Source organism: Comamonas sp. 4034 (assembly GCF_050434545.1).
Lineage (GTDB): Bacteria > Pseudomonadota > Gammaproteobacteria > Burkholderiales > Burkholderiaceae_C > Comamonas > Comamonas odontotermitis.
In genome coordinates this window covers 56,851-166,304 of sequence record NZ_JBNDIT010000009.1, presented here as the reverse complement: position 1 = coordinate 166,304, position 109,454 = coordinate 56,851, and the positions used below count along the sequence as shown (strand labels likewise).

Here is a 109,454-nt window from a genome sequence, read left to right as displayed (position 1 = left end):
ATGCCTGGCGGCGCGCCCGCTGCGGGCTGGACCCTGTACGCACCGCTCACGCTGCAGATGGGTCCGTCCATGGACACCAGCATCTTCGCCATGCACGTGATGGGTGCTTCGTCGATCATGGGGTCGATCAACATCATCGTCACCATCCTGAACATGCGCGCCCCCGGCATGACGCTGATGAAGATGCCCATGTTCTGCTGGACCTGGTTGATCACCGCATACCTGCTGATTGCCGTGATGCCCGTGCTGGCAGGCGCCATCACCATGACCCTGACCGACCGTCACTTTGGCACGAGCTTCTTCAACCCTGCGGGCGGCGGCGACCCGGTCATGTACCAGCACATCTTCTGGTTCTTCGGCCACCCCGAGGTCTACATCATGATTTTGCCGGCCTTCGGCATCGTGAGCCAGATCGTTCCGGCCTTCAGCCGCAAGAAGCTGTTCGGCTATGCATCCATGGTCTATGCTGTGGCGGCCATTGCCATCCTGTCCTTCATCGTGTGGGCGCACCACATGTTCACCACCGGCATGCCGGTGACCGGCCAGCTGTTCTTCATGTACGCGACCATGCTGATCTCGGTGCCGACGGCCGTGAAGATCTTCAACTGGGTGGCCACGATGTGGCGCGGCTCGATGACGTTCGAGACGCCGATGCTTTTTGCCGTGGGCTTCATCTTCGTGTTCACGATGGGCGGGTTCACGGGCCTGATCCTGTCGATGGCACCCATCGACATCCAGTTGCAGGATACCTATTACGTGGTGGCGCATTTCCACTACGTGCTGGTGGCTGGCTCGCTGTTTTCGATGTTTGCCGGTTATTACTACTGGGCGCCCAAGTGGACGGGTGTGATGTATTCCGAAGCGCGTGGCCGCATCCACTTCTGGGGCTCGCTCATCACCTTCAACATCACCTTCTTCCCCATGCACTTCCTGGGTCTGGCCGGCATGCCGCGTCGCTATGCCGACTACCCCATGCAGTTCGCCGATTTCAACATGATTGCGTCGATCGGCGCATTCGGCTTCGGTCTGATGCAGGTGTACTTCTTTGTGTTCGTGGTGTGGCCCGGCATGCGCCGCCATGGCGAAAAGGCTCCGCAAAAGCCGTGGGAAGGCGCTGAAGGCCTGGAGTGGGAAGTGCCCTCGCCAGCACCATTCCACACCTTCGAGAGCCCTCCCAAGCTGGACGCCACGGCCACCAAGGTCATTGGCTGATTGGATCTGTAGATGACAACGCCTGAACAACGCAAGGCAAATATCCGGCTGGCGCTGATTCTGGCGTCGGTGGCGCTGGTCTTCTTCATCGGGTTTCTGGTGAAGATGACGGTGCTGTAGGCAGTACGGCGAGCGAACAGGAGCAAGCAAGAGTGCGACACGCAGACAACGTCAAGATGGTGGGCAAGCTGGCCGTCGTAGCCTTGGGCATGTTTGCCTTTGGCTATGCGCTGATCCCGCTGTACAAGCGCATCTGCGAAGTCACCGGAATCAACATTCTGGCCTTGACCGAGCGCGATGTGCCGGGCAACGGTACTGCCGGGAAAAACGTCAAGCTCAATACCCAGGTGGACGAGAGCCGCACCATCACGGTGGAGTTCGATGCCAATGCACGTGGCCCCTGGAGCTTCAAGCCCGCAGTGGCTTCGATGAAGGTGCACCCAGGGGAGCTGAGCACGGTGATGTACGAGTTTCGCAACGAGCAGAACCACCGCATGGCGGCGCAGGCGATTCCCAGCTATGCGCCCAAGCAGGCCGCTCCCTACTTCAACAAGCTGGAGTGTTTCTGCTTCAACCAGTACACGCTGGATCCGGGTGAGAGAAAGGAGTGGCCGGTGGCCTTCGTCATCGACCCCAAGCTCTCGAAGGATGTGACGACGATCACCTTGTCCTATACCTTCTTTGAAGTGGGCGGCAAGACACCGGGTGCTCCGGTGGTCGTGCCCACGGCGGCTGCTGCGGCAGCAGAACCAGGGTCATCGTGATGCCAGCACCCAGCCCGACACCGCAACCCGGACAGCGCAAAGGCAGCGTGTGGCGCACGGTGCAGGCGGTGCTGTGGTCTTTGCTGGGCGTTCGCAAGGGATCGGAGTGGCAGCAGGACGGCGCGCAGATCACGCCGCTGCAAGTCATCGCCGTAGGCCTGGTGGCCCTGGCTTTGTTTGTGCTGGGGCTGATGGCCCTGGTGCATTGGTTGGTTTGAGTAGAGTATTTCAGTAGCTAGAAAACGAGATATCAGGAGCTGAGATGAGTGCGACACCCCATGGCGCTACGCCGTACTACTTTGTTCCCGCAGAATCGCGGCATCCGGTGATGGCGGCCATCGGCCTGGGCCTGATGATCGTCGGGGCGGGCAATTGGGTCAATGGCCATGACTGGGCCAAGTACGTGCTGCTCCTGGGCACGGTCTGGTGGCTGTTTGTGCTGTACCAGTGGTTTGGCGATGCCATCCATGAGAGCCAGGCAGGCAAGTACAGCCACCGCATCGACATGTCCTACCGCTGGAGCATGAGCTGGTTCATCTTCTCCGAAGTCATGTTCTTTGGCGCATTCTTCACGGCACTGTGGTGGGCGCGCGCGCATTCGGTGCCTACGCTGGGCAGCCTGGACAACGCCTTGCTGTGGCCTGATTTCAAGGCGGCTTGGCCCAGCGTGTCGCCCGGTGCGACCGCGTCACCCGCAGGCACAGTCGATCCGTTCCAGACGGTGGGGCCTTTCTGGCTGCCTACGATCAATACCGCGTTGCTGCTGACTTCGGGCGTCACCCTCACCATTGCCCACCATGCGCTGCGGGACGACCACCGTGCCAAGTGCATCAAGTTCATGTGGATGACGGTGCTGCTGGGCGTGATCTTCCTGTTCGTGCAGGGCTACGAGTACCACCACCTCTACACCGAGCTGAATCTCAAGCTCAATTCGGGCGTGTACGGCTCCACCTTCTACATGCTTACGGGCTTTCATGGGTTGCACGTGTTTGTCGGCATGTTGATGCTGCTGGTCATCACCTTGCGGCTGCAAAAAGGCCATTTCACCGCCAAGAAGCACTTTGGCTTCGAAGGGGCTGCCTGGTATTGGCACTTTGTGGACGTGGTCTGGCTGGGCCTGTACATACTGGTGTATTGGATGTAAGTTGCATCCAGCTCAGCAAAAAAGCGCCTCACGGCGCTTTTTTGCTGTTGGGTCGGTGGTGGTTCAGGAGCCCGCAGGAATTCCATGGGGCTGGATATAGCCCAGCTTCCAGGCAATCAGAATGCACAGGAACACCAGCACCGAGATCCCGATCCGCACCGTGAGCGCCCAGGCCATGCGCTTGTTGCCGGCGCCATCCTCCCGACTGCCGCGCATCATGAAGATGAGGGCAGATGCCAGGCTGGCAATGATGACGACAAAGGCGAGTGCGATGATGATCTTCATGGAAAACTCCGGGTGTTGTCGCGCAATGCGCTTTTGTCTTGCGAGCAAAGGCGCTTGTCTCTCAGACACCAATAAGCAATTAGGCATCTATTCTTGCGCAGATGCAGCGCCTGCACCATCCGCTATCACCCGCGCTACCGATTCGGTGCGTGGGGCGAGGTATAACCATGGGGATGAAAGCCAGTCGCATGTTTTTCTCTCGGAATTTGCAGGAAGCGTTTACATGAACAGCGCATTGCAGGGTGCCGCCAGCCATGGCTGATGTAGCGGATTCCACTGTTGCCAGCGGCGCCCGCAAGGTGCGCCTGCGTTTTGCCATCATCACCATGGCGGCAGTGATCGCCATGCTGGTGACGGCATCGCTCGGACGCTGGCAACTGCGCCGCGCTGCAGAGAAGGAAGCCTACCAGACGCAGCTTGATGCGCGTGTTGCCATGCCTGCGCTGGATGGTCACAGCCTGCTGGTGCCACTGGCGCTTTCTGCGCAAGAAGAATTGCTGCATCGACAGGTGGTTTTACAAGGCGAATGGCTGCCGCAGCATACGGTCTATCTGGACAATCGCCAGATGCAGGGCAGGCCTGGTTTCTATGTGCTGACACCGCTGCGCCTGGCAGGGCCAACTGGACCTGTTGGGTCGAACCTGTCGCAGACCGTACTGGTGCAGCGCGGCTGGGTGCCCCGTAATTTTGAGAACAGAGCTGCGTTGCCAACGGTACAGACGCCTTCCGGCCGTGTGCAGGTGCAGGGGCGCATTGCCAGCCAGCCTGCGCGCCTGTTGGAGTTGCAGACGCCAGCCAATGCCTCAGGGGTATCCCAGATCCGTCAGAATCTCGACACTGCGAGTTTCTCCCGAGAGATCGGCGTGCCCCTGGCCGCATTGACGGTGGTGGAAACCGGTGCTGCCTCCGATGGCCTTGCACGCGACTGGCCTGTGGTAGGCAGCGGCGTGGAAAAGCATTATGGTTATGCGTTTCAATGGTTTGGCCTGTGTAGCCTGATTGCCATCCTTTATGTCTGGTTCCAAATTGTCCAAAGTGTCCGCAGGCGCCGCCGCCACCCAAGCCCCGCCACCGGCGGATGAGGAATTGCTGGGCCTGACCGTGCACAGCTTGCCCGCCGCCCAGGCGGGCGATGCCATCGATGCCGCAGAGCGCTCGCGCAGTGGCCGCATCAAGATGTTCCTGGTGCTGCTGGTGTGCGCAGCGCCGGTGATCGCTTCGTACTTCACCTACTATGTGATCCGCCCCGAAGGCCGCCGTAATTTTGGTGAGTTGGTTGTCCAGCAGCCAACCCTTCCTGCCATGCAGGTGCAGACGCTGGATGGCAAGGCGTTCGATCTGCAGAGCCTCAAGGGGCAATGGCTGCTGGTGAGCGCATCGCCCGCCGCCTGCGACGACATCTGTCAGAACAATCTTTACCTTCAGCGCCAGTTGCGCGAGAGCATGGGGCGAGAGAAGGAGCGGGTGGACTGGGTATGGTTGATCACTGACGGTGGCACACCAGCCGAAACCATGCGCCCTGCGCTTTCGCAGGCCACTGTATTGCGCATGCCGCAGGCGGCGGTGGCGCAATGGCTGGCACCGGCTTCTGGTGCACAACTGGCAGATCACTTATACGTGGTGGACCCGCTGGGCCACTGGATGATGCGCTTTCCCGCCAGATTGAGCCAGAGTGATGCAGCCAAGGCCCGCAAGGATCTGGAAAGACTGCTGCGTGCCTCCTCCAGCTGGGACAAGGAGGGGCGTTAGCGTGCCCATGGCCCCTTCTCTTGCTGATTGGCCTTCGGGCCAGGCGGGTTGCTGGCCTGCGCTCCAACCCGCTGCGGCTGTTTTCCGTTCGATGCATGAAGTGCATCCCTGAGTTTTTGAGAGTATGACTTCGCAGGATCTGTACGATTTCGCACCGCTGGCGCGGGTATTGCTCACGGGCGCCATCATTGCGCTGGGGCCTGTTGCCTGGATCTGGTGGCGGCACCGGGGCGCAACGCCGCTCAAGCGCCTGCAGGTGCTGGCGGTGCTCACCCTGTTCCTGTCTTTTGATCTGGTGATGTTTGGCGCCTTCACGCGCCTGACTGATTCGGGTCTGGGTTGCCCCGATTGGCCGGGTTGCTACGGCAATGCCAGCCCGATTGGCGCGCACGCCGAAATATCGGCAGCGCAGCAGGCCATGCCCACTGGCCCGGTCACGCACGGCAAGGCCTGGGTGGAGATGATTCACCGCTATCTGGCGACAGCGGTCGGGGGTCTCATCATCGTGCTCACTGCCAGCGCATGGGTGCGCCGCAGGCGTCAGGAGCACGAACCCATCAGTCCCTGGTGGCCCACGGCAACCCTGGTGTGGGTGCTGATACAGGGGGCGTTTGGCGCGTTGACGGTGACGATGAAGCTCTTTCCGGCCATCGTCACCTTGCATCTGCTGGGTGGCACGGTGCTGTTGATGCTATTAACCGTGCAGGCAACGCGCCAGACGCAATTTGCCGATAATCTCGGGTTAGTCCCAGTGCCGCAGGTGCTGCGCTGGGTGATCGCGGCTGCCGCAGCGCTGGTGTTCGTGCAGGTCACCTTGGGTGGCTGGGTGAGCACCAATTACGCGGTGCTGGCCTGCACCACCTTTCCGCAGTGCAATGGTGCCTGGTGGCCAGCGATGAATTTCGATGGCTTCCAGATCTGGCGCCCTCTGGGCTTCTTGGCCGATGGCTCGCACATCAGCTATGAAGCGCTGGTTGCCATCCACTATGTGCACCGGCTGTTTGCCTACTTGGTGATTGCGGCGCTGCTCTGGCTGGGCTGGCGTTTGCACACCGTGCCGCAACTGGCCTCGCAGCGGCGGTGGCTGATCGGGTTGACCGTGTTGCAGTTTGCCACCGGGCTGTCGAATGTGGTGCTGGACTGGCCCATCGTGGCCGCCGTGTTGCACACCGGCGGCGCTGCGGCCATCATGGTGGTGCTGACCTGGATGTGGTGCAGCACGCACCGTGAAATCCGCCGTGGCGAAGCTGCGGCCTGAATTGCTGTATGGAACAAAGACTGAGTGCTCCGATGACCGAACTTGCCGCTGCCCCGATGCCGAACCGCTTTGCGCAGTTCTATGCATTGACCAAACCCAAGGTAGTGCAGTTGATCGTGTTTTGCGCATTGATCGGCATGGTGCTGGCAGTGCCGGGTCTGCCTTCGGCGTCCGAGCTGTCGCTGATGGCGATTGCCTGCGCCGGTATCTGGCTGGTGGCCGGCGCTGCTGCGGCCTTCAACTGTCTGGTGGAGCAGAGCATCGACGCGCGCATGAAGCGTACGGCCTGGCGCCCCACGGCGCGTGGTGAACTCTCCAACAGCCAGACCTTGCTGTTTTCTGCGGCCCTGTGCGCGGCGGGTTCGGCCATTCTGTATTTCTGGGTCAATGCGTTGACCATGTGGCTCACCTTTGCCACCTTCGTGGGATACGCCATCATCTACACGGTGATTCTCAAGCCCCTGACGCCACAGAACATCGTGATTGGCGGTGCATCCGGTGCAATGCCGCCTGTGTTGGGCTGGGCTGCGATGACCGGCGATGTCGCGCCGCAATCGCTGCTGCTGTTTCTCATCATCTTCCTGTGGACGCCCCCACACTTCTGGGCCCTGGCACTGTACCGGGTGGAGGATTACCGCAAATCGGGCCTGCCCATGCTGCCCGTGACGCACGGGAACTATTACACCCGTGTGCAGGTCGTGCTCTATACGGTGGTGTTGTTCGCCGCGAGCCTTTTGCCTTTCATCATTCAGATGAGCTCGTGGATCTATCTGGTGGCTGCCGTGGTACTGGGCGCAGGCTTCTTTGGCTACGCTGTCGCGTTGTGGCGCAGCTATTCCGACGCTCTGGCCCGCAAGACCTTCCGCTTTTCGCTGGTCTACCTGAGTGTGCTGTTTGCCGCCTTGCTGGTCGACCACTATGTAACCTGGTGATATGTGATGAAAAAGCGTGATGCTCTTCGATGGATGGCTGCAGGCGCCCTGGTGGCGGGCGCTGCAGGTACCCTGACTGCATGCAAACAAAGCCAGCCCAAGGCCAGCTTCAATGCGATCGACCTGACAGGCAGCAAGGAATACGCACAGGATTTTGCGATGCCTGACCAGAATGGCCAGCGCCGCACCATGGCCGATTTCCAGGGCAAGGTGACCTTGTTGTTCTTTGGCTATACCCAGTGCCCGGACGTGTGTCCCACGACCTTGAGCGATCTGGCGGCTGTCAAGCAAAAGCTGGGCGCCAAGGGCGACAAGCTGCAAGTGGTCTTTGTCACGGTGGATCCGGCCCGCGATACGCCCGAAATGCTCAAGTCCTACATTGCCAACTTTGACCCGAGCTTTCTGGCGCTGCGTGGCAGCGACGAGGAACTGGCGAAGATGGCCAAGGACTTCAAGATCTACTACAAGAAGGTGGATGGCCAGACACCGGCCAGCTACACCATGGACCACACCGCTGGTGATTACATCTTCGATCCGCAAGGGCGTCTGCGCCTCTACAGCCGGTATGGCACACCGGTGGACACCTTGGCCAAGGATATCGAACTCCTGATCGACGGCGCCTGATTCCTTCAGCGCGCCAGGTTCGACAGGCCGCCAAAGACAGAGAGACAGCGCTACATCGACCAGATGCGGGGCGTTGTGCCGGGCAGACTCCACAGCTCGCTGCGCCAATGCGCCCACACGGTCTTCCACACCTGCATGAGCGGCTCCACCACAGGCGCGAGGCCGCGCAGCACCAACATATGCGCGTTGGGCGCGGTAACGCCGCAGACGGTGCCTTGGGGCGCTGCCTGCAGCAGCCCGTGTGTGCTCTCCAGCAGCGCTTCGCGCTGGGGGCGGGCAAGCGGTGTGCCGCTTGCAAAAATCAGGCTGCCCATGCAGCGTTGTCCAGACAAACCCAAAGCTCCGTCCAGCAACAGATGGTCTTGCGCACTGATGAGGCCGCGCTCCAGAAAGAGACCAGGCCATTCCATATGCTGGGTGAAGCGCCCGCATGCAAAAGGCTGGTTCGCCATGGGCAGGCCCAATGCCGTCACATCCCAGGTCAGCAGTTGGGCGCCTTCGGAAAGTTTGAACTCCAGGTGGTTGGCGGCATCGCAGGCGTTGTAGGCAATGGCTTCCAGCGGCAGCCATTCCAGCCTTGCCCCAGTCTCTAGCACGAGCCGGGTGCGCTGCAGCGCGGACTGGCCATTGCTTTTGTAGAAACGTGTGGCGCCTGGGGTGGTCACCAGGGCATGCGCGCCTTCCCGCACCTGTACGCTGATATCAAGCACATCGCCACCAACCAGTCCTCCAGGAGGATGTACCAGCACGTTGTGGCAGATGCTGGCGCCTTCGGGGTAGAGGCTCTTGAGAATGCGCAGCGGGCCGTCGTGCGTGAAGTGCAGGGCGGTCTTGTCTTGCTGCTTGCGGTAATCAAGCGCCAATTGCGCATGCCAGGCCATGGGTCAGATTGCCACCAGTTTCCGGATGTCCTTTTGCTGCATTTCATTGCCGGGACCTGCGGCAATCACTTCGCCGCGTTCCATCACCACATAGTGATCGGCAAGTTCTTCGGCAAAGTCATAGTACTGCTCGCACAGCAGAATGGCCATATCGCCGCGGTCGGCCAGCATGCGGATCACGCGGCCGATGTCCTTGATGATGCTGGGCTGTATGCCTTCGGTAGGCTCATCGAGAATCAGTATCTGGGGCTGTGGCGCCAGCGCGCGTGCGATGGCAAGCTGCTGCTGCTGGCCGCCCGAGAGATCGCCGCCGCGCCGGTGCAGCATCTGCTTCAATACCGGGAAAAGCTCGTACAGCTCACCCGGTATACGGGTACGCGCAGGGCAGTACGACAATCCCATGCGCAGATTGTCTTCTACCGACAGGCGCGAAAAAATCTCGCGCCCTTGCGGCACATAGCCGATGCCGCTGCGCGCACGCTCGTAGGGCGTCTTGCGCGCAATGTCCAGGCCCTGCCATTCAATGCGGCCGCTCTTGATGGGCACCAGACCCATCAGGCTCTTGAGCAGCGTGGTCTTGCCAACGCCGTTGCGGCCCAGCAGGACCGTGATTTTGCCGATCTCGGCTTTCACGCTGACATTGCGCAGAATGTGCGAGCCGCCGTAGTACTGGTGCAGGTTGTGAACTTCAAGCATTTTTTGCGTCCTGCGCCCGGCTATCCAATGCGGGCAGCGACTGTTTTACAGAAATCAGCGGCCAAGGTACACCTCGATCACGCGCTCGTCGGCTTGCACCTGGGCGAGGGTGCCTTCGGCCAGCACAGCGCCATCACAAAGCACTGTGACTTTCTCGCTGATGGTGCCGATGAAGCCCATGTCGTGCTCCACCACCATCAGTGAATGCCTGCCTTTGAGGGTGAGAAACAGCTCCGCCGTGCGCGCTGTTTCCTCGTCCGTCATGCCGGCAACGGGTTCGTCCAACAGCAGCAACTGGGGCTCTTGCACCAGCAGCATGCCAATTTCCAGCCACTGCTTCTGGCCATGGCTCAAAAGGCCTGCCTGCCGGTTCACGCTGCCTGCCAGATGAATGGTGTGCAGTACTTCGGCAATGCGGTCCTTCTGGGCGCCATGGAGGGCAAAGCGCATGGATGCCGCAACACCTTTGTGTGTCTTGAGTGCCAGCTCCAGGTTCTCGAACACGGAGAGCTGCTCGAACACCGTGGGCTTCTGGAACTTGCGGCCAATCCCCATGGCGGCAATTTCGGGCTCGTTGTAGCGCAGCAGATCGATGGTAGAGCCGAAGAACACGGTGCCGCTGTCAGGCCGGGTCTTGCCAGTGATGATGTCCATCATGGTGGTCTTGCCTGCGCCATTGGGGCCGATGATGCAGCGCAGCTCGCCAGGGGCAATGTCGAGGTTCAATCCGTTGATGGCCTTGAAACCATCAAAGCTCACATGCACATCTTCCAGGTAGAGGATGCGGCCGTGGGTGGTATCCACCTCTCCGGCCACCACGGGCCTTGCCATGCTGGCACTGCGCCCACCTGATTCGGTGCGGCCTTCGCTGCGACGCTCCGTGCGGTACTGCTGCAGGCGTTCGCTGCCCGATTGCATCAGGTCGGGGGTCATGCCTGAACTCCTTGCTGGGGGGCAGATGGTTGCGTCAGTGCGCGGCGCTTGTTCTTCCATTCGCGGATCTGCGTTGGAAGACGGATCAGGCCGCCTGGCATGAGCAAGGTCACCACGATGAACAGTGCGCCCAGCACATACAGCCAGTATTCGGGAGCCGCCACGGTGAGCCAGCTCTTGCCACCATTGACGGCGAAAGCACCAATGATGGGGCCTACCAGACTTGCGCGGCCACCCACAGCCGTCCACACAGCCATTTCGATCGAGTTGCCCACGCTCATCTCGCTGGGGTTGATGATGCCAACCTGGGGCACATACAGCGCACCGGCCAGGCCGCACATCATGGCCGAGATGATCCAGATCGACAGCTTGTAGGGCAAGGGGTTGTAGCCGCAGAACATGGTGCGCGATTCGGCATCACGCACGGCCTGCAGCACGCGGCCGTATTTGCTGCGAATCAGCCAGCGCGAGAACAGAAAGCAGCCCAGCAACGCCAGCCCCGACAGCGCAAACAACAGCACATGCATGGCTTGCGTGTTCAGCGAATAGCCCAGCAGGGTCTTGAAGCCCGTGAAGCCGTTGTTGCCGCCAAAGCCAGTCTCGTTGCGGAAGAACAGCAGCATGGCCGCATAGGTGAGCGCCTGGGTGATGATGGAAAAATACACGCCCTTGATGCGCGAACGGAAGGCGAAATAGCCGAATACGCCACCGATCACGCCCGGAACCAGAACCACCATCAGCACGGTGGCCACAAAGCTGCCCGACAGCGCCCAGTGCCAGGGCAGTTCCTTCCAGTCCAGAAAACCCATGAACGCCGGCAGCGCATCGGGGCCTGCTGCTTCGCGCATGAGGTACATGCCCATCACATAGCCACCCAATGCAAAGAACAGGCCATGGCCCAGGCTCAGGATGCCGGTGTAGCCCCAGATCAGGTCGATGGCCAGGGCCACGATGGCATAGCACATGAATTTTCCCATCAGGCCCACCAGATAGTCGGACAGATGCAGCGCACTGCCCTCGGGCACCAGCAGGTTGAGGGCGGGCGCCATGGCGCATACCGCGATGAGTGCAGCCAGAAAGATGGCCCAGCCCCGAGTGCCGAGCAGAGGATCGGGCCTGGGTAGTTGCATGGATGTTGGCAGATCGGTTGTCATAGGTATGGTCAGGCTTCGGCGCTTCGGCCCTTGAGGGCAAAGATGCCTTGCGGGCGTTTCTGGATGAACACGACGATGAACAGCAGCACGGCAATCTTGGCGAGTACTGCACCGGCCCAGCCTTCGAGCAGCTTGGACAGCACGCCCAGCCCCAGCGCAGCGTATACCGTGCCCGCCAACTGACCCACACCGCCCAGCACCACGACCAGGAAGGAGTCGACGATGTAGTTCTGGCCCAGGTCGGGGCCCACATTGCCGATCTGGCTCAAGGCGCAGCCGGCGAGACCGGCAATGCCGGAGCCCAGTGCGAATGCATAGGTGTCGGTGCGGGCAGTGTTCACGCCAACGCACGAGGCCATGGCGCGGTTCTGCGTGACGCCGCGTACGAAAAGGCCCAGCCGCGTTCGGGCGATCATGAAGGCCACGGCGCCCAGCACTGCAAAGGCAAACAAGATGATGGCAATGCGGTTGAACGGCAGCGTGAGATTGGGCAACAGTGAAACGCCACCGCTCATCCAGGCGGGGTTTTCGACCCCTACGTTCTGCGCTCCGAACAGGCTGCGTACCGTCTGCTGCAATACCAGGCTGATGCCGAAGGTGGCCAGCAGCGTCTCCAGCGGACGGCCATAGAGAAAACGGATCACGCCACGCTCCAGCACAGCGCCTACCAGCGCGGCGACGATGAAGGACACTGGCACGGCCACGACCAGATACCAGCCGAAGGCGGACTCAGGCATCCAGCGCTGGAACAACACCTGTACCAGGTACGTGGCATAGGCACCGATCATGATCAGCTCGCCATGCGCCATGTTGATCACGCCCATGAGCCCGTAGGTGATGGCCAGGCCCAGCGCTGCCAGCAGCAGCACGGAGCCCAGGCTCAGACCGCTGAAGATGGCGCCCAGCCGTTCGCCCCAGGCCAGCGATTCGGCAATGGATGACAGCGCAGAGCGGATTGCCTTCTGCACCGCAGGATCGCTCTCGTCGGCCAGCCTTTGGTTCAGCAGTAGCTGTGTCTCCGGGGTGTGGATCTGCGCCAGTTGTTGTACAGCCTGCAGACGCTCGGCAGAATCCTCGCTGCCCAGCAGGCTGGCAGCCTTGGCGCGCTCCAGCATGGCTTTGACCTGTGCATCCTGTTCACCTGCCAGCACCTTGTCGATCAGCGGCAGGCGAGCGGCATCGGGTTCTGCCGCCAGCTTTTGCGCCGCTGCACGGCGGGCCTGCACATCGGCGCTGTTCAGCGCCAGTGCAGCCTGAGCGGATTCGATCACGCCGCGCAGGTAGTTGTTGTTGACGATCTCCTCGGCATCAGCGGGCAGTGTGGTGACTGCACCGGTGGCGGGATCGATGGCACGCTCGCCCTGGATGACAAAGGCCTTGCCACCGGCTGTGCGTACAGCGTCATCGGCAAGCGCCTGCAGATAGGCGGCCAGCCTGCCGCCGTCGTCAGGCTCCAGCACGGCGGCGTTGATGGCCGCAGCGCGCGCATCATTGTCTTCGGCAGCCGCCATGGCAAAGGTCTGTTCGGCGGTCAGCGCGTGGCAGGACAGGGACAGCAGCAAGCCCAAGGCTGCGGCCATGGCTTTGTGCAGGATGTTCATGGTTGAATCAACCTTCAGCGCTTATCCATTAAGCGCCATTAGCTATTGTTTTGATACTTGATATTGCCCGGTCGGCATTGCGCAGACCGGGCAGCATGCAATCAGGAACTGCTCTTGCCGTCCGGCTCGTCCTTCTTCTTGTCATTGCCTTCGATATAGGGGCTCCAGGGCTGTGCCTTGATTGGGCCCTTGGTTTTCCAGACCACATTGAACTGGCCATCGGCCTTGATCTCACCCACCATCACGGGCTTGTGCAGGTGGTGGTTCTTCTCGTCCATCTTCACGGTGAAGCCGTCTGGTGCAGCGAAGGTCTGGCCGGCCATGGCAGCGATGACCTTGTCGGTATCCGTGCTCTTGGCTTTTTCGATGGCCTGCTTCCACATGTGGATGCCGATCCAGGTGGCTTCCATCGGGTCGTTGGTCAGCGGTTTGTCCTTGTGGCCCGCAATGTTCTTGGCCTTGGCGTAATCGCTCCACTGTTTGATGAAAGCGGTGTTGGTAGGGTTCTTCACGCTCATGAAGTAGTTCCACGCTGCCAGGTGTCCTACCAGTGGCTTGGTGTCCACGCCGCGCAGCTCTTCCTCGCCCACGCTGAAGGCCACCACGGGCACATCCTTGGCTTTGAGGCCCGCATTGCCCAGCTCCTTGTAGAAGGGCACGTTGGAGTCGCCATTGATGGTGGAGATCACAGCGGTCTTGCCGCCGGTGGAGAATTTCTTCACATCTGCCACGATGGTCTGGTAGTCGCTGTGGCCAAAGGGGGTATAGGTTTCCATGATGTCGGAATCCTTCACGCCCTTGGATTTGAGGAAGGCGCGCAGGATCTTGTTGGTGGTGCGGGGGTAGACATAATCAGTGCCTAGCAGCACGAAACGCTTGGCACCACCGCCTTCCTTGCTCATCAGATACTCGACCGCAGGAATTGCCTGCTGGTTGGGGGCAGCTCCGGTGTAGAAGACATTCTTGGACAGCTCTTCACCTTCGTACTGAACAGGGTAGAACAGCAGGCCATTGTTCTGCTCGAACACGGGCAGCACCGATTTGCGCGATACGCTGGTCCAGCAGCCGAAGACCACGGCTACCTTGTCCTGCGTGATCAACTGCTTGGCTTTTTCAGCGAACAGCGGCCAGTTGGAGGCAGGGTCCACCACCACGGGCTCCAGCTTCTTGCCCAGCACACCACCCTTGGCGTTGATGTCGTCGATGGCCATCAGCACCGTATCCTTGAGCACGGTCTCCGAAATGGCCATGGTGCCTGACAGGCTGTGCAGCACGCCGACCTTGATGGTGTCCTGTGCTTGCGCAGGAGACGAGAAGAAGTAAGCCAGGGAGACCGAGGCTGCCAGTACGTTCAGGGTTCCACGACGATTCATTGCACCACTCCAACAAAAGGGTTCGGTCACGATTGACCGTGCGTGCTGCAGTGCAATAGGCGTGCCAGTTTTGAAATCTACTCGCGGATGGCTGCTTGGTTCGCATTCGCTGCGGTGAGATGGGGCGCGGCTTCGCACTGCTGTAGTGCGCGTGCACCAATTGGGGGTCGTGCGGGGATCGCTTGCTGGTTTTGGTGCGCCACAATCCCCCGGAATGCCTGTCTCTGGTGCCTGTGCTCCAAGGGTGTGCACGGTTGGCCCGAATATTGCACTGTGTCATTCCATATCTTTGGCACCGGCGCGCGATGGCGTGTACCGGCAAATACTTCAGGATACGGAATCAAGCCTCCATGGAACTCACTCCACGCGAAAAAGACAAGCTGTTGATCTTTACGGCGGCTCTGCTGGCCGAGCGTCGCATGGCCCGGGGCCTCAAACTCAACTACCCGGAAGCGGTGGCGCTCATCAGTGCCTTTGTGATGGAAGGTGCGCGGGATGGCAAGACCGTGGCCCAGTTGATGAGCGAAGGCCGCACGGTGCTGACGCGCGCGGATGTGATGGACGGCATTGCCGAGATGATCCCGGACATCCAGATCGAAGCCACCTTTCCCGACGGGACCAAACTCGTCACCGTGCACGAACCCATCATCTGAAATCTCTCGAACCCGATAGTCGTCCAACCCAAATCGTTATGAAAAAAGTAACTTCCATCACCCTTGCCGCACTGCCCATGCTGCCTGCCATTGCACTGGCACATGGCGGCGATCACTCGCACACACATGGCCTGGCGGACAGCTTTGTGCAGGGCCTGGTGCACCCGTTCACCGGTCTTGACCACCTGGCAGCCATGCTGGCCGTGGGCGTCTGGAGTGTGTTGGCCTTTCCTCGGCTTCAGGCCGCCTGGCGTGTACCGGTCGCTTTTGTTGCCATGCTGGTAGTTGGCGCAGTTGCAGGTTTTGCCGGGCTGCGGGTGCCGGGGGTGGAGCCTATGGTTGCTGCCTCGGTATTGGCGTTGGGCCTGCTGGTGGCGGTGCAAAGCAAGATGCCTTGGGTTGCGGCGGCGGCGCTGGCAGGAGGCTTTGCATTCTTTCATGGTGCAGCGCATGGGTATGAGCTGGCAGGCGATGGTGGCCTTGCGGCCCTGGGTGCGCTGGCAGGGATGGCGTTGGGGTCGGCCATTCTGCACATCACAGGCATGGGGTTGGGCCATGGGTTGATGCAGCGCCACCAATGGCTGGCTCGGCTGGGTGGCGTGGGTACTGCGCTGCTCGGCGCTTTCCTGCTGATTCGTTTGGCCTGACAGGAGACGCCATGATCCCCGGTGAACTCTTGATCGACGAGGGTGCGCACGCCCTCAACAGTGGCCGCCGCACTGTGACGCTGGTGGTGCACAACGCCAGCGACCGGCCCATCCAGGTAGGCTCCCACTACCATTTTTCCGAAACAAATGCGGGTCTGGCATTCGACCGCGCTGTAGCGCGCGGCATGCGGCTGAACATTGCCAGCGGCATGGCGGTGCGCTTTGAGCCGGGGCAACAGCGCACGGTTGAACTGGTGGATATTGGTGGCAGCCGAGAGGTGTATGGCTTTTGCGGCCTGGTGCAAGGAGTGCTCTGATGGCTACGATGGAAAAGCGCGCCTACGCTGAAACCTATGGCCCCACGGTCGGTGACCGCGTGCGCCTTGCCGATACCGATCTGGTGATTGAAGTGGAGCAGGACTTCACGCTGCGCGCGGGCGGTTATGGCGAGGAAGTGAAGTTCGGCGGCGGCAAGACCATTCGTGATGGCATGGCACAGAGCCAGCGCAGCCGCGCGCAAGGCGCCATGGACACGGTGCTCACCAATGCCTTGATCATCGACCACTGGGGTATCGTCAAAGCCGACATCGGCCTCAAAGATGGACGCATTGCCGCCATTGGCAAGGCCGGAAACCCTGATACGCAACCGGGTGTGGACATCATCATCGGCCCGGGCACCGAGATCATCAGTTGCGAAGGCAGCATTGTCACGGCTGGCGGCATTGACACCCACATCCATTTCATCGCTCCGCAGCAGATCGAAGAGGCCCTGACCAGTGGCGTCACCACCATGATTGGAGGGGGAACAGGCCCTGCCACAGGTACCTTTGCCACCACCTGCACCCCCGGCCCCTGGAACATGGAGCGCATGCTGCAGGCGGCTGATGCCTTTCCCATGAACCTGGGCTTTCTGGGTAAAGGCAACGCGAGCCTGCCGCAGGGGCTGCATGAACAGATTGCTGCAGGCGCCATCGGTCTGAAGCTGCACGAGGACTGGGGCAGTACGCCCGCTGCCATCGACAACTGCCTCACCGTGGCCGAAGACACCGACACGCAGGTCGCCATCCATACCGATACCCTCAACGAAAGCGGCTTCGTGGAAGACACGGTGGCCGCTTTCAGGGGCCGTACCATCCATACTTTCCACACCGAGGGCGCGGGTGGCGGCCACGCACCCGATATCCTCAAGGTGGTGGGCGAGGCCAATGTGCTGCCCAGTTCCACCAACCCTACGCGCCCCTACACAGTGAATACGCTGGACGAGCATGTGGACATGCTCATGGTCTGCCACCACCTGGATGCGGGCATTGCCGAAGATCTGGCTTTTGCCGAAAGCCGCATCCGCAAGGAGACCATCGCTGCGGAAGACATCCTGCACGACATTGGCGCCATCAGCATGTTCAGCTCTGACAGCCAGGCCATGGGCCGCGTGGGCGAGGTGATCCTGCGCACCTGGCAGACCGCGCACAAGATGAAGCTGCAGCGCGGTGCCCTCGCGGGGGATGGCACGCGCAACGACAATTTCCGCATCAAGCGCTATATCGCCAAGTACACCATCAATCCTGCGATTGCCCATGGCATCAGCCACGAAGTAGGCAGCCTGGAAGTGGACAAGTGGGCCGATATCGTGATCTGGAAGCCAGCCTTCTTCGGCGTCAAGCCCACGTGCATTCTCAAAGGCGGCTTCATTGCCATGGCCGCCATGGGTGACCCCAACGCCTCCATCCCCACGCCGCAGCCCGTGCACTACCGGCCCATGTTCGGCAGCTTTGGCGGCGCGATTGCAAGGACATCGCTCACCTTTGTCTCGCAAGCCGGGCTGGCCGCCGATATTGGCCAGCGCTTTGGCCTGCACAAGACGCTGTCTGCCGTCAAAGGCATACGTGGCGTGAAAAAGAGCGATATGGTGCATAACGATCTGGCACCGCACATGGAGGTCGATGCCCAGACCTACGCGGTGCGGGCCAACGGCCAGTTGCTGACCTGTGAGCCTGCGGCCTGCCTTCCGATGGCGCAGCGGTACTTTTTATTCTGAGTGTGTGAATGATGCAGCTTTATTTCGTTCTGGATCCCGCGACCGATCCACTGGTCATCTGCTTTTTGCAAGAGCATCTCGACGACATGCGCAAGGTATCGCCACCTGAAAGCGTACATGCACTGGATGTGGAGAAACTGCGCCAGCCGGATATTCGGTTCTGGACTGCATGGATGCAGCAGCCGGAAGGCCCGGCGCTGGTAGGCACCTGCGCGCTCAAGCAACTGGACGCCGCCCATGTCGAGCTCAAGACCATGCGGGTGCAGGGCGCATACCGCGGCAGTGATGCTGCACAACGTATTCTTGCGCATGTCTTGGATGAGGCACGCGCCAGTGGCGTGGAACGCATCAGCCTGGAAACCGGTACTGAGCCGTTTTTCACGCCAGCGCGCAGGTTTTATGCACGCAACGGCTTTGAGCTGTGTGAACCGTTTGGGAGCTACCAGCTCGATCCCCATAGTTGCTTCATGACGCGAGCCATCCGATGAGGCAAGGCATGCTGCAGGTATCCAAATGCATTGTGTCGGGCAACGGGCTGGCGGCGGTGTTGCTCAAGCGCGCGGCCACGGTGGAGCTTGACTGGGATGTGCGCCAGAAATCACGTTTTTCTGCGGTTGATAGCCAGGGGCGCGAGCTGGCCGTTTTCTTGCCGCGCGGACAGGCGGTGCGCGGCGGCGATGTGCTCGTGGCTGAAGATGGATCGTTGATCCGGGTGCTGGCTGCACCGCAGAAGGTGCTGCGCATCACGGCCTGCGTTGTGCACGGAACTCCCTTTGATCTGATGCGCGCCGCGTACCACCTGGGCAACCGCCATGTGCCGATTGAGCTGCAACCCGATCACCTCAAGATCGAACCCGACCATGTGCTGGCCGACATGCTGCGCAGCATGCACATGGAGGTGGCGCAGGCCGACCTGCCTTTTGAGCCCGAAGGGGGCGCTTATGGCGGGCATGTCACCCATGACGGGCACAGCCACCACCACGCTCACCACCATGGCAACGATCACGGGCACAACCACTGAAGTGCAGCCTGCACTGCTGGCACACAGCTTTCTGCAGCTGATGTGGCTGGCATCGCCGGCGCTGCCGATTGGCGGATTTTCGTACTCCGAGGGCCTGGAGGCTGCCATCAACGCGTCGCTGGTCACCACGGAAAGCGAAGCGGGCGACTGGCTGGTGCAGCAGCTGCACCTGAGCCAGTCGCGCGGCGAGATTGCCGTGATCGCCCAGGCTGCAAGCGCCTGGCAAGCCACAGACCTGCCGCGCATTGCCGAGCTGAACCAATGGGTGCGCACCACGCGCGAGAGCAGCGAGTTGCGGCTACAGACCGAGCAAATGGGGCGCTCCCTGGTGGAGTGGCTCCGGAACCGCCATGCCGGTCAGGTATCGATTCTGGACACTGTCACCTGGCTGGCCGCGCAGGATGCGAGCTACCCAATTGCCTTTTCGTTTGCCGCGCATTGCGCGGGCGCATCGGCCCATGATGCGTTGCTGGCCTACGCCTTTGGCTGGGCAGAGAACCTGGTGCAGGCGGCTGTCAAAGCGGTGCCTTTGGGCCAGAGTGCAGGGCAGCGCATTCTCGCGCGGCTTGCGCAGGAAATTCCGCAGGCCGTTGCCTGTGCACTGGCGCTGCCAGACGCCGCACGGCAGGCGTTTTCACCTATGCTGGCGATTCTCTCTGCCCAGCATGAACACCAGTATTCAAGGCTCTTCAGATCATGAACACATCCGCATTGCACCATATTCCCCATCGCAGCAAGAAGCTGCCCCCGCTGCGTGTCGGCATTGGCGGGCCCGTGGGTTCGGGCAAGACCACGATCCTTGAAATGCTCTGCAAGGCCATGCGTGACAGGTGGGATCTGATTGCGATCACCAACGACATCTACACCAAGGAAGACCAGCGCCTGCTGACCATCAGCGGCGCGCTGCCTGCTGAACGCATCATGGGGGTAGAGACCGGAGGTTGTCCGCACACCGCCATCCGCGAGGATGCGTCGATCAATCTGGAAGCCATCGACCGGATGCTCAAGGATTTTCCCGATGCCGACATCGTCTTCATCGAATCGGGTGGAGACAACCTGGCTGCCACCTTCAGCCCTGAGCTGAGTGACCTGACGATCTATGTGATCGATGTGGCTGCAGGCGAGAAGATTCCGCGCAAGGGCGGCCCCGGTATCACCAAGAGCGATCTGTTCGTCATCAACAAGACCGACCTCGCGCCGCATGTGGGCGCCAATCTGGACATCATGCGCAGTGATACCGTGAAACAGCGCACAACCGCCAAGGGACTCAAGCCGTTTGTCATGACCAATCTCAAAACGCTGGAAGGGCTGGATGAGGTGGTGGCTTTCATTGAGAAGCAGGGGCTGCTGGCGGTCTGACCGATCCTTGTTCCAGGTTTTTGTCAGGACCTCTGCGTATTGAGCGCAAAGCTGTTGCCGGGATAGGTGCGCCCCTGGCTCCGGTACCAGGCGAGCCAGTCGCGCACGGCCAGTATTGGTTTGCCCGATACGGTAGGTGGCAGGGCTTCATAGACCAGTACATTCAGGGTGCGCTGGCTGCCATCCGCGCAATGCACCACCAGGCGCTGCACCTGCTTGGTGTACTCGCCCACATCCTCGGGCCAGATGCCTTCGATGCGGTCCATGGCCTGTTCCAGTGCCTCGTCGATGGGGTAGACCTCGGCCAGCACCTGCTGGGTGCCCTGCAGCTGCAGGCCGGGATACCAATCCAGGTCATACAAGGTGCCGGTGAGCGTGGTGTGGCCCAAGCAAACAATATCGGGGTCCAGGCGCGCAATGTCGTTGATGCCGCCAGCGCGCAGGGTGCCGTACACGGCCACATGGCGGGCGCCACAGGTGGCCCAGTGAGCGGGGGGCGAGAAGGGCTTCGGCATGGAGATCACAGATGCGTGAATGGGTTTGTCATGGCTAGGGCTTCAAGCAAGAACCCTGCCATTCAGAACAGATTCAATCACGGTGCTCCATTACGCGCTCGGCAGCTTGCTTCACCTTGGCCATCTCACGGCTGGGCAGGGGCGTTTCCCCTGTCGCCATGCGTATCAGCAGGCAGTGCAGCATTTCGGTGGAGAGGCCATGCAATACCAGCCGATGGCCCGCACGCAAGGTGGAAAGCGGTACCAGCGGGTGCTTGTTGTTCAGCATCACCAGATGCTCGGGCGAGGACAGGATCTTGGCGGCATAGATGGCCACGGTTTCGTCCAGCTGTAACGAGTTGCTGGCGCGCCAGAAATCGTTGTCGGTCAGCAGCAGCTGGTACACAGGGGTGTAGACCTCGATGGCGCTTTGCAGGTCGAGGATGTTGAAGGCACCGCGCGGCATGTCTTCCAGCCGCAGTGGCGGCTCGCGCAGCATCGCAAAATCGGGCTCGGGCACGGGCCCGATGTGCTGGCCGTGGGCACGCAATGTCTTGTTCAGACGAATGACAAAGTTGAAAAGGTTCAGGTCGTGCTTGAGGAACAACTCGTCCTTGATGTCGTCGATCGATTCCGGCTCCAACGGGTTGGTCGCCACCTTGGTGGGTGCGTTGCCGCCGATGAAGGCGAGGATCTGTGAGCCCAGATGGAAGTGCCGCATGATGAGCCAGTTGGCCTCGGGCGAGACAAAGCGGTTCATGCTGAAAGCGAGGGTGCGGTGCAGCAGCTTGGAATGCGCCCAGGTCTTGGGCAGCAGCACTTTGAGGATCTGGATCAAGATGATGCTGGTACGCGCCAGTGGCCGCAGAAACGGCAGCAGAAACTGGCGTGAGCGGCTGCTGGAATCCTTGAGCCATGCGGCCTTCACATGGTCTGGCACCGGCGTGCTGTCGTCCAGGTACAGGGCCAGCCATGGGCTGGGATCGCGTTCGTCGTGTGGAATGTCGCGGAAATCGGTCATAGCGGGTCCGTGGCCGCCCGGTTTGGAGCAGCGTCTTCCAGGATATGCGCAAACTGCATCAGGTACAGCTGGGCCGTGTGGCGTGCCGTAGCGGCAATGGCGCGCGGGGCATCGCCCGTGGTGTCCAGCGCCATCACCATCTGCACGGCCGTCAGCCAGCGCTCCAGGTGGTTTTCGTCATTGGCGCCGTGGTATTCCAGAAAGCGGAAGCACTCCGGCCCGAGGTCGAGGCTTTGGCGCAGCAGCGGCAGCAAGCTGGGCACGATGCGCTGGCCTGTGCCTTCGATGATGTAGATGGCCCCCAGCAAGCCAATCGGATTGGTGGTGGCCGCCAGGCTGTGCAGGTAGCTGTTGAGCGCCTGGCCGCCCGGGTTGCGCTGCAACTGGTCGATGTTGGTGATGGTGCCGCCCGCATTCAGATAGTCCTGGTGCAGGATCTTGAAGTCGTTCTGTTCTTCGCCCGCATGCACGCCCATCAGTGCGGCAAGCATTGCGTAGTCGCCGGTGAGCGAGGCTGCGCCCTCGCGCATCCACAGGCTGCCTTCACGCACCTGCGGAATCCACTGGCGCATCCAGCAGAGGTAGTCATCCGTCTCCATATGGCCGCTGCGAATGCGTCGCACCAGTGGCGTGCGCCAGACCTGCGAACGGTAGTCGTGCCAGATGCTGGCCAGCTCGGTGAGCAGCGGCGCCAGGGCCTGCGGCGCGCTGGCAGGGTCGTGGGGTGGTGCGATCAGCGCAGAGTCAGCGGCAGAGGCGATGGCATCTGGTGCAGATGCAATTTTTTGAACGAAACTGCTGGATGGCGCTTGACTGGATTGCGTAGCATGCTCCAATTCTAATAGCATGTAGCCTGCAGTGAAGCGGCCCGATTCGGGCACAAAGCACAGCATGGTGTCGCCGGCTTTGAGCTGGTCGTGGTGGGTCTGCAGGTACTCGGCCAGCATCACGAAGATGGAAGCTGCACCGGTGTTGCCGCGCCAGGCCAGGTTGCTCCACCAGCGCTCACGCGGGATGGACAGCTGTGCCTTGTTCAGCAGCTCATCGACCACGGGAATGAATTTTTCCGACGAGTAGTGGCACAGGAAATGATCAATGCCACGCTCTGGTAGCCAGCCCTGGTGGGCAATGCGGGCGTACTCGTGGATACAGACGTCAAACAGGTGCGGCAGCAGGCGAATGTCCTGCCGCAGCGCCAGCGCGCCTGCGGCCTCGGCGTCCGTCCATGATGGGAAATCGAGATGGCTGCGCGTGCGGTCGTGCGTCAGCCCCAGCTGCATGCACACCGGGTAGTCGCCAGCAAAACTGCGTTGGTGCGTCCAGTGCAGTTTCAAGCGCAGATCGGGCCGCTGCGGAATGGGCGCTGCGCGGCCCAGCAGCACGGCACCGGCACCGTCGCTCAGCATCCAGCGCAGAAAGTGGGCGTCGAAATCCGTGTCGTAGCCCTGCGCGGCGTAGCGCGAGCGCTTGAAGAGACGCGAAGGCATCTCGCTGGCCACGGCCATGGCATGGGCGTGTTGGCCGTGCTCCACGGCCAGGGCGGCTCCCTGCAGTGCGCCCACACTGGCCGCGCATACGCCGTGTACGCTGAGCAACTCCATCGGGGGGGCTGCCATCTCGCCCTGAATCATGCTGGCAAAGCCGGGCATCAGTGCATCGCCACCAGAGGAGCCGCTGGCCAGAAAACCGATGTCTTCCAGGCTGCGGCCTGCTTGCTGGAGCGCAGACTCAATGGCGGCCTTGGCCATCTGCGCATTGCTGAACACGGTGCTGCCGTCGGGTGCAATGGCGTAGTAGCGCTTCTGAATGCCGTTTTCAGCCAGGATGCGGCGTTTGATGCGTTCCGACAGCCGGTTGAGGGGCGCCACATAGGCGTCCATGCCGTCGTTGGTAACGGGCTCCCCGGGCATGAAGAGACCGGCAGACTGGACATAGACCTGTGAATAGGAAACTGGCATAGACGACTACTTTTTCTCCATCGGTGGCATCAACGACCGGCTACGTGCCGGCCGCCATACAAGCCCACCCACAAACACCCGCGCCATATAGGGCAGCAGGCCGCCTTCATTCAGCGCTGGATCAACCCGGCTGCGGTAGATGCGGTCATGCAGCCCCGTCAGTTCCGACCAATGGGCGTGCGGGCATTCATGGTGAGCCGTATGCAGGCCAATGTTAAACAGCAAGGGGTTGACCAGGCCTTCGAAATTGCGCGCGTAGTTCAGCATGCTCCCTTCGGTATCACGCTGTGCCCGGCTGAGACGCCTGCCGTCGGCATGGGCGTGCTGCAGATAATTGGTGGCCAGCAGCCAGTGCAGGCCATGCAGTTGCGGAATGATGACCAGGATCAGCGCCTTTTTCCAGTCGATGAGCAGCAGCGCCGCCCAACTGCCAAGCCACAGCGCATACTGACCCATGCAATAGCGAAAGGCACCAGGCCAGTGGTGCCGTAAGTTGCCCAGCCACCGGATGAACAGCGGATACAGCACCCAGGCCGCTTGCACCGGGTGGGCCAGGTAGCCCCACAGGTGGTTGGTATCACCGCCAAAACGGTAGGTGCGGGCAATATCGCGCTCACTGTGCCGGTAACGGTGGTGGTTACCCACATGGGCCGGCCAGAACACAAAGGTGGGGTGACCCTGCAGCAGGGTGAGCCAGTAGTCGGTAGCGCGATTGGCCCAGCGGCTGTGTCTGCCGCGCCACATGCGCAGATGCGTGTGGTTGTGGTGGATCACGCCCACGCCCAGAGTCAGGAACAGCTCCACGGCATAGAGCCACCAGACCCAGCCGTGCTGCCACTGCCACAGCACGATCAGCGGCAGGGTGGCAAGGTAAAGCAGCGATTGCCAATCGCGCCAATGGCGCAGGCGCAGAGGGGGGGACGGGGGCGGAATGCTGGCGCTGGGCGGCATGCAGAGTCGTCAGGGCGCAGATTGCGTGGAGCGCGCCGGTGCCGGACGCACAGGCAGCGGATCGGCCTCGCTGCGCATCCAGCGGTCCATGAACGCAAAGGCAAAGCCGTAGTTGCCTGCAGGGCGCGCATGGTGCAGATGGTGACGGCGGCTGGCGGCGAGCGGGTGGCGCGGGCCGACGGAGGGGAAGAATTCGTAGTTGGAGTGGCCAATGGCATTCAGCACCAGACTGAAGACGGGCACCGACGCCAGAGACCAGAAGGCAAAGTCATGCACCACCATGGGCACCAGAATCACATTGCCCATCATCATGGCCTCCACCGGATGGAAGCTGTAGGTGGACCACGGCGTGACCACCACGGAGCGATGGTGATCGCCATGAAAGCGCTTGAGCCAGCGCGTGTGCAGCAGCCGGTGGTTGATCCAGAAGTGCACATCGTTCCAGATCAGCAGCACCCAGATCTCGATGGCAATCTGCCAGGCCGATGGGTTGACGGCAAAGCGTGCCCAGCCCAGCTGTACAAAGCCCCAGGGCACGATCATGCCCAGGCCGAAGATGAGGATTGAATGGAAGGACTGGCGCCACTCGCGCTGCAGCTGGTCGGGCTTGAGCGGCCGCGTGTCCAGCACCTTGCCGATGCCAAGTCTTTGCAGGAAGCGGGTGAGGGCGGTCATGCCAAAGCCGCCTGCCAGGTACAGGGCTGTGAAAAACAGCAAGCCCCAAGCCATCACCTGCCAGGCGCTGAGGTTGGTAAAGACTTGGGCTGCGGTCATGGGCGTTTATTGTGCGCGGATGTTCTGTTCCTTGATGATAGTGCCAAGGGCCTTCACATCGGCATCGATGCGGTTGGTAAGCCCTTCCGGCGAGCTGCCCACGGCCTGCCAGCCCTGCGCGGCAAGCCTGGCGCGCATCTCAGGGCTTCGCACGATCTCACCCACTGCAGCAGCCAGCTTTTCGACATGGGCCTTGGCCATGGATTTGGGCGCAGCAACGGCGTTCCAGATTTCCAGGTCGTAATTGTTCACGCCCAGCTCCTTGAGGCTGGGCAGGCCTGGGGCGAGCGGGCTGCGGGCGGCAGAGGTCACGCCGATGCCGCGTAGCTTGCCTGCCTGGATCTGCGCCATGGCCAGCGCCGGGGGCAGCATGGACAGCTGCAGGTCGCCGCCCTGGATGCCGTTGAACACCTGAGGGTAGCCTGCATACGGAATGTGCTCGGGCTTGAGCTTGGAACGGCTCTTGAGCAATTCCATACCTAGATGGCCGACGGTGCCCACGCCGGGTGAGCCATAGCTCCACTTGCTGCCAGCCTTGGCTGCGGCGTCGAAGAACGCCTTGCCTTCGGGGGCTGAAGCGGGCGCCACCAGCACCAGCGGCGCCACGCCGATCAGGCTGACCGGCTGCAGGTCGGTCAGCGGGTTGTAGCGCACGGCCGGGTTCAACAGCTTGGCAATGGTCATGTTGCCATTGATCATCACGCTGAAGGTATGGTCGTCGGCCTTGGCCACGTATTCGCCGGCAATGTTGCCGCCAGCGCCCACCTTGTTTTCCACGATGATGGTCTGGCCCAGGGCTTTTTCCAGCGGCTCGGCCAGGGCACGTGCCGTCAGATCAGGCGACGATCCTGCGGGAAAGCCTACGATCAGGTGCAGGGGCTTGCTGGGCCAGTTGTCAGCAGCAAAGGCGCTGGTAGCCATGCAGGTGGCGGCCAGGGCTGCGGTCAGCATGCTGCGGCGGGGCAAGGTGAAAGTCATCGAAAACTCCATAGGTAAACCGGCTTGCTGAGGTGGAGGTTTATGCGCTTATACGTCCGCCGAATCCGCAGCAGGCCACAAAAAAACGCACAGGCCTGGCAGCCTGTGCGCTTTCGATTATCGCCAATTGCGGCACATTTGTGCGCCGCCGCTTTGAGGCTTACGCGTACTCGGCCAGAGCCTTGCGCATTTTCTTCATCGCAGCCGATTCGATCTGGCGGATGCGCTCGGCGCTTACGCCATAGACGGCAGCGAGGTCGTGCAGCGTCATGCCGCCCGAGCCGTCGTCGTTCACCTTGAGCCAGCGCTCTTCCACAATGTGGCGGCTGCGCTCGTCCAGGGTGGCCAATGCCTCCTGGATTCCATCAGTGGCCAGGTAATCGCGCTGGCGCGATTCGAGCATGGCCGTGGGCTCATGCGAAGCGTCGGCCAGGTAGGCAATGGGGCCAAAGGCCTGCTCGCCATCGTCCGAAGGGCTGGGGTCCAGCAGCACGTCGCCACCCGACAGGCGGGTTTCCATCTCGATCACGTCTTCACGCTTGACGTTGAGCTGCTCGGCCATCTGGTCGATCTCGCTCTCGGACAGGGTTTCGCGGTGCATGACACCGTCTTCCATGCCGGCGTCGGCTTTGAATCCTTGCTTCATCGAGCGCAGGTTGAAGAACAGCTTGCGCTGGCTCTTGGTGGTGGCCACCTTGACCATGCGCCAGTTCTTCAGGATGTACTCGTGGATCTCTGCCTTGATCCAGTGCATGGCGTAGCTCACCAGGCGCACGCCCTGATCGGGGTCGAAGCGCTTGACGGCTTTCATGAGGCCCACGTTGCCTTCCTGGATCAGGTCGCCATGTGGCAGGCCGTAACCCATGTACTGGCGGGCAATGGATACAACGAGGCGAAGGTGCGAGAGCACCAGGCGGCCAGCGGCATCCACATCGCCAGTGGCTTTGAGCTTTTTGGCGTAATTGAGTTCTTCCTCTGCAGTCAGCATGGGAATGCGGTTGGCTGCAGAGATGTATGCGTCCAGATTACCCAGGGGAGGTACCAACGACCATGGGTTTGCAGGAGCCAATGCGGTAGAGGTGATGGCGGCTCCAGTATGAGTTGTCACGCTAGAAGTCCTTTCGTCTATGCGATGCATAGTAACACCGGTGAGATTCCCTGAATTTGGTGGGAGTTCCCGCCGCGAGGATGGATTTTTCCATCCTTTGATATGGATGAAAGATCAGTTTTACGCTTGCCCATCAAGCGTAGAAAGCTATGGTTTTGGGAGTGCTTTATAGTTCTTTACCAGGCGCCGTTGCCATGTGTCGTCCTATGGCTGGCCTGGGCTGTCGGTCATGGCTTACACGGGCGACGCGAAGCCTGGCCGATGGAGGGTAAGCGATGTATTTTCATGGCGGGTTGGAGCCGATTCGTGGCCTGAAAGTTCCGGGTCGGACTACAAAATAACTGGAAATTTTTCCAGTAGCCTCCAATAAACCGAATATAGGGGAAAATGGCAGTTGGTGCTTATGGGTTAAGCGTAAATAGCTCTTTTATTGATAGCAATTGGGTGCCAACCGCTTCCTGTACCATTCCTGCCATGCAGATTTCCAACCCCCACCCCTCCACCATTGCCTGGCTGTGTACGACCGTGGACAGCGAAGCCGCCGCCCAGCGACTGGCTGCCGCAGGTGTGCATGCCCGACTGGCGGCGTGCGCCCAGGTGGAGGCGATCCAGTCGTACTACTGGTGGAACGGTGAGTTGCAGAACAGTGCCGAATGGCGCATCACCTGGAAAACCACGTTGGCGCAGCAGCTTTCGCTTCAAAAATTGCTCAAGCCTCTGCATCCTTACCAGTTGCCCCAGTGGCTGTGGGGCGACAGCCAGGCAAGTCCCGGTTATGCAGCCTGGGTCGCCGCAGAGGTGACGGCGCCGCTGCAGGCGTGAAGGCTCACACCTCCACCACCTGCACGCCCTGCGCACGCAGGGCAGCCAAGGCCGCCGCATTGGGTGCCGATGCATTGGTCACCAGGGTTTGACTTTCGGGTGTGGCGGCCACGGCATAGCGTCCACGCACGCCGATCTTGCTGTCGTCGGCCAGCACGCAGAAGGCGGATGACTGGGCCACCATGGCGGTGGCAAGGCTGGCTTCGTGTTCGTTGGCAAAGGTCACACCGTCCTGCGCACTGATGCCAACCGGGGAGACCATGGCGACATCCGCACGGTAGCGGCGTATTTCGTTGAGGGTGACTTCGCCATAGGTGCTGGGGATTTCCGGGTTGGTGTCGCCGCCCAGCAGAATCACCCGCCTGCCCTTGCCGTGCCCGCCATTGGGCTGCGAAGGTGCCAGCTTGAGTGCCACAGTGATCGAATTGGTGACGACTACCAAGTGAGAGAGCAGGCTCAGTTCCTCGGCGAGGATGGCGGTGGTGGTGCCGGCATCGATAAACACCATCTGCCCCGGCTGCAGACGCTTGACGGCTGCCTTGGCAATGGCGCGCTTCTCGGCCACGCGCATGGCCTGGCGCTGCACAAAGGGCGGCTCCTGCTGGGTGACCCCGGCCACGCCACCATGCACGCGCCGCACCAGACCCATGGATTCGAGGGCCAGCAGATCCTGCCGAACGGTTTCACGCGATACCTGCATGTCCTGAATCAAGTGTTCGGTACTCAGCCGACCTGCAGCGCTCAGCAGCGATTGGATTCTGGTAAATCTGTCTTCTTGCAGCATGGGAGACGACCCTCAGAGGTGGCAACTGGCGCCGATTCTGCGCCCGGGTGATTGTAAAAAAAAGTGGCCCATCAGGGCCACGGTAGCACGGATAGAAAGGCAGTGGCAGCCAGCGCAGTGCGCTGGCTGTGCATGCCGGTCAGCGTTTGCGGCGCTGGCGCCAGCCTGCGGCCCCTGCCAGCAGGGCAGATGCGAGCAGGAGGGCCACAGGGTGGCCTACGGGCACAGGGGTGGGCTGGCCTGTTCCGGGGTTGGGATCAGGATCGACGGCTGCAGGTGTGGCGACCAGCACCGGATCAAGAATCGCGCCGTTGGTCTTGCCATCCTCATCCAGCGCGCCACCGTCGGTGATGGTGTAGCTCACGGCATTGCCGGAGATGCTCGCCTGGCCCGTGATATCGGTGGCCACAGGCTTGCCGTCTGCGCCTGTGCTCACCTTCATCACGCGGCTGTCGGCAGGCAGGTCCTTGGGCAGGGTGAGCTTGACCTGGGCACTGAAGCCCTGCTGGTTGCAGTCAGCGATGGCAAAGGACACCAGGCCGGAGGCCGCCTGCAGGCTGCGCGGCAGCAGGCCTGCGGGCACGGCGGCGGTGCTGGATTGGGTGCTCTGGCAAGTGGCGGAAGCCTGTACCTGCAAACCAACGGCGGGCTGGCCGCCTGCGGAGCCGGGGAGTTGAACGTTGATCAGGTCCTTGACCGGTGGCTCGGGCTCTGGTGCCGGGTTGCCAAGCTCGAAGGACCCGGCAGCGCTCCAGTCCGACCAGTTCAGGTGCTCGTCGCGCACGCGAACGCGCCAGTACCAGCGCTCGTCGGTGCCCAGCTTCAGCACTTCGGGTGCCTTGCCGCCAAAGGGGTCGAAGGCCGAGCCTTTGCTGCCATCGCCTTGCAACAGGCGGGCAAAGCACTGTCGGCCGCCCTGGCGATCGGGCCCGATATCGCCGTTGTCGTCCCATTTGTAGGCACAGCTCCAGCGGTCAAGCAGGCTGTTGCCGCCGGCAACCACGGCGGTCATGACCTTGGCGCGCGGGGTGGCAGCGCCCACGTTCGGGTACACGCGCTTGGGGTTGGCCAGCAACTGGCCCAGGGCCAGGGTCGAGATGTCCACGCCGTTCTGGGTGTTGGTGCGCACACCGTTGATATAGCTCCAGTTTTCGCGGCGCGTGTCGTTGCCCCACACGTCGTACACCGGCTGCGCCTTGCCAAACTGCGAGTCTTTGGACAACTGCCATTGGGCTTCGTACACACCGGACACGCCGACGGTGTTGTAGGACAGCTGGACCGATGCCGGATCGACCTTGCCCAGCTTGGCCTGCGCCAGTTGCGGCGCCACAGCCCACTTTTCGCTGGTTATGGAGATGGCGTCGTCGGGGGTGGTGCTGGTGGCTGAGGCACCCAGGTCATAGCGCTTCCACGCCAGTGCGGGCGCCGCACCGCCAAAGCGCGCTTCAAGCGTGCCGTAGCCGAAGGTGAGCTTGGTGTTGGCGATGACATCGAGGTCGCTGTCGTCTTCCTGCCTGGCGCTTTCCAGGTTGCCACTGCCTGACGCGACGTTCAGCCACAGGTGGCGGCTGTCCATCGAGTTGCCGCGTTCATAGAAATGCACATGGCCGTTGAGGTTGACGGTGATGGCGCCGGTGCTGCGGCCATAGTCTTCCATCTGCGAGATGAAATCGCAGGCCGCCATGACCTCGCCCTGGCGCCATTTCTCGCTCAGGCAAGGGTGGTGGTTGAGCAGCACCATATAGGGCTTCCTGTCCTGGCGGGTCTTCTGCATCAGGCCGGTGAACCAATCCAGGTGCTCGCGCATGTAGTCGGCGCGGAACAGGCCGCGGCCGTTGTCGTAGCTGTTCCAGCCGCCGGTGTTGTGCATTGCCGACGCCGGGTTGAAGTCGCTGCCCACGATGCGCATGCCCAGGTAGTCGAGCGAATACCAGTGCAGCGGGTGCCTGGTCGATCCATTGGCCGGCATGCGGTTGAAGTACTTGCGGTAGGTCTTTGCCCAGTTCTTCTCGGCGCCTTCGCTGGCCTGCTCGTTGGCAAAATACTCGTGGTTGCCGGGGGCGGGAATCAGCGGTACGTAGGCGGAGATGGTGCTGAGCGGGCCGAAGAACTGGCTGGCCCATTGGCTGCGGGTTCCGCCCGAGTTGACCAGATCGCCCGGCACCATGAAGCCGGCCACGGTCTGTGCGCACTGCGCGGCAACGCCTGCGCAATCGTTGTTGATCACGCTCTGGGTGATGTTCTTGAAGCGGTTGGCCAGGCCGTCCTGGGTGTCGGAGACGACGGCAAACTTGGCGCTGGTGACGCCATCGCCTTCCTTGGGCCAGGTCTTGAACTGGAACGGCCCTGCCAATTTGGGCGCTGCGCTGGTGCCGGTCACCACGGCGTATTCATACAGCGTGTTCGACTGCAGCCCCTGCAGATCGGCAAAAAAGATGCTGTTGTCGGCAAAATCTCCTACCGGATTGATGGCGGGCACCAATGTGTACGGGCCCGTGCTGCCGGCCTTGCGCAGCCAGACGGTGGGGGCGGGTTCGGTGGTTTCCAACATCACCGCCATGCGGTCGGGGCCCGGGTTCTGCAGGGTGGGGCCGACGCTCAGCGTGGGCCTGGCTGCTGTATCGGGCAGCTTGGCAGGGTCGAAAGGCGCGGGGGGCGCGCTGGTGTCTTCGTCCAGCAGCACATCGTCCACGGCCCAGTACCAGTTGTTGGCGGTGCTGCGGTAGTTCCAGCTGATCTTTGCGGTAGTGGCATCGGCAGGCACGGTCAGAGTTCTTTGAAAGGCCTGGTTCAGCGTATCGGCGGTCAGGGCAAAAGTCTGGGCGCTGCCCTTGTCGAAGCTGACGATCACGTCGGCGGTCTGCGGCGCCTGGCCCTGGCGGTAGTGGGTGTTGAAGCTCAGCTGGTACTTCTTGCCAGCAGCCACGTTGACGGCAGGGGTCTCCAGCGTTGCGCTGTAGACCTTGGCTGCCCGCAAGCCGTCTGACTCGATCAGCGCAATGCCGTTCGATCCCAGGGCGAAATCACCACGTTTGGTGGTGGCGTTGGTGGTTTTCTGGGCGACCCAGGTGCTCTTGTTCAGAAATTTCCAGCCCAGCCAGGTGGCAGAGCCCGTGGTCACCTCCACCGGGCCTTCCGATCCATCGCTGTAGTAGGTGCGCGCCGTCCAGCCTGCGGGTGGGGTGGAGCCGACCGTGTTGTCGACAGCCATCGCATCGAAGTTCTGGGTCAGCACAGCCGCCGCCTGCGCGCCGCCCAGGCCAGCAATGGCCCAGAGCCCGCCGGTACACAGTAATTGCCATCTTGATTTCATGCATCCTCCTGCCCGCAGGCATTGTTTTGGGAACCAATTGGCTTTTGCCAAGAAAGTGCAAAAAATAGCAAATTTGCATGAAATTACAATGACAAGGTGCCACGGAAATGCGCTTGCACGGAGCAATGGTGAGCGCCTGCTTTCGGTGCCCTCCGCGCATTGGGGCGGCTGCGCTTGATTTGCGTGCGGACACGGCCTTGCATGCGGCAACGAAAAAGCCCCGCAGTGCGGGGCTTGGATGGGCGGTGTCTGCCGTGTATTCAGGTCAGCAGGGCCTGGGCAAATTCCTTGGCGCTGAAGGTTTCCAGGTCTTCGACCTTTTCACCCACGCCGATGAAGTACACGGGAATGGGGCGTTCCTGCGCAATGGCGGCCAGCACGCCGCCCTTGGCGGTGCCGTCGAGCTTGGTCACGATCAGGCCCGTCAGTTGCAGGGCGTCGTCAAACGCCCGCACCTGGTTGAGCGCATTCTGGCCGGTATTGCCGTCGATCACCAGCAGCACCTCGTGCGGCGCCGTGCCATCGGCCTTGGTCACCACGCGCTTGATCTTCTTGAGCTCTTCCATCAGGTGCAGTTGTGTGGGCAGGCGGCCTGCGGTGTCGACCAGCACCACATCCTTGTTGCGCGCCTTGCCGGCGGTCACCGCGTCAAAGCTGACGGCTGCCGGGTCGCCGCCTTCCTGGCTGATGATTTCGACCGTGTTGCGCGTGGCCCAGACGCCCAACTGCTCGCGTGCGGCGGCGCGGAAGGTGTCGGCCGCCGCCAGCAGCACGCTCTGGCCTGCATCGGCCAGGTGCTTGGTCAGCTTGCCGATGGATGTGGTCTTGCCCGCGCCATTGACGCCTGCGACCATGATGACCGTGGGGCTGTGTTCGCCAATGACCAACAGCTTTTCCAGCGGTGCCAGAAGATCGGCCAGTGCATCAGCCAGCAGCCCCTTGACGGCTGCGGGATCGGTGGTCTTGCTGTCCTTGACGCGCTGTTTCAGATCGTCCAGCAGGTGTTGCGTGGCCTTGACGCCGGTATCGGCCATCAGCAAGGCCTCTTCCAGCTCCTCGTACAGCTGCTCGTCGATCTTGGTGCCGGTAAAGACAGTGGCAATGCTCGAACCCGTCTTGCGCAGGCCGCTTTTGAGCCGGTTCACCCAGCTGCCACGGTCGCTCGCAGGTTCGGGTGCTATAGTGATAGGAGCTATTGGCGCTTGCTGGACGGGCGCTGATGGCGTATTTTGCTCTAGGACCGTAGGTGCCTCGGCCTTGCCGCCCATGCCCAGGGCATTGCGCAGCCAGCCGGGCTTGGCCGGTTCAGCCGCAGGGGGAGATACTGGCAGGGGCGCAGGTGCGGGCGTGGGTGCCGGGGTGGGCTCGGCAACGGGCGCTGCATCAGCTGTGGCAGGTGCTGCGTCGGCAGCAGGAGATTTTTTCTTGAAAAAACTGAACATTGTTGGCTACGTAGAATCAGCCTATTCTATGAAACGTTCCTTCACTTTGCTGGCCGTGATGGCCTCCTTGGGCAGCGGGGCATCGCTCGCGCTGGCCACGTCGCCGCCTCCGGTGCCCGTGATCACCCAGAACGCCGCCGGTGCGCAGCAGTTCACCCTCTCCAACGGCATGACGCTGATCGTGCAGCCGGACAAGCGCGCGCCGACGGCCGTGCACATGGTCTGGGTGCGCGTGGGCAGCATGGACGAGGTCGATGGCCGCTCGGGTCTCGCCCACGTGCTGGAGCACATGATGTTCAAGGGCACGCCCACGGTGCCGCCGGGAGATTTCTCGCGCAAGGTGGCGGCGCTGGGCGGGCAGGAAAATGCCTTCACCAACCGCGACTACACCGGTTACTACCAGCAGATTCCGGCTGGCAAGCTCGAAGACGTGATGCGCCTCGAATCCGACCGGTTTGCCCATAACCAGTGGCCCGACAGCGAATTCAAGAAAGAGATCGAAGTCATCAAGGAAGAGCGCCGCATGCGCACCGATGACAACCCGCGCTCCAGCCTGATGGAGCAGCTCAACGCCGCCACCTGGCAGGCATCGCCCTACCACCGCCCCGTGGTGGGCTGGATGGGTGACCTCGGTTCGATGCAGCCCGATGACGCCCGTGATTTCCACAAGGCCTGGTATGTGCCGGAGAACGCTGCGGTTGTGATCGCAGGCGATGTGGATGTCGAAAAAGTGCGCCAGCTGGCCGAAAAATACTACGGCAGCATCCCCAAGCAGGCACTGCCAGAGCGCAAGCCCCGCCCCGAGCCGCTGCAAAAAGGCATGCGCCGGGTCGATTTCAAGGCGCCCGCCGAGCAGGCCTATGTGCTGATGAGCTTCAAGGTGCCCGATCTGCGCAATATCGTGGCGCCCCAGGCAAGCGACAAGGATGCGATGGCGCTGCTGATGCTGTCGTCGGTGCTGAGTGGCTACGACGGCGCGCGCCTCGACCGCCGCCTGACGCAAGGCCCGGCGCGTGTGGCGGATGCCGCCTTCAGCGGCGCGAGCGTGGTGGCGCGCGGGCCGTCCACCTTCATGCTGGGTGGTGTGCCATCGCAGGGCAAGACTGCCAAGGAGGTGGAAGATGCGCTGCGCGCCGAAGTGGCGCGCGTGGCCAAGGAAGGCGTGAGCGAGGCCGAGCTGGCGCGCGTGCGCACGCAATGGCAGGCATCGACCGTGTATGAGCGCGACTCGGTGTTCGGCCAGGCCAATGACCTGGGCTCGAACTGGGTCCTGGGCCTGCCGCTCGACACCAATGATCGCCTGCTCGCCCTGCTCAAGACGGTGACCCCCGCGCAGGTCAAGGATGTGGCGGCGCGTTACTTTGGCGACGATCAGATGACCGTGGCCACCTTGCTGCCCCAGCCCTTGACCGATGCCGACCGCGCTGCCCAGAAGCGCAGCGCCGGGCAAGGCAAGGATGGTGCGGTGCACTGACCGGGAACGATGGAACATGGCTTGCGCAAGCCGCGATCGGACAGCATGCTTCTCCAAAGGAGCAGCCTCGCAGATCGCAGTTGGTGCAGTTACTACTGAATTGATAGCGTGTAGCGCGCACCAGTTGTGCGCCTCAGGCTCAAAGCAATGATATTTTGCCGTGCATGCCCTGGCAGCACGGCTCTGGCAGGTGAGAAACCCATGCACAAAGCTTTTTACAAAACTCTGATCGGCGGCGCCGTTGCGCTGCTGGCTTCGCACTCCGCCTGGGCACTGCTGCCCATCGAGCACTGGACGCAGGACAGCGGTGCGCAGGTCTGGCTGGTGAACAGCCCGACGATCCCGATGGTGGATGTGCAGATCAATTTTGACGCGGGCAGCCGTCGCGACCCAGCCGCCCAGGCAGGCTTGGCCAGTGCAGCCGCCATGATGGTAGCCAAGGGCGTGAAGGCTGATGGTGCCCAGCCCGCGCTGGACGAAAACGCCGTCGGCGAAGCCTGGGCAGACCTGGGTGCCACCTTCGAAGCTGCGGCCAGCAACGATGCGCTGAGTTTTTCGCTGCGCTCGCTGACCGATACCAGCCTGCTGGGCAAGGCGGCAGACCTGGCGGCACGCCAGATGGCCCAGCCCAGCTATGACGAGACCGTCTGGCAGCGCGAACGCGAGCGCTGGAATGCATCGATCAAGGAAGGCAACACGCGCCCGCCCGTGGTGGCGGCACGCGCCTTCGGCAAGGCCGTGTTTGGCTCGCACCCCTACGGCCAGCGCGCAACGGAAGCAACCCTCACCCAGATCGACCCTGCTGCCATGCGCCAGTACCTGGCACGCTCGGTGGACGCCTGCCGCGCCAAGGTGACCCTGGTGGGTGCGCTTGACAAGGCGCAGGCCGATGCGCTCGTCAAGCGCCTGCTGGCCAAGATGCCTGCAACGCCTCGGGCGCAGTGCGCGCCGCCTCCTGTGGTTCCCGCTGTGCAGCCCCTGGCCAAGGCGGAGGAAATCCAGATTGCATTTGATTCAGCCCAGGCGCAGGTGCTGATCGGGCAGCCCGGCATCCGCCGTGCGGACCCCGATTTTCTGGCCGTGATGCTGGGCAACCAGATTCTGGGCGGCGGCGGTTTTGCATCGCGCCTGATGGAAGAGGTGCGTGAAAAGCGTGGCCTGGTCTATGGCGTGTATTCCACCTTCAACCCGGGGCTGGATGCGGGCGCCTTCCAGATCGGCCTGCAAACCCGGCCTGACCAGGCCGCCGAGGCGCTGAAGGTAACGCGCGAAGTGCTGGCCACCTACATTGCCGAGGGGCCGACCGACAAGGAACTGCGCGACGCCAAGGACAACCTCATCGGCGGCTTTGCGCTGCGCGTGGACAGCAATGCCAAGCTGCTGGGCAACGTCACCAACATTGCGTGGAATGGACTTCCACTCGATTACCTGGACCACTGGACCGACCGTGTCGAGGCCCTGAGCAAGGATGATGTGCGCAAGGCCATGGCTCGCATGGTGCAACCGGACAAGGAAGTGACCGTGGTGCTCGGAGCCAAAGCGGGTACCAAGACAGAAGCCAAGGCAGAAGCAGCTGCCGCAGGCGTGCAGTCAGGAGCCAAGCAGTAATGGGACGCAGCACCATCAAGGACGAGCGCAGCCTGCGTGCGTTGCAGGCGTTGGCCAGCCAACCTGCCGCCGCCACTGCTGCGCCGGGCAGCAAAGCCTCGGGCGCAAGCCGCTCGGCGCGCGTGGCCGCGTCGGCAGCGGGCGAGATACGCATCATCGGCGGCCAGTGGCGCCGCACCAAGCTGGCCGTGCTGACCAAGCCCGATCTGCGGCCCACGCCTGATCGTGTGCGCGAGACGCTCTTCAACTGGCTGGGGCAGGATCTGGCGGGCTGGCGCTGCCTGGACGCCTTTGCCGGTACCGGCGCGCTGGGGCTGGAGGCCGCATCGCGCGGCGCGGTACAGGTGCGCATGGTCGAATCCGATCTGCAGCTGGCTGCGCAGCTCAAGCAACTGGTGCAGAAGCTGGGCGCCACGACGGTCGAGGTGTCGCGTGGAGATGCGCTGGCGGCCTTGCAGTCGGGCAGCGGCCGCTGGGATGTGATCTTTCTCGATCCGCCGTTCTCTGGCGCCTTGTTCGAGCCCGCGCTCAAAGCCGCGCACCAGGCGCTGGCCGAGGAAGGTTTTGTCTACCTGGAGGCCCCCGAAGCCTGGAGCGACGAGCGCCTGGCACCGCTGGGGTTCATGCTGCAGCGCAGTATGAAGGCGGGTGCAGTGCATGCTCACTTGCTGCGAAAGCGTATACTGCAGCCTGACTGATGGGCATTCGCCTGCGTGACAGCTTTGCCGCGCAGAACTTGAGCGAACGCCAAAATCGTTTATGCTGCGCTGCAATGCACCGGGTGGCCCGGTGCCGCTTTGCAGTGACAGCAGGAGACAAGCATGACCCTGGCCATCTACCCCGGCACTTTTGATCCCATGACCCTGGGCCACGAAGATGTGGTGCGCCGCGCCTACCAGTTGTTCGGCAACGTGATCGTGGCAGTGGCCGAAGGCCACCACAAGAAAACCATGTTCTCCCTCAAGGAGCGGTTGGAGATGGCACGCGAGGCGGTCAAGCACTATCCCAGCGTGCAGGTGGCCAGCTATTCGGGCCTGCTGCGCGATTTTGTGGTGGCCAACGGTGGCAATGCCATCGTGCGCGGCCTGCGCGCCGTGACGGACTTCGACTACGAGTTCCAGCTGGCAGGCATGAACCGCTCGCTGATGCCCGATGTGGAGGCGGTGTTTCTGACGCCAAGCACGCGCTACCAGTTCATCAGCAGCACCTTTGTGCGGGAGATTGCGATGCTCAGCGGTGAAGTGGATAAATTCGTCTCGCCTTATGTGGCCGAGCAACTGCTACGCAAGGTGGCGCAGCGCAAGGCAGAAGAGCAGGAGCCGCGCTGATTTTTTGCGGGTGATTCCGTCGCTCTTGCCGCTTTCTGGCAGCGACGCAGCCGCCAGTATTTAATTTATTGAGTCTCTCCCACCCCATACTGCTGTGCGAGCCACTGCGTGATGCTGGCGCCCACGGCCTGCGGATGCTCCATGGTCAGCATGTGGCCGCAGCGGCCGACCCACTGCAGCTGGGCGTGCGGCACCAGGTCGGCAATTTCCTGCGCGCATTCGGGGGGCGTCAACTGGTCGCTGTCGCCACACAATACCAGCACGGGGCAGGTGCATTGCGGCAGATGCAGGCGTGCATCGGGGCGCTCGGTGATGGCGCGGTTCTGACGGGCCAACTGCGCACCGCCTGCGCCAAGCACCATGTCCAGATAGGCGCGTACCAGGGCTGGATCGGCTGCGCTGTCTGCATGGAATGCCATGGCAACGTTGGCGCGAATGAGGTCTTCAAAATCTCCAGCCTCGAACATTTCGATAGCGCTTTCGCGCAGCGCACGCATTTCAGCGCTTTCGGGCCGGGCATTGGTGCCGCACAGCACCAGGCCTGCAATGCGGTCTGGCGCTTGCCGCAATGCTTCCATGGCAATGATGCCGCCCATTGACGCACCACACAGCACCAGCTGCCCCGGATTGCCTGCCAGCAGGCGGGCGGCCATGGCTTCGATGCTGCGCTCCGCCGGGTCCATATGGGGTAGGCTGATGGTGATCTGCATGCCACGCGGCAGATGTGCCGCTACCGGCAGCCACAGCCGCTCATCGCAGCCCAGGCCCGGAACCAGAACGAGGCTGGGTTGGTTCATGGCGCCTGCAGCGGAGGGGAGGCGGGTGACAGCACGCCTGCTCCTGGGGCGTGGAGCGGGTGCGGGCGGCGCACCAGTTCATGTACGTAGCGTAGCTTGAGCAGCGCCCCTCCGGAGAGGGCGAAAGGGTATGCATCAAGCTGGCCCAGGCTGCGGTTGAGGCTGTTGAGCAGCAGGGTCACCGGCACCCACTGGGCCACCATGGCTTCAAACGAGGGCGGGGGTTGCGAAAATGGGTCTTCCACCTGTACGGCAGGAGGGGCGTCGGTTTCGGGCACGCACAGCCGCGTGCTGTAGCTGGCTGCGGTCTCCAGCAGATCGACCAGGTGGAGGTAGTGCGCCCAGGATTCTGCCCAATCTTCCCACGGGTGGGCGCTGGCATAGGCGCTGGCGAAATGCGGGCTCCACTGCGCATAGCTGGGTGGGTTGGCGTAGTAGTTTTGCAGCGCTTGATGGTAGTCCTGCCGTTCGTCGCCAAACAACTGGCGAAAGCTCTCCAGCTCGCCTCCATCGCGCACCAGCTTGTCCCAGAAGAAGTGCCCGGATTCATGCCGCAGGTGACCGAGCAGGGTGCGGTAGGGTTCGTGCAAGGCCACCCTGCGGCGCACACGTTCGTCATCATCCGCTTCAGCGATATTGATCGTGATCAAGCCACTGGCATGGCCGGTGATGACGGGCGACCCAGGCACATCGGCCAGAAACTGGTAATGCGGCGACCAGCCAGGCTCCTGCGGATGCAGGCCCAGCCGTGCCAGCGTGTAGTACAGCTGGCGCTTGGCAGCTTCCAGTTTGCGCCAGCGCAGGGTATTGCCATCCACCGACAGATCGGGCAGCACCAGCGTCTGCCGGCAGGCACTGCACAGGGCGTGCGGATCTTCGGCCGGAATCGCGAAGTTGCAGGCCTGGTACTGCAGACGGTTGGCGCACATGCGGTAGTGCTGGGTCTTGTCGGGCACTCCAGGCTGGGCCGTGGCGGGGGCGGCCAGGTTGCGATAGCGCTGGTAAGGGCCGGTCGTGGCATCTGCTGCTGAATCCACCTGCAAGGCTGCGACGGTATTGCTGTCGGGCAGATAGGCCAGTACTGCGCCGCAATGCACGCATTGCTCGCTTTCGAAAAAAACAAGGTGACCGCATTGGTCGCAATGAAACATGCGCATGGATCAAGCTTAACCGAGATGGCCCATGACACCAAGGGAGTGCGGGGGAGGCGTGGCACGGAGCTGCACCCAGGCGGCAATAAAAAAACAGGCCCGGAGGCCTGTTTCTTGAAGGTGATGATCGCTTATTGCTTGACGATCAGGCTGTTGCGCACTTCGGTCACGCCCTTGACGGAGCGGGCCAGTTCGCCTGCGCGATCCTTTTCAGCTTGCGACTTGGCAAAGCCGGACAGTTGCACGATGCCGCCGTCGATGGTCTTGACGTTGATGCTGGAGGCCGAGGTGCCTGCATCATTGGCCAGCTTGGCCTTCACGGCGGTGGTTACGGCCGATCCGTCAATGTACTCACCCACGGTTTCCTGCTTGCGGGCTACGGAGCAGCCAGTAGCCATGACCACGGTTGCACCAGCCAGAGCGGCGATAGCGATAGCACGGGACAGATTCATACGATTTCCTCGGTTAGATAGGTGCTTTGACAATCAATCGGCATGTGCACCCTTTGTAATTCAGTGCCGACAGATAACTTGACAGGCGCGGAGCAGGGTTCAGTCGCGGCGGCGGGTCGCCATGATGACCAGGGTTGCCAGCGCAGCGCCTGCAGCCATGGCGATGGCCATCGACTTGCCGGGCTGATCCGAGACATACTCATTGGCGCGCTCTTGCGCACGGTAGAACTGTTCGCGGGCACGGTGGGAGGTGTCGGCAGCATGGCGAATGCCACGTTCGGCGAAATGTTGGGCGCGGGACGCAATGTTGTCGATGGAGTGGCGCTTTTCATTGCCGAACTCATCAATGGCGCGCTCTGCCTTGTGTGCAGCCGAATGAACCGCCTTGCGGGTGGAGTGCACTGCGCTTTCTGCACCGTCCAACACGTCATTGGCAACGTCGTGTGCTTTGTCTACGGCTTCCTGTGCAATTTTCTCAGTACTCATGTGAGCCCCTTTCTTTGTATTCAATGGTGATGGTGCAGTGTAGGTTGACCTGCGGCAGCATCTCAAATGTATCCGGAGGTGAGCCGGGCTTCAAGCGCTGCCGCTGCTTACTTCTTTAACAAGCCTGCCAGGAACGAAATCACGGCCAATACGATGAAGACGAAGAACAGGATCTTCGCGATACCCACGGCACCAGCGGCGATGCCACCAAAGCCGAACACGGCAGCAATCAGTGCAATCACCAGAAATACAACAGCGTAATGCAGCATTGTCTTCTCCTTTTTCTCTGCGCTATTTCTACAAAAGAGCGATGGATTGATTGTGCAAAGGTGTTGTGATGGCCCGTGCCGGTCAGGGCGGGGTTAAGGTGTAGGAGGAATCTTGCAGTTTTGCAGCATGCCGCATGCGCCCGCGTGTGCTTTGGCTTGGGAATGGAGCAAGAACGCGCCTTGCAAGAAGCCCCGTGGCCTTTTCATCAAAGCCTATGACACGCTGATCTGGTTGGTTTTTTCGCGGTGGCCGCCCGACTGCGGCAGCACGGCTTCCACCAAAGTTCCTCGCTGCGGGGCTGATCGGATGTTGAGCCTGCCGCCCAGCGCCTCGACCCGGTGCCGCATGCCCGCCAGACCGTGCGATGACGGATTGACGGACAGGGGATCAAAACCCACGCCGTTGTCCTGCACCTGAATGGCAATGTGAGAGGGGTGGTTCTGCAGATGTACCTGCACCTGCGTGGCCTTGGCGTATTTGCCGATATTGGTGAGCGATTCCTGCACCAGGCGGTAGATGGTCAGCTGCGTGGTCTCCGGAACATGGACGGTCTCCAGATCCAGATCCACGGCGATGTTGGAGCTGTCCGAGAACTCCTTGCCCAGAATCTCCAGGGAAGGGGTAAGGCCCAGGTTCGAGAGTGAGGAGGGGCGCAGGTTTTCGATGATGCGGCGCTTGAGGGCGATGCCGCTGTTGAGCGTCTCGATCAGATGCTGGATGCGTTCCTGCACATCAGGCATCGACATGTCGATCTTGGACTTGAGCCGCGCGACATCGAGCTTGGCTGCGGTGAGCAGGGCCCCGAGTTCGTCGTGCAGCTCACGCGCCAGGTGGGCGCGCTCGTCCTCACGCACCTGCTGCAGGTGCGTGGCCAGTTCGGTCAGCGAGGCGGTGCGCTGACGCACCTGTTTTTCCAGTTGGTCGCGCTCGTCCTGCAGCAGCTTCTGCTCGCGCAGCATCAGGTCGGTCAGGCGGTTGGATTGGCGCAGATACAGGTAGAACGCAATCAGGCCGATGACACTGACCACGGCAATGCCGATGCGCGACAGCGCCAGAGACCGGACGATCTCCGCCTCATTGTGCGCACGTCGTTCATTGCTGTGGGTCACCAGTTCAGCCCCCAGGCTGCGCACCCTGTCCATCGACGCCTTGCCATCGGGGCTGTTGATGAGGTGGCGCCAGGCGCTGTCAAAGCCTCCCTTGCGTAATTGCACGCTCAGATCCATTTCGTTGATGCGCTTGGCCACTTCCCGGCCCAGCAGCGACGAGATCTGCAGGTCTTCTGGAAACAGGCTGTAAATGGCGCGCAGTTCGTCGACGGCGTTGTCCACATTGGTGGACGCCTGCTGGTAGGTGTCGAGGTAGCGCTCTTCGCCGGTCAGCAGATAGCCGCGCACACTGGTTTCGGCATCGGCCATCTGCTGCATCAGCTTGTCCAGCGTGGTACGAGTCTGGAAGGTGATGCTGAGGTTCTGCAGCGAGTCGTTGGAGCGGTAGTAGCCGACTTCGTTAATGCCGATCAGAACCAGCGCGGCCAGGAAGGCCGCAGGCAGGCTGATGGCCCATTTGCGCAAGTGCGACCAACGCATGAGCATCCTTTTCTTTCGAGTTTGGGTATATGCTATTCATAATAGAGCAATTGCTCTGCTGTGTACGCATGGCAGCGATTCGTAATACCTGTTGCCGTGCGCAATACAAGGAGGCTTATGATCAAAGTTGGAATCGTGGACGACCACGCCATTGTCCGTTCTGGCCTGAAGCAGTTTCTGGCTGAGCATGTGGACCTGCGTGTGGTGGGCGAGGCCGCCAATGGCCGTGAAGCCATTGACCTGGTCCGCAATGAAGAAATCGACGTGCTGATCATGGACCTGTCGATGCCCGGGCAAAGCGGTATCGATGCCCTGGCCATGCTGCGTGCCAAGGCGCCAGACATGGGCATCCTGATCCTGAGCGGTTATCCGGAAGAGCACTATGCGATCAATCTGATCCGGCAGGGCGCAAGCGGCTATCTGAACAAGGAATGCGATCCCGCCGAGATCGTCGAAGCCCTGCGCACGATCTCTCTGGGCAAGCGCTATCTGACCCCCACGGTGGCGGATCTGCTGGCGCAGCAACTGCACCGCAAGGACGATGTGCCGCCGCATGAACAATTGTCGGAGCGCGAGTTCCAGGTGTTCCTGAAGCTGGCGCGGGGCGAGACGGCAGGCAATATCGCCGATCAGCTCTCGCTGAGTGTCAAGACCGTGAGCACCTACCGCACGCGCCTGATGGAAAAGATGGGCTTGTCGTCCAACAGCGACCTGACCTATTACGCGCTCAAGAATGGCCTGATCGACTGAGCGCGAAAGTCTTGAATCAAAAAATGCGGCAATTGCCGCATTTTTTGATGAAGAAAGGTTGTTGTCAGCGGATGTTGGACGAGCGCTCCATGCAGTAATCGATCAGCGCATCAATGTCCTGTGATTTGTCGAACACACGGTTGGCGCCCAACTGCGTGCAGCGCTCGCGCATATTGGGTGTCGCGTAGTTGCTCAGAACCACCAGGTGTTTTGCAGGCTCGCGCTTGCGCAACTTCTCCAGCACGCCCAGGCCACTGCCTTCCTGCAGGAAGATGTCGACGATGGCCAGGTCCCAATCGGCAGTATTGTCCTGCAGCCAGGATGTAGCAGCGGACTCGGTACTGGCATGGCCTACCGTTTCCACATCCGCCAGATCTTCCAGGGTGGCGATCAGGTTTTCGCGGATCGTCTTGTTGTCTTCTACTAAATAGGTTCTCAATCGGCGTGGCATTGTTCTGGGACACAGGTTTGTGACGTGCTGTAACAATGATACCAAGGCCAGCGGCTCATGCCATCGGTGTGCAGGGCAGGTGCGAGTAGGACAACTTCGACAAAAGCCGGTTTGGCGTTGACGTTGACACGGTCTGGCGGCTTGCCTCGCGTTCTTTGCGCGTGTTTACCCTGCATCCGTATGCTGTGCTTTGCATACGGGGCATTGCGGGTTGGCGCGGACATGCATGGTGTTCCATTCCATGTGCCGAGCGTCCAGCATCATCAGCCGGCCGTCGAGTGTGGTGCCTATGTCCGCAATCAGCTTGAGCGCTTCGGCAGCCTGCATGGTGCCGATGATGCCCACCAGCGGCGAGAACACGCCCATGGTGGAGCAGCTGATTTCCTCGAACTGCTCATCGGGCGAGAATATGCACGCATAGCAGGCCGCGTGGGCATGGCGGCGGTCAAATACGCTGATCTGGCCGTCAAAACGGATGGCTGCGCCGCTGACCAGGGGCTTGCCATGCGCCACGCAGGCCTGGTTGATGGCCTGGCGCGTACGGTAGTTGTCCGTGCAGTCCAGCACGACGGTGGCGTTGCCGATATGGTGTCCCAGCGTCTGCGCATCCACGCGTTCGGCCACCGTATGCACGGTGATGCCAGGATTGATTTCCGCCAGGGCCGCAGCGCATGACGAGACCTTGGACTGGCCGATGCGTGCAGTGGTGTGGGCGATCTGGCGCTGCAGGTTGGTCAGGTCCACGCTGTCGTCGTCGATCAGGGTGATGGTGCCCACGCCAGCGGATGCCAGGTAGAGCGCTGCGGGGCTGCCCAGGCCGCCAGCACCCACGATCACGGCGTGGGCGGCCAGAAATTTCTCCTGCCCTTCGATGCCGATGTCGTCCAGCATGATGTGGCGGGAATAGCGCAGCAGTTGGTCGTCGTTCATAAGTGGCTATTGTCGGCAAAAACAAAGGCCGGAGCAGGGTATCTGCTTCCGGCCTCGATGTACCTTCAGGTTTTGCTGCCCCGGATTTACTCCTTGGGCTTGCCGTCTTCCTTCTTGGTGTCGGGCTTGTCCGATTCGCTCTTGTCGCCGTCCTTCTTCTCTTCGGGGCGCTCGGTCTTGGTCTTGCTCACCTGCACGGGTTCGCCCTTCAGCTTGTGCAGGGCCTGCTGCAGTTGGAAGTCCTTGTCCGAGCCAAACTCCGGTGGGCGGCGCTCGGATGCGGGCTTCTTGCTTTCTTCGTCCAGGCGCTTCAAGGCTTCCTCGCGCGCCTTTTCACGGGCCGCATCCTTTGTCTCGGGGCCTTGGCCGCTGGCCAGATGCTTGTCCAGATCGGCTTCGCGTGTGCGCAGTGCTGCAAACAGGTCGCCTTCTGCGGTTTCGTCCACCATGATGTCGGGCACGATGCCCTTGGCCTGGATGGACTTGCCGCTTGGCGTGTAGTAGCGCGCCGTGGTCAGCTTGATGCCGGTATCGGGGCCGAGCGGGCGCACGGTCTGCACCGAACCCTTGCCAAAGGTCTGCGCACCCATGATGGCGGCACGCTTGTGGTCCTGCAGCGCGCCGGAGACGATCTCGGACGCAGAGGCGGAGCCTTCGTTGACCAGTACCACCAGCGGAATCTTCTTGATGGCGGGCGACAGCGACTTGATCGGATCACTGCCACGGCGGGCATAGAACTCGGGCGATGCGCGGAAGGTGGCCTTGCTTTCGGCCAGTTGGCCGTTGGTCGAGACCACCGTGACATCGGGCGGCAGGAAGGCAGCCGAGATGGCCACCGCTGCATCGAGCAGGCCGCCCGGGTCGTTGCGCAGATCCAGAACCAGGCCCTTCATGTTCGGGTCCTGCTTGAACAGCTCGTCCACCTTGCGCACGAAGTCGTCCACCGTGCGTTCCTGGAACTGCGACACGCGCACCCAGCCATAACCCGGCTCGACCATCTTGGCCTTCACGGACTGGGTCTTGATTTCGGCACGGGTGATGGTGACGGGGAAGCTGCGGCTCTCATCCTTGCGCAGGATGGTCAAGGTCACCTTGGTGTTCGGTTCGCCGCGCATCTTCTTGACGGCTTCATTCAACGACAGCCCCTTGACGGCGGTGTCGTCAATCTTGGTGATCAGGTCGTTGGTCTTGATGCCGGCCTTGTCGGCAGGCGAGCCTTCGATTGGCGAGACGATGCGGATCAACCCGTCTTCCTGGGTGATCTCGATGCCCACGCCGACGAATTTGCCGCTCGTGCCTTCCTGGAATTCCTTGAACGACTTCTTGTCGAAGTACTGGGAATGCGGATCGAGGCCAGAGACCATGCCGGAGATGGCATCGGTGATCAGCTTTTTGTCGTCAGCCGGCTCGACGTAATCGGTCTTGATGAGGCCAAACACGGCAGACAGCTGCTGGATTTCCTCCAGCGGCATCGGGGACATCACGCCCCGCGCCACGGTCTGCAATGAGACGGTTGTGAGCGCGCCGGCGACCACGCCCAGTGAAACCCAGCCGGCAATCTTCAATTTTTGGCCCATATGCTCAAAACTTTCTATAGCGCGCCAATATACACCGAAGCGCTTAGGCGGGGCTTAGCCCTGCGGGCTTTCGCAGTGGTGTGACAAGTCTTTACTTTCCACATGACACGCGGCGGCCTGGTCGACTTGCGGCAGGGATTCAGTGAAATATGGGTCTATCCATTACAAGATGGACGCCATATGCTATCAAAAATGAAAAAGGCCGTCTTCCTGGAAGAAGACAGCCTGCAGATGGGGGAAAGAGCGGATGTCGCGGGTTGAATCGCGGACGCTGTTTATGCCTTGCCCTGCGATGCCACGGCAGCAGCGGCCTTGGCAGCGGCTTCGGCATCGCCCAGGTAATAGTGGCGGATGGGCTGGAGGTTCTCGTCCAGCTCGTACACCAGTGGAATACCGTTGGGAATGTTCAGGCCCACGATGTCGTTGTCGGAGACGCCGTCGAGGTACTTGATCAGCGCACGGATCGAGTTGCCGTGCGCGGCGATCACCACGCGCTGGCCGCTCTTGATGGTGGGGGCAATCGTCTCGTTCCAGAACGGCACCACGCGCTCGACCGTGTCCTTGAGGCATTCGGTCAGTGGCACATGGCTTTCGGCGCCGACATAGCGGCGGTCGCTCTTTTCGCTGCGCGGGTCACCAGCTTCCAGCGCGGGTGGTGGGGTGTCGTAGCTGCGGCGCCAGACCAATACCTGCTCGTCGCCAAACTTCTTGGCCGTTTCGGCCTTGTTCAGGCCTTGCAGGGCGCCATAGTGGCGTTCGTTGAGCTGCCAGCATTTCTGCACGGGCAGCCAGGTGCGATCCATTTCGTCCAGGGTGTGCCACAGGGTGCGGATGGCGCGCTTGAGCACGCTGGTATAGCAGATGTCGAAGTCATAGCCGTCGGCCTTCAGCAGCTGGCCAGCTTGCTTGGCCTGGGCAACGCCTGTGTCGGTCAGGTCCACATCGGTCCAGCCGGTAAAGCGGTTTTCCAGGTTCCAGGTCGATTCGCCGTGGCGGATCAGTACGAGCTTGTACATGGTGTCCTCATGCAATGATAAAAACTAGGGTTGTGCCCGCCATGAAAGGATCTGCTGCTATGCTTTTGATTGTCTTATCGGCACAGCCAGCAAGCGGGGCACACAAACATTGGGGCCGATTGTAGGGCGCAAGCGAATGCCCGCAGTGCGCAGTCTGCCAGTGCGGCACGCCGGACAAAAGGCTATTGCCTCCCACTGGCATGGCAGCGCTTTTAAAATGGTCGGCTGTTCTCAATTCAAGAAGACAAGGGTTTGGTGTGAACTTTATTCTCGACAACTGGTATCTGATCGTGCTGGCGCTGGGTTCTGGGGCGTTGCTGGCGATGCCTGCCATGAAAAGCGTGGGCGGCGGAACGCTGGCGCCCAGCAATGCAGTGCAACTGATCAACCGTGAAAAAGCCGTGGTGGTAGATGTCTCCGAGCCCGATGAGTACGCGGCGGGCCATGTGACCGGTTCCAAGAACATCCCGTTCGAGCAACTGGATGAGCGCCTGCCCACCACCGTCAAGAACAAGGCTCTGCCATTGATTCTGGTGTGCGCACAGGGCAAGCGTGCCCAAGGTGCCGTGGCCGCCGCAACCAAGCTGGGTTACACCAATGTGCAGGCCCTGGCCGGTGGCATGAAGGCCTGGCGCGCTGCGGACCTGCCCGTGGAAAAGGCCTGAGACCCGGGCACGATCCGGGGCAGGCCGGGGCTCTTCCTGGCGGCTTCGGGCTTGTTTTTCGGGCTGCAGACCCCATCTGCCACGTATTGAGGGTGCTGTCCGGTCTGGCTCAGCACCTTTGTTTTTATCTGCGTGCCGCATCTGCTGCGGCGCGCCAAGCGCAAGGACTTTCCCATGCAAGCTGTCAAGATGTATACCACCGCCGTCTGCCCCTATTGCATTCGTGCCAAGCAGGTGCTCAAGTCCAAGGGCGTGGAGAACATTGAAGAAATCCGCATCGACACCGATCCCGCGCAGCGCGAGGTGATGATGCAGGCCACGGGCCGTCGCACAGTGCCGCAGATCTTCATTGGCGACACCCATGTGGGCGGATGTGATGACCTGATTGCGCTGGACCAGCGGGGCGGGCTGATGCCGCTGCTGGGCGCCTGAGCGGGCCTACCTTCAACCGCCCGGAAACACAAGCCTGGGCATTTTTCTCACGGCAGCCAGCCATTGCATAATGGCAGGCTGCATGCGAGAGGGGCGCACACCGTGCGGTGCTCGTACAGCATTGCACGTTCACCCGATTCACTTTTTCAAGCGAAAGACAGACCACCATGGCGGATCAAGAAAATCCAGTGTTCCAGATTCAACGCGTGTACCTGAAGGACGCATCGCTGGAGCAACCCAATTCTCCAGGCATCCTGCTGGAACAAACCCAGCCAAGCGTGGACATCCAGCTGGGCGTGGAAGCCACTCCTGTGGCTGAAGGCATCTTCGAAGTGGCCGTGACCGCCACCGTGCAGACCAAGATCGAAGACAAGACCGTGTTCCTGGTGGAAGCCAAGCAAGCCGGTATCTTTGAAATCCGTGGCATCCCCGAAGAGCAGATGGGCGCCGTGATCGGCGTGGCCTGCCCACAAATCGTCTACCCCTACCTGCGTGGCAATGTGGCAGACATCGTGACCCGCGCGGGCTTCCCGCCCGTGCACCTGGCAGAAATCAACTTCCAGGCCATGTACGAGCAGCAGCAGGCCCAGGCCGCTGGCGCTGGCGACGCAACCGTTCAGTAATTGACCCCAACGGAGCAGGTCTGCACAGCAGCCTGCGTCACGAAAAGGCCTTGCCACCCCCGGGTGCAAGGCCTTTGCCATATCTGCCTGTGGTAAAAATGATCAATCTCCCTTGATCGGTATCAGTAGTTTGCTATGAAAATTCTAGTTATCGGCGCTGGCGCCTGGGGTACGGCTCTGGCCATGAATGCGGCCGCTCGCCACACGGTGCACTTGTGGGCACGCGATGCTGCGCAGGCCGCCCAGATGCAGGCGGCTGGAGAGAATACCCGCTATCTGCCCGGCATCCCCTTTCCGGCAGGTCTGCAGGTAGCCAGCGGCGATGTGCAGCCGCTGGTGGCTTGCGCCGATCTGATCGTGCTGGGAACCCCCATGGCCGCGTTGCGAAGTGGCCTCGCCATGCTGCACGACAGTCTGCAGGGCCGCCAGGTGCCGGTGGCATGGCTCAGCAAGGGCTTTGAAGCCGTGCCGGAGGGCGCGCCAGCAGGCAGCCACGGTCTGCTGGGCAACGAGGTCTGCGCCCAGGTGGCAGCGCAACTGCACGCCGGCGTATTGAGCGGCCCCAGTTTTGCGCAGGAGGTGGCGCGCCACCAGCCAACCGCCCTGGTGGCCGCCAGCAGGCATGCGGATGTGCGCGAGGCCTTGGTGGCGGCCTTTCATGGCAACAACCTGCGGGTCTACGCCAATGACGACATCACAGGTGTGGAAGTGGGGGGCGCTGTGAAGAACGTGCTGGCCATTGCCACCGGCCTGTGCGACGGGCTGAACCTGGGCCTCAATGCGCGCGCGGCGCTGGTGACACGCGGCCTGGCTGAAATGACACGCCTGGGCGTGGCTCTGGGCGCACAACAAGACACCTTCATGGGCCTGTCGGGGCTGGGGGATCTGGTGCTGACGGCGACAGGCGATCTGTCGCGCAACCGCAAGATAGGCTTGCTGCTCGCACAGGGCAAAAGCCTGCACGATGCAGTGCAGTCGCTCGGCCATGTGGCTGAAGGCGTGTACAGCGCGCGCACCGTGCTGCAGCGCGCGCAGAAGCTGGGCGTGGAAATGCCCATCACCGAAACCACCGTGGCGTTGCTGGACGGCAGCATGCCGGTGCGCGATGTGGTGCAGGCACTGATGGGGCGTGAGCCGCGCGCTGAATAGCTTTTTTACTATCAAAAGAAGAGCTGCTGGCGCACACGGAATGGTCGCTTACGGCTTTTTTCATGCAAACTTCCAAGGCTGGAGGCAGTCTCGCCATGGCCTGTGTCAGTGCGTAGGCTGCATGCGCATTATTGGAATGAAAAATGGAACAATAAATTCTGATTTGGCATATTTATCCGAAATGGTCTCGTGCATACACTGAATACATCGATCAACGAGAAACATACACGGTGATACCACCGCCCCGTTGAGCGAACCGGCCTGCCGCAGGGGCCCGCCGGAACCTCTCAAAGGAATCAAGATGAAGAACGCACGTAACTTTTCGATGGCCGCAATGGCTGCTGCCCTGGTGATGGGCGCTGGCGTGGCACAGGCCAACCCATTCGAAGGCGATCAGGCCATTGCACCCAAAGCCGTGGCCAGCACGCTGAGCCGCGCCCAGGTGCAGGCAGAACTGGTTGCCGCGCAGCGCGACGGCTCCATGCCTCTGGTGGGCGACCGCACCAATACCTACAGCGGTGAGCGCCAGACCTCGGCCCTGAGCCGCGCCGAAGTGCAGGCCCAGGCCCACCAGGCCTTGATCGCTGGCAAGCTGCCCCAGGGCAATGGCTCCTTCGGCGAGTAAGCTGCACCGCCGGGCCCATGCCCGGCTTCAACAAAAAACGCCCACCATGCAAATGGTGGGCGTTTTGCTATGCAAACAGGAGTTGCTGCGCGCTTGTAGCCTGCGCTGGCGGCCAGTTCTTCGCTAATCCATCAATATCATTGCCGGGCCAGAAAGCCGATCAGCTCTGGCAGCATGGCGTCGCCGTGCTGGGCTTCCACCTGGCCTTTGAGGGTGGCAGACGCGGCGTCGGCCACCTTGCTGGCGGCCCGGGCGTCGTGCGCCATCGTGGCGTAGTAGCTCAGGTCCTTGGCGGCGTTGGAGATGGAGAAGGCAATGCCCGAGGGGTCGTCTGCGAGGATGAAGGACTTGAGGCGCTCGAGCGCCACACCCGCACCGCCGCCGCCTGCAAGCACATCGCAGAAGGCCTGCATGTCCATGCCTTCCTTGCGGGCGCAGGCGGTGGCTTCGGCCAGCAAGGTCATCTGGCCGACCGAGACAAAGTTGTGCAGCAGCTTCATGCGATGGCCATCGCCCAATGCGCCCACATGGGTGATTTTTTCGGTGAAGGTTGCGAGCACTGGCTGCACCTTGGCCAGCACGGCAGCGTCTCCGCCCACCAGCAGGTTCAGGGTGCCGTCATGCGCGGCCTTGGAGGTCTTGGTCATCGGCGCGTCGATGAACTGGCCACCTGCAGCATGTACGGCCTGCGCCATGCGCACCGTGGAGGCAGGAACGGCGGTGGAGCAATCCACCACCACGGCTGCAGGCCGGATGGCCGACAGCACGCCATTGTCTCCCGTGAGCACGGCTTCCACCTGGGGCGATCCAGTCACGCACAGAATGATCACATCGCACTGGCGCGCCAATTCTGCAGGTGTCTGGCAGGTGGTCGCGCCCAACTGCAACAGTTCGGTCAGCGGCTGGTTGCCAGGGTGCTCCAGCACCACCAGCGGAAAGCCTTTGGCCGCCACATTGCGGGCAATGCCGTGGCCCATCAGGCCCACGCCGATCAGGCCGACCGTCGGTAATGTTGCTTGCGAAGCCATGCCAATCTCCAGGTTTGTTCAATGCCGCACAGCGTAGCGCATTGCCTGTGCAAGGGTGCCGTGGCGGGTAGGGCACCAGTCAAATAGGTGACGGGTCGCGCTACGCAATGGCGGCCGCCATCCGCAGAATGCAGTGGTGATGGCGTCGATTTGCAGCTTTGGTATGCAAATTGACGGCGTCCCATGACCGAAAGACACACCAAGGAGATAAAAACATGGCCTTTTCCAAACGCGCGCTCGCTGTTGCTGCCTGCGCCTTGCTTGCCACTGGTGCCCAGGCCCAGGTTGGCGCCAAAACGCCCGAGCAAAAGCGCTTCTACACCATCTACAAGGAACTGGTGGAGATCAACACCACCAACTCGGTGGGCAACAACACCGAAGCGGCGCAGGCCATGCAAAAGCGTCTGGCGGAAGACGGCATTGCCGCAGCGGACATGCAGATCTTCGAGCCCTTCCCCAAGAAGGGCAATCTGGTCGTCAAGTACAAGGGCAGCGGCCAGGGCAAGCCGCTCCTCCTGATGGCGCACATCGATGTGGTGGAGGCCAAGCGCGAAGACTGGAAGAGCGACCCGTTCAAGCTCAAGGAAGACGATGGCTATTTCACCGCGCGTGGCTCTTCGGACGACAAGGCCATGGCTGCTGCCTTCGTCTCGATCCTGGGCCAGCTCAAGCGCGAAGGCTTTACCCCGAGCCGCGACATCGTGCTGACCCTGACTGCCGATGAAGAGCAGGGCGATGTGCCCAGCAATGGTGCGTTCTGGCTCGTCAACAACCAGCGCCCATTGATCGATGCCGAATACGGTATCAACGAAGGCGCTGGCGGCCAGCTGGAAAATGGCAAGCCCGTGCTCAACCGCATCCAGGTGGCCGAAAAAATGTACGCCACCTACCAGCTTGAAGCCACCGACAAGGGCGGCCACAGCTCGGTACCCACCGCCACCAACCCCGTGTATGCCTTGAGCGCTTCGCTGACCGCGCTGGGCAACTACCATTTCCCGGTCAAGCTCTCGGAGGTGACCAAGACCTATTTTGCGCGCAGCGCTGGCTTTGCCCAGGGCCAGCAGGCCGACGACATGAAGGCCGTCGCGGGCGGCAGCCCTTCGGCAGAGGCCGTGCAGCGCCTGTCGGCATCGCCGCTCTACAACGCCACCATGCGCACCACCTGCGTAGCCACCGAGGTGAACGGCGGCCATGCGGCCAACGCCTTGCCGCAGGCCGCGCGCGCCACCATCAACTGCCGCATCCTGCCGCACGATGATCCGGCAGAAGTCGAGGCACAGTTGCGCAAGCTGGCCGAGAACGATCGTGTCAAGCTCAAGGTCATCAACCAGCCGCTGCGCAGCCCGGCCTCGCCCATGCGCCCCGATGTGATGAAGGCCGTGGAGGGCCTGACCGAGAAAATGTGGCCGGGCGTGCCCGTGGTGCCGGTGATGAGCACGGGAGCCACCGACAGCCGCTTCATGCGCAATGCAGGCATTCCGATGTATGGCGTCTCGGGCATCTTCACCGAGCCGAGCGACGCGCGCGCCCATGGCTTGGACGAGCGCGTGGCGATTCCGCGCCTGTACGACGGGCGCGAGTTCCTCTACCAGCTGGTCAAGGAGCTGTCGAAATAAGGGCTTTGCCTGCCGGCCTTGCCAGTGGCCCTATCATCTGCACATCGGCCTGTGGCAGGCCGGTGCCTCTGTGCAGCATGCGCAGAGTTGCTGCTGATGGAAAGGAAATTTCTGGCAATGAAGCGTAAATACCATTGGGGCTGGGATATTGCCCTCAGTCTGGTGCTTGTGGCGCTGCTGTTTGCTGGTGTGCCTGGCGTCCTTCTGGGCATCCTGGGCCTGGGTGTGGTGGCGTTCCAGTTGCTCGCAGCCATCCTGACCGGCAAACAAAGCAACGACGGCATGCGCTGACAGCCTGACAGCCACAGACCGGCGCTCTCCAACAAAAACAGCACCTTTGCGGTGCTGTTTTGCTTTGTTTTTGATAGCTGCTGGCGCTTTACTGGTGTTCGCCAGGTATCAAAACAGGGGGCACCCTTTCAATGGGGGCGGCGCTGGTTCAGGTTGAACGCCTGCGGCTGCGCGCAATGCCGAATATCGCGAGCAAGGACGACAGGGCGATCAGCCCCAATACGCCCAGCGACGGCACCGGTGTAACCCCTGCCGCTGCTTGCGAGTCATCATCCTTGACAACGACTTGCGCGGGCGAGCCTGACACGGTGTAGGCATCGGCAAGCGTAGGCGCGGCAATGGACAGCTGTGCAGTGACACTTCCATCGCCGGGCGTTGTGTTGGCCGTCGCAGTGACGGTGCAGGAAGCAGAAGTTGCATTGGCCGCCACGGTGATGGGCGATGCGCAGGTCGTGCTGTAGCGCGGGTTTGCAGCCGGCAGATTCAGGTTGACATCCATAGCCTGCGAAGAGGCCAGGCTGAGCGTCACGGTGCAGGTACTGATCTGGTTGGCTGCGTCGGTCAACTCCGAAGGCGTGCAGGCCACACTGGCTTGCGGTGCAGGAGCGGGCGTGAACGTCAAGGTGATGGAACCATCACCGCCGTTGGTCTGAATCGCACCTCCATTGGATGCGACTGCAAAGGAGATATTCGCTCCCGCAGAGACGCTGCCTCCTCCTCTTCCTCCGCCGCCACCCGATGAGATGCCGCCTCCGAATCCGCCACCACCACCACCAGCCTGGCTGTTGATGGGATTCACACCACCTGCTCCCGTCCCGTTGCCAATCCCACCAGCGCCACCAACCCCGTCGCCACCCAAAAAGTTGCCATTTCCTCCAGGTCCGCCATTTCCTGCAGCACCAGGCCCGGGACCACTGAGGCCCGGAGTGGGGTTTGCGCCAAATTGAGAACTCCCGCCGCCGCCGCCGCCAGCGATGACCTGGTTGCCGATGGCGTCTGCATTCACATTGCTTGAGCCGCCGCCACCGGCCCCTGCGTTGAATCCCTTGCCTCCGCCTCCAACAAACAGCGGCAGGTTACTTCCTGGGGTGACCGAAATGGTTCCGACAACGATTGCCCCTGCTGCGCCCGCCTTGCCTACGCCGCCTCCACCGCCGCCGCCCGTGGCAGAGACCGAGATGGAGCTGACGCCAGCAGGCACCTGGCAATCGTTGGCGCCCACCGTGGTGTACGGAACACCGCTGACACAAGGGGCCGCAATCGACGATCCGGAGGCAATGCCTAACGCCGAAGCCAGCGCACCGTACACCGCAATGCGGTTGCAGCGAATGCCAAAAATAGAGAAGTGACTCATGCTAGTTCCCGCCGTACGTAGTACGCATGACCAATCGACTTGATCGCGCCAGGCGATCTCCGGTTATTGAAGTTATCGATTAAATACGCTAATCGATATCGAAAATTCAATAAATTGCAATCAATTGCCACCTGCCAGCTGGAGGCACTAAACAGGGATTCCTCGGGCACATGCACATGTGTGCTGTCAATTGGAAATTCTAGCGGTGCACTTGTTGAATGTAAACAAATGCTTCATTTGGATGCGCCTGTGCGGCGGAATACGGACGCATCAATGCATGTCTGCGCAACCAGATAGGCGTAGTTTTTTGGGAGTGGCCTCTAGCCGTTTGCCGGTGCGCAGGCACCGGGAGCGGTCATGGTGCTCATGCCTGCCCCCGGAAGGTTGCCTTATAAGCCCAGCTCCAAGGCCAGCAATTCATCCACCGTCTGGCGGCGGCGGATCAGGCGGGCGTTGCCGCCATCAACCAGCACTTCGGCCGCCAACGGGCGGGTGTTGTAGTTGCTGGACATGGAGGCGCCGTACGCGCCGGTGTCGTGGATGACGAGCAGGTCGCCCACTTGTGCATCACCCAGCGAGCGCGGCAGTACCACGCCGCCGTCGCCTTGGGTGAATACGTCGCCCGATTCGCACAGCGGGCCCGCCACCACGGCGTCGCGCGCGCCACTGCCTGTGTTGGGCAGAACGCCCACGCCACGGCGCTGGATGTGCATGCCGTGGTAGCTGCCATACATGCTGGGGCGCATCAGTTCGTTGAAGCCGGTGTCGACCAGCACGAAGTGGTTGCTGCCCGCATTCTTGGTGGCGCGCACCGTGCCCAGCAGCACCCCTGCTTCGGCCACCAGAAAGCGGCCGGGCTCCAGCTCCAGCCCCAGGTGGTGGCCAACAATGGCCTCGGCCTGCTTGCGAGCGGCATTCCACAGGCCAAAGTAGTGATCGGTGTCGATGGTGGCATCGCCTTCGCGGTAGGGAATGGAGAGGCCCCCCCCTGCCGAGATGGCTTGCAGGTCGTGGCCCGCAGCCTTGGTGCGTTCCACCAGCTGCACCATGGCGCCGCACACTTCCTGCAGGTGGCCGTAGTCCACGCCTGAGCCGATGTGCATGTGCAGGCCCGCAAGCCGGAGGCCGCGCTCGGCAATCACGGCCAGCGCCATGGTCAGGTCGGTGTGCCAGATACCGTGCTTGCTGTGTTCGCCGCCGGTGTTGGTCTTGTTGCTGTGCCCATGGCCAAAGCCGGGGTTGATGCGCAGCCACACCACGTGGCCTGGCGAAGCCTTGCCCAGCTGGTGCAGCATGTCGATGGAGCCCGCGTTGACAGGCACCTGGTGCTGCACCACGGTGGCCAGCGTGGCTTCGTCCATCACGTCGGCGGTGAAGACGATTTCGGCAGGCTCACCAAAACCGGGCTGAAAGCCCGCCGCGATGGCGCGCAGCACCTCGCCGCGCGAGACGGCATCCACTTTCACGCCTTGCTGGCGCATCAACTGCAGGATGTGGATGTTGGAGCAGGCCTTTTGCGCAAATCGCACCGTGTCAAACGCCTGGAGCTGGGCAATGCGGTGGCGGATGGTGGCGGCGTCATACACCCACAGCGGCGTGCCGAATTCATCGGCCAGTTGCCACAGCAGATCGGGGGCGAAAGGATTGCTCATGATGTTGTTTGCTATAAAAAATAAGAGCTTTAAGCGATTGCAGGGTAAGCGCTGGAAACCGGAATTCTTGAAAATCTGAAGCACCAACGGACTCTGCTATGGCGCCAGAAAACTGCAGTGTGCCTGCACTGATCCATCCAGTCGAATACTTGTTTTTGAATGAGTCATTCATAATGGATATGGATTCAATCCCACTGACATGATCATGCCTCGCCATTTCCAGGCCGACTCCACTGCCGAGCCCTCCATCGACACCGCCAACTCCACGCCCGAGGCGCCACGTATCCAGCATCGCCACATCGAGGTGTTCCGCGCCATCATGCTGGCCGGGGGGGTAACGGGTGCTGCAGGCCTGCTCTTCACATCGCAGCCTACGGTGAGTCGTGAGCTGGCGCGGCTGGAGCAATTGCTGGGCTACGCACTGTTCGAGCGTGTGCACGGGCGCCTGCGGCCCACGGCGCGCGCGCTGGCGCTGTGGGACGAGGTGCAGCGCTCATGGCAGGGGCTGGACCGGGTGATCGAGCGCGCCGCTGCGCTGGGCAGGCCGCAGGGCGCGCGCATCAGCGTGCTCAGCATGCCTGCACTCAGCCACGCCCTGCTGCCCCTGGCATTGGCCCGCATGCAGGCTGCGCATGGGCCAGTCGCCGTCAGCGTGGCGACCCAGGAGGCGCCGCTCCTGCAGGAGTGGATGGCCGCGCAGCGCTACGACCTGGGCCTGACCGAGCAGGGCGAGGTGCCGCCCGGTGTGCGCGTGGTGGCGCTGCCCGCGGTCGATGAGGTGGCCGTGCTGCCAGCAGGGCACGCGCTGGCCCGCAAGACACGGCTGCAGCCGCAGGATTTTGCGGACCAGCCTTTTGTCAGCCTGGCCGAAGGCGATCCCTACCGCATGCAGATCGACCGGGTATTTGCCGAGGCAGGTGTGGCGCGCCAGATGCTGCTGGAGGCACACAGCGCCATTGCGGTCTGCGCCATGGTGCAGCAGGGGTTGGGCGTGGCCGTCGTCAATCCGCTCACGGCGCGGGCCTGCGCCGGGGCTGGCATGGTGATTCGGCCGCTGACGTTTTCGATTCCGTTCGAACTGCAGGCCTTGCTGCCGCTGCACCGCGCCGCCGTGCAGGAAGTGGAATGGCTGGTGGAGGCGCTCAGGCAGTCGATGGCGCCAGGGCCTGCCTGAACGGCTGCTGCACACCTACAATCTGCGCATTTGCCCGTCGGAGATATCTATGCGCTTTCGCTCCTCTTTTCTGGCCCCGGTGGTGACTGCGGCCTTGCTGGCCGGTTGCGCCAGCACAGACCGTCCCTCCCAGGCCGCCAGCGCCACCAGCGCCGCCCCGCAGGTCCAGCCTGTGCAGGTCAAGGTGTTTGTAGCCGCCATGTTCGAGATCGGCCAGAACACGGGCGACCGGGCGGGCGAGTTCCAGCACTGGTACGAGCGCTACTTTCGCAGTGCCAAGCCCATCACTGTTCATGGTGCGCTGAACCCGGTGTACTGCAATGCCGATGGCGTGTGCGGCAGCGTGCTGGGTATGGGCAAGGTCAACTCGTCGGCATCGATGCAGGCGATCGTGCTCAATCCGCAGTTCAATTTTGACAAGGCCTACTACGTCATCAGCGGCGTGGCGGGCACGCCCCCGTCGCGCGGTACGATTGGCGATGTGACCTGGGGCAGCTGGCTGGTCGACTACGACCTGGGCCACCGCTGGGCCCCCGAGGAAGGCCAGCCCGGTGCCCCCGTCTTCGTGCCGCGCAAGGGCTACGAAGACTACCGCCGCTTTGCGCTGAACCCGGCCCTGGTGCAGGCAGCATACGCAATGACACGCGCCGTGCCGCTGCAGGACAGTGAATCGGCCCAGCGCTACCGCATGCGCTACCCGGATGCTGCCGCGCGCAAGGCACCCAGCGTGCATGTCGGCACGCACATCACGGGCGACACCTTCTTCCATGGGCCGGGCCTGTCGAAAGAAGCCCAGTACATCGCCAAGCTGTACGGCGCAGACGACTACGTCGCCACCGAGATGGAGGCAGCGGCAATTGCGCTGGTGCTGAAGCGCACGCATGGCACCGACCGCATCCTGAGCCTGCGCGGTTCAGTCAATTTCGACCAGGGCAACCCCAAGGAAACCACGCAGGCACACCTGGACCCCAAGCCGGGTGAAACCGCTGGCGGTTTTGCCGAGACTGTGGCCAATGTGGCGGTAGTGGGCGGCACCTTTGTCGATACCGTGGTGAAAAACTGGCCGCAGTGGCAAAACGGCGTGCCAGCGCAACGCTGATCCGGCAGCGCAGCCCATAAGCACACGCCAGAAGCGTAAAGAGCCGCAGATACTGCGGCTCTTTTGCTGATGGTCAGCCCGTTGGGGGCCTTACTGCCAGGGTTGGGTCAGGATGTAGGTCAGGCTCTTGATGCCGTCGAAATAGTTGCCCAGGCGCATGTTCTCGTTCTTGCTGTGCTGGTTGTTGTCGGCGTTGACCATGGGAACGATCACGAAGGGTACTTTCAACGCCTGCACCGCAGCGCCCGTGGGTACGGTACCGCCCATCATGCGGATCTGCACAGGCGTTTCACCCCAAGCCTGCTGCATGCCCTGGCGCAGCCAGTTGCCGATGGGCGCGCCCAGATCGGTGCGCACGGCGGTAGACGATGCGGACACGCCACCCATCTTCAGGCTGGCCAGCTTGGGGTATTGCGCGCGCTGCGCTGCGGTTGGCTCGTCATCCACCAGTTGAAAGCCCTGCGCTTCGATGTGGGCCTTGAGCAACTGCTGCAGGCGCTCGGGAGGTGTTTCGGGCACGGTGCGCAGGTCGAGTTCTGCAACGGCCTGTGCCGGCACCACGGTACGGGCCTTGGCGCCCACGTCAGCAATCTGCAGGCCGCGCACATTGAGCGAGGGGTACTGCATGGCCTCCTGGTAGTTGGCGCCTACCTTTTCCGCCTGCGCAATGCCCAGGCGCTTGCGCAGGGCGGCTTCGTCGTCGGGCACCGCCTTCATTACCGCCTGGGTCTGCGCATCCAGCGTGATACCGTCGTAGTAGCCCTTGACCAGTACGCGACCATCAGGTGCCTTCATCGAGGTGAGCAGCTGTGCCATCGTGAATGCGGGGTTGGCGGCGTAGTTGCCATAGTGGCCGCTGTGCAGGTCCTGGCTGGGGCCATAGACCGTGAGCGTGGCCTGCGCAATGCCGCGATTGCCAAACACCAGGGTCGGGCGATTGCTGGCGTGCATGGGGCCGTCGAGCACCAGCAGGGCATCGGCCTGCAGATCGGCCAGATGTTCCTGGATGACCTGGCCCAGTGTGGGCGAGCCCTTTTCTTCTTCCGAATCGAGCAGGATCTTGATATTGGTGGCGGGAGGCAGGCCCTGCTGCTTCAGGGCATCGAGTGCGGCCATCAGCATGATGATGGGGGCCTTGTCGTCTGACGAAGACCTGCCGAATACGCGCCACTCGGGGTTGGGCTGCGCGCCATACAGCTGGTCGAGTGCGATCTCCTTCCAGCCGCCATCGGCCTGGCGCTCCTTGAGCACGGGCTTCCAGGGGCTCTCCTGCTGCCATTCGGCGGGGGTGACGGCCTGGCCATCCATGTGGGCATAGAAAAGCACGGTCTTGGTGGCGCCCGGCACCGGCGGCAGCGTGGCCAGCACCATGGGCTTGCCCTGGTTGGGCAGCAGCTTGGCGGTCATGCCGCGCTTTTCCAGCGCTGCCTTGAACCAGTCCGCGTTTTTCTGGATATCGGCGGGCACGTTGGAATCATTGGGCAGCGCCAACACATCGATCCATTCGCGCAGGCTGGCTTGGCTGGCCTGTTGTATAGCTGATACAGATGGGGCGGCTGCCTGGGCCAGGCCTGCGGCGCACAGGGCGGCTGTGGCCAGCGAGAGGGTGGAAAACTGCATGCAAAAGCTCCGAAAACAGAGGGGAAAGCAGGGGGCTATGCGGCGCAGTATCTCTGAGTGCTTGCTTGCATACGCGCTGTGCTTGTCGCGTGGGAGGCAGGTCGCGCCAGTCAGCGTGGGGCCCGCAACCGCTGGTGTTGCGCAATCAGCCCGGCAAAGGATTGCTGCAGTGCCTGGAGCTGCCACGCCTGCGCAGGCCAGCCCTCCAGTGCTTGCAGGGCATGTGTTGCGGCCTCCATGGTGGACAGCTGTCCCTCCCGCTGCGCCTTGCGGATGGTGTAGGCGGCCGGCCCCGTATCGGTCAGCGTCAGGCGCGGCAGCTGTGCCAGCAGTGGGTTGGCATACAGCATCTTGCGGCTTTTCCGCCACGTACCGTCGATGACGACCAGGCGCAATGGCATGGCCCGCGCTTGTGCGTCTTCGGGCAAGAAGCTGGCAACGGGCTCGCCGGGCGTCTGCGGATAGAGCAATACTGCCTGGCGCGGCGCATCGCTGGCGTCCCAGGGCTGGTGCAGCCAGCGCTGCAACTCGGTCTCGTCAAACGTTTCCGCCACCACCAACTGGCTGGCGGGAAGGCTCAGGTGCAACAGGCGCGCCGTACCTTTGGCTTCATGCACTTCCAACGGGTGTTGCAGGATCAGCACTTGCGTATCTGTAGGTACCGATGGGGCCAGCGCGCAGATGCAGGCACTCCGGGGGCGCAGGCATCGGGGGCAAACGGCACGGTGGGTGGACACGCGGGTGAAGGAGGTGAGAACAGAAGGAGCGCTATTGTGACGCAAGCGCGTGTGGGCTGCGCTGTGCACAGACCATGAACACGCTCTAGGGACATGGCTGCGCCGCTATGCTGGCGCCACCATGGAACAGAGCCTTTCGTTTTTTGCCCAGATCGATATGGGTCAGCCCCTGCATGGCGACGCAGAGCGTCTGCAGGCGGCCTTTCGCACACCGTTGCGGGTGTTGAGTGCGCACGATGCAGATTCGCTGCGCACCGTATTGCAAGCAGTGGAACAGGCCGCGCTGGCGGGATGCTGGTGTGTTGGCGGCTTGCGCTACGAGGCAGCCTCTGCCCTCGACCCCCACCTGCCCACCCAAGCTCCGGCTGGGTCCGGGCCCCTGGCCTGGTTTGCCGTTTGCGATGCGGCCAGCGTGCAGACGGTGCATGAGCCCCATAGTTCGGCAGCTATGCCGCCGCTGTCGCCGTTGCATTGGCACAACCCGCTGGCGCGCGATGCGTTTGGCGCGCGCATCGCCGACATCCACCGCGCCATTGCGGACGGGCGCTACTACCAGATCAACTACACGCAGCAACTGCAAGGCCACAGCGACGCGGTTTGCGATGGCGCCGCGCTGTTTGCCGCCTTGCAGCGCGCCCAGCCAGGCGGCTATACCCTGCATATCGACATGAGCGGCGAGCAGGTGCTGTCGGTATCGCCCGAATTGTTCTTTGACTGGCACCGGCCTGCCGGCGGTGCGAGCGATATCCTGACCCGGCCGATGAAGGGCACGGCCCCGCGCGGCCCGACGCCGCAGCAGGATGCGGCGCAGTCTGAGGCGCTGCGCAGCTCCGTCAAGGAGCGGGCCGAGAATGTGATGATTGTCGACTTGCTGCGCAACGACCTGGGGCGCTTGGCCGAAGTGGGCTCTGTGCGGGTGCCGCAGCTGTTTGCGCTGCAGGCCCTGCCCACGGTGTGGCAGATGACATCGGATGTGCGGGCGCGCCTGCCAGAGGGAACGCGCCTGCTCGATGTGTTCACGGCGCTCTTTCCCTGTGGTTCGGTCACCGGCGCACCCAAGCGGGCGGCGATGCAGGCGATTGCCGATATGGAGAGTGGGCCGCGAGGATGGTACTGCGGCGCGCTGGGCGTGGTACGCCCCGATGGCGCAGGCGGAATCCGCGCGACGTTCAATGTACCGATTCGCACGGTGGTGCTCGGTGGCGGGCAGCTGCAATGCGGCATTGGCAGCGCCATCACGGCAGACGCCACTGCCGAGGGCGAATGGCGGGAATGGCGGCACAAACGGGCTTTTCTGGAGCGGGCCAGCATGGCATTTGATCTGATTGAGACCCTGGCGCTGGAAGCGGGCGAACTGCGCCATCAGGAGCGCCACCTGCAGCGCATGGCAGGCGCTGCCGCGCATTTTGGTTACCCTTGGACGCTGGCAGAGGCGCAGACCGCGTTGCAAGCTGTGGCGCAAGCGCATCCGCAAGGGCTGTGGCGGGTGCGCCTGCTGCTGGGCGCGCAGGGCATTTTCACCTGCGAAGCATTTGCCTGCCCGCCATCCGCCGCGCAGGTGCAACTGCAGTGGGCGGGTGCTCCTCTGGCTGAGGCGCACAGTGAATGGGTGCGCTTCAAGACCAGCCGCCGTGCGCACTACGAACGCTGGGCTCCGCAGGACAGCGCGGTGTTTGATACCGTGCTGTGGAACGAGGCGGGCGAGGTCACCGAAACCACGCGTGGCAACATCGCTGCACTGATCGATGGGCGCTGGATCACGCCGCCGCTGCACTGCGGCCTGCTGCCGGGGGTGGGGCGGGCCGTGGCGCTGGAGGCGGGCCGCGTGGAGGAGGGCGTGATCCGCCTTGCGGATGTGCCGCGTGTACAGGCCTGGGCGTTCATCAACAGCCTGCGGGGCTGGATACCGGCGCAGGTGAAGGGCGAGGTACCTGGAGCACCTGTTCTGTAACGGGTCGCAAAAAAGGCCGCTTGTGCGGCCTTGGCAGGTGTGCGCAGAGGCCTGCTTACAGCGTGCCTTTGTAATAGGCGGCACGGTCCATGTCGACAATGTCCACGCTCAATTGCACCAGCATGCCCTCAGGGTGGGGCGTGAGCTTGCGCAGCACGGCGGCGATGCGCTCCGACAGGTCGCGCTTCACTTCGGGCGTGCGACCTGCCAGCAGGCGCAGTTCGGCATGCACAAAACCACGCAGGGCGGTCGGGTCGTTGCCGATGACGAAGTGCTCGGTACGGATGGTGCGGCTTTTCAGATCCTGCTCGTACTGCACCTGGCCGGTGGCGATGATGGTGGCATTGAGCGCGTCGAGCGCATGCGCCTCGGGAAAGCCTTCCAGATTGCTGCTGTACTCAACGATCAGATGGGGCATGGTGATATCTCCGTAATGTACTTAAAAAGTATAGCGGTCAGCGCTTTTGTAGTGGGCGCTACAGGGTGTTTTTCCCAAAAAACGCACACGGCTCACACAGGCGTGTACGACAGGCGCACATAGATGGGCGCAAAGGCCTCCGCTTGCGTGATCTCGATCAATGTCTCTTTGGCCAGCTCCAGCAGTGCGATGAAGGTCACCACCAGCACGGTACTGCCCTTTTCTGGTTCGAAGATGTCTTCAAATTCGACAAAGCGGCGGCCTTGCAGGCGTTTGAGAATGGCGCTCATGTATTCGCGCACCGACAGCTCTTCGCGTGTGATCTTGTGGCTTTGCACCAGCTTGGCGCGCTTGAGGATGTCACGCCACGCCGCCTGCAGCTCGTCGATCTGTACATCAGGAAAGCGCGGCTGCAGGGCCTGCTCGATGAACACCTGCGCCTTGATGAAATCGCGCCCGTACTGCGGGGCAGCGCCCAGGCCCTGGGCGGCCAGTTTCATCTGCTCGTATTCCAGCAGGCGCCGCACCAGCTCGGCACGGGGGTCTTCCGCTTCGTCGCTGCCTTCCTGCTTCTTGGGCGGCAGCAACATGCGCGATTTGATCTCAATCAACATCGCGGCCATCAACAGGTATTCGGCTGCCAGCTCCAGGTTGCGGCTGCGGATTTCGTCCACATAGCTCAGGTACTGGCGCGTGACACCCACCATCGGAATGTCAAGAATGTTGAAATTCTGCTTGCGAATCAGGTACAGCAGCAGGTCGAGCGGGCCTTCAAAGGCCTCCAGAAAGACCTCCAGCGCGTCGGGCGGAATGTACAGATCGGTGGGCAGCGCAAACAACGGCTCACCGTACAGGCGTGCCAGGGCAACCTGGTCCACCACCTCGGGCATGGCACTGGCAGAGGCCGCGGCGGTGGCCGAATCAGCAGTGTCCAGATCGCCGGAAGTTGACATGCGAGATGTTGTTTGCTATCGAAACGGGAGCTGATTGCAGTTGCCAGTCTTGCGCTGGCTGCTGTCTGGCATGCAATGCTGCAGTCGACAGCCTGCGCTGATCAGTCGTGATTGGTCTGGTAGACGTAGGGCTTCTGGGCCACGCGGCTGGCCTTGAAATCGGCCTGCTCTTCGCGGTCGAGGTCCTTGTCCCACAACAGCGAACGGCCTTCGCGTTGGCCGGCTTCCAGGTAAGGCTTTTGCTCTTTGAGCGTGTTGATGAACTGGGTGACTTCGGATTGGTAGTCGGGGCGGCGGAAGAATGACATGGCTTATATTTACCTCTTTCCCTCGATTCTACCGAACCTGACCATGTCCCTCGTCACCAAGCTTGCAATGGCCGCTGCTGCGGTGGCCGCTACCGTGTTTTTGGTGGGCTGTGACCAACAGCGCATCAAGGAACTGGAGGAGTTCGTCTCGACCGAACAGGATGTGCGCGAAAAATTCGGGCCGCCCAACCAGATCTGGGACGAAGCCGACGGCTCGCACACGCTCGAGTACACCCGCCAGCCCATGGGCGCGCAGAACTACATGATCACCATCGGCAAGGATGGCAAGATGACTGCACTGCGCCAGGTGCTGGCGCCAGACTATTTTGCCAAGGTGCGCCCCGGCATGGACCAGCAGGAAATCCGTCGCCTGCTGGGCCAGCCCGCCAAGCGCGCCAGCTATCCGCTCAAGAACGAGGCCGAGTGGGACTGGAACTGGATCGATCCGCCCAATACCAAGATGCTGTTCACCGTGGTGTTTGATGCGCAGGGCAGGGTAGTGCGCAGCGGCAGCACGGTGGTGCTGCAGGATCGCTGAGTTTCGCTCCCCACTGGGGCAGACCAGGTGGGGATAACCTGACGCCTTTGCCGGTGCGCTGCTTCAGGTCGCCGCGGCAGCGGCCGTGGCGCTTGCCACATCGGGTTGCAGATCGGCCTGCAACCGCTCGTACAGGCCGGTGCGCCGGGCGATATCGAGCGGTTGGTCGACCAGGCCCGAGACGATGAGCCGTACCTGCCGTGCCTCGCAGGTCTTGCTGAGCGCCTCCAGCGCCTCGGCGCCGGTCGAGTCCACGTAGATCACGTTCTTCAGGTCCAACACCAAGGTCCGCGCGGGCAGCTGGTCTTCGAGCGACTCGATCAGCTTGGTTGCGCCAAAGAAAATGGCGCCATGGAGCCGCCAGACCTGAACTTGTTCATCGAGCCCCGCCAGCAAAGGCTGCTCGGCAGCCGTCAGACGCTTGGCACGCGAGAGGCTGGAGATACGGTAGATGAAGGTGATGCAGGCTGCGAAGATGCCGAACTCCACGGCAACCGTCAGATCGAACACCACGGTCAGCAGGAAGACCGACACCAGCGTGATGCGATAAGGCAGGCGATAGGTCTTGAGCCGCGCGAACTCGCGCCATTCGCCCATGTTCCAGGCCACGAACATCAGGATGGCGGCCAGCGTGGCCAACGGAATGGATGCGGCCAGCGGTGCCGCCACCAGGATTACCAACAGCAGAACCAGCGCATGCACCATGCCGGAGACGGGGCTGGTGGCGCCGCTTTTCACATTGGTCACTGTTCGCGCAATGGTGCCGGTGGCGGGCATGCCGCCGAAGAAGGGCGTGATGAAATTGGCAATGCCCTGGGCCATCAGCTCCTGGTTGGGGTCGTGCCGGTCGCCGATCATGCCGTCGGCCACACGGGCGCACAGCAGTGACTCGATGGCACCCAGCAGGGCCAGCGTGATGGTGGGCATCAGCAGAAAGCGCGCCGATTCCCAGCTGAAGGCAGGCAGGGTGAATGCGGGCAGCGCCGCCGGTATGCCGCCAAAACGGCTGCCGATGGTTTCCACAGGCAATCCAAAGCCAGCCACCACGGCCGTGGCGAGCACCAACGCAACAATGGAACCGGGCACCCGGGCAAGCCGTGCGGCCCATCGCTGCACCACAGCATTCCTGCCTGCCGCCGCTGGCAGCCAACGCTGCCAGCCCACGACCACGGCGAGCGACACCACGGCCACACCGGTCGCCCACGGGTTGATGGTGGACAGATGGTTGCCCAGCGCTCCCAGGATGCCGAAGAAATCTCCTGGCATCTTGGGAATGGAAAGACCGAGGAAATCCTTGACCTGCGACAGTGCAATCAGCACCGCAATGCCGTTGGTGAAGCCGATGATGACGGCCACCGGGATGAATCGCACCAGGGTTCCCAGCCGCAGCAACCCCATCACGAACAGCAGCACGCCAGACAGTGCGGTGGCAATGATCAGATTGGCCACACCGTACTGTTGCACGATGCCATAGACGATGACGATGAAGGCGCCAGCGGGCCCGCCGATCTGCACCCGGCTGCCGCCAAGCAGCGCAATCAGGAAGCCCGCAATGATGGCGGTGAAGAGGCCCGCTTCGGGTTTGAGGCCCGAGGCGATGGCAAAGGCCATGGCCAGTGGCAGGGCCACCACGGCGACGGTGAGACCGGCGCCCAGGTCCTGCAGGAAACGGGTGCGGTCATAGCCGCGCAATGCCGCATGGAGGCGCGGCCTGAATGAAAAGGGAACGTGCAATCTGAACTCCGGAGAAGTGGAACTGAAACGCAGGGGTTCAGAACTTCGCCGGAGGGCCGCAATGGTGCAGCCGGGTGATGAAACGCCTGCGGCGCGACAGCGGCAGGATCGGTGCGTGAGACATGGCTGAATCAGTGTACACCGCTGGACGGATCGAAGCATTTCGCAGATCGATAGCCGAAATTCGCGTTTGTGCGGAGGCCCTGGCCTTCGTAGCATGACGGCTTTCGTAGGAGGATCTGCCTTTCATGCTGCAACGCCGCCATTTGCTGACGGGCGCCCTGGCCGCGCTGCCCGTCCTGCGCATCGTGCACGCTGCCGAGACTGGGTGGCCGCGCAAGCCGATCCGGCTGGTCGTGACATTTCCGCCCGGCGGCGCCAGCGACATCGCCGCGCGTCTGCTGGCGCCTCTGTTGTCGGCCCAGCTCGGCCAGCCGGTGGTCATCGACAACCGGCCCGGTGCGGGCTCCACACTCGGCGCACAGGCCGTGGCGCGCAGTGCGCCTGATGGCTATACGCTGCTGCTGTCCAATTCGGCGGCGCTGTCGATCTCGCCACACCTGCTGGCGCGGTCCCCTTACGATGCCGCGCGCAGCTTCACGCATCTGGGCTATATCGGCTCGGTTCCCACGGCATTGGTGATTCGGCAAGAGCTACCGGTGCACAGCTTTGCCGAGTTGGTGCAATGGTTGCGCAGCCAGCCGCAGGCCGTGCCCTATGGCAGTGGCGGGGCGGCATCGGTGGGGCATCTGGTGGGGGCGGAGCTCGCACGCCTGCAGGGTTTGCAATTGGCGCATGTGCCCTACCGGGGCGCAGGGCCCATGCGTTCGGACCTGCTGGCGGGCCACATTCCGTTGGCCATTGATGCATTGCCGCAGAACCTGCCGCTCGCCCGCGAGGGCCGTGTGCGGCTGCTGGCGATAACGACGGTGCAGCGCGTGCCGCAGGCAAGCGAAGTGCCCACGGTGGCTGAGTTGGGCTTGCCGCAGTTGGTGGCCGACAACTATGTGGGGCTGTCGGCACCGGCAGGCCTGTCCGAGCCGGTGGCGCAGCGCCTGGGGACAGCGCTGCAGCGGGCGCTGTCCGATACCGCCGTGCGCCAGAGCCTGGCCGCTCAGGGTTTTGTACAACCGCCGTTGGACGCACAGGCGTTTGCCCGCCTGGTGCAGGATCAATCACAGGCCTGGGGCAGTGTGGCCCGGGCGACGGGAGCGACGTTATGAACTTTCTGGCTCGCCGCCCCCGCGTGGCCGTTGCCTTGTTCGGCCCGCAGGGGCAAGGCAGTTTCAACGAAGCCGGTTTGCAAGGTGTGCAGCACGCCCTGGCTGCTGGCCACGATGTCACGCCTTTCTGGATTGCGCCGCGCGACGAAGCTGCGCGCACGGCGGCGGTGGAGCAGCTGTGCGCGCAAGGGTTTGATCTGATCGTGGCCCATGGCGGACAGGGTGATTCGCCGGTGTCACACGCGCTGCAACGCTGGCCAAGCCAGCGTTTTGCCATCACCCAGGGCAGCCTGCAGGCGCCGCAGGTTGCGCGCTACGAGGTGCAGCAGGAGCAGTCGGCGTTTCTGGCGGGCGTGCTGGCGGCGCTGTACAGCTGCTCTGGCGTGGCCGCGCATTTCTCGGGCGAGCGCGTGCGCCCCGGCCTCCAGGGCCGTGCAGCCTATGCACATGGCCTGCGCGTCGTAGGCTGGCAGGGGCGGCTGTTGACGCAGTTCTGCGGCCACCAGCACCAGCCGCAACTGGCCGAGCTGTGTATCCACACCATGGCAGATGCGGGTGCTGATGTGCTGTTTGCCATGATTGACGGCGGTCGCAGCGGCGCAACGGCAGCCTGCCGTGCGCGCGGTGTGGCGCAGATCGGCAATGTGCTCGATTGGGTGGCGCGCGACCCGCAGGTGTTCGTGGCCTCGGCGGTGGCCGATTCGGGCGAGGCCATTTTCCGTGCTGTAGCCGACTTTGCGCGCGGCGAGTTGGCGCTGGGCAGGCGTCGGCGTTTTGGTCTGGAAGAGCCTGCACTGGTGCGCCTGCAATTGCGCGGTGACCTGCCCGCGTCGGTGCGCGTACAGATCGAGACCTGGAGCCACCGGCTGTGCACCGGAGAGGTAGTGCCGGACAACGAGTACGCCGGAGAGGAATGGCCGGTTCCGCAGGAGGCAGTTTCTGCCTAAGGCAATGCCTCTTCAGGCGGGCGCGAATTGCTCGCACCAGGGCCGGGCTGGTAAGGGTGGTTGGGGTCGCTTTCGCGGTATTTGATGGAGATGCCGCTGTTGTCCGGCTTGTCATCGGTCATTGCGCCATAGGCGGCGCCTACGCCCTTGCCTGCCAGCTTGGCCGTGCCGATTGCCACATCCGCTGCCACGCCTACTGCAGCGGCTCCCACCGCCACTACCGTACAGCCGGACAATGCCGTGCACAGAAGAAGAGCCCCCAGGCATGTCCACCGCGCAGCGCCGCAGGCTCTCCGACAGCGGCTTTCTGCGTTGGGGCGAGGCGGCATTGAAAAAGCCTCTGCAGCCGCATGGCGCAGAGGCTTGGCCGGTGAACGGTGCTGCGTCATCAATGGATGCGCATGCCGGGTGTGGCGCCAGGGAAGGGCTCCAGCACATAGATGCCGGGGTTGGCCTTTTCATCTGCATGGCTGGCCGCCAGCACCATGCCTTCGGACAGGCCGAACTTCATCTTGCGCGGCGCGAGGTTGGCAACCATCACCGTCAGCTTGCCGACCAGTTGTTCGGGCTGGTACATGCTGCTGATGCCGCTGAACACGTTGCGCGTCTTGGGCTGGCCGTTTTCGTCCTTTTCGCCCACATCCAGCGTCAGTTGCAGCAGCTTGGTCGAGCCTTCCACTGTCTTGCATTCCAGAATCCTGGCAATGCGCAGGTCAATCTTGGCAAAGTCGTCGATGCCGATGGTTTCGGCCAGCGGCTCTCCACCGGGGGCGTTGGGGTCGATCACGGCTTCGGCCTTTTTCTCGGCCTTCTTGGCTTTGGCTGGGGCTTCGGCAACCGGAGCGGCCTGGCCGGCTGGTGCCTCAAACAGTGCTTCGAGCTGCTTGGGATCGACGCGCTGCATCAGGTGCTTGTACTCGCCAATCTGGTGGTCCTGGCCGAGCGGCTTGGTCACATCGGCAAAGGTCTCGGGTGGCACGATGAGGAAGTTGGCCACTTCGGCAGCCACGCCGGGCAGGATGGGCTTGAGGTAGATGGTCAGAATGCGGAAGGCCTCGATGCAGGTCGTGCACACATCGTGCAGGCGCGCCTCCATGCCTTCCTTCTTGGCCAGCTCCCAGGGCTTGTTGGCATCGACGTAGCTGTTGACCTTGTCGCACAGCAGCATGATTTCCCGCGCGGCGCGGGCGGTGTCCCGGGCTTCGTAGGCCGCCACGATGGCGTCTTTTTGTTCCCGCAGAGCCGCGAGCAGGGCCGCACCGTCTTCGCTGACGGTGCCCAGCTTGCCTTCGAAGCGCTTGGTCAGGAAGCCTGCAGCGCGGCTGGCAATGTTCACGTACTTGCCGATCAGGTCGGAGTTGACGCGCAGCATGAAGTCTTCGGGGTTGAAGTCGATGTCTTCATTGCGACCATTGAGCTTGGCGCCCAGGTAGTAGCGCAGCCACTCGGGGTTCATCTGCAGGCTCAAATACTTGAGTGGATCGAGGCCGGTGCCACGGCTCTTGCTCATCTTTTCGCCATTGTTGACGGTCATGAATCCGTGCACGCAGATCCTGGTCGGCGTCTTGCGGCCGCTGAACTTGAGCATGGCGGGCCAGAACAGCGTGTGGAAGGTGATGATGTCCTTGCCAATGAAGTGGTACTGCTCCAGATCAGGGTCAGCCATGTAGGCGTCGTAGTCTTCGCCCCGCTGGTTCAGAAGATTCTTGAGCGAGGCGAGGTAGCCCACAGGCGCGTCCAGCCACACATAGAAGTACTTGCCGGGTGCATCGGGAATCTCGATGCCGAAGTAAGGCGCATCGCGGCTGATGTCCCAGTCGTCCAGGCCTTCGCTGGTCGTGCCGTCCGGGTTGGTGCGCACGCCGAACCATTCCTTGATCTTGGCGGCCACCTCGGGCTGCACATGCTGGCCGTCCTGCGTCCATTCAGTCAGGAACGCAACGGCGCGCGGGTCGGAGAGCTTGAAGAAGAAATGCTCGGAGCTCTTCATCACGGGCTTGGCGCCCGAGAGTGCGGAGTAGGGGTTGATCAGGTCGGTGGGCGCATAGACCGAGCTGCAGACCTCGCAGTTGTCGCCATACTGGTCCTTGGCATGGCAGCGCGGGCACTCGCCCTTGATGAAGCGATCGGGCAGGAACATGTTCTTCTCGGGGTCGAAGAACTGTTCGATGGTGCGCGTCTCGATGAACCCGGCCTTCTTCAGGTCGAGGTAGATCTGCTTGGACAGCTCATGGTTTTCGGGGCTGTCGGTGTTGCTCCAGTTGTCGAAGGCGATGTGAAAACCGTCGAGATACTGCTTGCGGCCGGCGGCGATGTCGGCCACGAACTGCTGGGGCGTCTTGCCCGCCTTTTCAGCGGCAATCATGATGGGAGCGCCATGGGCGTCATCGGCCCCGACAAAGTTGACCGCATTGCCCTGCATTCGTTGCGCACGCACCCAGGTGTCGGCCTGGATGTATTCCATGATGTGGCCGATGTGGAAGTTGCCGTTGGCGTACGGCAGGGCGGTGGTGACGAAGAGCTTTCGTTGAGACATAGGGTTGCGGAACTTTCTGATCACTGAGAGGCACGCGGCGAAGGCCGGGCACCGGTTCTGGCCATGTGAACGGCGAACAAGCGCCGCCTGCGCCCGACGGCGCACCAGAACCGAGGGATTTTAGGCGTTTGTGGTGCCGGGGGGGATTCCTGCGGTTAAGAAAGGCGACTAGCCCTGCAAAACCGCAGCCAGCTGTGCCTGGGCATGGGCGCCCAACCAGTCGATTTCACCCACGTGCCAGAGGCGGATCTGGCCTTGGGCATCGAGCACGAAGCTGGTCGGCAGGGCAATGCCGCCCCAGGCGGGCAACTGCGTCTGGCTGCGGTCGAGCAGCACTTCGCCATGAAAAGGCACGGTTTGTAGAAACTGCAGCACACGCGCAGGCATTTCGCCGTGGTTGACGGCCAGCACGCGCAGCCCTTGGGGGCGGTACTGTTCCAGCAAACGGTTGAACTGCGCCATTTCCAGGCGGCAGGGCGCGCAGTAGCTGGCCCAGAAGTTCAGGATGAGCGGCGCTCCTGCATAGCTGGCCAGGCTGCGCAACTGGCCGTCCAGCGCCAGCGCCTTCAGCTCCGGCCTGGCCTTGCCAGAGGGCCAGGGGGTCAATTGGCCCACTGCACGCGGGTCCAGATCCTGCGCCGCCTGCACCTTGCGGCCCACCAGTGTGGCCGAGAGCCAGGCAGCAGCGCCGCCCAGCTGCTGCAGGCAGCGGCGGCGGTGCAGCAGGGCGGGAGCCATGGCCTCAGGCCAGTTTGGCGGAGGTGATGCGGTAGGCGAAATGCGCGGGGTCCAGGCTGTCCAGGCGCCCCTGGGCCGTTTCACCCTGCGGATACATGAAGAAACCCACGGTCTTGCCAGCGCCGGGCAGGCGCACATCGGCTGCCGTGTTGTAGGCCATCCAGTTGCCTTCCCAGCCGCCAAACAGCATGGCGCGGGCGGCGCGTACCTTGGGAGCATCCTTGTGCAGGCCACCGGGCTGTTCTTCCAGTGCAACCTTGGCCACATCGGCAGGGTCGACAGGAATCCATCCATAGCCATCGGCGTAGAACTCGGCGCGGCAGTGCTGGGCCTTGGAGATGTCGCCGCTCTTGCCCAGGCTCTTGAAGCCGTGCACCGAGTCGTCGACGCGCACGCCATACACATCACGGGCAGGCACGCCACTGGCGCGCGAGAGGGCGGTGAACAGGCCGTTGAGGTCGGCGCACTTGCCCGACAGATTGCCGCTGGTCAAGGTGTAGCGCACATCACCGGTACCACAGCCGGCCACCGAGCCGTCGCGGGTGCAGTTGGCCACCATCCAGTCATAAATAGCGCGGGCCTTGCCAATGGCATCCTGCGGCTTGCCTGCTTCGGCCTGAATCCTGTCGGCTGTCTCTTTCACGATGCCATCCAGTGGTGCCAACGATGTGGGCTGCAGGTAGGGGCGCAGTTGTGCTGCAGGCAGCTTGCGGGCGGTACCGGCAGCGCCCAGGTCGGTGGCACGGTCCAGCACGGCGATGCGGCTCTTGACTTCTACCGTGTGGGCGCTGCTGGCGTCTGCCCACTGCACGGCAATCATGCGGACATCGGTGCCGGGCACGGCAAACAACTCGGCCTTGGTAGCACCGGGGGCGCTGAAGGACACATCCAGGGTGCGCTGGTAGCCCGGCAGTTCGGCGGCGGGTACCGGAATCCAGACCTTGGACTGCGCTGTTTTTTCACTCAGGTCGACCAAGGTGGTGACTTCGAACTGGCGCCAGTTGGCCGCCGCAGCGGGAATGGCTGCAAAGACGGAGCCGAAGCTGCCTGCAGATGCAGCGATGCTGGAGAGTTGGAGAAAGTGGCGACGTTGCATGACAACCCCTTGCAAAAATAGGTGGGCTTGCAAGGCTGCAACGTGGCTGGCGGCGCAATCACGCGCACGAACGGCGCGCGCTATGCGCAGAGGATTCACAGACGGCACCGCAGGACCTGCAAGAGACGGCTTATCGTAACAGGTCTGCCTGCCTGCCTCCTGGTTGTGAGTGGTTCCTCAGCGCCGGCTGGGCCAGTCGAAAAAGGCGCGCACCTCCTCCTGGCGCGCCATGGTGTCGGCGCGCCCCAGCGCGATCAGCGCGCGTGTGTAGCCGGGCTCGAACAGCAAATAGCTGGCCAGTGCTGCGCTGCCGATGCTGTGGTTGTGTACGGAGACGCCCATGGCCCCCAAGAGCGCGCGTACCGGGGTAGGAAGCTCTTGCAGGTGGGCCAGCGCGATGGCGTCCAGCGACTGCGAAGGCGTGAAGACCAGCAGATCCACGGGCCGCAATGCGCTGCGTGCCTGCTCCAGTGGCGGAATCAGGCTGAGGGTGTGGTTGATGCGCTGGGCCCGCTCCACGTCCAGTGAAAGGGCATCCAGAAAGATGGTGGACAGGGCATGGCCTGCCACCTGTGCCAGGCTGGGAAAGGGCGGGTGCTCGCCTTGCGGCAGGTTCACCACTTCGTGCGAACGGCCCACGCCCACCACCACGATGCGTTGGGCGCCAAGGTGTACCGCAGGCGCCAGTGGGGCAGTCTGGCGCATGGCGCCGTCGCCCAGGTAGTTGTATTGGCCGCGCACGTCCAGCTCGGTGGGCGGAAAGATGAATGGAATGGATGACGATGCCATCAGGTGCTGGTGTGTGATGCGGTCCTGGATGGCGCGGCGCTGCAGGCGCGACCAGCCGGGCACATGCGGGCCGGTCTCGTAGAAGGTGATGTGCTCTCCCGTGGTGTAGCTGGAGGCGGTGATGGCAAGGGCCGCCAACTGACCGTTGTGCAGCAGGTGAGGGATTTTTTCGAGCGGCAGCTCGGCCTGCAGCAATTGCAGCAGCGGCGTGTTGTCCAGCAGCGAGCGCGGCTTGCTGTGGTGCCAGCGGGTCAGCGCCCACCCCAGGGTCAGCAGGCTGAGCCAGCGCGCGCCGCTGCGCGCAACACCAAAGGCATCGGCGCGGTAGACTTGGCTGGTCGAGAAATTGCGCCATACGCGCGAGAGGCGCTGCACGGCCCGGTCGAAGTGGTCGGCGCCGCAGGCGAGGCCTGCGGCATTGATGGCCCCGGCAGATGTGCCCACCGCAATCGGGAAGGGGGTGGGCGCATGGTCCTCCCCGGCGTTTTGCCGCAGGCGCGACAAGGCCTGGAGCACTCCCACCTGATAAGCGGCTCGGGCGCCGCCGCCAGACAGGACAATCGCGGTGAGGGCGTCATGCGGACTGTGGTGCAATGCGGTCGACATGGCGCCACGATAGCCGAAGTGCGAGAGCGGTGCCGGCAAGCACTGTCTTTTAGGTGCGCCGGCTGCTACAACTGCGGTCCTGGAGTAAAAAAACGCCTCTGGTTGAGGCGTTTTGAAGTGCATGCAATGGCTAGGGTTGGGACGCTTTATGCAAAAGTGCCGCAAGATCGTTGTTCTGTAGCACGGTAATTTTTTGATCACGCGCAAACAAGCGTGCGTTTTCACTCAAATTGCCCTGCAGCAAAACGTATGCGCAGGAGGCATCTGCCTTTTGGGCGGCATCGTGCAGGGCGCGCAGGGGCTCGATGCCGTGCACACCGGCTTTGCTGCGTTTGGTTTGTACCAGGGTCAGCTGACCATTGCGAGCGAGCTGAATGTCGGCATCGGCCTGCTGGCGCGTGGTGACGGTATAGCCTTCTGCCTGCCAGGCGCGCGTGAGCCAGGCCTGCAGGTCACGAGCAGGCAGGCTGGCGGCCTGGGCCAGCAGGGCCTCTGTAGCTGCGCTGCTGGGGGCGTTCCACTGCCGTTTGGCAGCCATGGCGCCGATCACGAAGAATGGCAGGCTGCCGGCAGCGCCTACAAATCGGATGTCCTTGGGCAGCAGCGCCAGGCACAGCAACACGATGATGGCCCCCACCACCACACTGATCCACCACGACGAACGCAGCAAAATCGCAAATACGGAGTTTTCGGCCATCTTCAGTTTCACGGGCGCAGCTCTTTCCATTCACAGACAGTGGTTTTCCGCACGGGCGGGCGAGGCTGTGATTGTCGCTGCTTAGCTATACTGATTGCTGTTTCAGGAATAGAAATTACGATGGCAGTTACACAACAGGCGCTGCTGGCCGCTTTGGCCAGTGTGCAGGATCCGCAAACAGGCAAGGATTTGGTGGTCACGCGCGCTGTGCGCAATGTGCAGATTGACGGCGGCGATGTGGCTTTTGATGTGGAATTGGGCTATCCCGCGCAAACCCTGTTTGCCGGTCTGCGCACCCTGCTGATTGCCGCTGCCCGGTCCGTGGAAGGTGTCGAGAACGTCTCCGTCTCGATCTCCAGCAAGGTGGTGGCGCATGCTGCGCAGCGTGGCGTGCCGCTGCTGCCCGGGGTCAAAAACATCATCGCAGTCGCATCGGGCAAGGGTGGCGTGGGCAAAAGCACCACCACCGCCAACCTGGCGTTGGCGCTCGCAGCCGAAGGCGCGCGGGTGGGCGTTCTCGATGCCGACATTTACGGCCCCAGCCAGACAATGATGCTGGGCGTATCGGGCAAACCCGAGAGCACCGATGGCAAGACCATGGAGCCCAAGCTGAACCACGGCGTGCAGGTCATGTCGATTGGCTTGCTGGTGGACCAGGACCAGGCCATGATCTGGCGCGGCCCAATGGCTGTGCAGGCGCTGGAGCAGATGCTGCGCCAGACCAACTGGAACGATCTGGACTATCTGCTGATCGATCTGCCACCCGGTACCGGCGATATCCAGCTGACCCTGAGCCAGCGTGTGCCGGTGACGGGCGCCGTCATCGTCACCACGCCGCAGGACATTGCCTTGCTCGATGCGAAGAAGGGCATCAAGATGTTCGAGAAGGTGGGCGTGCCCATTCTCGGCGTGATCGAGAACATGGCCATGCATGTCTGCAGCCATTGCGGCCATGTGGAACATATTTTTGGCGCCGATGGCGGCAAGCACATGGCGGCAGACTTCCAGCTCGATTACCTGGGCGCACTGCCGCTGTCGCTGCAGATCCGCGAGCAGGCTGACAGCGGAACGCCGACTGTGGTGGCGTCGCCTACCAGCGAGGCAGCCGGCATCTACCGCCAGGTGGCACGCAGCATTGCCGTCAAGATTGCGCAGCAGGCCAAGGACTTTTCCAGCAAGTTCCCCACCATCACCGTCAGCAGCAATACCTGATGAACCTTCTGGCGGCCATGCGCTATCTGGCTGCGCTCAACGCGCATGGCCATTTTGCGCGGGCGGCCGAGGCCTGCCACATCACGCAGCCCGCGCTGTCCAACGCGCTGCGTGCGCTGGAGCAGGAGTTTGGTGTGGCGATCGTCCGCCGTGGCCGTGTCTTTGCCGGGCTGACGCCCCAAGGCGAGCAGGTGTTGCAGACTGGGCTCGAGATGCTGCAAAAAGAAGAGCTGCTGCGCCAGTCTTTGAGTGCGCAGGCGGGGCACTTGCAAGGCCTTCTGCGCATGGCAGCGGTACCCACTGCAATGCCCATGCTGGTGCGCTTTGCCACCATGCTGCGCAGCCAGCACCCGGGCGTGTTGCCGGTGCTGCATTCGATGAGTTCGCCAGATATCGAGCGAGGGCTGGAAGCGCTGAGCCTGGATCTGGCGCTGGGCTACAGCGACCGCATCAGCAGCCCGCGTACCCAGTGCCTGCCGCAATACCAGGAGCACTATTACCTGCTGCGCAGGCTGGATGGCGATCAGGTTGGCCTGCACTGGGATGAGTCCATGCCCTGGGCGCAGGCAGGCCAGCAGGCGCTGTGCCTGTTGACCCCCGACATGCATAACCGGCAGATCGTGCAGCGCGCATTTGCCACCGTGGGTGTGCAGCCGCACCCGGTACTGGAGACCAATTCTGTGCAGGCGCTGCTGCAGGCGGTGCTGGAAGGCGGGCTGGCCAGCATTGTGCCGGGAGCCGTACTGGCCACGGTGCGCCACATGCCTGGTGTGCATGCTGCACCGCTGGTAGAGCCCGTGGTGCACAGCGAGGTCGCTTTCATCTACCAGCAGGCCCAGGTGGCGATGCCTGCTTTGCAGGCCGCGCTGGCGCTGATGGCACTGCCAGCCTGGCACACGCTGTGCCAGCACCATGCGGGCGCATTGCAACATTCTTGAGGAAATCGGCCGCAGGTGCTTATCCATAAAGCGCTGGTAGCTCACATTTTTATATTGAATGTCGGCATTGCAATAAAAAATTTGACCGTGGTCAAGCCTGCGGCTGAAATGCGAGCATTCATTTGCCGATCTCGTTCGGCGGGATGTCTGCCATGCATGAACAGAAAATTGCCTTCTACCCGGGCCCCGCAGGGGGGTGGGGCGCTCTCAACAGCGTAAAAAATGCGCTGCTGCACCAGAACATTGCGCTCAAGGGCGCCAAGACCCTGCTGTCTGCCAACCAGCCCGACGGTTTTGACTGCCCGGGTTGCGCATGGCCCGACCGCAACCATGCATCGACATTCGAGTTCTGCGAGAACGGCGTCAAGGCCGTGGCGGCAGAAGCCACCGCCCGCCGCGCAGGCCCCGGGCTTTTTGACCGGTATACCGTGCAGGAACTGGCCGCGCACAGCGATTACTGGCTCGAAGACCAGGGCCGCCTCACGCATCCGATGGTGTATGACGCGGCAAGCGACAAATACCGGCCGATTGCCTGGGACGATGCCTTTGCCATTATTGCCCGGCACCTGAACGCGCTGCCGGACCCGAACCAGGCGATCTTCTACACATCGGGCCGGGCCAGCAACGAGGCGGCGTTTCTGTACCAGCTGTTCGTGCGCCAATACGGCACCAACAACTTTCCTGATTGTTCCAACATGTGCCATGAGCCCAGCGGCACGGCGATGCGCGAGCAGATCGGGGTTGGCAAGGGAACGGTTGAACTGGCTGATTTTGAGAAAGCGGACGCCATCTTCATCTTTGGCCAGAACCCTGGCACCAACCACCCGCGCATGCTGGGCGAGTTGCGCGCGGCGCACAAGCGCGGTGCACGCATCGTCAGCTTCAACCCGCTGCGTGAGCGCGGGCTGGAGCGTTTTGCCGATCCACAGGACAAGCTGGAGATGGCAACACTGGGCTCCACGCCCATCAGCACGCATTATTTTCAGCTGCGCATCGGTGGCGATCTGGCGGCGGTCACCGGCATGGTCAAGCATGTGCTGGAGCAAGAGGCGGCTGCGCGCGCAAGTGGCCGAGATGGTGTGCTGGACCATGCCTTCATTGCCGAACACACCACGGGCCTGGAAGCGCTGACCGCCAGCGTGCAGGGCGCAAGCTGGGCAGAGCTGGAAGCGATGGCGGGCCTGACCGAAGCGCAGATGCGCGCTGCTGCAGACGTGTACCTTGGGGCGCCTGGCGTCATCGCCTGCTGGGGCATGGGCATTACCCAGCACGCGCATTCGGTGGCCACCATCCAGATGATCACCAACCTGCTGCTGTTGCGCGGCCACATCGGCCGGCCTGGCGCGGGGCCCTGTCCCGTGCGGGGCCACAGCAATGTGCAGGGCGACCGAACCATGGGCATCTGGGAAAAGCCGTCTGCCGATCTGCTGAACCGGCTGCACGATGTCTACGGGTTCGAGCCGCCGCGTGCGCACGGCGTCGATGCGGTGGAAGCCATTGCCCATATGCGAGATGGCAAAGGCAAGGTGTTTTTTGCGCTGGGCGGCAACTTTGCGGCCGCGACGCCCGACACAGTTGCCACCTGGCAGGCGCTGCAGCGCTGCGATCTGACGGTGCATGTCACCACCAAGCTCAACCGCAGCCATGTGGTGCACGGGAGAGAGGCGCTGATCCTGCCATGCCTAGGGCGCACCGAAATCGATCTGCAAAACGGCGAGGCGCAGGGCGTGACGGTGGAAGACTCGATGAGCATGGTGCACATCTCGAAGGGCATCAACCCGCCAGCGTCCGAACACCTGCTTTCCGAGCCTGCGATCATCGCCCGCCTGGCACATGCCACCCTGGGCGCGCGCAGCCACGTGGACTGGCTGGCGCTGGCGCAGGATTACTCCCTGATCCGCGACGAGATCGAAAAGGTTTTTCCGGATTTTGCCGGCTTCAACCAGCGCGTGGCGGTGCCCGGAGGTTTCCGCCTGCGCAATACGGCCAGCGAGCGGGTATGGGCCACAGCCTCGGGCAAGGCGGCCTTCCAGGCGCATGCCTTGCCCCGCAATACCCCGCTGCAGCGTGCCCGCGAGCGCTCGCCGGGGCAGCGCGTTTTCACCTTGCAGAGCACGCGCTCGCACGACCAGTACAACACCACGGTCTATGGCATGGATGACCGTTACCGTGGCGTGTTCGGCCAGCGCCGCGTTCTGTTCATCCATGCAGAAGACATCCGCGAGCTGGGCATGCGTGACGGCGACTGGGTCAATATCCGCACCGTGTGGGACGACGGCGTGGAGCGCCGGGCCGATGGGTTCAGGCTGGTGGCCTACGATACGCCGCGCGGCAACCTGGCGGCCTACTACCCGGAGACGAATCCGCTGGTGCCCTTGACGGCGGTGGCAGAGCGTGCGGGCACGCCCACTTCCAAGTCGATTCCAGTGGTTCTGGAGCGCGCCGCGATTGCCCATGACGCAGCCTGACGCCTTGCCCCTAGCCGCCCACATCCTGTTGGCCTTGGCCGAGTTGCAGGATGCTCCCGGGGCAGAGGTCTCGCTGCCGCGTCTTGCCAAGCATCTGGGGGCCAGTGCCAGTGTGCTGATGCGGGAGTTGAGCCTGATGGGCGACGTGGCCCTGGGCGCGAATGCCAGTGCCGGACCGGGTTGGGTGAAGGTGCGGCAGGCCGACAGCCGTTGGCTGGTGAGCCTGGCGCTTTCGGGCAGTGCGCTGGCAGAAGGGTTGCAGCAGGCGGGATAGTCAGGGCCTGTTCAAGGCCAGACGAACGTTGCTGGTCAGTGTGAACGCACTGAATTTTTCATCAAGCAGCCATTGCCTGCCGGGCATCAGCAGAAAGTCTTCGCAGTTGGGCGCATTGCAGCGCTGGCTGTCCACCAGTTCCAGCACCACGGCGTCTTCCGTGGCCTTGTCGATGGAGCGGCCATTGACCCGTACCGCAGCCACACGACCTTGCTCATCCCATTCCGAGATGGCCCCGCGCAGCAGTACGCGCGACCAGTCGCCACGCGTGCGTCTGGCCGGTTGCACCACGGCTTCAGTGGCAGTGCGAGCGGCCGCCATGCGCACAGCCACCAGAATGATCTGCTTGTCGAAGCGGAAAGGGTTCTTTTCCAAGGCTTCCAGCGACACCAGCTGGCCTGCGCCGGTCTTCCTGGCGAAAGTCTGGATACGGTCCCGATTGGCCTGCAGGTCTTTGGTTTCCTGCTGGTCCTGCTGCAGGCGCGCCTGTTGCTGTGAAGCCTCGTTGCGATAGCTGGTCCATTCTGGAGGTTGCTTGCGCAACTGCTTTGTGGCCTGAACCACTCCACCGGGAATATTGCCATTGGAATCCGGCGACCAGTCGCTGCCACGCTGCAGGCTGACACGCAGAAAGCCACCCTTGATGCTGCCTGCAGCGCCATCCGGACACAAGGATTGCCAGTGTGCATAGGCCCGATCCAGCCAGTCCTTGGCGAGCGCATCGTCTGCCAGATTGCCGTTGGCCGATACCTGCAGCCCCAGAGGCTGGCAGGCCGGTGCAGGCAGCTTGCCGTCCACGCGGCTTTCCACCCACAAGCGGCCGGGTTGTGCACCTTTGGGCGCGGGCAGGGGGCCCATGTCGAGCAATACACGGGTGTTGTCCACGCGGCGGGCGCCAACGGTGTTTTTGTTCTCCAGAAACACGCCCTGGCTGAACCGGCCCCTCCAGGTGGTGGGCGGCGCATCAGGCGCGTGGCGAAGCTGCCAACTGGCGGTGCCCTGGCCTTCGGCAACGCCTCCCTTGCAACCGCCTTCGTAACGGTAGAGGTAGTCGCTGGTGCGCATGATGCCCGCAACCACGACTTCGCAACTGCCGCTGCTGACACCTTCGGGCGCGGCGTGCACAGATGGCGCTGCACAGGCGACCGCCAGACACAGGGCCCTCCATTGTGGTGCGCGAAGCTGGCCGAGTCTGGCAGTGAAGGTGGTTCTCATGCGTGTTCCTTGTGTGCCTGATTGGTCGAGTTCAGCATATGCCTCCTCTCAGTGTCTGCGCTTGCGTGCCAGCTTGATTCGATACATCTCGGCGTCGGCCTGCTGGAGGGCGGTGTTCAGAGTGCTTTGGCCAGGAATTACAGCGACGATGCCCACGCTGGCACCGTCATAGGGCAGCAATAGCTCGGGCCCAAGCTGCAACCCTGAAGACAATGTGCTTGAAAAAATGCGTGCCTGGGTTTCATGAAGCGCCTCCGCAGGGTCTTCGGTCAAGGCTGGGCCGAGGCCTGCAAACACAAATTCGTCGCCACCCAGGCGGGCCATGATGTCTGAGTCGCGCACTGTGCCTTGCAATTGCCGGGCAATGAGCTGCAAAAAATGGTCGCCTGCTTCGTGACCATAGCGGTCGTTGATGACTTTGAAACCATCCATGTCGATCATTGCCACCAGCACATGGCATTGCAGGCGCGCCGCCAGGTCCAACAGCTGTGCCAGTTGCTCAGTCATGGCGCGGCGATTGGGCAGCCCTGTCAATGCGTCGGTACTGGCCAGGCGCAGTAAGGCGGCATTCTGGCTTTGGACGGTGGCCAGGAGTTGCTCGCGCTCCACCTGCTGGGCAATCAGGTGGGCAAACAGGCGCATGACGTCCTGAGCCTCCAGGGTGATGGGCAGTGCCTGCGCGCTGGCGGCGCACAGGGTGCCGAACAATGTGCCATTGGCCATCCGCACGGGCGTGCTGGCATAGGTATGGATCCCCAGTGCCCGCGCTGCCTGCGAATCGCCCCAGATCTCACTGACATCGGCGCTGTAGGGGCATTGCTCGTCCAGCGCGCGTTTGCACAGGGTGTCTTCCCAGGCGACGCTCAGGCCTTCAGGAATGCACAAGCGTTGCGTGTTGCGGGCATACAGCACGTGCTGCATACCTTCATTCAGGTCGATATGGGTCAGGTAGGTAGATTCGAGCTGGGTGAGCTTTTGCAGCATTTCCAGCATAGGACGGGCCAGGTCCTCAAGCTGGCGTGCCTGAGAGACAGTCTGGGTCAGTTGTGAAAGCAGCGTATCCATGGCGTGAAACTCAAGACGGCAAGCGTGTTGCGTATCGTAGCTGGCTTGTGCAGCGGCTCAAAGGCCCTGTGTTCAGGCATGAGATGACCGTTCCCCGTGAAAAGTGCCTCTCCATGCCATACAGAAAGGGTATGGCCGGTTGCTACGGATGCCCGTTACCGCCAGGGGAATAGCGCGCATCAGTTATGTTCCACCCATGGGACACAAGATTTTCGGAATCGGATGGCGCAACCTGGTGCGTGACTGGCGTGCCGGTGAGTTGCGTCTGCTGCTGGTGGCCGTTGCATTGGCGGTGGCAGCATTGACTTCGGTCAGTTTTTTTTCGGATCGGTTGCAGGCGGGATTGCAGCGCGACGCCAGCCAATTGCTGGGAGGGGATGTGGTCATCGTCAGCGACAACCCGACGCCCGCGGCATTCTCCCAGAAGGTGGAGCAGCTAGGCCTTCAGGGAGTGTCGACGGTGAGCTTTCCCACCATGGGGCGGGCTGCTGATGAGGATGGCGGCGAGACCCGTCTGGTAGGGCTCAAGGCCGTTCAGGATGGTTATCCATTGCGAGGCCGGGTGCGTGTTGCGCAGGCGGTCGATGGGGCCGACGCAGCTGCAGAGGGGATTCCCGCGCAAGGCGAGGTCTGGGTGGACGCCAGTCTGCTGGAAGCATTGGGCCTGCGCATGGGGGCATCGCTGTGGCTGGGGGACCAGGCATTCAGGATTGGCCGCATCATCACCATTGAGCCAGACCGGGGCGCCGGGTTTCTGGGCTTTGCGCCGCGCGTGATGATGCGTTGGAGTGACCTGCAGGCCACGGGCCTGGTGCAGCCGGCTAGCCGTCTGGTCTACCGCTATGCCGTGGCTGGAGCACCGGAGGCGTCGGCGCAGTTCCTGCAGTGGGCAGAGCAGCAGGTGGCGGCTCCGGACAGCCATGGCGTGCGCGTGGAATCGCTGCAAAGCGGCCGGCCGGAGATGGAGCAGACACTCAGCCGCGCGCAGAAATTCCTGAACCTGGTGGCCCTGCTCGCCGCCTTGCTGTCTGCCGTGGCAGTGGCATTGGCGGCGCGCACCTTTGCCAATGCGCATCTGGGCAGTGCTGCATTGATGCGGGTGTTGGGCCTTTCGCAGCGGGACATTGCCGGAGCCTACCTGGTGGAGTTTCTGGCAGTTGGGCTGGCAGCCAGCCTGATCGGTGTCGCACTGGGCTTTGCCATGCACTATCTGTTCATCGGTTTGATGGCTGGGCTGTTGGCGGTGGAGTTGCCTGCAGCCAGCGCCTGGCCGGTCGGCATCGGCATGGGTATGGGCATGACCTTGCTGCTGGCCTTCGGCTTGCCACCGGTACTGCAATTGGCCAGGGTGCCGCCGCTGCGGGTGCTGCGACGAGAGCTGGGTGCCATGCGGCCAGCGTCGGCCTCGGTGCTGCTGGTGGGGATGGCTGGTTTTGCTGCACTGTTGATGCTGGTGAGCGGTGATTGGGCATTGGGCGGTATCGCAGTGGGCGGTTTTGCCGCCGCCGTGCTGGTGTTTGCGCTGCTGAGCGCTGCGGCAATTGCCGTATTGCGCCGTGGTGTGCATGAGGCAACTGCGCCACAGTGGCTGGTGCTGGCGACACGCCAGGTGGCAGCACGGCCCGCATTTGCGGTGGTGCAGATCAGCAGCCTGGCCGTGGGCCTGATGGCACTGGTGCTGCTGGTGCTGCTGCGCACCGACTTGATCCAGACCTGGCGCCAGACCACGCCGCCCGATGCGATGAACCGTTTTGTCATCAACATCATGCCGGACCAGTCCGACGCCTTTCGGGCCGCGCTGGAGCGGGCTGGCATCAGCAAGGTGGATTGGTACCCGATGATTCGTGGCCGGCTCATCCAGATCAATGGCAAGGCCGTGGGACCGCAGGACTATACCGAGGATCGCGCCAAGCGCCTGGTGGACCGGGAGTTCAATATCTCGAACAGCACCGAGCTGCAAGAACACAACCAGGTGGTACAGGGCCGATGGGTGGCGGGCGACGCCCAGGGCATCAGCGTGGAAGAAGGCATTGCCAAGACCCTGGGCCTCAAGCTGGGTGACCGCCTGCTGTTTGACATGGGAGGCGTGCAGCGCGAAAGCACCATCACCAGCTTGCGCAAGGTGGATTGGGGGTCGATGCGGGCCAATTTCTTCGTCATGTACCCGGTGGGTCATCTCGATGATGTGGCCGTGACCTATCTGGCCGCCTACCGGGCGCCCGATGTGGCGGGCTTTGACAATGCGCTGGTGCGCGAGTTTCCCAACATCACCAACGTCGATCTGCGTGCCACGGTGGCGCAGTTGCAGCGGGTGCTGGACCAGGTCATCCGGGCGGTGGAGTTCCTCTTTGGATTCACGCTGGCTGCGGGTCTGGTGGTGCTGTTTGCGGCAATCACCGCAACGCGGGAGGAGCGAGCGCGGGAGTTCGCCATCATGCGTGCGGTGGGGGCTCGCGCGCAATTGTTGCGCCAGGTGCAGCGTGCCGAGCTGGCTGGCGTGGGCCTGCTGGCGGGCGTCCTGGCCAGTGTGGTGGCCGTGGCCATCGGCTGGGCGCTGGCCCGCTACGTGTTCGACTTTGCCTGGACGCCCCGCTGGTGGGTACCTCTGGCAGGAGGAGCCTGTGGTGCAGTGCTGGCCCTGCTGGCTGGCTGGTGGGGGCTGCGTGAGGTGCTGCGCCGACCGGTGGTGGTCACCTTGCGCGAAGCCTCCGAATAGACATTGCGCAGTATCGGATTGATAGCGGCCAGCGTGCATCCATCAAGTGCTGGCGGTATATTTCGCCTCAAACTGACATTGAATTGACTGTGGTATGCAAATTGAAGAAAAGCCCCCGTTTGATACGCCGTTTGAATGGATTGGTGGTGAGTCCCGGGTACGCGCCCTGGTGGATCGCTTTTACGACCTGATGGATCTGGAGCCAGGCTATCGGGAACTGCGGGCTGCCCATGGCAGCAGTCTCGACGATGCGCGTGACAAGCTGTTCTGGTTTTTATGCGGCTGGCTGGGTGGGCCCGACCACTACATCAGCCGCTTTGGCCATCCGCGCCTGCGGATGCGGCACATGCCGTTTTCCATTGGCATTGCCGAGCGCGACCAGTGGCTGGCATGCATGGACCAGGCCATGGGTGACGTGGGTGTTGACCAAAAACTGCGAACGCGCCTGCAGCAGAGCTTCTTTCAGACGGCAGACTGGATGCGCAACCGGGGTGTTTGACGCCTCGTTTGCATGTTCCAAAGCGTTTGCCTTTTGAATAGGTTCTTGGGGGGCGATGAAGGCATAAATGCAACAAAATGCAGGTAAAACCTGATGTACATCAAGTGCGAATGTTCTTGCTTCGCTCAAGCAAGGCTCCATAATGGCCCCACCAAAAATAGAGAGAGGATGGGTGAGGGAACATGAACACAACCTGGATGGTGGTGGCAGCCGTATTTGCAGTGCTGATCGTGTGGGGCATCGTGGTGTACAACCGATTGATGGAGTTGCGCAACCGCACTGTCAATGCACTGGCGCAGATCGATGTGCAACTCAAACGCCGGTACGACCTGATTCCCAATCTGGTATCAGTTGCCAAAAAGTATCTTGAACACGAATCGCAGACGCTGGAGGCGGTGATCCGTGCGCGTGGCCAGGCCCAGGCCGCAGCCACCGCGTTGCGCACGGCGCCCGGCAAACCCGAGGTGGCACAGGCCATGGTGGCCGCCGAGGGCGTATTGGGCGGGGCATTGAGCCGCCTGATGGTGGTGAGCGAGAGCTATCCGGAACTGAAGGCCGATGCCACCATGCGCTCTCTCAGCGAAGAACTCAACAGTACGGAAAACCGCATCGGCTACGCGCGCCAGGCTTACAACGACCAGGTGCTGGAGTTCAACAACGCGTCCAAGGCATTTCCGGCAATTGTGGTTGCGGCTCTCCTGGGCTTTCCCGCGCTGCCCATGCTGCAGTCCACGCAGAATGCACAGGAACGTGAAGCCATACGTGTTCAATTTTGATAGCTGTCGGCGCGCATCAGCTGTGCGCCATGGCCAGAAAAGCTTTCAACTTTTACCGTGATGAAGTTCTGGGATTTCCAGGCCGATGCACGGCGCAGCACCAAAGGCCTCCTCGGGGCCTTTTTGCTATTGGTGCTGGGTATCGTGGTATCGGTGCACCTGGCTCTGGCGCTGGTGTTCTGGATTCCGGCGCTCCTCATGGTGGCAACCACGCCGCTGACGCTGGGGCAGGCTGCAGTCACATACCCCACCGGCTTTCTGGCAACCAATGTGGGATTGGTCACCCTGATGGTTCTGGGTGGCGCCTGGATCAAGCGCGATAACCTCAAGCAGGGTGGCCTGCATCTTGCAAGGCAGTTGGGCGCGCGTGAAGTGCGGCCTGCACTGTCGCATGCGGAGCAGCAATACGCCAATATCATGCAGGAACTGTGTATTGCCGCCGGTGCCCAGTTACCGCAGGCCATGGTGCTTCCGCGTGACATGTCCCTCAATGCCTTCGCCGCCAGCTGGGAGGCCAGGGATGCGGTCATTGTGGTGTCCATGGGGGCTCTGGAGTATCTGAGCCGGGACGAGTTGAAAGGCGTGGTGGCGCATGAGCTGTCGCACCTGCGCGAAGGGGACACGCGGCTCAACATGGAACTGGCCGGTTATGTGTTTGGCCTGGAGATGCTGTTCAACTATGGCGAGGAATGGTCCGAACGTGGCGTGCCTGTTTTTGGCTGGCCGCTGATGGCCGTGGGTTGGCTGGGCTGGTTGGCCGGTCAGGCGCTGAAAGCAGCCGTGTCGCGACAGCGCGAGTATCTGGCCGATGCCCATGCGGTGCAGTGGACGCGCAACCCGGATGGCTTGGGCCGCGCGCTGCGCAAGGCGCTGTGGTTGCAGGACCATGCGCACGAAGCGGCCGCCATGCAAAGCTCGCCAGGCTTGCGCGGCGGCTCCGGCCTGCGGTCGCCACTGGTTGCGCACATGTTGCTGGTGGATGTGGAGGACAGCGATGCGCTGCATGATGCCTGGCACCTGGGTGGCGTGAACTGGCTGGCATCGCACCCCAGCCTGGAAGAGCGCATCGCCCGCATCTACGGGCAGGAGCAGGATGCATTGCCATTGCAGGAGGGTGAGCAGCGCTGGGTGAATCCGTTTGCAGCCGCCTTGCCGCAAGCCCGGCCCGAGGCCTGAGCCGCCGGGTTTAGAGTTTCTTCGGGCTGCGAAATTGAGCGGCCCAGAGTGCAACCTGTTCTGCCACCGGATCGGGTGCTGGCAGCTGTTGCGACGCGTCCGCCAGCTTGTGCATCTGCAACAAGGCATCGGCCGCTGCTGCTGCACCCGTACCGGTTTGCGTGGGCCGCAGCAGTACCACCAGGGCGCCCGCACCTCCTTCTGCAGGACGGGCCTGCACAAAGGCCAGCACTTCATTTTTCTGCACCAGCCAGCTGTGGACGCGACCCTTGAGCACCGGCATGCGTCCTGGCGATCCCAGGCCCTTGCCGTGTACAACGCGCACACAGCGCAAGCCCTGGCGATGCGACAGACGGATGAAACTGCCCAGCGCCTCGCGCGCTTCGTCGGTTCGCAGACCATGCAGGTCAATCTGGCGCTGGATGCTCCAATGTCCTGCGCGCAGCTTGTGCACCACATCCCGGCCAATGCCTTTGCGGCGAAAGCTCAGCTGTTCGTCGGTATCGAGCAGCGTGCTGGCATCGAATTCGTCGCTCATGGCCTCGATCAGCACACGCTCCTCATCCGCCCAGTGCTGCAGCGGCAATGGGTCCGGCGGGGCATTGTCCTGAATGACGTGGTTATGGCGTGGCAGGGGGCGTACGGCGCCCACCGCCCTGCGAAAGAGTTCCCGGTCGCACTCGGCTTGGCGAAGTGCCAGCTGACGCGCCTGCTCCTCGGCCTTGCGCTGCGCTGCCTGTTCGCCTGCCAATGCGGCCAGGGCCTTGCGCAGTTGTTTCAAATCCCTGAGAGATGCAGCCGCTGCTGCTTTCTCCTGTTTGCTCACATCTCACCTTCCTCGGCCATGGACAGCGCGGCGCCAGGCGCAACGATGATATGGTCCAGTACATTCACATCCACCAGCGCCAACGCGGCCTTCAGGGTGTGCGTCAACTGCCGGTCGGCTAGGCTTGACGTCACCTGGCCGCTGGGGTGATTGTGCGCCAAAATCACGGCTGAACAGTGGTGGTGCAGTGCGCGCAGCACCACTTCGCGTGGATAGACGCTGGTCTGGCTCAGCGTGCCCCGAAAGAGTTCTTCCAGCGCAATCAGCTGGTGGTGGCAATCCAGAAACAGCACGGCAAACACTTCGTGCTGCTTGTGGGCCAGATGCAACTGCAGAAACGCTTTGACGGTGGCCGCGCCGTCCAGCACGGTGCGTTGCTGCAACTGTTGGGCCATGGCGCGGCGTGCCAGCTCCAGCACGGCCATCAGCTCGGCCCGCTTGGCAGGGCCCAGTCCTTTGACTTCGCGCAAATCGGCGTCGCTGGCTTGCAGCAGCCCCGACAGGCCGCCAAAACTGTTCCTGGACTGGGGGGTACAGGGGGCCAGCAGTTCATCGGCCCATTGAAGAACGCCTTTGCCCGCCATGCCGGTGCGCAGCACGATGGCCAGCAACTCGGCATCCGTCAAGGCACTGGGGCCGCGTGCCAGCAGCTTTTCGCGTGGCAGGCTGTCTGGGGGCAGGTCTTTCATGGGCAGGCGGAGTTGGTTTTGGTGCAGGGTTTCACCCTACAACCTACAATACGAACCAGTTTATAGGGATTTGCATGACTACTCCGATGGCCCCCGTGACGCCGCTGCCCGCCGATGCGCCAGTGGTACAACCCGGATCGTTTTTGACCTTGCACTACCGCCTGGCCGGCCCGGCGGGCGATGTGATCAATACTTTCGAGGGCAAGCCTGCCACTTTGTCGCTGGGTATGGGCGAGCTCTCGCCCGAGGTTGAAAACCTGTTGCTGGGTCTGCCCGAAGGGGCTCACACCACGTTCCATGTGCCTGCCGGTATTGCCTTCGGAGAGCGTAATGCCGACATGGTGCAGTGGGTGGCTCGCAAGCTGCTCAATGAACTGGGCGATCCGATGGAGCAGTACACCCAGGGCGATGTGGTGCAGTTTCCTACGCCCGATGGCAGCGGCACATACGCTGGTGTGGCTCTGCAGGTACGCGATGATGGCGCCGTGCAATTTGACTTCAACCACCCGTTGGCGAGCCAGCCGGTGACGTTTGAGGTCAAGCTGATCGGGGTGCTTTGAGCATGCTGCGACCGCAAGAAATCGTTCTGGCCGAGCCGCGCGGCTTCTGCGCGGGGGTGGACCGGGCCATCGAAATCGTTGAGCGTGCAATCGAAAAATTTGGTGCGCCCATCTATGTGCGCCATGAGATCGTGCACAACACCTACGTGGTGAACGATCTGAAGGCCAAGGGCGCCATCTTCATCGAAGAGCTGGACGATGTGCCACCGGGCGCCACCCTGATCTTCTCTGCCCACGGCGTCAGCAAGGCGGTGCAGCAGGAAGCCGAGCGTCGCGGTTTCAGCATCTTTGACGCGACCTGCCCGCTGGTGACCAAGGTGCATGTCGAAGTTGCCAAGCTCGCCAAGGAGGGCTATGAGTTCATCATGATCGGCCACAAGGGGCATCCCGAGGTCGAAGGCACGATGGGGCAGCTGTCCGAAGGCATTCATCTGGTGGAAGACGTGGCGGATGTGGCCAGGGTCAACCCCGGGCAGACCGAAAAGCTGGCCGTGGTGACGCAGACGACACTGAGCGTGGACGACGCTGCCGAGATCACTGCTGCCGTCAAGGCGCGCTTCCCGCAGATCCGCGAGCCCAAGCAGCAGGACATCTGCTATGCAACGCAGAACCGGCAGGATGCCATCAAGGTGATGAGCCAGCAGGTCGATCTGGTGATCGTGGTGGGCAGTCCCACCAGTTCCAACAGCAACCGCCTGCGGGAGCTGGCCGTCAAGCTCGGAACACCCGGCTACATGGTGGATAACGCCGATGAGTTGAAGCCGGAATGGTTTGACGGCGTTGCCCGCGTGGGCCTCACTGCCGGTGCTTCGGCGCCCGAAGTGCTGGTGGGGCAGGTGATCGACCGGATCAAGGAACTGGGCGCCGTCAGCGTGCGCAAGATGGATGGTATCCAGGAGACCGTCAAGTTTCCGCTTCCCAAGGGCTTGAAAATCGATGTGGGTGGGCTCGAAATCTCCGCCCGATCCCCGGAGACGGGGCACTAAATACTATCAAATTCGTAGCTGCTAGCGCTCTTTGACAGGGCGATAGCGGCTAAAAACACTAAAAAATTCCCGGTCACGGGCCGCCCTCCGGTCCTCCACCGCGAATTGCCAAGAATTCCAAGAGGACACCATGCTCGATATTCAGCTACTTCGCAAAGACCTGGACGCGGTCGTCGCACGCCTGCAGACCCGCAAGAACCCCCAGGCATTTTTGAACGTTGACGCTTTCAAGACGCTGGAGGCGGAGCGCAAGACCATCCAGACCCGTACCGAAGAGCTGCAAAGCAAGCGCAACCAGCTGTCCAAGCAGATCGGCATGCTGATGGGCAAGGGCGAGAAGGACGCTGCCGAAGCCGCCAAGGCCGAAGTGGCCGCCATGAAGACCGAGCTGGAGCAATCGGCTGCGCGCCTTGACCAGATTCAGGCCGAGTTGCAGGCCATGCTGGTGGCCGTGCCCAATCTGCCGCACGAATCGGTGCCTGTAGGCGCCGACGAGGAGGGCAATGTGGAAGTGCGCCGCTGGGGTACGCCCAAGACCTTTGATTTCGAGATCAAGGACCATGTGGACCTGGGCACGCCGCTGGGGCTGGATTTTGAATCCGGCGTCAAGCTGGCCGGTTCGCGCTTTACGGTGATGAAGGGCCAGATCGCTCGCCTGCACCGCGCGCTGGCGCAGTTCATGCTCGATACGCAGACCGGCGACCATGGCTATACCGAGTGCTATGTGCCCTACATCGTCAATAGCGACTCGCTCAAGGGTACCGGCCAGTTACCCAAGTTCGAGCAAGACCTGTTTGCTGCCAAGAAAGGCGGCCAGGATGCAGAGCCGGTGCCAGATACCTCGGCGCTGTACCTGATCCCCACCTCCGAGGTGCCGCTCACCAACCTGGTGCGTGATGAAGTGCTGGCCGAAGACCAGTTGCCCATCAAGCTGACCGCGCACAGCCCGTGCTTCCGCTCGGAAGCCGGATCGGCTGGCCGCGACACGCGCGGCCTGATTCGCCAGCACCAGTTCGACAAGGTGGAGATGGTGCAGATCGTCCATCCCGACAAGAGCTATGAAGCCCTGGAAGAGATGACCACCCACGCCGAACAGGTGCTGCAAAAGCTCGGCCTGCCTTACCGGGTGATGAGCCTGTGTACCGGCGACATGGGCTTTGGTGCTGCCAAGACCTATGACCTGGAAGTGTGGGTGCCCGCCCAGAATACCTACCGCGAAATCAGCTCGGTGAGCAACTGTGAAGCCTTCCAGGCGCGCCGCATGCAGGCCCGCTTCAAGAATGCGCAAGGCAAGAACGAGCTGGTGCACACCTTGAATGGATCGGGACTGGCCGTGGGCCGCACCCTGGTGGCTGTGCTGGAAAACTGCCAGAACGCCGACGGTTCGATCACCGTGCCGGAAGTCTTGCGTTCGTACATGGGTGGTGTGGCCGTGCTGAAGGTGTAAGCCTTTTTCGGCCCACCCATCTGTAAAGCCGGTGCAGCGATGCACCGGCTTTTGCTTTGTGTGATGTTGGCCAGAGGGGCGGTGCGGCAGCGTCGAAGGGGGGCCAGGCGCAGTAGCCTTTCATGCTCATGCCAGCGCCAGACGCGCCGCTCCCCACATGGGCATGAAAAACAGGCGGGGGCGCTGCAACTGTGCAGTCCAGGCACTGTAGGTATGCTCTGCGATCTGGTGCAATTGGGTGATATGCGTGGGTAACTGCGCCAGTATCTGCGCCCTGGTCTGCACGGCTGGGCCACCCGCTTCGCGCAATTCGGGCGCTCCTTCATTGCACCAGTCACGCACGCTCTGGGCTGTGACTTCCAGATGGCCTTGAAAAGCCCAGTGCGGGCCATGCACAAAGCCTTTGTTCAGGCAGTGGCTGCCGTACATGGTGCGGGTGGCGCCTTGCGGGATATCAAAGGTGTCGTAGTGCCAGTTGAAGATGGTGGCCTGTGCAGGCAAATCCATGCGTGCCTGCGCGTGCGGCGTGATCCAGACGCGGCTCCACCCGATATTGGCGCAGGGGTTGCGCCACACGCGCGCGCCCATGGCACGGGCCAGCATCTGCGCGCCAAAGCAGTGGCCGAGCACGGGCACGTTACCGGCCAGCGCGTTTTGCAGCAGGCAGCGCTCTTGCTCGATCCAGCGCAGTTGCTCATTGGCGCAGTGGTTGCTACCCAGCACGACGATGCCACGGTAATCACGCGCACGCATGGGAGTTTTGCCCTCATCGCAGGGGGCGATCAACTCGTAGGAGATACCGCGCTGCCGCAGATGATCGAGCAATACGCCGGGGCCTTGCGAGGTTTCATGCTGGAGGATGGCGACAGGTTTCATACATGGAGGCTTGGTATGCAAGCCCTTGGTGGAGAGGCCTCCAATGTAGGAACACTGCCATTTAGCGCATGTCTAGACTACGCAGGATGCTATCAAGATTGCATCAAGATGCCGAGACCGGGCTACTGGCTGGGAGGTACGCCTTGCGCCGCAGGCGAAGTGCATCGCGGTCAATGCTGGCATGCAGCAGCGCCATGTTTCATGTATATCTATGAATAATTTGAAGATGCTGCACTGCATGGATGCAGGTGCACGGTGCGCTTCGGCAATTCTTCATGACCGGGTCAGCGGCTTGCCTGCATCTGCTACAGCAGCCCAAAATACCAGCAAGCAGCGGCGGCCAGCCCTGCCATCACCAGTCCGATCAACGCAAGCTGGCCTGTTGATGTGCTTTGTGTGCGGCCAGGCTCGTAGCCCGGCTGTTGCCATGCGGCGCCGGGCGCAGAGTGCACGTCGCTGGCGGGGCGGGCAGTATGGGTTTCGAGGCCGGTAGCCTGCCACTGCTGCGGATCACCGGATTCAACGCGGTCCTTGGCTTCCTTCAGACCGATACCGGTCGCGTCCTTGAGCAATTTGATCGCCGCGAGCTTGTCGCCCCGGGCCAGCGCTGCTTCGATGGCAGGTGCCAGTTGCTGGCGTGTTGCGCTGTCCACTGCGAGTTGCTCGCCATCCAGCATATCCTCCAACATGGCCTTGGCTTCTGCCAGACCCAGGCCGGTCGCTTCGCGCAGTTGCTTGATGGCTTGCACTTTGTCCCCACGTCGCCAGGTGGCTTCGATGTCAGGCTGGATGGGTAATGTCATGATCGGTTTTGCTATTAAATAAGGAGCTATTGCAGCCGTAGGGTGTACGCTGCAGGCCGGTTTCATCAAGAAGTCTTGCCGTTCGCAGGTCTGGAAGGCTTGTAAAAATATACACAGACTCTTGTCATCCTGCAGCCAGCCCGCACGTTAGAGTCTCGTCCGTTTCATTTTGAAGGAGTCTGCGCCATGTGGAAGCTCGGTCGCCTGCTGACGATGTTTCGCAAAGAATTGCTGCTTGCCTGGGCCGTGTTGCGGGATCCGCGTGCGCCCAAGGTCGCCAAGCTGGTGACGGTACTGGCGGCGTTGTACGTGATCAGCCCCATCGATCTGGTCTCGGACTTCATTCCCGTGCTTGGCTGGCTGGATGACGGCGTGATCGCATATCTGCTGCTGCAACTGGCCTTGCGGTTTTTGCCGGAGGAGTTGCTGGCTTCGCTGCGTGCACGTGTGGACGCGCGGACCGCGGCCGCGCGCTGAATGCTCTCCGTTCGCAATCCTGTCAATTGATAGCTCATTGCGTCCGCCAGAAAGCGCAAAGGCCTGCAGAGTGACTCAGCAGGCCTTTTTAATGGGGTTTCCGTCTGTGCAGGTTCAACCCGGTGTCCAGCCTTTGGGAACCCGCGGCTTGTCGATCCGGGCCAGCTCGCACACCACATCGGCCATTCCGGAGAAATCGATGCTGCCGTGCTGGCTGGCGCGCGCCAGGCTGTAGCTTTCGTGCACTGCAGCGGCCACCGGCATGGGCACTTTTGCGGTGTGCGCGGCATTCACCACCAGCGACATGTCCTTGTGTGCCAGGTCAATCGTAAATCCGGGCGTGGTGTCACCCACCAGCACCTTGTTGGCAAAGTTCATGCGCAACTGCCCATTGGTGGCGGAGGTGCCCAGCAGCACCTGCAGGGTTTTGGTGATGTCCAGCCCAAAGCGTTGCGACAGAGCCAGCGCCTCGGCGTTCACCTGCGTCAGGCTGACGGCCACATAGTTGTTGACCAGCTTGGTGCGGCCTCCCGTACCTACCGGGCCGCAATGGTGTGTGGTGGTGCCCATGGCGTCCAGAAGCGGTTTGACCCGTGCAAAATCTGCATCGCTTGCGCCTACCATGAAGAGAGATTCGCCCCGATCCGCATGTTCGGCAAGGCGTCCCACGGGAGCGTCCACCATCGACAAACCCTTGGCAGCCGCAAGCCTGGCCAGCTTGTCGGTTGCCAGCGGATCGATGGTGCTCATGTCCATCAGGATGGTGCCCGGCCTTGCATTGGCAAAGATGCCGTCGGCTGCCAGTGCCAGCAGCTCCACTTCGACGGACGAAGGCAACATGGTGACGACAATGGCGCAATCCCGCGCAATATCGGCCACCGACGCGGCCTCGGCACCCATGGCCGTCAGATCGTTCACGGCGGTCTGGTTCAGGTCATGGACCTTCAGCGCAAATCCCTTTTTCACCAAATTGGCCGCCATGGACTTGCCCATGCGCCCCAAACCGATAAAGCCGATCCTGTCTGCCATCGTGTATCTCCTTGTTGCTGTGGGCGGATGATGCGGGAGTGATACCGTTTGACCCTGTCAAAAACAAGACAGCATAGAGAGGCGCTTGGTGGGTTGCATGCATGGATGTGCCATGAAGCGTGGGGTCTACAGGTTCTTACACGCTGGTGTGGGGTTTGCAAACTTCCACATTTTCAGCGACCACCTTCGTGCTACGGTAAGCCTCTCGGACGGGGACAGGCCCGTCAACGTACAGGGAAAGGATCAACACCATGAAGAAACTTGCAATCTCCGCCTTTTTGCTGGCTGCCCTGGGCAGCGTCGGCTTCGCGGCCCAGGCCTCGGGGCTGGGCGATGCGGTCAAGGGCCAGTTGAGCGGTGCCACGGGCTCCAGCGGCAGTTCGTCATCGGCGGCCTCTGCGCTGAGCGGTGCACTGGGTGGTGGCGACGCATCGTCGCTCTCGGCCCTGGGTCTGACAGGTTCTGGCACGGCAAGCAATGCCGCAGGCGTCATTACCTACTGCATGAAGAACAACTACCTGAATGCCGACAAGGCTGCGCAGATGAAGAACCAGTTGCTTGGCAAGATAGGCCTGGGCCAGAAGGAAGAGCCCAAGGATGAGGGCTATGCCAGCGGGCTGGCTGGCATGATCAAGGGTGCCAATGGCCAGTCGTTCAGTCTCGACAGCATCAAGGGCAAGGCCAAGGAAAAGGCCTGTGATCTTGTGCTCGACAATGCCAAGTCGCTGCTGTAAACAGGGATCACCCGGACGCAGGCCACTGAGAAAAGCAGCCAGCAGGTCGAAAACCGTGCTGGCTTTTTTCATGGAGCGGTCGCGTGGAGGAACAGCGTACCGGCCATGCAGTTTCTGCATGAAGATCAGCACGCTGGAAATGCATCGGGGTGGAGAAGCTTGCGCGTTGATGCAAAGGCGGTGATGCTGGTGGCTATCCAGACAGGCGGTACCTATGAAATTCGAATCGGTCTCTCCCATCTTTTCGGTCACAAATCTGCAGCAGTCGATGGACTTCTATCGGGATGTGCTTGGATTTGACGTAGCCTGGTCCTGGGGCGACCCACCAGATATTGCCGCTGTGTGCCGGGACTGCGTAGAAATCACACTGATACAGCGCGCAGGAGCCAGTCCAGCTGGTGCTTCGCACGCCTGTTTTCGGGTCTCGGCAGTAGATGCCTACTACCAGGAGCTTGTGGAAGCTGGCGCCAGGATTGTCGTTCCCATTGGAGACCGTCCGTATGGCATGCGCGATTTCCGTATGGCCGACCCCAGTGGCAATGAGTTGTCGATTGGGCAGATCATTGCCGGAGAACATCAGGCCTAGAAGTGTGGAGCCACAGGGCTAGGCAGGGCGAGGTCCTTTTCCGGATCGTGAAAATGCGGTTGCCGTGCCAGCAGGCTTGGGGTGCTTTGCTTTTTGCCTACAATGCTTGCTTTCGGCTGGCTTTGCCCGCCGCTTTGGCGTGCCCGCCGTTGGGAAGCATCTGCTTCTCCGGCCTTTCTATTGTTGTTAGTTGATGCAGCACATTCGTAATTTTTCCATCATTGCCCACATTGACCATGGCAAATCCACTTTGGCGGATCGCTTGATCCAGCGCTGCGGGGGCCTGGCCGAACGCGAGATGGAGGCCCAGGTGCTGGACTCGATGGACATCGAGAAAGAGCGCGGTATCACCATCAAGGCCCAGACAGCCGCGCTGCAGTACAAGGCCAAGGATGGCCAGGTCTACAACCTGAACCTGATCGACACCCCCGGCCACGTGGACTTTTCCTACGAAGTGAGCCGTTCCCTGTCTGCCTGCGAAGGTGCGCTGCTGGTAGTGGATGCCTCGCAGGGCGTTGAAGCGCAGACCGTGGCCAACTGCTACACCGCGCTCGATCTGGGCGTGGAAGTGATGGCCGTGCTCAACAAGATGGACTTGCCCCAGGCCGATCCGGACAATGCCAAGGCCGAAATCGAGGATGTGATCGGTATCGACGCGAGCGATGCCATTCCCTGCTCGGCCAAGACTGGCATGGGCGTCGACGAGATCCTGGAGGCGGTCGTGGCCAAGGTGCCACCACCCAAGGGCAAGCCTGATGCCCCGCTGCGTGCGATGATCATCGACAGCTGGTTCGACACCTACGTCGGCGTGGTGATGCTGGTGCGCGTGGTCGATGGGGAACTGAAAAAGGGTGAGCGCTTCAAGATGATGGCCAGCGGTGCCGCTTATGAGGCCAACAACGTCGGCGTGTTCACCCCTGCCAACCAGCCGCGCGAGTCACTCAGGGCGGGGGAGGTGGGCTACATCATCGCCGGCATCAAGGAATTGAAGGCTGCCAAGGTGGGTGACACCATCACGCTGGAAAAGAAGCTGCCCAACAATCTGGGCCCTGCCAGCGAGGCGCTGCCGGGCTTCAAGGAAATCAAGCCTCAGGTGTTTGCGGGGCTCTACCCGACCGAAGCGTCCGAATACGACCAGCTGCGTGATGCGCTGGAAAAGCTGCAGCTCAACGATTCATCGCTGCAGTTCGAGCCCGAAGTCTCGCAGGCGCTGGGCTTTGGCTTTCGCTGCGGCTTTCTGGGCCTGCTGCACATGGAAATCGTGCAGGAGCGCCTGGAGCGCGAGTTCGACCAGGACCTGATCACCACCGCGCCCAGCGTGGTCTACCAGGTGGTCAAGGGCGATGGCGAGGTCATCGATGTGGAAAACCCATCGAAGATGCCCGAAACCGGCCGCATCGAAGAGGTGCGCGAACCCATCGTGACGGTGCATTTGTACATGCCGCAGGATTACGTGGGCCCGGTCATGACCCTGGCCAACCAGAAGCGCGGCGTGCAGATGAACATGCAGTACCACGGCCGCCAGGTCATGCTGACCTACGAGATGCCGCTGGGCGAGATCGTGCTCGACTTCTTCGACAAGCTCAAGTCGGTGTCGCGCGGGTATGCGTCCATGGACTACGAGTTCAAGGAGTACCGTGCCTCCGATGTGGTCAAGGTCGATATCCTGCTCAATGGCGACAAGGTCGATGCGCTGTCCATCATCGTGCACCGCTCGCAGTCGGTGTACCGGGGCCGGGCCGTGGTGGCCAAGATGCGTGAAATCATCAGCCGCCAGCAGTTCGACGTGGCCATCCAGGCTGCCATCGGCGCCAACATCATTGCGCGGGAGACCGTCAAGGCGCTGCGCAAGAACGTGCTGGCCAAGTGCTATGGCGGCGACATCACGCGTAAGCGCAAGCTGCTCGAAAAGCAGAAGGCGGGTAAGAAACGTATGAAGCAGATCGGCTCGGTGGAAGTGCCGCAAGAGGCATTCCTCGCGATTTTGCAAGTGGAAGAATAATTCAGAAGAACTATGCCAATCCTGACGACACTGATCCTGGCCGCTTTCGTGGGCTATATGGGCGCCTGGTATTCGGGTGCCATTGAAGGCAATTTTGCACTTTTGCTGTTCCTGGCCACTGTGGTGACGGGTGCCTACTGGCTGGCGGAGCGCTTCTACTTCCTGCCCAAGCGCCGCGCTGCGGCGGCCGCGCTCGAGGCATCTGCGGCAGAGCGCAGCTCGCAACTGGCTGCGCAGGGCATTCAGAAAGTGGATGGCCCGGATGTGGCAGAGGCCAAGACGCGTCTCCTGATGCAGCCCTGGTGGCTGGATTGGACCGCAGGCCTGTTCCCGGTCATTGCCGTGGTGTTCATTCTGCGCTCTTTCCTGTTCGAGCCGTTCAAGATTCCATCGGGCTCGATGATTCCCACCCTGCAGGTTGGGGACTTGATTTTGGTCAATAAATTCACCTACGGAGTGCGCCTGCCGGTACTCAACAAGAAAATCACCGAAGGCAATGCTCCCCAGCGTGGGGATGTGATGGTGTTCCGCTACCCACCGCAGCCCAGCATGGATTACATCAAGCGTGTGGTGGGAGTGCCTGGTGACGAGGTCGCCTACATCAACAAGCGCCTGACGATCAATGGCAAGCCCGTGCCCACGACCAACCAGCCCGACTATTTTGAGCAGGATGCAATGCGCTACTTCAAGCAGATTGAAGAGCAGCTGGGCGAGAAGACGCACAGGTCCATCATCAATCCCGATGTGCCCAATTTCGTGCAGGGCGTGACGGACTTCAAGTACAAGGAAAACTGCCGCTACTCGGTGGAAGGCGTGGTCTGCAAGGTGCCGGAAGGCCATTACTTCATGATGGGTGACAACCGCGACAATTCGTTGGATTCCCGTTACTGGGGCTTTGTGCCAGACGCCAATATTGTGGGCAAAGCCTTTTTTGTCTGGATGAATTTCGGTAACATCAAGCGAATTGGGTCATTTAACTAGAACAGCTTTTTGAGAGGGAACGTCTATGCGAGCCAACCAACCCACAACCCGTAGCCGCCAGCGCGGAATGTCCTTCATCGGCCTGGTGCTCTGGGGTTTCATCATTGTGGCGTTGGCAATTGTGGGCAGCAAGGCCGTTCCCATCGTGATCGAGAACATGAACATCAAGAAGGCTGCCATCAAGGCCGCCCGGCAAGGAACGACTGTTCAGGAGGTGCGTGCCATTTATGAACGGGCACAGGCCATTGATGACATGACTTCGGTCAATGCCAAGGATCTGGAAGTGACCAAGGATCAGGAAGGCAAGATTGTGGTGTCGTACAGCTATGAGCGCGACATTCCGCTGTACGGGCCGGTGTACTTGGTCTTCCGTTTTAATGATAGTGTGAAATAGGTGGAATCAGAACTCAGCCGATTGCAGGAACGCCTGCAGTACTCTTTCTCGAATGGTGCGTTGCTGCAGCGAGCGGTAACGCACCGTAGTTTTTGTGCAGAGCACAATGAGCGTCTGGAATTTCTGGGCGACTCGGTTCTGGGGCTGGCGGTATCGACCATGCTGTTCCAAAAGCTCAAGACCACGCCCGAAGGCGATCTCTCGCGTATCCGCGCCAACCTCGTCAAGCAAGATACCCTGCACCAGATCGCCCTGCGGCTGGAGCTGGCCAAGGTATTGCGTCTCGGAGAAGGGGAGGCCAAATCCGGCGGACGCGAACGGCCTTCGATCCTGGCGGATGCCGTAGAAGCCATCATCGGCGCAGTGTATCTGGATGCCGGTTATACCCAGGCCGAAGGAATCGTGCACCATCTGTACGAGCGCGTCGAGATTTCGCAGCACATGCCAGCTGCCTCCAAAGATGCCAAGACGGCACTTCAGGAGTGGCTGCAGGCGCGCAAGCAGCCGGTGCCTCTGTATGAGGTGACCGGTACCACGGGGGCAGCCCATGCGCAGACTTTCCATGTGGACTGCACCGTGCCGGCCTTCAAGGCCAAGAGCCAGGGCGCGGGCCCGTCGCGCCGCGCAGCAGAGCAGGCGGCTGCCGCCATCATGCTGCAACAATTGCAAACCCAGCACCGCTGAGCTTTTATGACGTCCAAGAAAACACCACCGCAAGTCACCGGCGCAGCGGATGCCTCCCAATTGCCATCGGGCCAGACCATGGCCGACCTCGATGCCATGCTCGCTGCAGCCAAGCCTGGTTCGGCCGTGGCGCGTGCTGCAGATGAACCGGAATCTGCAGAAGTTGCACCCACGGGCCCCCAGCGTTGCGGCCTGATCGCCATCGTCGGCAAGCCCAATGTGGGCAAGTCCACCCTGATGAATGCGCTGGTGGGCCAGAAGATATCGATCACCTCGCGCAAGGCGCAGACCACGCGGCACCGCATCACGGGCATCCGCAGCCGGGGCAATACCCAGTTTGTGTTTGTCGACACGCCTGGATTCCAGACCAAGCACTCCACGGCACTGAACAAATCGCTGAACAAGACCGTCATGGGCGCGATTGGCGATGTGGACCTGATCCTGTTCGTGGTGGAAGCGGGCAGCTTCACGCTGGCTGACGCCAAGGTGCTGAGCCTGTTCAAGCCCGGCATTCCCACCTTGCTGATTGCCAACAAGCTCGATAACGTGCACCGCCGCCACGAGATCGCGCCCTGGCTGCAGGGCATGCAGGAGCGCCATCCGTTTGCCGAGTTCGTGCCCATGTCGGCCAAGAACAAGGGTGATATCGAGCGCCTGTTTGGCATCTGTGAGAAATACCTGCCTGAGCAGGCCTGGTTCTATGGTGCAGATGAGCTGACCGACCGCAGCGAAAAGTTTCTGGCGGCCGAGACTGTCCGCGAAAAGCTGTTCCGCTTTACCGGCGATGAACTGCCCTATACCTCTACCGTGGTCATCGACAAGTTCGACGAAGAACCGAGCAAGGCGCACGGCCGCTTCATGCGCATTGCCGCGACGATTGTGGTGGAGCGCGACGGCCACAAGGCCATGGTGATCGGCGAAAAGGGTGAAAAGCTCAAGCGCATCAGTACCGAAGCACGGCAGGAACTGGAAAAGCTCATGGGTGCCAAGGTGTTTCTCGAAGTCTGGGTCAAGGTCAAATCCGGCTGGGCAGACGATGAGGCACGCGTCAAATCCTTTGGCTACGAGTAAGCAATGCTGTGTGTCTGTGGCTTCTGCCCGGTAAAAACCATATCTGTTTGCGCGCGCTCCTACTGGGTTTGAAGTAGAAAATACTTTGAAACCCAATATGGGTGTGCACTGATAGCTCTTACTTTTGAAAGGCTGCCAAACAGCAGCACCCAGTGAAGGCGCTCGCGCCGTCTGCCTTTGCATTGAACCCCGCACGCAGCCCGCAAGCCCATGGCCGTCAAACGCGTCAACGACGAACCCGCCTTCATCCTCCATCGCTATGACTGGAGCGAATCCAGTCTGATCCTGGAGTGCTTCACACGCCACCGCGGGCGTGTGGCTCTGGTGGCCAAGGGGGTGAAAAAGCCGACCTCCAGCTTTCGTCCCGTGTTGCTGGCGCTGCAGCCGCTCAAGCTCTCGTGGGGCATTGGCGGTGACGGTGCGTCCGACATTCACACGCTCAAAAGCGCGGAATGGGTGGGCGGCCATACCATGCCAGTGGCCGAAGGCCTGCTGTCCGGCTTGTACCTGAATGAACTCCTGATGCGCCTTCTGGCACGTGAAGACCCGTTTGCCGACCTGTTCGACATGTATGCCGGGGTGGTGCGGGTGTTGGCTACAGACCACGGAGAAGTGCTTGAGCCTGTGCTGCGCGCCTTCGAGCTGCTGCTGCTGCGTGAACTGGGCCATCTGCCTTCGTTGGCGGTGCAGACCCTCTCCCTGCAGCCCGTGCAGGAGAAGGCGCATTATGTACTGGTGCCAGAGGGAGGGCTGCGCGCCGCCACCCCGCATGACCGGGCCAGCCTCTGCGGCAGCCAGTGGCTGCAGCTGGAGGCTGCGCTGCACACTGCAAATCCATACCCGCATGTGTTGAGGGCTTGCGTGTTGTGTGCGGGCGAGTTAAAAGCACAATTGCGTGCTGTGCTGCAACACCATTGCGGCCAGCCGGTACTGCGTACCCGCCAGTTGATGATGGACATCCAATCGCTATGACCACCCCCGTGAAAACCGCCTTGTCGGTCAACCTCAACAAGGTTGCCTTGATCCGTAACACCCGTCACCTGGGAATTCCCAGTGTCACCCGCGCCGCGCGTCTGTGCCTGGAAGCGGGCGCCCAGGGCATCACGGTGCACCCCCGCCCGGATGAGCGCCACATCCGGGCCGAGGACGTGGAAAAACTGGCCGAGGTCGTGGCCACCTGGCCTGTGCCCCGCGAGTTCAACATCGAAGGCAACCCTTTTCACAACCTGATGGAGTTCGTGCGCAAGTACCGCCCGCACCAGGCCACCTTTGTGCCCGATGGCGAAGACCAGTTCACCAGTGACCACGGCTGGAGTTTTCCGCAGGATGCCGAGCGCCTCAAGCCTCTGATTGCTGAATGCAAGGCGCTGGGCGTACGCGTGAGCCTGTTCATGGATCCCATCCCCGAGCAGATGGCTGCGGCCAAGGCCGTCGGTGCCGACCGGGTGGAGCTGTACACCGAGCCCTATGCCGCAGCCTTTGGCACACCAGAGCAGAGCGCGCAGATTCGGCGATACGCTGCAGCCGCGCAGGCTGCGCAGGCAGCAGGCCTCGGCGTGAACGCCGGGCACGACCTGAGTCTGCGCAACCTCACACCGTTTGTGGCCAATGTGCCGGGCGTGCTCGAAGTCTCTATTGGCCATGCCTTCGTGACCGATGCGCTGGAGCTGGGCTACGCCGAAGCCGTGCGCGCCTATTTGCGCTCCCTTGCGGCGCGGCCGGATGGAGTGCTCCTGTAATCATAGCTATCTGCGCGCACTGGATGGGCGCTGGCGGCTGATTTTCTTCAAGATCATGATCTACGGCATTGGTACCGACATCTGCGATATCCGCCGCATTCGCGCCACCCTGGAACGCCAGGGCGAGCGTTTTGCCCACAAAGTGCTGGCAGAGGGCGAGTTGGCGACATGGCGGCGCCGTTCCGAGCGCTGGCCAGACCGTGGCGTGCGCTACCTTGCCACGCGCTTTTCCGCCAAGGAAGCCTTCAGCAAGGCGGTGGGGCTGGGCATGCGCATGCCCATGACCTGGCGCCACTGCGAAATCGTCAACCTGGCGAGCGGCAAGCCGGCCATTGCCTTGCATGGTGAACTGGCCACCTGGTTTGCTGCGCAAGGGCTCACGGCGCACATCACGGTGACCGACGAGGTCGATTACGCAGCCAGCTTCTGTGTGGTGGAAAAACTGTAGCAGCACCGCCAATCCAAGTTAATCTAGGCCAAACAGGTTGTTGGCGCTCAACTACTGTGCACTGATAGCTATTGTTTTTATAGTATTCATCTACGTATTTCCCTGCCCATGACCATGCACGCACCACTGATCATCGATATCGCCGGCAAACAGCTTACCGACGTGGACCGCAAGCGTCTGGTTCACCCGCTGGTGGGCGGCATCATTTTGTTTGCCCGCAACTGGGAAAACCGCTCCGCACTGGTGCAGCTGTGCGCCGATATCAAGGCCGTCAAGCCAGACCTGCTGATCTGTGTCGATCACGAAGGTGGGCGCGTGCAGCGCTTTCGCTCCGACGGCTTCACGCACCTGCCGCCCATGCGCGCCTTTGGCCAGATGTGGATGGACGATGGCAAGGGCAGCAAGCACCGTGAGGGCAGCGGCGCCATGCGCGCCATGAACGCAGCCACTGCGGCGGGCTATGTGCTGGGCGCGGAGCTGCGCGCCTGTGGCGTGGACTTCAGCTTCACGCCGGTGCTCGATCTTGACTATGGCGAAAGCTCCGTCATCGGCGACCGCAGCTTCCACCGCGATCCACGCGTGGTAGCGGCCCTCGCTCGGAGCCTGATGCACGGCCTGCTGCAGGCGGGCATGGGCAACTGTGGCAAGCATTTTCCCGGCCATGGCTTCGTCAAGGCAGATTCGCATGTCGACATTCCTGTCGACACGCGCAGCCTTTCTGCCATTCTGGCCGAAGACGCAGCGCCTTACCCCTGGCTGTCCAGCGTGCTCACGGCCGTGATGCCAGCGCATGTCATCTACCCCAAGGTCGACACACGCCCCGCGGGCTTCAGCGAAAAATGGCTCAAGGACGTGCTGCGCAGTCGCCTGCGCTATGACGGCGCCATCTTCAGCGACGACCTCAGCATGGAAGGCGCCCGCCGCATTGGGGGCCAGCTCATCGGCTACACCGACGCAGCCCTGGCGGCCCTGAATGCGGGCTGCGACATGGTGCTGCTGTGCAACCAGAGCCTGGGCCTGGGCGCACATGTGGACGAACTGCTGGCTGGTATGGACGCGGCGCTGCACGACGGCCGCTGGGTGCCCGACGCTGATTCCGAATCGCGCCGCCTGGCCCTGTTGCCCGACACCGAGCCCCAGGCCTGGGACGACCTGATGCACCAGCCTGCCTACCGCAATGCGCTGGACCTGCTGGTCTGATCTTTTTCAGGCGACGACACCAGCCTCCTCGCGTACCCATTGCGCAAAGCGTGCCAGCGCGCCCTGGGCGTCGTCCGCATGGCGCTGGCGTGCCGAGGCAAAGGGCACCAGCCAGTAGCCATAAGGGCTGAGCGTGGGGTCGATGGGGGCGAGCGCCACAAGGCGCCCATCCTCCAGCATCGGGGCAATCAACTCATAACGGCCGATTGCCACCCCTTGCCCGGCAATGGCTGCCTGAATCACCTGGTCGTACTGGTTATAGCGCAACATGCGCTGCGTGCCGCTAGCGGGCCAGCCCTGCGCCTGCAGCCAGCCATGCCAGTGCAGCCAGGGGCGGTTGGGCAAGTCCAACTCCAGCAGCACCAGGCTGGCGACTTGTGCAGGTGTATCCAGCCGTGGTGCGTTCAATGACGGGTGGGCCACCGGCACCAGTGATTCGCCAAACAGGCGCTGCGCTCCGGCAGGGGCGTCCTGCGCCGCGCAATAGCGGATGGCCAGGTCGATATCCGGTGTCTGCGGGCCATGCAGCCGGTTGTCTGCAGCCACGCGCACATCCACATCGGGGCAGCGCTGCTGAAAGCGCCCCAGGCGTGGCAGCAACCACAGCGCGGTAATGCCGATGCTGGCAGAGACGGTGACGCTGTGGCGCTGGCCCTGTGCGGCAATCTGCGCCAGCGTGCCGTGCAGCGCCCGCAGATGCTGGTCAGCGCTCTGATACAGCCGCTCGCCCGCTGTGGTGAATGCAATGCTGCGGTGGCCCCGCACCAGCAAGGCCACGCCCAGGGCTTGTTCCAGCTGGCGGATCTGCTTGCTGACGGCAGATTGGGTCAGATACAGATCCTGGGCCGCCAAGGTGATGCTCATGCGCTGGCCAACGGCGACCAGGGTGCGCAGCAGATCCAGCGAGGGCTGGGTAGACAGTGGGTTAGGCATTCCTGAAATTCATGTGAAGTGCGACGAGTATTCGTTTGAACATGCACCGGCAATGGCCTGTAATAAGACCACTCTAGCGCAAATTTCAGGATGTTCATTTTCCGTGATTGCTCGAACTCTGTTGCAACGCCTGCGGCGTCACCTTTGTCCGTGCGGACAGGTTCACATTCCTTCCAGCGATGGGTGCCTGCCGCAAGGGCATTTCTGGTTCGCTGCTGCGTGAGGGGCTGTGAGCCCTGGCAACACCGATCTGCCAGCTGCAGTATGCAGCGGCGCAGCCCACTGAGGACAACATGACCAACCATTCCAAGCATTTCCCATCCCACTTGCAGGACGAAGTCTGGCGCCGCCGCTGGCAGCTGGTGCTGGCCGGCGGCATCATCATGGGCTGCGCATTGGGCGTACGCCATGTGCAGGGCCTGTTGATGCAGCCTGTCATTCTCGAGCGGGGCTGGAGCCGTGAGGATTTCGCCTGGGCCGTGGCGCTGCAGAACCTGGTGTGGGGGCTGGCCCAGCCCTTCACCGGCATGGTGGCCGATCGCTTTGGTGCCGTACGGGTGATGCTGGCCAGCGCCGCACTGTATGCCTTGGGCCTGGTGCTCATGGCGCAATCGCAAAGCACCTGGCTGTTGACCTGGGGCGATGGGGTATTGGTGGGCATTGCCCTGTCGGGCACGGGCTTTGCCGTGGTCTATGGAGCACTCAGCCGCTTGTTTTCTCCGGCGCAACGGCCTTGGGCGCTGGGTGTGGCGGGCGCACTGGGCGGCTTGGGCCAGTTTCTGATGGTGCCCCTGACCCAGAGCCTGTTGCTGCAGTGGAATTGGCAACTGGTAGTGCTGGCGCTGGCTGCCGTCATGGCAGTGGCGGCCCCGCTGGCGCTGTTGCTGCGCCAGCGCAAGCCCTCAGCGGCTAATTCTCAGGCGGCGCTTGCCGAACCTGCAGAACCTGCCTTGAACATGCGTAGCGCGCTGCAGCAGGCCTTTGGCCACCAGGGGTTCTGGCTGCTCAATGCCGGCTTTCTGGCCTGTGGCTTTCAGCTCGCCTTCATTGCCGCGCATCTGCCTGCCTATCTGCTGGACCAGGGGCTGGGGGCGCGGGAGGCCGGCATCTGCCTGGCGCTGGTGGCGCTGGCCAATGTGTTTGGCACCTATGCCTGCAGCTGGGCGGGCGGCTGGATGCGCCGCAAATACGCGCTGGCGGTGCTGTATCTGGTGCGATCGGCGATCATGCTGTGGTTCGTGCTGACGCCGGTTTCCGCTGCCACTGCCTATATCTTTTCTGTGGCCATGGGCCTGCTGTGGCTCGGCACTGTGCCACTTACCAACGGCCTGATCGCACAGGTGTTTGGCGTACGCTACCTCAGCACCTTGTTTGGTTTTGTGTTCTTTGGTCACCAGGTGGGGGGCTTTCTGGGGGCGTGGTTGGGCGGGTTGGTCTACGATGTCACCCATTCGTACCTGTGGCTGTGGTGGGCTGCCATTGCCTTGGGAGTGCTTGCAGCACTGCTGCACTGGCCCATCAATGACGCGGCGCTGGGCGAGGCTCGTGCAAACCGGCTCGCGTCTGTGCCTCGGTGAAAGGGCGGGCTCACATGCACAAGCGCATAAAAAGTTTGGCGATGGTCGCCCTGCTGGCGGGCTTGGCGGCGGTCGTGTTGGTTTGGGCCTGGCAGGACTGGATGGCTCCGGAATCGCTGATGCGTCTGTTGGCAGGCTTTTCGCTGTGCAACTGAGCAGGCCTGCCGACGTCACATGCCGTCCAAGGCAGCAGTGGCTGATTTTTGGAATTTTCATATGACTTAAAAATAGTATTGCATCGCTTTTCATAACCATAGAATTTATGACACGATTTCGCTCGGTAGCGGAACAGAACAAGGAACGATGCAATGAAGACCGGTGTATGGGCTGCCACTGCGGCGGCGTTGGTATTGCTGACAGGCGTGGCAAAGGCAGATCTGCTGGCAGACATTCAGAAAAAGGGTGAGCTCGTGGTGGGCGTACTTGGCACGGATGAGCCCAACAGCTTCATCGACCCCAAGACCCGCGAACTGGTGGGCTACGACGTGGATCTGGGCAAGGCAGTCGCGCAGAAGATCGGCGTCAAGCCCGTGTTCAAGCAACTGACCGTGGCGGCGCGCATTCCGGAGCTGCAGCAAGGCCATGTCGATCTGCTGGCCGCATCGCTCACCCATACCAAGGAGCGCGAA

113 protein-coding genes and 1 pseudogene (2 of these 114 only partly in view) are annotated in these 109,454 nt (G+C 62.1%); 64 read left to right on the top strand and 50 right to left on the bottom strand.

Annotated features, from left to right (window positions below):
• The 5 genes in view from ctaD to ABIE32_RS12050 are tightly spaced (at most 44 nt apart) and all read left to right on the top strand, a layout consistent with a single transcriptional unit that may run on beyond the window.
• On the top strand, positions 1–1,212 hold the 3' portion of the coding sequence (gene ctaD, locus ABIE32_RS12070; protein WP_429016396.1) for a cytochrome c oxidase subunit I. 435 nt of this gene lie to the left of the window's left edge; the window shows 1,212 of its 1,647 coding nt (coding positions 436–1,647); its start codon lies beyond the left edge, outside the window; its stop codon occupies positions 1,210–1,212.
• Between the two features lie 12 nt (positions 1,213–1,224).
• Positions 1,225–1,332, top strand: a complete 108-nt coding sequence (locus tag ABIE32_RS12065; RefSeq protein WP_395024802.1) for a cytochrome oxidase small assembly protein — start codon at positions 1,225–1,227, stop codon at positions 1,330–1,332.
• A gap of 32 nt (positions 1,333–1,364) precedes the next feature.
• On the top strand, positions 1,365–1,976 hold the full coding sequence (locus ABIE32_RS12060) for a cytochrome c oxidase assembly protein (protein WP_224151418.1): 612 nt from the start codon (positions 1,365–1,367) through the stop codon (positions 1,974–1,976).
• Entirely contained in the window at positions 1,976–2,194 is a 219-nt protein-coding gene (locus ABIE32_RS12055; protein ID WP_224151419.1) for a DUF2970 domain-containing protein, read from the top strand. The genes ABIE32_RS12060 and ABIE32_RS12055 overlap by 1 nt, the downstream gene beginning before the upstream one ends.
• A 44-nt stretch (positions 2,195–2,238) precedes the next feature.
• Positions 2,239–3,120 (top strand): cytochrome c oxidase subunit 3, encoded by an 882-nt coding sequence (locus ABIE32_RS12050; protein WP_395024806.1) that lies wholly within the window; start codon positions 2,239–2,241, stop codon positions 3,118–3,120.
• 63 nt (positions 3,121–3,183) lie between these two features.
• Here the strand turns inward: ABIE32_RS12050 and ABIE32_RS12045 are convergent, their stop codons facing one another.
• Entirely contained in the window at positions 3,184–3,405 is a 222-nt protein-coding gene (locus tag ABIE32_RS12045; RefSeq protein WP_224151421.1) for a twin transmembrane helix small protein, read from the bottom strand.
• A 254-nt stretch (positions 3,406–3,659) separates the two neighbouring features.
• Here ABIE32_RS12045 and ABIE32_RS12040 point away from each other — a divergent pair, with 254 nt between their 5' ends.
• The 5 genes from ABIE32_RS12040 (at position 3,660) to ABIE32_RS12020 (ending at position 7,968) form a co-directional block, all read left to right on the top strand.
• Positions 3,660–4,487: an SURF1 family protein gene (locus ABIE32_RS12040; protein ID WP_429016391.1), complete on the top strand. Its 828-nt coding sequence runs from the start codon at positions 3,660–3,662 to the stop codon at positions 4,485–4,487.
• Positions 4,417–5,154 carry an SCO family protein gene (locus ABIE32_RS12035; protein WP_429016388.1) on the top strand — a complete coding sequence of 246 codons (738 nt, stop codon included), beginning with the start codon at positions 4,417–4,419 and terminating at the stop codon, positions 5,152–5,154. The genes ABIE32_RS12040 and ABIE32_RS12035 overlap by 71 nt, the downstream gene beginning before the upstream one ends.
• A 124-nt stretch (positions 5,155–5,278) precedes the next feature.
• Positions 5,279–6,412, top strand: a complete 1,134-nt coding sequence (locus ABIE32_RS12030; RefSeq protein ID WP_224151424.1) for a COX15/CtaA family protein — start codon at positions 5,279–5,281, stop codon at positions 6,410–6,412.
• A 32-nt stretch (positions 6,413–6,444) separates the two neighbouring features.
• Positions 6,445–7,344 carry a heme o synthase gene (cyoE, locus tag ABIE32_RS12025; RefSeq protein WP_224151425.1) on the top strand — a complete coding sequence of 300 codons (900 nt, stop codon included), beginning with the start codon at positions 6,445–6,447 and terminating at the stop codon, positions 7,342–7,344.
• A 6-nt stretch (positions 7,345–7,350) separates the two neighbouring features.
• Complete coding sequence (locus ABIE32_RS12020; protein ID WP_429016385.1) at positions 7,351–7,968, top strand: SCO family protein; 618 nt, start codon at positions 7,351–7,353, stop codon at positions 7,966–7,968.
• 50 nt (positions 7,969–8,018) lie between these two features.
• Here ABIE32_RS12020 and ABIE32_RS12015 read toward each other — a convergent pair whose 3' ends face one another.
• The 6 genes from ABIE32_RS12015 to urtA form a co-directional block, all read right to left on the bottom strand.
• Positions 8,019–8,849, bottom strand: coding sequence for an urease accessory protein UreD (locus ABIE32_RS12015; protein ID WP_429016383.1), 831 nt, complete (start codon positions 8,847–8,849; stop codon positions 8,019–8,021).
• Between the two features lie 3 nt (positions 8,850–8,852).
• Positions 8,853–9,545 carry an urea ABC transporter ATP-binding subunit UrtE gene (gene urtE, locus ABIE32_RS12010; RefSeq protein WP_429016380.1) on the bottom strand — a complete coding sequence of 231 codons (693 nt, stop codon included), beginning with the start codon at positions 9,543–9,545 and terminating at the stop codon, positions 8,853–8,855.
• Positions 9,546–9,599: 54 nt separating this feature from the next.
• The gene (gene urtD, locus ABIE32_RS12005; protein ID WP_429016378.1) at positions 9,600–10,478 is read right to left on the bottom strand and encodes an urea ABC transporter ATP-binding protein UrtD; all 879 of its coding nucleotides are present in this window, start codon (positions 10,476–10,478) and stop codon (positions 9,600–9,602) included.
• Positions 10,475–11,608: an urea ABC transporter permease subunit UrtC gene (urtC, locus tag ABIE32_RS12000; RefSeq protein WP_429016375.1), complete on the bottom strand. Its 1,134-nt coding sequence runs from the start codon at positions 11,606–11,608 to the stop codon at positions 10,475–10,477. The genes urtD and urtC overlap by 4 nt, the downstream gene beginning before the upstream one ends.
• Positions 11,609–11,640: 32 nt before the next feature.
• Positions 11,641–13,233, bottom strand: coding sequence for an urea ABC transporter permease subunit UrtB (gene urtB / locus ABIE32_RS11995; RefSeq protein ID WP_429016374.1), 1,593 nt, complete (start codon positions 13,231–13,233; stop codon positions 11,641–11,643).
• A 101-nt stretch (positions 13,234–13,334) separates the two neighbouring features.
• Positions 13,335–14,606 (bottom strand): urea ABC transporter substrate-binding protein, encoded by a 1,272-nt coding sequence (gene urtA, locus ABIE32_RS11990; RefSeq protein WP_429016372.1) that lies wholly within the window; start codon positions 14,604–14,606, stop codon positions 13,335–13,337.
• A gap of 350 nt (positions 14,607–14,956) precedes the next feature.
• Between urtA and ABIE32_RS11985 the strand changes: the two genes are divergently transcribed.
• From ABIE32_RS11985 to ureG, 8 genes are read left to right on the top strand one after another with little or no spacing between them, the layout of a single operon-like run.
• Entirely contained in the window at positions 14,957–15,259 is a 303-nt protein-coding gene (locus ABIE32_RS11985) for an urease subunit gamma (protein ID WP_429016370.1), read from the top strand.
• Between the two features lie 38 nt (positions 15,260–15,297).
• Positions 15,298–15,906, top strand: a complete 609-nt coding sequence (locus ABIE32_RS11980; protein WP_429016368.1) for a HupE/UreJ family protein — start codon at positions 15,298–15,300, stop codon at positions 15,904–15,906.
• 11 nt (positions 15,907–15,917) lie between these two features.
• Positions 15,918–16,223 carry an urease subunit beta gene (locus ABIE32_RS11975; protein ID WP_429016365.1) on the top strand — a complete coding sequence of 102 codons (306 nt, stop codon included), beginning with the start codon at positions 15,918–15,920 and terminating at the stop codon, positions 16,221–16,223.
• Positions 16,223–17,941 (top strand): urease subunit alpha, encoded by a 1,719-nt coding sequence (gene ureC / locus ABIE32_RS11970; protein ID WP_224151436.1) that lies wholly within the window; start codon positions 16,223–16,225, stop codon positions 17,939–17,941. Before ABIE32_RS11975 ends, ureC begins: the two co-directional genes overlap by 1 nt.
• Positions 17,942–17,952: 11 nt before the next feature.
• Entirely contained in the window at positions 17,953–18,429 is a 477-nt protein-coding gene (locus tag ABIE32_RS11965; RefSeq protein WP_429016362.1) for a GNAT family N-acetyltransferase, read from the top strand.
• An 8-nt stretch (positions 18,430–18,437) separates the two neighbouring features.
• Positions 18,438–18,962, top strand: coding sequence for an urease accessory protein UreE (gene ureE, locus ABIE32_RS11960; protein ID WP_429016360.1), 525 nt, complete (start codon positions 18,438–18,440; stop codon positions 18,960–18,962).
• Entirely contained in the window at positions 18,934–19,662 is a 729-nt protein-coding gene (locus ABIE32_RS11955) for an urease accessory protein UreF (protein ID WP_429016358.1), read from the top strand. The genes ureE and ABIE32_RS11955 overlap by 29 nt, the downstream gene beginning before the upstream one ends.
• The gene (gene ureG / locus ABIE32_RS11950; RefSeq protein WP_224151440.1) at positions 19,659–20,321 is read left to right on the top strand and encodes an urease accessory protein UreG; all 663 of its coding nucleotides are present in this window, start codon (positions 19,659–19,661) and stop codon (positions 20,319–20,321) included. Before ABIE32_RS11955 ends, ureG begins: the two co-directional genes overlap by 4 nt.
• Before the next feature lie 23 nt (positions 20,322–20,344).
• Here the strand turns inward: ureG and ABIE32_RS11945 are convergent, their stop codons facing one another.
• The 7 genes from ABIE32_RS11945 to rpoH all read right to left on the bottom strand — a co-directional run bounded on the left by ABIE32_RS11945 (position 20,345) and on the right by rpoH (position 27,635).
• On the bottom strand, positions 20,345–20,836 hold the full coding sequence (locus ABIE32_RS11945; protein WP_429016355.1) for a gamma-glutamylcyclotransferase family protein: 492 nt from the start codon (positions 20,834–20,836) through the stop codon (positions 20,345–20,347).
• A gap of 73 nt (positions 20,837–20,909) precedes the next feature.
• Positions 20,910–21,836, bottom strand: a complete 927-nt coding sequence (locus tag ABIE32_RS11940; RefSeq protein ID WP_429016353.1) for a DUF6999 family protein — start codon at positions 21,834–21,836, stop codon at positions 20,910–20,912.
• Complete coding sequence (locus tag ABIE32_RS11935; RefSeq protein ID WP_429016350.1) at positions 21,833–23,794, bottom strand: iron-containing redox enzyme family protein; 1,962 nt, start codon at positions 23,792–23,794, stop codon at positions 21,833–21,835. The genes ABIE32_RS11940 and ABIE32_RS11935 overlap by 4 nt, the downstream gene beginning before the upstream one ends.
• 6 nt (positions 23,795–23,800) lie before the next feature.
• Entirely contained in the window at positions 23,801–24,745 is a 945-nt protein-coding gene (locus tag ABIE32_RS11930) for a fatty acid desaturase (protein WP_429016348.1), read from the bottom strand.
• Positions 24,746–24,754: 9 nt separating this feature from the next.
• A complete protein-coding gene (locus ABIE32_RS11925) occupies positions 24,755–25,519 on the bottom strand; it encodes a sterol desaturase family protein (RefSeq protein WP_429016347.1) in 765 nt (254 codons plus the stop codon).
• A gap of 6 nt (positions 25,520–25,525) precedes the next feature.
• Positions 25,526–26,497, bottom strand: coding sequence for a Bug family tripartite tricarboxylate transporter substrate binding protein (locus ABIE32_RS11920; protein ID WP_224151446.1), 972 nt, complete (start codon positions 26,495–26,497; stop codon positions 25,526–25,528).
• Between the two features lie 160 nt (positions 26,498–26,657).
• Positions 26,658–27,635 carry an RNA polymerase sigma factor RpoH gene (rpoH, locus tag ABIE32_RS11915; protein WP_395024840.1) on the bottom strand — a complete coding sequence of 326 codons (978 nt, stop codon included), beginning with the start codon at positions 27,633–27,635 and terminating at the stop codon, positions 26,658–26,660.
• A gap of 444 nt (positions 27,636–28,079) precedes the next feature.
• Between rpoH and cutA the strand changes: the two genes are divergently transcribed.
• Complete coding sequence (gene cutA, locus ABIE32_RS11910) at positions 28,080–28,427, top strand: divalent-cation tolerance protein CutA (RefSeq protein ID WP_429016344.1); 348 nt, start codon at positions 28,080–28,082, stop codon at positions 28,425–28,427.
• A gap of 4 nt (positions 28,428–28,431) precedes the next feature.
• Here the strand turns inward: cutA and ABIE32_RS11905 are convergent, their stop codons facing one another.
• From ABIE32_RS11905 to ftsY, 3 genes are all read right to left on the bottom strand, one after another.
• Entirely contained in the window at positions 28,432–29,211 is a 780-nt protein-coding gene (locus ABIE32_RS11905) for a DeoR/GlpR family DNA-binding transcription regulator (protein WP_429016343.1), read from the bottom strand.
• Between the two features lie 139 nt (positions 29,212–29,350).
• A complete protein-coding gene (locus tag ABIE32_RS11900; RefSeq protein ID WP_429016341.1) occupies positions 29,351–32,524 on the bottom strand; it encodes a metallophosphoesterase family protein in 3,174 nt (1,057 codons plus the stop codon).
• A gap of 260 nt (positions 32,525–32,784) precedes the next feature.
• Positions 32,785–33,966, bottom strand: a complete 1,182-nt coding sequence (gene ftsY / locus ABIE32_RS11895; protein ID WP_429016339.1) for a signal recognition particle-docking protein FtsY — start codon at positions 33,964–33,966, stop codon at positions 32,785–32,787.
• 28 nt (positions 33,967–33,994) lie between these two features.
• Here ftsY and ABIE32_RS11890 point away from each other — a divergent pair, with 28 nt between their 5' ends.
• From ABIE32_RS11890 to coaD, 4 genes are all read left to right on the top strand, one after another.
• Entirely contained in the window at positions 33,995–35,440 is a 1,446-nt protein-coding gene (locus ABIE32_RS11890; RefSeq protein ID WP_429016337.1) for a M16 family metallopeptidase, read from the top strand.
• Between the two features lie 201 nt (positions 35,441–35,641).
• Entirely contained in the window at positions 35,642–37,048 is a 1,407-nt protein-coding gene (locus ABIE32_RS11885; RefSeq protein ID WP_429016334.1) for a M16 family metallopeptidase, read from the top strand.
• Positions 37,048–37,746, top strand: coding sequence for a 16S rRNA (guanine(966)-N(2))-methyltransferase RsmD (rsmD, locus tag ABIE32_RS11880; protein ID WP_429016331.1), 699 nt, complete (start codon positions 37,048–37,050; stop codon positions 37,744–37,746). Before ABIE32_RS11885 ends, rsmD begins: the two co-directional genes overlap by 1 nt.
• 123 nt (positions 37,747–37,869) lie before the next feature.
• A complete protein-coding gene (coaD, locus tag ABIE32_RS11875; RefSeq protein ID WP_224151455.1) occupies positions 37,870–38,376 on the top strand; it encodes a pantetheine-phosphate adenylyltransferase in 507 nt (168 codons plus the stop codon).
• Between the two features lie 65 nt (positions 38,377–38,441).
• Here coaD and ABIE32_RS11870 read toward each other — a convergent pair whose 3' ends face one another.
• From ABIE32_RS11870 to ABIE32_RS11845, 6 genes are all read right to left on the bottom strand, one after another.
• Positions 38,442–39,173 carry an alpha/beta fold hydrolase gene (locus tag ABIE32_RS11870; protein ID WP_429016329.1) on the bottom strand — a complete coding sequence of 244 codons (732 nt, stop codon included), beginning with the start codon at positions 39,171–39,173 and terminating at the stop codon, positions 38,442–38,444.
• Entirely contained in the window at positions 39,170–40,330 is a 1,161-nt protein-coding gene (locus ABIE32_RS11865) for a zinc-binding metallopeptidase family protein (protein WP_429016327.1), read from the bottom strand. Before ABIE32_RS11865 ends, ABIE32_RS11870 begins: the two co-directional genes overlap by 4 nt.
• A 125-nt stretch (positions 40,331–40,455) precedes the next feature.
• Positions 40,456–40,776 carry a BON domain-containing protein gene (locus tag ABIE32_RS11860; RefSeq protein ID WP_224151458.1) on the bottom strand — a complete coding sequence of 107 codons (321 nt, stop codon included), beginning with the start codon at positions 40,774–40,776 and terminating at the stop codon, positions 40,456–40,458.
• 99 nt (positions 40,777–40,875) lie between these two features.
• Positions 40,876–41,262 carry a hypothetical protein gene (locus ABIE32_RS11855; protein WP_224151459.1) on the bottom strand — a complete coding sequence of 129 codons (387 nt, stop codon included), beginning with the start codon at positions 41,260–41,262 and terminating at the stop codon, positions 40,876–40,878.
• 107 nt (positions 41,263–41,369) lie between these two features.
• Positions 41,370–41,531, bottom strand: coding sequence for a DUF1328 domain-containing protein (locus tag ABIE32_RS11850; RefSeq protein ID WP_224151460.1), 162 nt, complete (start codon positions 41,529–41,531; stop codon positions 41,370–41,372).
• 213 nt (positions 41,532–41,744) lie between these two features.
• On the bottom strand, positions 41,745–43,121 hold the full coding sequence (locus tag ABIE32_RS11845) for a CHASE3 domain-containing protein (protein WP_429016325.1): 1,377 nt from the start codon (positions 43,119–43,121) through the stop codon (positions 41,745–41,747).
• A gap of 117 nt (positions 43,122–43,238) precedes the next feature.
• On the opposite strand from ABIE32_RS11845, the gene ABIE32_RS11840 reads away from it, so the two are divergent.
• Positions 43,239–43,871 (top strand): response regulator, encoded by a 633-nt coding sequence (locus ABIE32_RS11840; protein ID WP_224151462.1) that lies wholly within the window; start codon positions 43,239–43,241, stop codon positions 43,869–43,871.
• A gap of 64 nt (positions 43,872–43,935) precedes the next feature.
• On the opposite strand, the gene ABIE32_RS11835 is transcribed toward ABIE32_RS11840, so the two are convergent.
• The 3 genes from ABIE32_RS11835 to ABIE32_RS11825 form a co-directional block, all read right to left on the bottom strand.
• The gene (locus ABIE32_RS11835) at positions 43,936–44,322 is read right to left on the bottom strand and encodes a response regulator transcription factor (RefSeq protein WP_224151463.1); all 387 of its coding nucleotides are present in this window, start codon (positions 44,320–44,322) and stop codon (positions 43,936–43,938) included.
• Between the two features lie 165 nt (positions 44,323–44,487).
• Positions 44,488–45,252, bottom strand: coding sequence for a HesA/MoeB/ThiF family protein (locus tag ABIE32_RS11830; protein ID WP_429016323.1), 765 nt, complete (start codon positions 45,250–45,252; stop codon positions 44,488–44,490).
• A gap of 86 nt (positions 45,253–45,338) precedes the next feature.
• Entirely contained in the window at positions 45,339–46,829 is a 1,491-nt protein-coding gene (locus tag ABIE32_RS11825; protein ID WP_429016321.1) for a S41 family peptidase, read from the bottom strand.
• 102 nt (positions 46,830–46,931) lie between these two features.
• Here ABIE32_RS11825 and ABIE32_RS11820 point away from each other — a divergent pair, with 102 nt between their 5' ends.
• Positions 46,932–47,090 (top strand): hypothetical protein, encoded by a 159-nt coding sequence (locus ABIE32_RS11820; protein ID WP_429016319.1) that lies wholly within the window; start codon positions 46,932–46,934, stop codon positions 47,088–47,090.
• Positions 47,091–47,104: 14 nt separating this feature from the next.
• Here ABIE32_RS11820 and gpmA read toward each other — a convergent pair whose 3' ends face one another.
• Positions 47,105–47,845, bottom strand: a complete 741-nt coding sequence (gene gpmA / locus ABIE32_RS11815; protein WP_429016318.1) for a 2,3-diphosphoglycerate-dependent phosphoglycerate mutase — start codon at positions 47,843–47,845, stop codon at positions 47,105–47,107.
• Positions 47,846–48,102: 257 nt separating this feature from the next.
• On the opposite strand from gpmA, the gene ABIE32_RS11810 reads away from it, so the two are divergent.
• The 5 genes from ABIE32_RS11810 (at position 48,103) to ABIE32_RS11790 (ending at position 51,339) form a co-directional block, all read left to right on the top strand.
• Entirely contained in the window at positions 48,103–48,510 is a 408-nt protein-coding gene (locus tag ABIE32_RS11810) for a rhodanese-like domain-containing protein (protein ID WP_429016315.1), read from the top strand.
• 174 nt (positions 48,511–48,684) lie between these two features.
• On the top strand, positions 48,685–48,942 hold the full coding sequence (gene grxC / locus ABIE32_RS11805; RefSeq protein ID WP_184706616.1) for a glutaredoxin 3: 258 nt from the start codon (positions 48,685–48,687) through the stop codon (positions 48,940–48,942).
• A gap of 167 nt (positions 48,943–49,109) precedes the next feature.
• Complete coding sequence (gene secB, locus ABIE32_RS11800) at positions 49,110–49,565, top strand: protein-export chaperone SecB (RefSeq protein WP_184706618.1); 456 nt, start codon at positions 49,110–49,112, stop codon at positions 49,563–49,565.
• A 135-nt stretch (positions 49,566–49,700) separates the two neighbouring features.
• On the top strand, positions 49,701–50,714 hold the full coding sequence (locus ABIE32_RS11795) for an NAD(P)H-dependent glycerol-3-phosphate dehydrogenase (protein WP_224151469.1): 1,014 nt from the start codon (positions 49,701–49,703) through the stop codon (positions 50,712–50,714).
• A gap of 301 nt (positions 50,715–51,015) precedes the next feature.
• Positions 51,016–51,339, top strand: coding sequence for a DUF4148 domain-containing protein (locus tag ABIE32_RS11790; protein ID WP_429016311.1), 324 nt, complete (start codon positions 51,016–51,018; stop codon positions 51,337–51,339).
• Between the two features lie 137 nt (positions 51,340–51,476).
• On the opposite strand, the gene ABIE32_RS11785 is transcribed toward ABIE32_RS11790, so the two are convergent.
• A complete protein-coding gene (locus ABIE32_RS11785; RefSeq protein WP_429016308.1) occupies positions 51,477–52,367 on the bottom strand; it encodes an NAD(P)-dependent oxidoreductase in 891 nt (296 codons plus the stop codon).
• Between the two features lie 215 nt (positions 52,368–52,582).
• Between ABIE32_RS11785 and ABIE32_RS11780 the strand changes: the two genes are divergently transcribed.
• Together ABIE32_RS11780 and ABIE32_RS11775 are read left to right on the top strand one after the other, a co-directional pair.
• Positions 52,583–53,983, top strand: a complete 1,401-nt coding sequence (locus ABIE32_RS11780; RefSeq protein ID WP_429016305.1) for a M20/M25/M40 family metallo-hydrolase — start codon at positions 52,583–52,585, stop codon at positions 53,981–53,983.
• A gap of 117 nt (positions 53,984–54,100) precedes the next feature.
• A complete protein-coding gene (locus ABIE32_RS11775; RefSeq protein ID WP_429016303.1) occupies positions 54,101–54,274 on the top strand; it encodes a hypothetical protein in 174 nt (57 codons plus the stop codon).
• Between the two features lie 148 nt (positions 54,275–54,422).
• Here the strand turns inward: ABIE32_RS11775 and ABIE32_RS11770 are convergent, their stop codons facing one another.
• Positions 54,423–55,628, bottom strand: a complete 1,206-nt coding sequence (locus ABIE32_RS11770; protein WP_429016301.1) for an IPTL-CTERM sorting domain-containing protein — start codon at positions 55,626–55,628, stop codon at positions 54,423–54,425.
• 389 nt (positions 55,629–56,017) lie between these two features.
• Positions 56,018–57,280 carry a diaminopimelate decarboxylase gene (lysA, locus tag ABIE32_RS11765; RefSeq protein ID WP_429016298.1) on the bottom strand — a complete coding sequence of 421 codons (1,263 nt, stop codon included), beginning with the start codon at positions 57,278–57,280 and terminating at the stop codon, positions 56,018–56,020.
• A 205-nt stretch (positions 57,281–57,485) separates the two neighbouring features.
• Between lysA and ABIE32_RS11760 the strand changes: the two genes are divergently transcribed.
• Together ABIE32_RS11760 and ABIE32_RS11755 are read left to right on the top strand one after the other, a co-directional pair.
• Positions 57,486–58,454, top strand: a complete 969-nt coding sequence (locus ABIE32_RS11760) for a LysR family transcriptional regulator (protein WP_429016296.1) — start codon at positions 57,486–57,488, stop codon at positions 58,452–58,454.
• A 49-nt stretch (positions 58,455–58,503) separates the two neighbouring features.
• On the top strand, positions 58,504–59,553 hold the full coding sequence (locus ABIE32_RS11755; protein WP_429016294.1) for a purine-nucleoside phosphorylase: 1,050 nt from the start codon (positions 58,504–58,506) through the stop codon (positions 59,551–59,553).
• A gap of 90 nt (positions 59,554–59,643) precedes the next feature.
• Here ABIE32_RS11755 and ABIE32_RS11750 read toward each other — a convergent pair whose 3' ends face one another.
• Positions 59,644–61,173, bottom strand: a complete 1,530-nt coding sequence (locus ABIE32_RS11750) for a M20/M25/M40 family metallo-hydrolase (protein WP_429016291.1) — start codon at positions 61,171–61,173, stop codon at positions 59,644–59,646.
• A 110-nt stretch (positions 61,174–61,283) separates the two neighbouring features.
• Positions 61,284–61,910 carry a tRNA-uridine aminocarboxypropyltransferase gene (locus tag ABIE32_RS11745; protein ID WP_429016290.1) on the bottom strand — a complete coding sequence of 209 codons (627 nt, stop codon included), beginning with the start codon at positions 61,908–61,910 and terminating at the stop codon, positions 61,284–61,286.
• Positions 61,911–62,031: 121 nt separating this feature from the next.
• Between ABIE32_RS11745 and ABIE32_RS11740 the strand changes: the two genes are divergently transcribed.
• On the top strand, positions 62,032–63,861 hold the full coding sequence (locus ABIE32_RS11740; protein WP_429016288.1) for a chorismate-binding protein: 1,830 nt from the start codon (positions 62,032–62,034) through the stop codon (positions 63,859–63,861).
• A gap of 55 nt (positions 63,862–63,916) precedes the next feature.
• Here ABIE32_RS11740 and ABIE32_RS11735 read toward each other — a convergent pair whose 3' ends face one another.
• The 3 genes from ABIE32_RS11735 to ABIE32_RS11725 all read right to left on the bottom strand — a co-directional run bounded on the left by ABIE32_RS11735 (position 63,917) and on the right by ABIE32_RS11725 (position 65,540).
• Entirely contained in the window at positions 63,917–64,279 is a 363-nt protein-coding gene (locus tag ABIE32_RS11735) for a 5-carboxymethyl-2-hydroxymuconate Delta-isomerase (protein WP_224151480.1), read from the bottom strand.
• A 92-nt stretch (positions 64,280–64,371) separates the two neighbouring features.
• The gene (locus ABIE32_RS11730; RefSeq protein WP_224152577.1) at positions 64,372–65,169 is read right to left on the bottom strand and encodes a segregation and condensation protein A; all 798 of its coding nucleotides are present in this window, start codon (positions 65,167–65,169) and stop codon (positions 64,372–64,374) included.
• A 164-nt stretch (positions 65,170–65,333) separates the two neighbouring features.
• A complete protein-coding gene (locus tag ABIE32_RS11725; protein WP_224151481.1) occupies positions 65,334–65,540 on the bottom strand; it encodes a DUF3460 family protein in 207 nt (68 codons plus the stop codon).
• Positions 65,541–65,583: 43 nt separating this feature from the next.
• Here ABIE32_RS11725 and ABIE32_RS11720 point away from each other — a divergent pair, with 43 nt between their 5' ends.
• Positions 65,584–66,078 carry an outer membrane protein assembly factor BamE gene (locus ABIE32_RS11720; protein ID WP_224151482.1) on the top strand — a complete coding sequence of 165 codons (495 nt, stop codon included), beginning with the start codon at positions 65,584–65,586 and terminating at the stop codon, positions 66,076–66,078.
• Positions 66,079–66,141: 63 nt separating this feature from the next.
• Here ABIE32_RS11720 and ABIE32_RS11715 read toward each other — a convergent pair whose 3' ends face one another.
• A complete protein-coding gene (locus ABIE32_RS11715) occupies positions 66,142–67,812 on the bottom strand; it encodes a SulP family inorganic anion transporter (RefSeq protein WP_429016285.1) in 1,671 nt (556 codons plus the stop codon).
• Between the two features lie 248 nt (positions 67,813–68,060).
• On the opposite strand from ABIE32_RS11715, the gene ABIE32_RS11710 reads away from it, so the two are divergent.
• Positions 68,061–69,035, top strand: coding sequence for a Bug family tripartite tricarboxylate transporter substrate binding protein (locus ABIE32_RS11710; RefSeq protein WP_429016284.1), 975 nt, complete (start codon positions 68,061–68,063; stop codon positions 69,033–69,035).
• Positions 69,032–69,982, top strand: a complete 951-nt coding sequence (locus ABIE32_RS11705) for a BMP family ABC transporter substrate-binding protein (RefSeq protein ID WP_429016282.1) — start codon at positions 69,032–69,034, stop codon at positions 69,980–69,982. Before ABIE32_RS11710 ends, ABIE32_RS11705 begins: the two co-directional genes overlap by 4 nt.
• On the opposite strand, the gene ABIE32_RS11700 is transcribed toward ABIE32_RS11705, so the two are convergent.
• From ABIE32_RS11700 to ABIE32_RS11675, 6 genes are all read right to left on the bottom strand, one after another.
• On the bottom strand, positions 69,979–70,194 hold the full coding sequence (locus ABIE32_RS11700; protein ID WP_429016280.1) for a hypothetical protein: 216 nt from the start codon (positions 70,192–70,194) through the stop codon (positions 69,979–69,981). The genes ABIE32_RS11705 and ABIE32_RS11700 overlap by 4 nt on opposite strands.
• A gap of 176 nt (positions 70,195–70,370) precedes the next feature.
• Positions 70,371–72,518: a methionine--tRNA ligase gene (gene metG, locus ABIE32_RS11695; RefSeq protein ID WP_429016278.1), complete on the bottom strand. Its 2,148-nt coding sequence runs from the start codon at positions 72,516–72,518 to the stop codon at positions 70,371–70,373.
• 168 nt (positions 72,519–72,686) lie between these two features.
• On the bottom strand, positions 72,687–73,256 hold the full coding sequence (locus ABIE32_RS11690) for a TlpA disulfide reductase family protein (RefSeq protein WP_429016276.1): 570 nt from the start codon (positions 73,254–73,256) through the stop codon (positions 72,687–72,689).
• Positions 73,257–73,260: 4 nt separating this feature from the next.
• Positions 73,261–74,352: a transglutaminase-like domain-containing protein gene (locus tag ABIE32_RS11685; RefSeq protein ID WP_429016274.1), complete on the bottom strand. Its 1,092-nt coding sequence runs from the start codon at positions 74,350–74,352 to the stop codon at positions 73,261–73,263.
• A 177-nt stretch (positions 74,353–74,529) separates the two neighbouring features.
• Positions 74,530–75,747 (bottom strand): patatin-like phospholipase family protein, encoded by a 1,218-nt coding sequence (locus ABIE32_RS11680; protein WP_224151489.1) that lies wholly within the window; start codon positions 75,745–75,747, stop codon positions 74,530–74,532.
• Between the two features lie 130 nt (positions 75,748–75,877).
• Entirely contained in the window at positions 75,878–76,456 is a 579-nt protein-coding gene (locus ABIE32_RS11675) for a restriction endonuclease (protein WP_429016272.1), read from the bottom strand.
• A gap of 108 nt (positions 76,457–76,564) precedes the next feature.
• On the opposite strand from ABIE32_RS11675, the gene apbC reads away from it, so the two are divergent.
• The 4 genes from apbC to ABIE32_RS11655 all read left to right on the top strand — a co-directional run bounded on the left by apbC (position 76,565) and on the right by ABIE32_RS11655 (position 81,336).
• Complete coding sequence (gene apbC / locus ABIE32_RS11670; RefSeq protein WP_429016269.1) at positions 76,565–77,656, top strand: iron-sulfur cluster carrier protein ApbC; 1,092 nt, start codon at positions 76,565–76,567, stop codon at positions 77,654–77,656.
• Positions 77,656–78,594, top strand: coding sequence for a LysR family transcriptional regulator (locus ABIE32_RS11665; protein WP_377779454.1), 939 nt, complete (start codon positions 77,656–77,658; stop codon positions 78,592–78,594). Before apbC ends, ABIE32_RS11665 begins: the two co-directional genes overlap by 1 nt.
• Before the next feature lie 152 nt (positions 78,595–78,746).
• On the top strand, positions 78,747–81,062 hold the full coding sequence (locus ABIE32_RS11660) for an FdhF/YdeP family oxidoreductase (protein ID WP_429016266.1): 2,316 nt from the start codon (positions 78,747–78,749) through the stop codon (positions 81,060–81,062).
• On the top strand, positions 81,049–81,336 hold the full coding sequence (locus ABIE32_RS11655; protein WP_429016263.1) for a hypothetical protein: 288 nt from the start codon (positions 81,049–81,051) through the stop codon (positions 81,334–81,336). Before ABIE32_RS11660 ends, ABIE32_RS11655 begins: the two co-directional genes overlap by 14 nt.
• Here the strand turns inward: ABIE32_RS11655 and ABIE32_RS11650 are convergent, their stop codons facing one another.
• The gene (locus ABIE32_RS11650) at positions 81,337–82,551 is read right to left on the bottom strand and encodes a hypothetical protein (protein WP_429016261.1); all 1,215 of its coding nucleotides are present in this window, start codon (positions 82,549–82,551) and stop codon (positions 81,337–81,339) included.
• Positions 82,552–82,599: 48 nt separating this feature from the next.
• Positions 82,600–83,616: a sensor domain-containing diguanylate cyclase gene (locus ABIE32_RS11645; RefSeq protein WP_429016259.1), complete on the bottom strand. Its 1,017-nt coding sequence runs from the start codon at positions 83,614–83,616 to the stop codon at positions 82,600–82,602.
• A gap of 196 nt (positions 83,617–83,812) precedes the next feature.
• Between ABIE32_RS11645 and ABIE32_RS11640 the strand changes: the two genes are divergently transcribed.
• The 4 genes from ABIE32_RS11640 (at position 83,813) to ABIE32_RS11625 (ending at position 88,783) form a co-directional block, all read left to right on the top strand.
• Positions 83,813–86,332: an ABC transporter permease gene (locus ABIE32_RS11640; RefSeq protein ID WP_429016257.1), complete on the top strand. Its 2,520-nt coding sequence runs from the start codon at positions 83,813–83,815 to the stop codon at positions 86,330–86,332.
• A 94-nt stretch (positions 86,333–86,426) separates the two neighbouring features.
• Positions 86,427–86,831, top strand: a complete 405-nt coding sequence (locus tag ABIE32_RS11635) for a group II truncated hemoglobin (protein WP_429016254.1) — start codon at positions 86,427–86,429, stop codon at positions 86,829–86,831.
• A 182-nt stretch (positions 86,832–87,013) separates the two neighbouring features.
• Complete coding sequence (locus ABIE32_RS11630) at positions 87,014–87,607, top strand: LemA family protein (RefSeq protein ID WP_224151498.1); 594 nt, start codon at positions 87,014–87,016, stop codon at positions 87,605–87,607.
• Positions 87,608–87,667: 60 nt separating this feature from the next.
• On the top strand, positions 87,668–88,783 hold the full coding sequence (locus tag ABIE32_RS11625) for a M48 family metalloprotease (RefSeq protein WP_429016251.1): 1,116 nt from the start codon (positions 87,668–87,670) through the stop codon (positions 88,781–88,783).
• Between the two features lie 163 nt (positions 88,784–88,946).
• Here ABIE32_RS11625 and ABIE32_RS11620 read toward each other — a convergent pair.
• Both ABIE32_RS11620 and radC read right to left on the bottom strand, forming a co-directional pair.
• Positions 88,947–89,609 (bottom strand): annotated as a pseudogene (locus ABIE32_RS11620) (Smr/MutS family protein); the annotation flags it as partial.
• Entirely contained in the window at positions 89,606–90,304 is a 699-nt protein-coding gene (gene radC, locus ABIE32_RS11615) for a RadC family protein (RefSeq protein WP_429016460.1), read from the bottom strand. The pseudogene ABIE32_RS11620 and the gene radC, both read right to left, overlap by 4 nt.
• 68 nt (positions 90,305–90,372) lie before the next feature.
• Here radC and ABIE32_RS11610 point away from each other — a divergent pair, with 68 nt between their 5' ends.
• From ABIE32_RS11610 to serS, 3 genes are all read left to right on the top strand, one after another.
• Positions 90,373–90,858 carry an FKBP-type peptidyl-prolyl cis-trans isomerase gene (locus ABIE32_RS11610; RefSeq protein WP_224151500.1) on the top strand — a complete coding sequence of 162 codons (486 nt, stop codon included), beginning with the start codon at positions 90,373–90,375 and terminating at the stop codon, positions 90,856–90,858.
• Positions 90,859–90,860: 2 nt separating this feature from the next.
• Complete coding sequence (ispH, locus tag ABIE32_RS11605; protein WP_224151501.1) at positions 90,861–91,844, top strand: 4-hydroxy-3-methylbut-2-enyl diphosphate reductase; 984 nt, start codon at positions 90,861–90,863, stop codon at positions 91,842–91,844.
• Positions 91,845–91,974: 130 nt separating this feature from the next.
• Positions 91,975–93,291, top strand: coding sequence for a serine--tRNA ligase (gene serS, locus ABIE32_RS11600; RefSeq protein WP_429016248.1), 1,317 nt, complete (start codon positions 91,975–91,977; stop codon positions 93,289–93,291).
• 126 nt (positions 93,292–93,417) lie between these two features.
• Here the strand turns inward: serS and ABIE32_RS11595 are convergent, their stop codons facing one another.
• Entirely contained in the window at positions 93,418–94,167 is a 750-nt protein-coding gene (locus ABIE32_RS11595; protein ID WP_429016245.1) for a type 1 glutamine amidotransferase, read from the bottom strand.
• A 305-nt stretch (positions 94,168–94,472) separates the two neighbouring features.
• Positions 94,473–94,970 (bottom strand): ribosomal protein L7/L12, encoded by a 498-nt coding sequence (locus tag ABIE32_RS11590; protein ID WP_429016242.1) that lies wholly within the window; start codon positions 94,968–94,970, stop codon positions 94,473–94,475.
• Positions 94,971–95,156: 186 nt separating this feature from the next.
• On the opposite strand from ABIE32_RS11590, the gene ABIE32_RS11585 reads away from it, so the two are divergent.
• On the top strand, positions 95,157–95,447 hold the full coding sequence (locus tag ABIE32_RS11585) for a YkvA family protein (protein WP_224151507.1): 291 nt from the start codon (positions 95,157–95,159) through the stop codon (positions 95,445–95,447).
• A gap of 114 nt (positions 95,448–95,561) precedes the next feature.
• Here ABIE32_RS11585 and ABIE32_RS11580 read toward each other — a convergent pair whose 3' ends face one another.
• Positions 95,562–96,476: an NAD(P)-dependent oxidoreductase gene (locus ABIE32_RS11580; protein WP_429016240.1), complete on the bottom strand. Its 915-nt coding sequence runs from the start codon at positions 96,474–96,476 to the stop codon at positions 95,562–95,564.
• A 251-nt stretch (positions 96,477–96,727) separates the two neighbouring features.
• Here ABIE32_RS11580 and ABIE32_RS11575 point away from each other — a divergent pair, with 251 nt between their 5' ends.
• The 11 genes from ABIE32_RS11575 to nagZ all read left to right on the top strand — a co-directional run bounded on the left by ABIE32_RS11575 (position 96,728) and on the right by nagZ (position 106,315).
• The gene (locus ABIE32_RS11575; protein WP_429016237.1) at positions 96,728–97,210 is read left to right on the top strand and encodes a DUF2501 domain-containing protein; all 483 of its coding nucleotides are present in this window, start codon (positions 96,728–96,730) and stop codon (positions 97,208–97,210) included.
• A gap of 214 nt (positions 97,211–97,424) precedes the next feature.
• Positions 97,425–97,796, top strand: coding sequence for a glyoxalase superfamily protein (locus ABIE32_RS11570; RefSeq protein WP_429016234.1), 372 nt, complete (start codon positions 97,425–97,427; stop codon positions 97,794–97,796).
• Positions 97,797–97,989: 193 nt separating this feature from the next.
• The gene (gene lepA / locus ABIE32_RS11565; RefSeq protein ID WP_224151511.1) at positions 97,990–99,798 is read left to right on the top strand and encodes a translation elongation factor 4; all 1,809 of its coding nucleotides are present in this window, start codon (positions 97,990–97,992) and stop codon (positions 99,796–99,798) included.
• Positions 99,799–99,810: 12 nt separating this feature from the next.
• Positions 99,811–100,779 carry a signal peptidase I gene (gene lepB / locus ABIE32_RS11560; RefSeq protein ID WP_224151512.1) on the top strand — a complete coding sequence of 323 codons (969 nt, stop codon included), beginning with the start codon at positions 99,811–99,813 and terminating at the stop codon, positions 100,777–100,779.
• 25 nt (positions 100,780–100,804) lie between these two features.
• Entirely contained in the window at positions 100,805–101,173 is a 369-nt protein-coding gene (locus ABIE32_RS11555) for a DUF4845 domain-containing protein (RefSeq protein WP_429016231.1), read from the top strand.
• A complete protein-coding gene (rnc, locus tag ABIE32_RS11550) occupies positions 101,174–101,857 on the top strand; it encodes a ribonuclease III (RefSeq protein ID WP_429016229.1) in 684 nt (227 codons plus the stop codon). It begins immediately after the preceding gene.
• Positions 101,858–101,935: 78 nt separating this feature from the next.
• Positions 101,936–102,928, top strand: coding sequence for a GTPase Era (gene era, locus ABIE32_RS11545; RefSeq protein WP_429016457.1), 993 nt, complete (start codon positions 101,936–101,938; stop codon positions 102,926–102,928).
• Between the two features lie 210 nt (positions 102,929–103,138).
• Positions 103,139–103,900, top strand: a complete 762-nt coding sequence (gene recO / locus ABIE32_RS11540) for a DNA repair protein RecO (protein ID WP_224152581.1) — start codon at positions 103,139–103,141, stop codon at positions 103,898–103,900.
• Positions 103,897–104,667 carry a pyridoxine 5'-phosphate synthase gene (locus ABIE32_RS11535; protein WP_429016227.1) on the top strand — a complete coding sequence of 257 codons (771 nt, stop codon included), beginning with the start codon at positions 103,897–103,899 and terminating at the stop codon, positions 104,665–104,667. The genes recO and ABIE32_RS11535 overlap by 4 nt, the downstream gene beginning before the upstream one ends.
• 55 nt (positions 104,668–104,722) lie before the next feature.
• Positions 104,723–105,115, top strand: a complete 393-nt coding sequence (gene acpS, locus ABIE32_RS11530; protein WP_224151516.1) for a holo-ACP synthase — start codon at positions 104,723–104,725, stop codon at positions 105,113–105,115.
• Positions 105,116–105,223: 108 nt separating this feature from the next.
• Entirely contained in the window at positions 105,224–106,315 is a 1,092-nt protein-coding gene (gene nagZ, locus ABIE32_RS11525; RefSeq protein WP_429016224.1) for a beta-N-acetylhexosaminidase, read from the top strand.
• Between the two features lie 6 nt (positions 106,316–106,321).
• On the opposite strand, the gene ABIE32_RS11520 is transcribed toward nagZ, so the two are convergent.
• Positions 106,322–107,248, bottom strand: coding sequence for a LysR substrate-binding domain-containing protein (locus ABIE32_RS11520; protein WP_429016221.1), 927 nt, complete (start codon positions 107,246–107,248; stop codon positions 106,322–106,324).
• Positions 107,249–107,541: 293 nt separating this feature from the next.
• On the opposite strand from ABIE32_RS11520, the gene ABIE32_RS11515 reads away from it, so the two are divergent.
• From ABIE32_RS11515 to ABIE32_RS11505, 3 genes are all read left to right on the top strand, one after another.
• Positions 107,542–108,825, top strand: a complete 1,284-nt coding sequence (locus ABIE32_RS11515; protein ID WP_429016218.1) for an MFS transporter — start codon at positions 107,542–107,544, stop codon at positions 108,823–108,825.
• 14 nt (positions 108,826–108,839) lie between these two features.
• Positions 108,840–108,980: a hypothetical protein gene (locus ABIE32_RS11510; RefSeq protein WP_429016216.1), complete on the top strand. Its 141-nt coding sequence runs from the start codon at positions 108,840–108,842 to the stop codon at positions 108,978–108,980.
• A gap of 153 nt (positions 108,981–109,133) precedes the next feature.
• Positions 109,134–109,454 carry the 5' end (the start) of an ABC transporter substrate-binding protein gene (locus ABIE32_RS11505; RefSeq protein WP_429016213.1) on the top strand. Its footprint extends 507 nt past the window's final position, so only the first 321 of its 828 coding nucleotides appear in the window; it begins with the start codon at positions 109,134–109,136; its stop codon lies off the right edge, out of view.

What these genes read in the sequence shown, in the direction of transcription:
- ABIE32_RS11850 (WP_224151460.1), bottom strand. Translation starts at nt 41,531, where the DNA reads ATGCTGCATTACGCTGTTGTATTTCTGGTGATTGCACTGATTGCTGCC.
- ABIE32_RS11515 (WP_429016218.1), top strand. Translation starts at nt 107,542, where the DNA reads ATGACCAACCATTCCAAGCATTTCCCATCCCACTTGCAGGACGAAGTC.
- ABIE32_RS11785 (WP_429016308.1), bottom strand. Translation starts at nt 52,367, where the DNA reads ATGGCTTCGCAAGCAACATTACCGACGGTCGGCCTGATCGGCGTGGGC.
- ABIE32_RS11630 (WP_224151498.1), top strand. Translation starts at nt 87,014, where the DNA reads ATGAACACAACCTGGATGGTGGTGGCAGCCGTATTTGCAGTGCTGATC.
- ABIE32_RS11835 (WP_224151463.1), bottom strand. Translation starts at nt 44,322, where the DNA reads ATGCCACGCCGATTGAGAACCTATTTAGTAGAAGACAACAAGACGATC.
- urtE (WP_429016380.1), bottom strand. Translation starts at nt 9,545, where the DNA reads ATGCTTGAAGTTCACAACCTGCACCAGTACTACGGCGGCTCGCACATT.
- urtB (WP_429016374.1), bottom strand. Translation starts at nt 13,233, where the DNA reads ATGAACATCCTGCACAAAGCCATGGCCGCAGCCTTGGGCTTGCTGCTG.
- ABIE32_RS11925 (WP_429016347.1), bottom strand. Translation starts at nt 25,519, where the DNA reads ATGACCGCAGCCCAAGTCTTTACCAACCTCAGCGCCTGGCAGGTGATG.
- ABIE32_RS11535 (WP_429016227.1), top strand. Translation starts at nt 103,897, where the DNA reads ATGACCACCCCCGTGAAAACCGCCTTGTCGGTCAACCTCAACAAGGTT.
- urtA (WP_429016372.1), bottom strand. Translation starts at nt 14,606, where the DNA reads ATGAATCGTCGTGGAACCCTGAACGTACTGGCAGCCTCGGTCTCCCTG.
- ABIE32_RS11935 (WP_429016350.1), bottom strand. Translation starts at nt 23,794, where the DNA reads ATGCCAGTTTCCTATTCACAGGTCTATGTCCAGTCTGCCGGTCTCTTC.
- ureC (WP_224151436.1), top strand. Translation starts at nt 16,223, where the DNA reads ATGGCTACGATGGAAAAGCGCGCCTACGCTGAAACCTATGGCCCCACG.
- ABIE32_RS11825 (WP_429016321.1), bottom strand. Translation starts at nt 46,829, where the DNA reads ATGGGCCAAAAATTGAAGATTGCCGGCTGGGTTTCACTGGGCGTGGTC.
- acpS (WP_224151516.1), top strand. Translation starts at nt 104,723, where the DNA reads ATGATCTACGGCATTGGTACCGACATCTGCGATATCCGCCGCATTCGC.
- ABIE32_RS11635 (WP_429016254.1), top strand. Translation starts at nt 86,427, where the DNA reads ATGCAAATTGAAGAAAAGCCCCCGTTTGATACGCCGTTTGAATGGATT.
- ureE (WP_429016360.1), top strand. Translation starts at nt 18,438, where the DNA reads ATGCTGCAGGTATCCAAATGCATTGTGTCGGGCAACGGGCTGGCGGCG.
- ABIE32_RS11705 (WP_429016282.1), top strand. Translation starts at nt 69,032, where the DNA reads ATGAACTTTCTGGCTCGCCGCCCCCGCGTGGCCGTTGCCTTGTTCGGC.
- ABIE32_RS11980 (WP_429016368.1), top strand. Translation starts at nt 15,298, where the DNA reads ATGAAAAAAGTAACTTCCATCACCCTTGCCGCACTGCCCATGCTGCCT.
- ABIE32_RS11865 (WP_429016327.1), bottom strand. Translation starts at nt 40,330, where the DNA reads ATGCGCATGTTTCATTGCGACCAATGCGGTCACCTTGTTTTTTTCGAA.
- rsmD (WP_429016331.1), top strand. Translation starts at nt 37,048, where the DNA reads ATGGGACGCAGCACCATCAAGGACGAGCGCAGCCTGCGTGCGTTGCAG.
- ABIE32_RS11665 (WP_377779454.1), top strand. Translation starts at nt 77,656, where the DNA reads ATGAACCTTCTGGCGGCCATGCGCTATCTGGCTGCGCTCAACGCGCAT.
- ABIE32_RS11690 (WP_429016276.1), bottom strand. Translation starts at nt 73,256, where the DNA reads ATGGCTCCCGCCCTGCTGCACCGCCGCCGCTGCCTGCAGCAGCTGGGC.
- urtD (WP_429016378.1), bottom strand. Translation starts at nt 10,478, where the DNA reads ATGACCCCCGACCTGATGCAATCGGGCAGCGAACGCCTGCAGCAGTAC.
- ABIE32_RS11965 (WP_429016362.1), top strand. Translation starts at nt 17,953, where the DNA reads ATGCAGCTTTATTTCGTTCTGGATCCCGCGACCGATCCACTGGTCATC.
- ABIE32_RS11585 (WP_224151507.1), top strand. Translation starts at nt 95,157, where the DNA reads ATGTGGAAGCTCGGTCGCCTGCTGACGATGTTTCGCAAAGAATTGCTG.
- ABIE32_RS12030 (WP_224151424.1), top strand. Translation starts at nt 5,279, where the DNA reads ATGACTTCGCAGGATCTGTACGATTTCGCACCGCTGGCGCGGGTATTG.
- ABIE32_RS11900 (WP_429016341.1), bottom strand. Translation starts at nt 32,524, where the DNA reads ATGAAATCAAGATGGCAATTACTGTGTACCGGCGGGCTCTGGGCCATT.
- ABIE32_RS11760 (WP_429016296.1), top strand. Translation starts at nt 57,486, where the DNA reads ATGCCTCGCCATTTCCAGGCCGACTCCACTGCCGAGCCCTCCATCGAC.
- ABIE32_RS11755 (WP_429016294.1), top strand. Translation starts at nt 58,504, where the DNA reads ATGCGCTTTCGCTCCTCTTTTCTGGCCCCGGTGGTGACTGCGGCCTTG.
- secB (WP_184706618.1), top strand. Translation starts at nt 49,110, where the DNA reads ATGGCGGATCAAGAAAATCCAGTGTTCCAGATTCAACGCGTGTACCTG.
- ABIE32_RS12040 (WP_429016391.1), top strand. Translation starts at nt 3,660, where the DNA reads ATGGCTGATGTAGCGGATTCCACTGTTGCCAGCGGCGCCCGCAAGGTG.
- nagZ (WP_429016224.1), top strand. Translation starts at nt 105,224, where the DNA reads ATGACCATGCACGCACCACTGATCATCGATATCGCCGGCAAACAGCTT.
- lysA (WP_429016298.1), bottom strand. Translation starts at nt 57,280, where the DNA reads ATGAGCAATCCTTTCGCCCCCGATCTGCTGTGGCAACTGGCCGATGAA.
- ABIE32_RS11625 (WP_429016251.1), top strand. Translation starts at nt 87,668, where the DNA reads ATGAAGTTCTGGGATTTCCAGGCCGATGCACGGCGCAGCACCAAAGGC.
- rpoH (WP_395024840.1), bottom strand. Translation starts at nt 27,635, where the DNA reads ATGCATCGCATAGACGAAAGGACTTCTAGCGTGACAACTCATACTGGA.
- ABIE32_RS11905 (WP_429016343.1), bottom strand. Translation starts at nt 29,211, where the DNA reads ATGCTGCAAGAAGACAGATTTACCAGAATCCAATCGCTGCTGAGCGCT.
- ABIE32_RS11955 (WP_429016358.1), top strand. Translation starts at nt 18,934, where the DNA reads ATGGCAACGATCACGGGCACAACCACTGAAGTGCAGCCTGCACTGCTG.
- ABIE32_RS11985 (WP_429016370.1), top strand. Translation starts at nt 14,957, where the DNA reads ATGGAACTCACTCCACGCGAAAAAGACAAGCTGTTGATCTTTACGGCG.
- ABIE32_RS12045 (WP_224151421.1), bottom strand. Translation starts at nt 3,405, where the DNA reads ATGAAGATCATCATCGCACTCGCCTTTGTCGTCATCATTGCCAGCCTG.
- ABIE32_RS11595 (WP_429016245.1), bottom strand. Translation starts at nt 94,167, where the DNA reads ATGAAACCTGTCGCCATCCTCCAGCATGAAACCTCGCAAGGCCCCGGC.
- coaD (WP_224151455.1), top strand. Translation starts at nt 37,870, where the DNA reads ATGACCCTGGCCATCTACCCCGGCACTTTTGATCCCATGACCCTGGGC.
- ABIE32_RS11655 (WP_429016263.1), top strand. Translation starts at nt 81,049, where the DNA reads ATGACGCAGCCTGACGCCTTGCCCCTAGCCGCCCACATCCTGTTGGCC.
- ABIE32_RS11860 (WP_224151458.1), bottom strand. Translation starts at nt 40,776, where the DNA reads ATGAATCTGTCCCGTGCTATCGCTATCGCCGCTCTGGCTGGTGCAACC.
- ABIE32_RS11830 (WP_429016323.1), bottom strand. Translation starts at nt 45,252, where the DNA reads ATGAACGACGACCAACTGCTGCGCTATTCCCGCCACATCATGCTGGAC.
- ftsY (WP_429016339.1), bottom strand. Translation starts at nt 33,966, where the DNA reads ATGTTCAGTTTTTTCAAGAAAAAATCTCCTGCTGCCGACGCAGCACCT.
- ABIE32_RS11795 (WP_224151469.1), top strand. Translation starts at nt 49,701, where the DNA reads ATGAAAATTCTAGTTATCGGCGCTGGCGCCTGGGGTACGGCTCTGGCC.
- ABIE32_RS11645 (WP_429016259.1), bottom strand. Translation starts at nt 83,616, where the DNA reads ATGGATACGCTGCTTTCACAACTGACCCAGACTGTCTCTCAGGCACGC.
- ispH (WP_224151501.1), top strand. Translation starts at nt 90,861, where the DNA reads ATGCTGCGACCGCAAGAAATCGTTCTGGCCGAGCCGCGCGGCTTCTGC.
- serS (WP_429016248.1), top strand. Translation starts at nt 91,975, where the DNA reads ATGCTCGATATTCAGCTACTTCGCAAAGACCTGGACGCGGTCGTCGCA.
- ABIE32_RS11640 (WP_429016257.1), top strand. Translation starts at nt 83,813, where the DNA reads ATGGGACACAAGATTTTCGGAATCGGATGGCGCAACCTGGTGCGTGAC.
- ABIE32_RS11930 (WP_429016348.1), bottom strand. Translation starts at nt 24,745, where the DNA reads ATGCCGCCCAGCGCCAGCATTCCGCCCCCGTCCCCCCCTCTGCGCCTG.
- ABIE32_RS11735 (WP_224151480.1), bottom strand. Translation starts at nt 64,279, where the DNA reads ATGCCCCATCTGATCGTTGAGTACAGCAGCAATCTGGAAGGCTTTCCC.
- ABIE32_RS11570 (WP_429016234.1), top strand. Translation starts at nt 97,425, where the DNA reads ATGAAATTCGAATCGGTCTCTCCCATCTTTTCGGTCACAAATCTGCAG.
- ABIE32_RS11740 (WP_429016288.1), top strand. Translation starts at nt 62,032, where the DNA reads ATGGAACAGAGCCTTTCGTTTTTTGCCCAGATCGATATGGGTCAGCCC.
- lepB (WP_224151512.1), top strand. Translation starts at nt 99,811, where the DNA reads ATGCCAATCCTGACGACACTGATCCTGGCCGCTTTCGTGGGCTATATG.
- ABIE32_RS11650 (WP_429016261.1), bottom strand. Translation starts at nt 82,551, where the DNA reads ATGAGAACCACCTTCACTGCCAGACTCGGCCAGCTTCGCGCACCACAA.
- ABIE32_RS11780 (WP_429016305.1), top strand. Translation starts at nt 52,583, where the DNA reads ATGGCCTTTTCCAAACGCGCGCTCGCTGTTGCTGCCTGCGCCTTGCTT.
- recO (WP_224152581.1), top strand. Translation starts at nt 103,139, where the DNA reads ATGGCCGTCAAACGCGTCAACGACGAACCCGCCTTCATCCTCCATCGC.
- ABIE32_RS11945 (WP_429016355.1), bottom strand. Translation starts at nt 20,836, where the DNA reads ATGCCGAAGCCCTTCTCGCCCCCCGCTCACTGGGCCACCTGTGGCGCC.
- grxC (WP_184706616.1), top strand. Translation starts at nt 48,685, where the DNA reads ATGCAAGCTGTCAAGATGTATACCACCGCCGTCTGCCCCTATTGCATT.
- ABIE32_RS12015 (WP_429016383.1), bottom strand. Translation starts at nt 8,849, where the DNA reads ATGGCCTGGCATGCGCAATTGGCGCTTGATTACCGCAAGCAGCAAGAC.
- ABIE32_RS11770 (WP_429016301.1), bottom strand. Translation starts at nt 55,628, where the DNA reads ATGAGTCACTTCTCTATTTTTGGCATTCGCTGCAACCGCATTGCGGTG.
- ABIE32_RS11685 (WP_429016274.1), bottom strand. Translation starts at nt 74,352, where the DNA reads ATGCAACGTCGCCACTTTCTCCAACTCTCCAGCATCGCTGCATCTGCA.
- metG (WP_429016278.1), bottom strand. Translation starts at nt 72,518, where the DNA reads ATGTCTCAACGAAAGCTCTTCGTCACCACCGCCCTGCCGTACGCCAAC.
- ABIE32_RS11845 (WP_429016325.1), bottom strand. Translation starts at nt 43,121, where the DNA reads ATGCGTTGGTCGCACTTGCGCAAATGGGCCATCAGCCTGCCTGCGGCC.
- ABIE32_RS11610 (WP_224151500.1), top strand. Translation starts at nt 90,373, where the DNA reads ATGACTACTCCGATGGCCCCCGTGACGCCGCTGCCCGCCGATGCGCCA.
- ABIE32_RS11975 (WP_429016365.1), top strand. Translation starts at nt 15,918, where the DNA reads ATGATCCCCGGTGAACTCTTGATCGACGAGGGTGCGCACGCCCTCAAC.
- ABIE32_RS11710 (WP_429016284.1), top strand. Translation starts at nt 68,061, where the DNA reads ATGCTGCAACGCCGCCATTTGCTGACGGGCGCCCTGGCCGCGCTGCCC.
- ABIE32_RS12065 (WP_395024802.1), top strand. Translation starts at nt 1,225, where the DNA reads ATGACAACGCCTGAACAACGCAAGGCAAATATCCGGCTGGCGCTGATT.
- cutA (WP_429016344.1), top strand. Translation starts at nt 28,080, where the DNA reads ATGCAGATTTCCAACCCCCACCCCTCCACCATTGCCTGGCTGTGTACG.
- ABIE32_RS11520 (WP_429016221.1), bottom strand. Translation starts at nt 107,248, where the DNA reads ATGCCTAACCCACTGTCTACCCAGCCCTCGCTGGATCTGCTGCGCACC.
- ABIE32_RS11720 (WP_224151482.1), top strand. Translation starts at nt 65,584, where the DNA reads ATGTCCCTCGTCACCAAGCTTGCAATGGCCGCTGCTGCGGTGGCCGCT.
- ABIE32_RS11590 (WP_429016242.1), bottom strand. Translation starts at nt 94,970, where the DNA reads ATGACATTACCCATCCAGCCTGACATCGAAGCCACCTGGCGACGTGGG.
- ABIE32_RS12020 (WP_429016385.1), top strand. Translation starts at nt 7,351, where the DNA reads ATGAAAAAGCGTGATGCTCTTCGATGGATGGCTGCAGGCGCCCTGGTG.
- ABIE32_RS11750 (WP_429016291.1), bottom strand. Translation starts at nt 61,173, where the DNA reads ATGCAGTTTTCCACCCTCTCGCTGGCCACAGCCGCCCTGTGCGCCGCA.
- ABIE32_RS12055 (WP_224151419.1), top strand. Translation starts at nt 1,976, where the DNA reads ATGCCAGCACCCAGCCCGACACCGCAACCCGGACAGCGCAAAGGCAGC.
- ABIE32_RS12035 (WP_429016388.1), top strand. Translation starts at nt 4,417, where the DNA reads ATGTCTGGTTCCAAATTGTCCAAAGTGTCCGCAGGCGCCGCCGCCACC.
- ureG (WP_224151440.1), top strand. Translation starts at nt 19,659, where the DNA reads ATGAACACATCCGCATTGCACCATATTCCCCATCGCAGCAAGAAGCTG.
- ABIE32_RS11580 (WP_429016240.1), bottom strand. Translation starts at nt 96,476, where the DNA reads ATGGCAGACAGGATCGGCTTTATCGGTTTGGGGCGCATGGGCAAGTCC.
- ABIE32_RS11730 (WP_224152577.1), bottom strand. Translation starts at nt 65,169, where the DNA reads ATGCCCGAGGTGGTGGACCAGGTTGCCCTGGCACGCCTGTACGGTGAG.
- ABIE32_RS12050 (WP_395024806.1), top strand. Translation starts at nt 2,239, where the DNA reads ATGAGTGCGACACCCCATGGCGCTACGCCGTACTACTTTGTTCCCGCA.
- ABIE32_RS11790 (WP_429016311.1), top strand. Translation starts at nt 51,016, where the DNA reads ATGAAGAACGCACGTAACTTTTCGATGGCCGCAATGGCTGCTGCCCTG.
- ABIE32_RS11775 (WP_429016303.1), top strand. Translation starts at nt 54,101, where the DNA reads ATGAAGCGTAAATACCATTGGGGCTGGGATATTGCCCTCAGTCTGGTG.
- ABIE32_RS11840 (WP_224151462.1), top strand. Translation starts at nt 43,239, where the DNA reads ATGATCAAAGTTGGAATCGTGGACGACCACGCCATTGTCCGTTCTGGC.
- ABIE32_RS11890 (WP_429016337.1), top strand. Translation starts at nt 33,995, where the DNA reads ATGAAACGTTCCTTCACTTTGCTGGCCGTGATGGCCTCCTTGGGCAGC.
- ABIE32_RS11510 (WP_429016216.1), top strand. Translation starts at nt 108,840, where the DNA reads ATGCACAAGCGCATAAAAAGTTTGGCGATGGTCGCCCTGCTGGCGGGC.
- cyoE (WP_224151425.1), top strand. Translation starts at nt 6,445, where the DNA reads ATGACCGAACTTGCCGCTGCCCCGATGCCGAACCGCTTTGCGCAGTTC.
- urtC (WP_429016375.1), bottom strand. Translation starts at nt 11,608, where the DNA reads ATGCAACTACCCAGGCCCGATCCTCTGCTCGGCACTCGGGGCTGGGCC.
- ABIE32_RS11680 (WP_224151489.1), bottom strand. Translation starts at nt 75,747, where the DNA reads ATGTCGACCGCATTGCACCACAGTCCGCATGACGCCCTCACCGCGATT.
- ABIE32_RS11855 (WP_224151459.1), bottom strand. Translation starts at nt 41,262, where the DNA reads ATGAGTACTGAGAAAATTGCACAGGAAGCCGTAGACAAAGCACACGAC.
- ABIE32_RS11575 (WP_429016237.1), top strand. Translation starts at nt 96,728, where the DNA reads ATGAAGAAACTTGCAATCTCCGCCTTTTTGCTGGCTGCCCTGGGCAGC.
- ABIE32_RS11725 (WP_224151481.1), bottom strand. Translation starts at nt 65,540, where the DNA reads ATGTCATTCTTCCGCCGCCCCGACTACCAATCCGAAGTCACCCAGTTC.
- era (WP_429016457.1), top strand. Translation starts at nt 101,936, where the DNA reads ATGGCCGACCTCGATGCCATGCTCGCTGCAGCCAAGCCTGGTTCGGCC.
- ABIE32_RS11940 (WP_429016353.1), bottom strand. Translation starts at nt 21,836, where the DNA reads ATGACCGATTTCCGCGACATTCCACACGACGAACGCGATCCCAGCCCA.
- ABIE32_RS11820 (WP_429016319.1), top strand. Translation starts at nt 46,932, where the DNA reads ATGACACGCGGCGGCCTGGTCGACTTGCGGCAGGGATTCAGTGAAATA.
- ABIE32_RS11870 (WP_429016329.1), bottom strand. Translation starts at nt 39,173, where the DNA reads ATGAACCAACCCAGCCTCGTTCTGGTTCCGGGCCTGGGCTGCGATGAG.
- ABIE32_RS11885 (WP_429016334.1), top strand. Translation starts at nt 35,642, where the DNA reads ATGCACAAAGCTTTTTACAAAACTCTGATCGGCGGCGCCGTTGCGCTG.
- gpmA (WP_429016318.1), bottom strand. Translation starts at nt 47,845, where the DNA reads ATGTACAAGCTCGTACTGATCCGCCACGGCGAATCGACCTGGAACCTG.
- apbC (WP_429016269.1), top strand. Translation starts at nt 76,565, where the DNA reads ATGGCAGTTACACAACAGGCGCTGCTGGCCGCTTTGGCCAGTGTGCAG.
- ABIE32_RS11920 (WP_224151446.1), bottom strand. Translation starts at nt 26,497, where the DNA reads ATGACTTTCACCTTGCCCCGCCGCAGCATGCTGACCGCAGCCCTGGCC.
- ABIE32_RS11555 (WP_429016231.1), top strand. Translation starts at nt 100,805, where the DNA reads ATGCGAGCCAACCAACCCACAACCCGTAGCCGCCAGCGCGGAATGTCC.
- lepA (WP_224151511.1), top strand. Translation starts at nt 97,990, where the DNA reads ATGCAGCACATTCGTAATTTTTCCATCATTGCCCACATTGACCATGGC.
- ABIE32_RS11660 (WP_429016266.1), top strand. Translation starts at nt 78,747, where the DNA reads ATGCATGAACAGAAAATTGCCTTCTACCCGGGCCCCGCAGGGGGGTGG.